The organism is Escherichia sp. E2748, from assembly GCF_005781125.1.
GTDB lineage: Bacteria > Pseudomonadota > Gammaproteobacteria > Enterobacterales > Enterobacteriaceae > Escherichia.
The window spans coordinates 1-115,343 of record NZ_VATP01000003.1; the positions used below are offsets into that span (position 1 = coordinate 1).

At 49.1% G+C, this 115,343-nt stretch carries 98 protein-coding genes and 3 pseudogenes (1 of these 101 running past the window's edge); 31 read left to right on the forward strand and 70 right to left on the reverse strand.

Going from position 1 to position 115,343, the window contains the following annotated elements:
- Positions 1-224: 224 nt before the first annotated feature.
- The 12 genes and pseudogenes from FEK42_RS05730 to tssB form a co-directional block, all read right to left on the reverse strand.
- Entirely contained in the window at positions 225-1,070 is an 846-nt protein-coding gene (locus tag FEK42_RS05730) for a NotI family restriction endonuclease (RefSeq protein ID WP_135492330.1), read from the reverse strand.
- The gene (locus FEK42_RS05735) at positions 1,067-2,194 is read right to left on the reverse strand and encodes a site-specific DNA-methyltransferase (protein ID WP_138211764.1); all 1,128 of its coding nucleotides are present in this window, start codon (positions 2,192-2,194) and stop codon (positions 1,067-1,069) included. Before FEK42_RS05735 ends, FEK42_RS05730 begins: the two co-directional genes overlap by 4 nt.
- Before the next feature lie 304 nt (positions 2,195-2,498).
- Positions 2,499-3,902: a VasL domain-containing protein gene (locus FEK42_RS05740; protein ID WP_135492328.1), complete on the reverse strand. Its 1,404-nt coding sequence runs from the start codon at positions 3,900-3,902 to the stop codon at positions 2,499-2,501.
- Positions 3,903-4,025: 123 nt separating this feature from the next.
- Complete coding sequence (gene tssE, locus FEK42_RS05745) at positions 4,026-4,475, reverse strand: type VI secretion system baseplate subunit TssE (protein ID WP_135492326.1); 450 nt, start codon at positions 4,473-4,475, stop codon at positions 4,026-4,028.
- The gene (locus FEK42_RS23185; RefSeq protein WP_135492324.1) at positions 4,468-4,713 is read right to left on the reverse strand and encodes a type VI secretion system baseplate subunit TssF; all 246 of its coding nucleotides are present in this window, start codon (positions 4,711-4,713) and stop codon (positions 4,468-4,470) included. Before FEK42_RS23185 ends, tssE begins: the two co-directional genes overlap by 8 nt.
- 229 nt (positions 4,714-4,942) lie before the next feature.
- The gene (gene tssA, locus FEK42_RS05755) at positions 4,943-6,538 is read right to left on the reverse strand and encodes a type VI secretion system protein TssA (protein WP_135492322.1); all 1,596 of its coding nucleotides are present in this window, start codon (positions 6,536-6,538) and stop codon (positions 4,943-4,945) included.
- Positions 6,539-6,639: 101 nt separating this feature from the next.
- Positions 6,640-9,279: a type VI secretion system ATPase TssH gene (gene tssH, locus FEK42_RS05760; protein WP_135492320.1), complete on the reverse strand. Its 2,640-nt coding sequence runs from the start codon at positions 9,277-9,279 to the stop codon at positions 6,640-6,642.
- A gap of 176 nt (positions 9,280-9,455) precedes the next feature.
- Positions 9,456-9,947, reverse strand: a complete 492-nt coding sequence (gene hcp, locus FEK42_RS05765; RefSeq protein WP_024558534.1) for a type VI secretion system effector Hcp — start codon at positions 9,945-9,947, stop codon at positions 9,456-9,458.
- A 4-nt stretch (positions 9,948-9,951) separates the two neighbouring features.
- Positions 9,952-10,629, reverse strand: a pseudogene (locus FEK42_RS05770) (OmpA family protein); the annotation flags it as partial.
- A gap of 2 nt (positions 10,630-10,631) precedes the next feature.
- A pseudogene (gene tssK, locus FEK42_RS05775) lies at positions 10,632-10,898 on the reverse strand (type VI secretion system baseplate subunit TssK); the annotation flags it as partial.
- Positions 10,899-10,916: 18 nt separating this feature from the next.
- Positions 10,917-12,464, reverse strand: a complete 1,548-nt coding sequence (tssC, locus tag FEK42_RS05780) for a type VI secretion system contractile sheath large subunit (RefSeq protein ID WP_130207939.1) — start codon at positions 12,462-12,464, stop codon at positions 10,917-10,919.
- A 33-nt stretch (positions 12,465-12,497) separates the two neighbouring features.
- Positions 12,498-12,995 (reverse strand): type VI secretion system contractile sheath small subunit, encoded by a 498-nt coding sequence (gene tssB, locus FEK42_RS05785; RefSeq protein ID WP_130207941.1) that lies wholly within the window; start codon positions 12,993-12,995, stop codon positions 12,498-12,500.
- A gap of 641 nt (positions 12,996-13,636) precedes the next feature.
- On the opposite strand from tssB, the gene FEK42_RS05790 reads away from it, so the two are divergent.
- From FEK42_RS05790 to FEK42_RS05825, 8 genes are all read left to right on the forward strand, one after another.
- Positions 13,637-14,128 carry a hypothetical protein gene (locus tag FEK42_RS05790; protein ID WP_131162482.1) on the forward strand — a complete coding sequence of 164 codons (492 nt, stop codon included), beginning with the start codon at positions 13,637-13,639 and terminating at the stop codon, positions 14,126-14,128.
- Positions 14,125-14,460 carry a lysozyme inhibitor LprI family protein gene (locus FEK42_RS05795; RefSeq protein ID WP_130207945.1) on the forward strand — a complete coding sequence of 112 codons (336 nt, stop codon included), beginning with the start codon at positions 14,125-14,127 and terminating at the stop codon, positions 14,458-14,460. Before FEK42_RS05790 ends, FEK42_RS05795 begins: the two co-directional genes overlap by 4 nt.
- Positions 14,461-15,182: 722 nt before the next feature.
- Positions 15,183-16,166 (forward strand): KpsF/GutQ family sugar-phosphate isomerase, encoded by a 984-nt coding sequence (locus FEK42_RS05800; protein ID WP_130258027.1) that lies wholly within the window; start codon positions 15,183-15,185, stop codon positions 16,164-16,166.
- 71 nt (positions 16,167-16,237) lie between these two features.
- Positions 16,238-17,386: a capsule polysaccharide export inner-membrane protein KpsE gene (locus tag FEK42_RS05805; RefSeq protein WP_000905920.1), complete on the forward strand. Its 1,149-nt coding sequence runs from the start codon at positions 16,238-16,240 to the stop codon at positions 17,384-17,386.
- Between the two features lie 23 nt (positions 17,387-17,409).
- The gene (locus FEK42_RS05810; protein ID WP_032226219.1) at positions 17,410-19,086 is read left to right on the forward strand and encodes a polysaccharide biosynthesis/export family protein; all 1,677 of its coding nucleotides are present in this window, start codon (positions 17,410-17,412) and stop codon (positions 19,084-19,086) included.
- A 9-nt stretch (positions 19,087-19,095) separates the two neighbouring features.
- Entirely contained in the window at positions 19,096-19,836 is a 741-nt protein-coding gene (gene kdsB, locus FEK42_RS05815) for a 3-deoxy-manno-octulosonate cytidylyltransferase (RefSeq protein WP_135492318.1), read from the forward strand.
- Entirely contained in the window at positions 19,833-21,860 is a 2,028-nt protein-coding gene (locus tag FEK42_RS05820) for a capsular polysaccharide biosynthesis protein (RefSeq protein WP_135492316.1), read from the forward strand. The genes kdsB and FEK42_RS05820 overlap by 4 nt, the downstream gene beginning before the upstream one ends.
- A 34-nt stretch (positions 21,861-21,894) precedes the next feature.
- Complete coding sequence (locus FEK42_RS05825; RefSeq protein WP_135492314.1) at positions 21,895-23,145, forward strand: capsular biosynthesis protein; 1,251 nt, start codon at positions 21,895-21,897, stop codon at positions 23,143-23,145.
- Between the two features lie 110 nt (positions 23,146-23,255).
- Here FEK42_RS05825 and FEK42_RS05830 read toward each other — a convergent pair whose 3' ends face one another.
- The 29 genes from FEK42_RS05830 to glcD form a co-directional block, all read right to left on the reverse strand.
- A complete protein-coding gene (locus FEK42_RS05830) occupies positions 23,256-24,596 on the reverse strand; it encodes a glycosyltransferase family A protein (RefSeq protein WP_135492418.1) in 1,341 nt (446 codons plus the stop codon).
- A gap of 128 nt (positions 24,597-24,724) precedes the next feature.
- Positions 24,725-25,894 (reverse strand): nucleotide sugar dehydrogenase, encoded by a 1,170-nt coding sequence (locus FEK42_RS05835; protein ID WP_135492313.1) that lies wholly within the window; start codon positions 25,892-25,894, stop codon positions 24,725-24,727.
- Between the two features lie 109 nt (positions 25,895-26,003).
- A complete protein-coding gene (locus FEK42_RS05840; protein ID WP_135492311.1) occupies positions 26,004-26,657 on the reverse strand; it encodes an acyltransferase in 654 nt (217 codons plus the stop codon).
- Between the two features lie 246 nt (positions 26,658-26,903).
- Positions 26,904-28,013 carry a UDP-galactopyranose mutase gene (gene glf / locus FEK42_RS05845; RefSeq protein ID WP_135492309.1) on the reverse strand — a complete coding sequence of 370 codons (1,110 nt, stop codon included), beginning with the start codon at positions 28,011-28,013 and terminating at the stop codon, positions 26,904-26,906.
- Positions 28,014-28,058: 45 nt separating this feature from the next.
- On the reverse strand, positions 28,059-30,053 hold the full coding sequence (locus FEK42_RS05850) for a glycosyltransferase family 2 protein (protein ID WP_135492308.1): 1,995 nt from the start codon (positions 30,051-30,053) through the stop codon (positions 28,059-28,061).
- 42 nt (positions 30,054-30,095) lie between these two features.
- Positions 30,096-31,838, reverse strand: a complete 1,743-nt coding sequence (locus FEK42_RS05855; RefSeq protein ID WP_138211765.1) for a hypothetical protein — start codon at positions 31,836-31,838, stop codon at positions 30,096-30,098.
- 6 nt (positions 31,839-31,844) lie between these two features.
- Positions 31,845-33,596: a hypothetical protein gene (locus FEK42_RS05860; RefSeq protein WP_138211766.1), complete on the reverse strand. Its 1,752-nt coding sequence runs from the start codon at positions 33,594-33,596 to the stop codon at positions 31,845-31,847.
- A gap of 232 nt (positions 33,597-33,828) precedes the next feature.
- Positions 33,829-34,521 carry an ABC transporter ATP-binding protein gene (locus tag FEK42_RS05865; protein ID WP_135492306.1) on the reverse strand — a complete coding sequence of 231 codons (693 nt, stop codon included), beginning with the start codon at positions 34,519-34,521 and terminating at the stop codon, positions 33,829-33,831.
- A complete protein-coding gene (locus FEK42_RS05870) occupies positions 34,518-35,294 on the reverse strand; it encodes an ABC transporter permease (protein ID WP_130207971.1) in 777 nt (258 codons plus the stop codon). Before FEK42_RS05870 ends, FEK42_RS05865 begins: the two co-directional genes overlap by 4 nt.
- Positions 35,295-36,437: 1,143 nt before the next feature.
- A complete protein-coding gene (gene yghD, locus FEK42_RS05875; protein WP_135410442.1) occupies positions 36,438-36,974 on the reverse strand; it encodes a GspM family type II secretion system protein YghD in 537 nt (178 codons plus the stop codon).
- Position 36,975: 1 nt separating this feature from the next.
- Positions 36,976-38,154 carry a type II secretion system protein GspL gene (gspL, locus tag FEK42_RS05880; RefSeq protein WP_135492304.1) on the reverse strand — a complete coding sequence of 393 codons (1,179 nt, stop codon included), beginning with the start codon at positions 38,152-38,154 and terminating at the stop codon, positions 36,976-36,978.
- On the reverse strand, positions 38,151-39,128 hold the full coding sequence (gspK, locus tag FEK42_RS05885) for a type II secretion system minor pseudopilin GspK (protein ID WP_135492302.1): 978 nt from the start codon (positions 39,126-39,128) through the stop codon (positions 38,151-38,153). The genes gspL and gspK overlap by 4 nt, the downstream gene beginning before the upstream one ends.
- Positions 39,125-39,730, reverse strand: coding sequence for a type II secretion system minor pseudopilin GspJ (gene gspJ, locus FEK42_RS05890; protein ID WP_001525630.1), 606 nt, complete (start codon positions 39,728-39,730; stop codon positions 39,125-39,127). Before gspJ ends, gspK begins: the two co-directional genes overlap by 4 nt.
- The gene (gene gspI, locus FEK42_RS05895; protein WP_135492300.1) at positions 39,727-40,098 is read right to left on the reverse strand and encodes a type II secretion system minor pseudopilin GspI; all 372 of its coding nucleotides are present in this window, start codon (positions 40,096-40,098) and stop codon (positions 39,727-39,729) included. The genes gspJ and gspI overlap by 4 nt, the downstream gene beginning before the upstream one ends.
- Positions 40,095-40,658, reverse strand: a complete 564-nt coding sequence (gene gspH, locus FEK42_RS05900) for a type II secretion system minor pseudopilin GspH (RefSeq protein ID WP_135492298.1) — start codon at positions 40,656-40,658, stop codon at positions 40,095-40,097. Before gspH ends, gspI begins: the two co-directional genes overlap by 4 nt.
- Positions 40,659-40,661: 3 nt before the next feature.
- Positions 40,662-41,117 carry a type II secretion system major pseudopilin GspG gene (gene gspG / locus FEK42_RS05905; protein WP_001087289.1) on the reverse strand — a complete coding sequence of 152 codons (456 nt, stop codon included), beginning with the start codon at positions 41,115-41,117 and terminating at the stop codon, positions 40,662-40,664.
- A 16-nt stretch (positions 41,118-41,133) separates the two neighbouring features.
- A complete protein-coding gene (gene gspF / locus FEK42_RS05910; RefSeq protein WP_138211767.1) occupies positions 41,134-42,357 on the reverse strand; it encodes a type II secretion system inner membrane protein GspF in 1,224 nt (407 codons plus the stop codon).
- A complete protein-coding gene (gene gspE / locus FEK42_RS05915) occupies positions 42,357-43,850 on the reverse strand; it encodes a type II secretion system ATPase GspE (RefSeq protein WP_130207987.1) in 1,494 nt (497 codons plus the stop codon). Before gspE ends, gspF begins: the two co-directional genes overlap by 1 nt.
- On the reverse strand, positions 43,850-45,910 hold the full coding sequence (gene gspD / locus FEK42_RS05920) for a type II secretion system secretin GspD (protein WP_000498829.1): 2,061 nt from the start codon (positions 45,908-45,910) through the stop codon (positions 43,850-43,852). Before gspD ends, gspE begins: the two co-directional genes overlap by 1 nt.
- Before the next feature lie 29 nt (positions 45,911-45,939).
- Positions 45,940-46,899 (reverse strand): type II secretion system protein GspC, encoded by a 960-nt coding sequence (gene gspC, locus FEK42_RS05925; RefSeq protein ID WP_135492296.1) that lies wholly within the window; start codon positions 46,897-46,899, stop codon positions 45,940-45,942.
- Between the two features lie 15 nt (positions 46,900-46,914).
- The gene (gene gspS2 / locus FEK42_RS05930; protein ID WP_001324279.1) at positions 46,915-47,325 is read right to left on the reverse strand and encodes a type II secretion system pilot lipoprotein GspS-beta; all 411 of its coding nucleotides are present in this window, start codon (positions 47,323-47,325) and stop codon (positions 46,915-46,917) included.
- Between the two features lie 65 nt (positions 47,326-47,390).
- Positions 47,391-48,200 (reverse strand): prepilin peptidase PppA, encoded by an 810-nt coding sequence (gene pppA / locus FEK42_RS05935; protein WP_135407845.1) that lies wholly within the window; start codon positions 48,198-48,200, stop codon positions 47,391-47,393.
- 316 nt (positions 48,201-48,516) lie between these two features.
- A complete protein-coding gene (gene sslE / locus FEK42_RS05945; protein ID WP_135492292.1) occupies positions 48,517-53,067 on the reverse strand; it encodes a lipoprotein metalloprotease SslE in 4,551 nt (1,516 codons plus the stop codon).
- Positions 53,068-53,562: 495 nt separating this feature from the next.
- Positions 53,563-55,245, reverse strand: coding sequence for a glycolate permease GlcA (glcA, locus tag FEK42_RS05950; protein WP_135492291.1), 1,683 nt, complete (start codon positions 55,243-55,245; stop codon positions 53,563-53,565).
- A gap of 355 nt (positions 55,246-55,600) precedes the next feature.
- Complete coding sequence (gene glcB / locus FEK42_RS05955; RefSeq protein ID WP_130259435.1) at positions 55,601-57,772, reverse strand: malate synthase G; 2,172 nt, start codon at positions 57,770-57,772, stop codon at positions 55,601-55,603.
- A gap of 21 nt (positions 57,773-57,793) precedes the next feature.
- A complete protein-coding gene (locus FEK42_RS05960) occupies positions 57,794-58,198 on the reverse strand; it encodes a heme-binding protein (protein ID WP_135492289.1) in 405 nt (134 codons plus the stop codon).
- A 4-nt stretch (positions 58,199-58,202) separates the two neighbouring features.
- Positions 58,203-59,426: a glycolate oxidase subunit GlcF gene (gene glcF / locus FEK42_RS05965; protein ID WP_130208001.1), complete on the reverse strand. Its 1,224-nt coding sequence runs from the start codon at positions 59,424-59,426 to the stop codon at positions 58,203-58,205.
- A 10-nt stretch (positions 59,427-59,436) separates the two neighbouring features.
- On the reverse strand, positions 59,437-60,489 hold the full coding sequence (gene glcE, locus FEK42_RS05970; RefSeq protein WP_135492287.1) for a glycolate oxidase subunit GlcE: 1,053 nt from the start codon (positions 60,487-60,489) through the stop codon (positions 59,437-59,439).
- Entirely contained in the window at positions 60,489-61,988 is a 1,500-nt protein-coding gene (gene glcD / locus FEK42_RS05975) for a glycolate oxidase subunit GlcD (RefSeq protein WP_125097517.1), read from the reverse strand. The genes glcE and glcD overlap by 1 nt, the downstream gene beginning before the upstream one ends.
- A 250-nt stretch (positions 61,989-62,238) precedes the next feature.
- On the opposite strand from glcD, the gene glcC reads away from it, so the two are divergent.
- Entirely contained in the window at positions 62,239-63,003 is a 765-nt protein-coding gene (gene glcC / locus FEK42_RS05980) for a transcriptional regulator GlcC (protein ID WP_135492285.1), read from the forward strand.
- A gap of 6 nt (positions 63,004-63,009) precedes the next feature.
- Here glcC and yghO read toward each other — a convergent pair whose 3' ends face one another.
- Positions 63,010-64,152, reverse strand: coding sequence for a protein YghO (yghO, locus tag FEK42_RS05985; protein WP_171021371.1), 1,143 nt, complete (start codon positions 64,150-64,152; stop codon positions 63,010-63,012).
- Between the two features lie 371 nt (positions 64,153-64,523).
- On the opposite strand from yghO, the gene FEK42_RS05990 reads away from it, so the two are divergent.
- Genes FEK42_RS05990 through FEK42_RS06005 form a run of 4 tightly spaced genes read left to right on the forward strand, consistent with a single transcriptional unit; the run spans position 64,524 to position 68,608 of the window.
- Positions 64,524-66,245 (forward strand): fatty acyl-AMP ligase, encoded by a 1,722-nt coding sequence (locus FEK42_RS05990; protein ID WP_240725744.1) that lies wholly within the window; start codon positions 64,524-64,526, stop codon positions 66,243-66,245.
- A complete protein-coding gene (locus tag FEK42_RS05995; RefSeq protein ID WP_135492283.1) occupies positions 66,242-67,156 on the forward strand; it encodes an NAD-dependent epimerase/dehydratase family protein in 915 nt (304 codons plus the stop codon). Before FEK42_RS05990 ends, FEK42_RS05995 begins: the two co-directional genes overlap by 4 nt.
- A gap of 31 nt (positions 67,157-67,187) precedes the next feature.
- Entirely contained in the window at positions 67,188-67,436 is a 249-nt protein-coding gene (locus tag FEK42_RS06000) for an acyl carrier protein (protein ID WP_001697422.1), read from the forward strand.
- Complete coding sequence (locus FEK42_RS06005) at positions 67,436-68,608, forward strand: aminotransferase class I/II-fold pyridoxal phosphate-dependent enzyme (protein WP_135492282.1); 1,173 nt, start codon at positions 67,436-67,438, stop codon at positions 68,606-68,608. Before FEK42_RS06000 ends, FEK42_RS06005 begins: the two co-directional genes overlap by 1 nt.
- 36 nt (positions 68,609-68,644) lie before the next feature.
- Here FEK42_RS06005 and lptG read toward each other — a convergent pair whose 3' ends face one another.
- Genes lptG through FEK42_RS06040 form a run of 7 tightly spaced genes read right to left on the reverse strand, consistent with a single transcriptional unit; the run spans position 68,645 to position 75,114 of the window.
- Positions 68,645-69,724, reverse strand: coding sequence for an LPS export ABC transporter permease LptG (lptG, locus tag FEK42_RS06010; RefSeq protein ID WP_135492280.1), 1,080 nt, complete (start codon positions 69,722-69,724; stop codon positions 68,645-68,647).
- Complete coding sequence (lptF, locus tag FEK42_RS06015; protein ID WP_135492278.1) at positions 69,721-70,791, reverse strand: LPS export ABC transporter permease LptF; 1,071 nt, start codon at positions 70,789-70,791, stop codon at positions 69,721-69,723. The genes lptG and lptF overlap by 4 nt, the downstream gene beginning before the upstream one ends.
- A 30-nt stretch (positions 70,792-70,821) precedes the next feature.
- Positions 70,822-71,379, reverse strand: a complete 558-nt coding sequence (locus FEK42_RS06020; protein ID WP_130258130.1) for a YtfJ family protein — start codon at positions 71,377-71,379, stop codon at positions 70,822-70,824.
- Between the two features lie 11 nt (positions 71,380-71,390).
- Positions 71,391-72,215, reverse strand: coding sequence for a hypothetical protein (locus FEK42_RS06025; protein ID WP_135492276.1), 825 nt, complete (start codon positions 72,213-72,215; stop codon positions 71,391-71,393).
- Entirely contained in the window at positions 72,212-73,564 is a 1,353-nt protein-coding gene (locus FEK42_RS06030) for a lipopolysaccharide biosynthesis protein (protein ID WP_130223985.1), read from the reverse strand. The genes FEK42_RS06025 and FEK42_RS06030 overlap by 4 nt, the downstream gene beginning before the upstream one ends.
- A 46-nt stretch (positions 73,565-73,610) precedes the next feature.
- Positions 73,611-74,369, reverse strand: coding sequence for a hypothetical protein (locus tag FEK42_RS06035; RefSeq protein WP_064529665.1), 759 nt, complete (start codon positions 74,367-74,369; stop codon positions 73,611-73,613).
- A gap of 31 nt (positions 74,370-74,400) precedes the next feature.
- Positions 74,401-75,114, reverse strand: a complete 714-nt coding sequence (locus tag FEK42_RS06040; protein WP_135492274.1) for a dTMP kinase — start codon at positions 75,112-75,114, stop codon at positions 74,401-74,403.
- Between the two features lie 173 nt (positions 75,115-75,287).
- Between FEK42_RS06040 and FEK42_RS06045 the strand changes: the two genes are divergently transcribed.
- Entirely contained in the window at positions 75,288-75,980 is a 693-nt protein-coding gene (locus FEK42_RS06045; RefSeq protein WP_130208019.1) for a dTMP kinase, read from the forward strand.
- A gap of 47 nt (positions 75,981-76,027) precedes the next feature.
- On the opposite strand, the gene pitB is transcribed toward FEK42_RS06045, so the two are convergent.
- Positions 76,028-77,527, reverse strand: a complete 1,500-nt coding sequence (gene pitB, locus FEK42_RS06050; protein WP_135492272.1) for an inorganic phosphate transporter PitB — start codon at positions 77,525-77,527, stop codon at positions 76,028-76,030.
- 302 nt (positions 77,528-77,829) lie between these two features.
- The gene (gss, locus tag FEK42_RS06055; protein WP_130208023.1) at positions 77,830-79,689 is read right to left on the reverse strand and encodes a bifunctional glutathionylspermidine amidase/synthase; all 1,860 of its coding nucleotides are present in this window, start codon (positions 79,687-79,689) and stop codon (positions 77,830-77,832) included.
- Positions 79,690-79,893: 204 nt separating this feature from the next.
- Here gss and yghU point away from each other — a divergent pair, with 204 nt between their 5' ends.
- Positions 79,894-80,760: a glutathione-dependent disulfide-bond oxidoreductase gene (yghU, locus tag FEK42_RS06060; protein WP_135492270.1), complete on the forward strand. Its 867-nt coding sequence runs from the start codon at positions 79,894-79,896 to the stop codon at positions 80,758-80,760.
- 131 nt (positions 80,761-80,891) lie between these two features.
- On the opposite strand, the gene hybG is transcribed toward yghU, so the two are convergent.
- From hybG to yghX, 10 genes are all read right to left on the reverse strand, one after another.
- The gene (gene hybG, locus FEK42_RS06065; protein ID WP_000334896.1) at positions 80,892-81,140 is read right to left on the reverse strand and encodes a hydrogenase maturation factor HybG; all 249 of its coding nucleotides are present in this window, start codon (positions 81,138-81,140) and stop codon (positions 80,892-80,894) included.
- Positions 81,141-81,152: 12 nt separating this feature from the next.
- Complete coding sequence (gene hypA, locus FEK42_RS06070) at positions 81,153-81,494, reverse strand: hydrogenase maturation nickel metallochaperone HypA (RefSeq protein ID WP_000544956.1); 342 nt, start codon at positions 81,492-81,494, stop codon at positions 81,153-81,155.
- Positions 81,487-81,975 carry a hydrogenase-2 assembly chaperone gene (gene hybE, locus FEK42_RS06075; RefSeq protein WP_000134014.1) on the reverse strand — a complete coding sequence of 163 codons (489 nt, stop codon included), beginning with the start codon at positions 81,973-81,975 and terminating at the stop codon, positions 81,487-81,489. Before hybE ends, hypA begins: the two co-directional genes overlap by 8 nt.
- Complete coding sequence (locus FEK42_RS06080; protein ID WP_001221940.1) at positions 81,968-82,462, reverse strand: HyaD/HybD family hydrogenase maturation endopeptidase; 495 nt, start codon at positions 82,460-82,462, stop codon at positions 81,968-81,970. Before FEK42_RS06080 ends, hybE begins: the two co-directional genes overlap by 8 nt.
- Positions 82,462-84,165 (reverse strand): hydrogenase 2 large subunit, encoded by a 1,704-nt coding sequence (gene hybC, locus FEK42_RS06085; RefSeq protein ID WP_000083065.1) that lies wholly within the window; start codon positions 84,163-84,165, stop codon positions 82,462-82,464. The genes FEK42_RS06080 and hybC overlap by 1 nt, the downstream gene beginning before the upstream one ends.
- Positions 84,162-85,340 carry a Ni/Fe-hydrogenase cytochrome b subunit gene (hybB, locus tag FEK42_RS06090; RefSeq protein WP_000017694.1) on the reverse strand — a complete coding sequence of 393 codons (1,179 nt, stop codon included), beginning with the start codon at positions 85,338-85,340 and terminating at the stop codon, positions 84,162-84,164. Before hybB ends, hybC begins: the two co-directional genes overlap by 4 nt.
- On the reverse strand, positions 85,330-86,316 hold the full coding sequence (gene hybA / locus FEK42_RS06095) for a hydrogenase 2 operon protein HybA (protein ID WP_001081870.1): 987 nt from the start codon (positions 86,314-86,316) through the stop codon (positions 85,330-85,332). The genes hybB and hybA overlap by 11 nt, the downstream gene beginning before the upstream one ends.
- 2 nt (positions 86,317-86,318) lie before the next feature.
- A complete protein-coding gene (hybO, locus tag FEK42_RS06100; RefSeq protein ID WP_130208025.1) occupies positions 86,319-87,437 on the reverse strand; it encodes a hydrogenase 2 small subunit in 1,119 nt (372 codons plus the stop codon).
- A 188-nt stretch (positions 87,438-87,625) separates the two neighbouring features.
- Positions 87,626-87,913: a DUF2623 family protein YghW gene (gene yghW, locus FEK42_RS06105; RefSeq protein WP_001059136.1), complete on the reverse strand. Its 288-nt coding sequence runs from the start codon at positions 87,911-87,913 to the stop codon at positions 87,626-87,628.
- A 118-nt stretch (positions 87,914-88,031) separates the two neighbouring features.
- Entirely contained in the window at positions 88,032-88,919 is an 888-nt protein-coding gene (gene yghX / locus FEK42_RS06110; RefSeq protein WP_130259446.1) for a YghX family hydrolase, read from the reverse strand.
- 156 nt (positions 88,920-89,075) lie between these two features.
- Here yghX and gpr point away from each other — a divergent pair, with 156 nt between their 5' ends.
- Positions 89,076-90,116 (forward strand): L-glyceraldehyde 3-phosphate reductase, encoded by a 1,041-nt coding sequence (gpr, locus tag FEK42_RS06115; RefSeq protein WP_130208031.1) that lies wholly within the window; start codon positions 89,076-89,078, stop codon positions 90,114-90,116.
- Positions 90,117-90,155: 39 nt separating this feature from the next.
- Here the strand turns inward: gpr and FEK42_RS06120 are convergent, their stop codons facing one another.
- Positions 90,156-90,650: a TIGR00645 family protein gene (locus FEK42_RS06120; protein ID WP_000439331.1), complete on the reverse strand. Its 495-nt coding sequence runs from the start codon at positions 90,648-90,650 to the stop codon at positions 90,156-90,158.
- Positions 90,651-90,840: 190 nt separating this feature from the next.
- Between FEK42_RS06120 and yghA the strand changes: the two genes are divergently transcribed.
- Positions 90,841-91,725 (forward strand): NADP(+)-dependent aldehyde reductase, encoded by an 885-nt coding sequence (yghA, locus tag FEK42_RS06125; RefSeq protein WP_130259448.1) that lies wholly within the window; start codon positions 90,841-90,843, stop codon positions 91,723-91,725.
- Positions 91,726-91,883: 158 nt separating this feature from the next.
- Here the strand turns inward: yghA and exbD are convergent, their stop codons facing one another.
- Both exbD and exbB read right to left on the reverse strand, forming a co-directional pair.
- On the reverse strand, positions 91,884-92,309 hold the full coding sequence (exbD, locus tag FEK42_RS06130) for a TonB system transport protein ExbD (protein ID WP_130208035.1): 426 nt from the start codon (positions 92,307-92,309) through the stop codon (positions 91,884-91,886).
- Positions 92,310-92,315: 6 nt separating this feature from the next.
- Complete coding sequence (gene exbB, locus FEK42_RS06135) at positions 92,316-93,050, reverse strand: tol-pal system-associated acyl-CoA thioesterase (protein ID WP_130208037.1); 735 nt, start codon at positions 93,048-93,050, stop codon at positions 92,316-92,318.
- A gap of 251 nt (positions 93,051-93,301) precedes the next feature.
- Here exbB and metC point away from each other — a divergent pair, with 251 nt between their 5' ends.
- Positions 93,302-94,489 carry a cystathionine beta-lyase gene (metC, locus tag FEK42_RS06140; protein ID WP_130208039.1) on the forward strand — a complete coding sequence of 396 codons (1,188 nt, stop codon included), beginning with the start codon at positions 93,302-93,304 and terminating at the stop codon, positions 94,487-94,489.
- Between the two features lie 138 nt (positions 94,490-94,627).
- A complete protein-coding gene (gene yghB, locus FEK42_RS06145) occupies positions 94,628-95,287 on the forward strand; it encodes a DedA family general envelope maintenance protein YghB (RefSeq protein WP_064529651.1) in 660 nt (219 codons plus the stop codon).
- A 39-nt stretch (positions 95,288-95,326) separates the two neighbouring features.
- Here yghB and yqhC read toward each other — a convergent pair whose 3' ends face one another.
- A complete protein-coding gene (yqhC, locus tag FEK42_RS06150; protein ID WP_138211663.1) occupies positions 95,327-96,226 on the reverse strand; it encodes a DNA-binding transcriptional regulator YqhC in 900 nt (299 codons plus the stop codon).
- A 193-nt stretch (positions 96,227-96,419) separates the two neighbouring features.
- On the opposite strand from yqhC, the gene yqhD reads away from it, so the two are divergent.
- The 5 genes from yqhD (at position 96,420) to yqhH (ending at position 100,243) form a co-directional block, all read left to right on the forward strand.
- Positions 96,420-97,583: an alcohol dehydrogenase gene (yqhD, locus tag FEK42_RS06155; RefSeq protein ID WP_130208043.1), complete on the forward strand. Its 1,164-nt coding sequence runs from the start codon at positions 96,420-96,422 to the stop codon at positions 97,581-97,583.
- A 103-nt stretch (positions 97,584-97,686) separates the two neighbouring features.
- Positions 97,687-98,514, forward strand: coding sequence for a 2,5-didehydrogluconate reductase DkgA (gene dkgA, locus FEK42_RS06160; protein ID WP_131162516.1), 828 nt, complete (start codon positions 97,687-97,689; stop codon positions 98,512-98,514).
- 199 nt (positions 98,515-98,713) lie between these two features.
- Positions 98,714-99,640 (forward strand): YbjP/YqhG family protein, encoded by a 927-nt coding sequence (locus tag FEK42_RS06165; protein WP_135492266.1) that lies wholly within the window; start codon positions 98,714-98,716, stop codon positions 99,638-99,640.
- A 35-nt stretch (positions 99,641-99,675) separates the two neighbouring features.
- Positions 99,676-99,924: a hypothetical protein gene (locus FEK42_RS06170; protein WP_135492264.1), complete on the forward strand. Its 249-nt coding sequence runs from the start codon at positions 99,676-99,678 to the stop codon at positions 99,922-99,924.
- Positions 99,925-99,985: 61 nt separating this feature from the next.
- The gene (gene yqhH / locus FEK42_RS06175) at positions 99,986-100,243 is read left to right on the forward strand and encodes a lipoprotein YqhH (RefSeq protein ID WP_135492262.1); all 258 of its coding nucleotides are present in this window, start codon (positions 99,986-99,988) and stop codon (positions 100,241-100,243) included.
- 41 nt (positions 100,244-100,284) lie between these two features.
- Here yqhH and FEK42_RS06180 read toward each other — a convergent pair whose 3' ends face one another.
- Positions 100,285-102,504 carry a YgiQ family radical SAM protein gene (locus FEK42_RS06180; RefSeq protein ID WP_135492260.1) on the reverse strand — a complete coding sequence of 740 codons (2,220 nt, stop codon included), beginning with the start codon at positions 102,502-102,504 and terminating at the stop codon, positions 100,285-100,287.
- A gap of 249 nt (positions 102,505-102,753) precedes the next feature.
- Between FEK42_RS06180 and FEK42_RS06185 the strand changes: the two genes are divergently transcribed.
- The 7 genes from FEK42_RS06185 to FEK42_RS06215 all read left to right on the forward strand — a co-directional run bounded on the left by FEK42_RS06185 (position 102,754) and on the right by FEK42_RS06215 (position 110,281).
- Positions 102,754-103,503, forward strand: a complete 750-nt coding sequence (locus tag FEK42_RS06185; RefSeq protein WP_130210319.1) for a FadR/GntR family transcriptional regulator — start codon at positions 102,754-102,756, stop codon at positions 103,501-103,503.
- 376 nt (positions 103,504-103,879) lie between these two features.
- Positions 103,880-105,352, forward strand: a complete 1,473-nt coding sequence (locus tag FEK42_RS06190; RefSeq protein WP_135492258.1) for a mannitol dehydrogenase family protein — start codon at positions 103,880-103,882, stop codon at positions 105,350-105,352.
- Positions 105,349-106,365 carry a zinc-binding alcohol dehydrogenase family protein gene (locus FEK42_RS06195; protein WP_135492256.1) on the forward strand — a complete coding sequence of 339 codons (1,017 nt, stop codon included), beginning with the start codon at positions 105,349-105,351 and terminating at the stop codon, positions 106,363-106,365. Before FEK42_RS06190 ends, FEK42_RS06195 begins: the two co-directional genes overlap by 4 nt.
- 10 nt (positions 106,366-106,375) lie before the next feature.
- Positions 106,376-107,386 carry an Ldh family oxidoreductase gene (locus tag FEK42_RS06200; protein WP_130210325.1) on the forward strand — a complete coding sequence of 337 codons (1,011 nt, stop codon included), beginning with the start codon at positions 106,376-106,378 and terminating at the stop codon, positions 107,384-107,386.
- A 72-nt stretch (positions 107,387-107,458) separates the two neighbouring features.
- Positions 107,459-108,442, forward strand: a complete 984-nt coding sequence (locus tag FEK42_RS06205) for a TRAP transporter substrate-binding protein (protein WP_130210327.1) — start codon at positions 107,459-107,461, stop codon at positions 108,440-108,442.
- 41 nt (positions 108,443-108,483) lie between these two features.
- Positions 108,484-108,966, forward strand: coding sequence for a TRAP transporter small permease (locus FEK42_RS06210; protein ID WP_130210329.1), 483 nt, complete (start codon positions 108,484-108,486; stop codon positions 108,964-108,966).
- A 10-nt stretch (positions 108,967-108,976) separates the two neighbouring features.
- On the forward strand, positions 108,977-110,281 hold the full coding sequence (locus FEK42_RS06215; RefSeq protein ID WP_130210331.1) for a TRAP transporter large permease subunit: 1,305 nt from the start codon (positions 108,977-108,979) through the stop codon (positions 110,279-110,281).
- A 91-nt stretch (positions 110,282-110,372) separates the two neighbouring features.
- Here FEK42_RS06215 and ftsP read toward each other — a convergent pair whose 3' ends face one another.
- The 4 genes and pseudogenes from ftsP to FEK42_RS06235 all read right to left on the reverse strand — a co-directional run.
- Positions 110,373-111,785 (reverse strand): cell division protein FtsP, encoded by a 1,413-nt coding sequence (gene ftsP / locus FEK42_RS06220; protein ID WP_138211768.1) that lies wholly within the window; start codon positions 111,783-111,785, stop codon positions 110,373-110,375.
- Between the two features lie 72 nt (positions 111,786-111,857).
- On the reverse strand, positions 111,858-112,595 hold the full coding sequence (gene plsC, locus FEK42_RS06225; RefSeq protein ID WP_000965725.1) for a 1-acylglycerol-3-phosphate O-acyltransferase: 738 nt from the start codon (positions 112,593-112,595) through the stop codon (positions 111,858-111,860).
- Between the two features lie 234 nt (positions 112,596-112,829).
- Positions 112,830-115,079: a DNA topoisomerase IV subunit A gene (parC, locus tag FEK42_RS06230; RefSeq protein WP_135492254.1), complete on the reverse strand. Its 2,250-nt coding sequence runs from the start codon at positions 115,077-115,079 to the stop codon at positions 112,830-112,832.
- A 137-nt stretch (positions 115,080-115,216) separates the two neighbouring features.
- A pseudogene (locus tag FEK42_RS06235) lies at positions 115,217-115,343 on the reverse strand (ABC transporter substrate-binding protein) (its annotated part continues 848 nt past the right edge of the window); the annotation flags it as partial.

Sequence of the window (115,343 nt, forward strand, 5' to 3'; positions counted from 1 at the left end):
GATTATGCGGGATACTTACAGAAGTACTGGCCTGTTCATCCTGATGGCAGCTCTAAGCGGGAGTATTATTATGAATAATCTACTGCATAAGCAAAATCGATTAATGATTAAAATCGATAGTAAAGACAGAATTAAATCATAATACTCATCTTCAAGCCTTCGATTTGGATGACAGCAATAGTAAAAAGGCAGGTGTTGATAACGGCCCCTGATTGGGGCCTACATTAAAACATTCTAAACAGTGTCATTGGCCCGATTTTTCTTTCAAGAACAAGGATTATTTGCTCAAGCTCAACACGAGCCTCAGCCTGAAGCCCTAAACATTGCGAAATACCGTCATCATCAGTACTTAGCCTCGCATTCATACCAATTCTGTATTGTTCTTCAATACGGTTCATACTGTAAGAATGAAAATGCAGTGAATCGCCTAGTCTTGCTGGTTGATTCAAATGAGCAAAATTAAACTCGCCTGCCATATAATTCAGCAAATGATCTTGGACCACTAACACAAGCTTTTTGTTTATATGCTCAAAAGTCTTTACCTTGTGATGCATTTGAACCAAAATAGTTTTGGCCGTCATCTTCCAGTTGATCCCGTATGGTTTGGTTGAGTGCTCAGCATCATCGCTTGGAGTAATATTAACCTCTCTCAAAAAACGCTGCCTTTCAGGCCATACTGTCCCTGTGGTATCCATAGTTTGTAACTCAATACCAACAAAATCCTTCACTCTGCCATTTCTTACAGAAACCAAAAAGAAGTCAACGTTTCCGCCTGGAATTTTAACCTCTGGCACTACATGCAATTCATTGCCTGGTTCATGGTTGGTAAGCAAATGTAGGCAATCTGCAAATATCTGACCTCGCTCCAAAAGCCTTGCAGGGCAGATCATAATTGGTCGAGGATCTCTGCCATAGAGTACCGAACATGTACCAATGGCGATACTCGAGTCTGATTTTCTAGTTTTGAAGCAAATTCTTTGCCTAAAAGGACAACATTGCTCTTGAATCACGCTTTCCCAGTTTTGTTCTGAGTAGGTATCCAACCCGAAAATTTCTATAATCTTGCTCATTTTAATAACTTAAACCTTTCCATAGTAAGTTTTAAATAGCTTTCAGATATATCAATCCCAACAGATTTACGACCTAATTCGTATGCAGCAATCAATGTTGAACCAGTACCAGAGAATGGGTCCAATGCTATCCCATCTTCTGGGCAAGTAGCTAGAATTGGAATTCTACAAAGATCCAATGGGTATGCTGCGAAGTGGGATTTTCTCTTTTGAGTATCCTCTGGCAAAATATCCCAAACATCAGCGGGCTTGCTGCCCTTAGGATGATAACGTAGGAAATAAAACCCCTTATCCCTGAGTTCTTTTGCCCTTCCAGATACTTTCTCACTTTCTGAATGAGTGGTCCTTTGTTGTCCACGGATAACCATTCTGAAATCAGAGAATTTTCCAGCTGAAATATCATCAAGCATACAATTCAATGCTGACAGAGCATTCACTTTCTCTTGTGGAGTTAATGTCGTAGATAGCTCTATTTGTCTTTTATATCTGACACCAGAGACACCAGTTGCTGATACCACTGAACCATTAACTACTTTGGCATCTCTAGGTTTAGTACGAATTGCGTCCGCGTTATAGTAGTAACCTTTGTTTTTCTTAACGAAATGAAATATATTCTCGTGCACATTACCGAGACGGTCAGCACTATTATCCATGCCGCCTTTCAACTTATTCCAAATGACACTATTCCTAAGAATCCATCCTTGGTTATCCGTTAGCTCAAAAGCTACACGCCAAGGTAATCCTAATAGAGCTTTATCTTTATATGTGTCTCCAAGATTCAACCAAAACGATCCTGTTGGCTTCAAGACTCTCTTTATCTGTAAACAGATTTCAGCCAAATTTCTAACAAAGTCCATAGGATCAATTTCTAATCCGATCCCTCCATTCTCATACTCTCGTTTTCCCCAGTATGGAGGAGAAGTCATGATAAAATCGATAGAATCAGAGGGGAGCTGTGCCAAAACGTCAAGAGCGTCGCCACACATCAAAAGCGGGGAGCATCCTTCCGCATGTTTGTAAATAGTCAAAGCCTCAGAGAAAGAATCATGAACACACGTTGTCTTTTTCTCATAACTTTCTGTTACTGTGTGATTTCCAAATTCAAAATCTAAGTTCTTTTCCATCTAGCGACACCGTACGACATTCATAAGGGAGTTGGTTGCCTTAGAGGATACCATTTTCCAGCTCAGATTTCTGCCTTCACTCACTTCATAACCTTAAGTAGAGCAGATGTTGCTATGTAGTACAAAACAGTGGTACATTCAGAATCGAAGCGTAAAGGTAACTCATTGTTATTCGGTGATTTCGTCGTTGTAGAAACGAATCCTTGGTTCGATTCCGAGTCCGGCACCAAATTTATAAGGCCTCGCTGCAAAGCGGGGCTTTTTCTTTTTCTGGCTACGGTAAATTTCAGATCGTTGCTACAGGTCATTCGTAATCGTTAACGCCTTTTAATTTCAAAGCATTCTGTCTAATGTCGGCATATCTGGCGATGAGCTGTTTCAGATGCATCTCTGCCTCAGCCCCTTCGGCAGGAGGAAGTGGTTGTCCTGCCGACGACTGTTCCAGTATCCGCAGTTGCTCTTCAGCCGGTATGGATTGATTAAAAGACTGTATCGTTGAAAACACCACTGACTTCAGCTCACTGACCGTCATGTATTTCCCCTTATGCTCATCCAGCCCGTTCAGTCGTTCACTCAGTTTCTGTAGCGTAACCATTCCCTGATGCCAGCCATTCAAATTTTCTGTCGGCAACGCAGCGACATTAAATTGTTGCTGCCACTGCTGTATCAGGGGCTTTGCGCGCTCCGGCCATATCACCTGGGCCTGTTCGACAAGCTGCCTTTCCCGGGTTATGAGCCAGTCCGGCGGTAGCTTGTCCAGAAGCGTAAGCTGCTGTTGTGTTTGCGTAATTAAAGCTTGTGGCAACGGAGATTGCTGACGCAATAAATCCAATTGTTCAGGCGTGAGTACTGCGGGTAACGGTGCCAGAGAGGCAGTAAACTGGGTTTGTAACGGGTCCGGCCGATGCAAAAACTGCCACGTCCATAGCGTTGCTGCACCTATCACCAGCATGGTACACATCCCACCGACAAAAGATTTCCATTTTTTTACTGGCTCAGGTATTGCCGGCAGTACCTCCACGTTCGGCTGTGTAACGTACACCCATTGCACTGCACTGTCTGGCGCCCGGATCTCTTCAAACGAACGACCAGTATGGGAACCTGTTGTTATACCCACGTCATTCATGACCGGAGCATGCGAAACGATACCCGACTGAATTGTCGCCCCTGTACAGATTGTGTCATCGCTGTTCTCCAGCCTGACAGCGTTGTTATGTATCAGGGTACGCAATGTATCCAGCTGACTGAGATGTCTGAGTTCCAGGCGCTGTAAAACTGCCCCCAAACGGGTAAGCAGTTGCTCTGCCCGATACAGTTGGCTAAGGTCGCTGTATTTCAGCGGAAGTGAGCGCATCCGTTGTTGCAAACGCTGGCTCAGATTACTGAGGATCTCAATCCGAACATGGACAGGCTGTGGCCAAAGCACGCCCCACTGATGGCTTATCAGAGCCTCCAGTATTGCCAACCCTTCATTCAGACCAAACAATCCGGCCAGCTGCGTACGGGCCAGCGTATACCAGGCCGCAGTCTGCAGCTCAACACCATTTTGCTCAAACAGTGAAAGACACAGTTTTTCGGCATAACGCCAGTTCACATCAGGACGTGCCGGATGCGTTAGCTTATTGAGTTCATCACACAAAGCGGCATAATCCGGTAGCCTTCGCGGGTCACCGCCGGTTTTAATTCTACGTGGGGTAATGTCATTCATGACCAGTTATCCATCTGACGTACTTGCGGTTATAAAAGATGATTGTTTATGCAGCTTGGTGTTCTGCATATTCAGGGCGTAGCAGATACTGACGGGGTTAGGGAGAAACGCTAAAACCAGGCCTTAAATACGAGCTGCCGTGTCGAGATACTGCTGTTTCAGGTGTCTCAACAGGACTCGCCCTTCAGGCATAAATTCAGTTCCATAACGCACCAGACCAACATCTTTGAGTTCAGCGTCAATGGCATAGCACAGCTCGCCAGGAACTTCCTGTTCCAGCAGAACAACGGTTATTTTTTTCAGACGCGGCTCATATTTGAGCAGTACGGTAGATAACGTCCACATCATTTCATGCGCCGTCCCCGGCATTCCCTGGAGAATTTTGGTCATATCCGGTAGACCATAGTCCGGCAGATGTGCCAGCGTGCCGGCACGACTGTTAAGAATGCGCTGCATATTGTCCAGTACTGAGAGGATTATCTGGTTCTGCTCGCTAACCTGATTCAGATCCAGACCTCCGGTAAAATTCCCAAACAGGGTTTCATATAGCGACGGACGCGGAGTGTCATTCATCTTTCAACGCCTTCAGAGTCAACCGTTCACTCCCTGCTTCAATGATTCTGGCTGAATCCGGGTCAAGGTCGTCACGACTCAACACGATCCGCCAGGTGTTATTCACCTGATCCGGAGTGCCGACCTTATCCAGGTCTAACATCGCTGCCCGGTCCGGATGATTGTGTGCAAACTCTTTCGCGGCTTCACGCAGGTAGCGCATTTCTGCGTCGTAATAACGCGGGGTTAAATTTGCCATAAAATAGTTACTCAAAATATAGGAAACAATGTTTTCTTCCCCAAAAGTGGAAGTTATCTCACCACTTCGCGAGTAGTCAGAGACATAGGTTTTATCTCCTCATTTAAAATCTCAAATTCAGTAGTTATTTTTCTGAATGACTGACCAGATAAAAAATGTGAGAAAGTACCTTGCTATAAATTATGAGCCACACTTATTCATCCTCCTTTTATCCAGCCAATAACTTTCTCTAACCACATAACACCGCGGCCCGCGCCGGATCGAGCTGAATCAGCCCGCCTAGCAATTTTTCCATAGCAGGCCCGAGGCGAATCTTGTCAGCCTCACTGCGACTGGCTTTCAGTCTGAGGAGTTTCAGATGACGGGCCTGTACCTCAAACAGCAGCTCGGGTTCCCAGTCGCTAAGGGCCACTTCTGTGGCACGCTCACCCAGCTCTGCAAACAGGTGCACCGCGAGCTCATTTTTTCCGTACTGTTCTGCAATACGCCCCATTAGCAGGCGAAGCAGCCACTGCTGCCGCGCAGTGGCGATGCCTGGTCGATGCTGTAACCAGCTCAGTGCCGCATCCGGGCTTTCGCTGTCCGCCAGCGCCACGGCTTCCGACTCCAGAGCCAGAATGTCGTCATTCACTTCGGCCATACGGGCGGAAGGCGTTTCTTTGCCCCACCCAGCGGTGGTATCCAGTACGCTCTGCTGGATCCAGTTAAGCGTCACCTCATCAGCAAACGGCGTACCGTCACTGAATGCCAGCGTCTCCAGCCCGGATAGTCGAGTCAGTAGCCCCTTCAGATCAGCGGCAATAATGTCAGCCACTATCTCCTTACCGGACTTCGTCAGCGCCTGGTGGATATACCATTGCAGATCCAGCCACAGGTGGTTAGCACCGCGGGAAAAGGTACTGTCTGCCGTTTCCAGAATTTCAGCCCAGTTTTGCTGCAGGTACAGACGTTTGAGCAGCGCTCGCTGGTCTGCTCTTGGGGGTTCGATGCGAGTTCGCCCCTGTGCATCTGGAGCCGGAATAGCCTGCAGGGTATCGTGACGCAGACTTTTCATCAGATGGTGCGCCGACAACCAACCGTCGGGCTGTTCGCGCAGATATTCGCTGAGTGTGCGCGCCTGCGCCAGCAAATCCTGACCGGAAGTGATTCTCCCGATAGCTGGGGCATCGCTGTGACTCGCAGTGGAAAGTGTCTCAGTAGTACTGGCGTTCTGCGGTACAACTGCATCCACACCGCCCGCTTTCTGCAGGCGGTTTTCCAGCGCACCATACAGCGCGTTAAGTTCTGGGCGGGTTTCATCCGGCTCATTTTCGGTGAGCTGCGCTATCAGCAGCAGCGCACCGATGGTGCGCAGCGCATCTTCCCTGACCACTTCCGGATACAGTGAAAGAGAATCCGTCATGCGTGAACCTGCCAGCCACTCCAGTGCTGCCTTACGGCTGCGGTTGCGCTGTGGATGCAGTTGCACACCGAAACGGTCTATCAGACCCGCCAGCAGTTCGAGTCCCTCTGCCAGCCCCTGCTCGCCTTCACGATGCAACCTGGCCCAGCAGTAATACGTCGCCACACGAATGTCTTTAGCGGTGGTGGTGAGCACTTTCTCCGCCAACTGGCAGATAAGCTCAGTATCCGCCCCGGAAAGTTTGTTGACCTCCTCGCGCATTTGCTGGAAGCCATCGTCATAACCTGGGTCATCCCCCACTGATGACTCTCCGGGTAACGGCTGCAGCCAATTGCTCCACTGCACCACTCGCTCACGGGTAGCGTCAAGGAGTGTCGTCGGCTCTGTCTGACAGGCGCTAACCAGGGCATTTAACGTGCTCATCAATTGACCTCCACCGCATCACGGTTCGTGCTGGCGACCGGGTCTGTCACTACCACTTTCGCCGTGCTGAAGATGGTATCTGTCAGACTCATAAGGTTCCTTCAGTCATATTTAAACTCCAGCACAACCCCTTCTTCATCATTCCACCCCAGCGTCAACGACGCTGGCTTTTGTTTCGCCGCCATATGAATCAGCAATTGCTGACTCAGCACCGGCAGAATTTGTTGGTTGAGTAAGCTGTCGACATTGCGCGCCCCGGTGTCCGGTAACAGGCAGGCTGCGGTCAGCGCGTCGTACAGACTTTCGTCAATCAGCGTGGTCAGGCCGTAGTGGCGCTGTAAGCGCTGGCTGACCTGGGAGAGTTTCATCTCCACAATCGTGTGCATGGCTGCTTCTGCCAGCGGACGGTAAATCACGGTCTGGAAACGGGCGAGCAGCGCAGGCTGGAAGTGGTCGCGCAGTATCGGGCGCAGCAGTTCGTGCAGGTCTGCCTCGGTGGCTTCCGGTTGTTCCTCCAGCAACTGCATCAGGTGGTCGCTACCAAGGTTGGAGGTCATCAAAATAACGGTATTGCGGAAGTCAATTTCTCGCCCTTCGCCGTCGCGCATAAAACCACGATCGAATACCTGATAGAACAGATTCATCACGTCACGGTGCGCTTTTTCGACTTCATCGAGCAGCACCACACTGTACGGACGCTTACGCACGGCTTCGGTAAGGATGCCGCCCTGGCCGTAGCCGACGTAACCAGGTGGAGAACCTTTCAGCTGGGAAACTGTGTGTGGCTCCTGGTATTCCGACAGGTTAATGGTAATCAGCGATTTTTCGCCACCGTACAGCACATCCGCCAGCGCCAGCGCGGTTTCAGTTTTTCCTACACCGCTTGGACCAACCAGCAGGAATACACCCTGTAGACCGTTCTCAGAGGTGAGGCCAGTTTTAGCGGCGCGCAGGCGCCGGGCGATGGCTTCAAGCGCAATATTCTGACCGACTACACGTTTACCGATTTCATTTTCCAGGGTAAGCAGTTCAGTCTGTTCGTCTTTCATCAGCGAAGAAAGCGGCACGCCGGTCCAGTCGGCAATCACTGTTGCAACAGTGCGCACATCCACATCCACCGACAACAACGGATTGCCCTGCTGTAAACCGTTCAGCTCCTGTTGCAGGGCATGCGTTTCGCTCTGACGGGAAATGTCCTGGCGGCATTCCCGTAGTTGTTCAGTAAGTTTCAGTTCCTGGCCGTACTGGGTTTCAAGTTCGTGGAGTTCAACGATGACGTTTTTCTCTTCCTGTTCAATTGCCGTCAAGCGTTCACCGTGGTTTTGATTACCGACGGTAATGTCTTCCTGTAGAGCTTGTCTCTCCATTTTAAGAGAGGTAATCCGGGAACGGATACGGGTCAACTGTTCGGGTACGGTGTCGAGACTCATACGCACGCGAGCGCTTGCAGTGTCGAGCAGGTCAACGGCTTTGTCCGGGAGTTGACGGCCTGTCAGATAACGTCGGGATAACGTAACGGCAGCGCACACCGCATCATCAGTGATGTGCACATTATGATGTTCGGCATAACGGGATTTCAGGCCACGCAACATCAGACAAGCCGTGTCGTCGTCCGGCTCGTCAACTTTCACCATCTGGAAGCGGCGTTCGAGTGCGGCATCGCGCTCAAAGTATTGTTTATACTCAGACCAGGTCGTCGCGGCGATGGTACGTAACTCACCGCGCGCCAGGGCAGGTTTCAGCAAATTGGCAGCATCAGCACCACCAGCCTGGTTACCTGCGCCGATGATGGTATGGGCCTCATCGATAAACAGCAAGATAGGTACCGGAGACTGCTGTACAGCATTAATCACGTTTTTCAGGCGCTGCTCAAATTCCCCCTTCACTCCCGCCCCCGCCTGCAGCAGCCCGAGGTCAAGAGTGCGTAGCACCACCGGTTTGAGGGATTCAGGGACATTACCGTCAGAGATTCTGAGCGCCAGACCTTCAACCAGTGCGGTTTTCCCGACACCTGGCTCACCGACCAGGATTGGGTTATTTTTTCGGCGACGAGAAAGAATGTCCACCATCTGGCGGATTTCACTATCGCGGCCAAATACCGGATCAATTTTACCTTCACGCGCCTGGGCGGTGACGTCATGGGTGAATTTATCCAGCGCATTCTGCAGCGCCGGACTCAGTTCCCCATCTTTCATCTCACTCCCTACTGGACGCCCGATAAACTCCACGTCCCCACCGTGGCTCCCCGTAATTTCGGCTTCCTGCTGTACCTGCGCTCGCTCGTCTGACTGGGCATCCAGTAGCGGGCGCAGGCACTCTAACTGGCTCTGGCCCAGAGTCAGCAATGGCCACAGACCATCGCAGCGCACCAGCTTCTGTTTAGCCACCAGCGCCATCAGCAGGTGGTGACTTCGAATCTGTTCTTCTCCCGCCAGTGAGGCAATCAGCCAGGCTTGTTGCATCAATATCTGGATATTTTCTGAAAGCTGCGGGCGATGGCGCACCGAGCGCGGTTGTTTGTCGAGCCAGGCAAGCAAATCTTGCCAGAGAGTGTCCATGTCCCACTCGTAGCGGCGTGCCAGCACTGTGAGATCCCCCTCGCCCTGCTCAAGAAGTTTCAGCAGCCAGTGCTCTGGCAAAATTTCCGCATGCGCGCGAATCTGACAGAGTGAAGCCGCGCCTTCCATCGCACGGGCGCAATAAGGATTCAGACGTCGCAGCAAAATGGCTGGATTTTCCATGAATATCTCTCTTTGTCGGTTTCTGAACACACTACCGCCCCTCGCTGTTTTCCGTGAGGAAGACCAAAGCGCATACGGTCGTGCTGACAGATTGTGGAGTTTTTGCTGAAAGCCCGTTGGCTTCAGACGTTCAGCAAAAACAAAAAACGGACAGAGAAACTCTGTCCGCTCGTGGCTTAGGCGGTAGCGCGTTCGTTCCAGGAATCGGAATGAATGATGTTGCCGTCTTTGTAGGTCCAGGTGATTTTTTCGTAACGCAGTTCAATGCGCTCAAGGTGGTTGTGCTTCTCTTTAGAAGGATCCTTGATGTCATACATTTCAGGATTCACCTTCACCACTTTCACGTTCTCAAGTTTGGTGTTGAAGTACTCCACTTCCTGGCCTGCGTCGTTGATTTTGTACCACTTGAATTCGGCAGACTTGAGGGTCTGACCGGTGGTCACTGCCTTGTACAAGTACGGGCTGGAGGAGTCGATTTCCTTGGTGAACAGGAACGGGGTATGGATACGGGTGCCGGTCAGTTTGCCTGTGTTGTTATCAGTCGGGATGTACAGGTTGTGTTCCTGAGCCACGACTTCGATGCTGCCTTCACGATCCTGAACGTCCACAGACCCTTTGATGTCCGCGCCGCCATCGTCCTTCAGCCAAAGATAAACAGGTATTGCCATGGAATTACTCTCCATTATGTTGTGATGCGCCATCATCCTGCGATGACGCCAGGGTGTGTCCAGGTATCTGACAGGCATTAGCCTGCGGTACCAGACTGATTTCGACACGCCGGTTGAGCGCACGGCCCTCTGGGGTGTCATTGGTTGCGACCGGACGGCTTTCGCCATAGCCCTGTACCGCAAAACAGCTTTCCGGTACGTCACCGGTTTCATGCATCCAGACGCGCACCGCTTCGGCACGTTTCTGAGAAAGCGTCTGGTTTAGTTGTGCGTTCCCGGTGTTATCCGTGTGGCCAGCGACCACAATCAACCAGCCCGGTTTTGCTCTGACTCCCACCAGTGAATTAACCAACATTTTGGTGGACCCGGCCTTCAGCACCGATTTGCCGGAATCAAATAGCGACATACTGTCGAGGCGGATAATCTTCTGCCCCGGGACGATTTTTTGGATAACAGGTGAAGAGAACGACGGTGGTGCCAGGTCATCCATGACGGCTTCAATAACAGGTACAAGACGCAGTCCCTGATACAGTCCGAGGCGATAACGCACAGGCTCACCGCGACGATGCCAGTCATCCAGCAGTGCACCATCAGCGCGCAGACGCTGTTGGGCCTGGAGTTTAGGTTCTGCCGGTGTGTCAGTAAGATGGTGGTATAAGGCAAGGTGGTCGCCGACATTGCGACGGATAAATCACAAACCGGAGGAAGATTATCCGCCAGGTCGGTATCAACGATCGTGCCATCCTGGAAACGTACCACCAGACGGGTAGCATTTAGCCGTGACAGCGCCAGGGCGGCGGTGTCAAATTCAGCATTCACCACGCCCCAGGGATGGGAAATCCCCATCCTTGCAACGGTATCGGCAACGTGCGCATTCCAGCGGGCCTGCTGCTGGAACTGTTGCGGGGCCAGCGCAGCCCCGTCCTCCCAAAGTGGGCGAAAAATTTTCATCCTTGATTTCCCCTCGCCTTACGACTTGGCTTTTGGCATCTGGGAAACCAGTGATAGGTTGATGTCCATCCCTTCCACCTGGAAGTGGGGGATAGCAAAGAGTTTCACGCGGAAGAAGCCTGGGTTATCCCCGATATCTTCCACCAGCACTTTCGCGTCACGCAGCGGGTGAGAAGCCTGCAAGTCATCGCCCGGATCGGTCATTTCTGTCACAAGACCACGAACCCAGGTATTAAGCTCCAGTTCCAGCAGACGACGATCCTTGGTTGTACCAATGTTTTCCCGTTGAATCAGCTTCAGGTAATGAGCGATTCGCGAAAGCAGGAAGATGTACGGCAAACGCGCATTGATGCGGCTATTAGCAGTGGCATCAGCAGTGTCGTAGAGCGCAGGTTTTTGCGTGGAGTTCGCCGAGAAGAAACAGGCATAATCGCGGTTTTTGTAGTACGACAGGGGAATAAATCCAAGATTTGCGAACTCAAATTCGCGGGTTTCCGGGATCATCACCTCTGACGGAATTTTGACCTGATTACCCGTACCGAGATCATACAGATGAATGGGCAAGTCCTGCACTGCCCCCCCGGCCTGTGGGCCACGGATTTGCACGCACCAGCCGTTGTTGATGAAGCTTTTCACCATGTTAGCCGCAAAAGCGAAGGAGGCATTGGTCCACAGGTATTTATCGTGATCCGGGCCTTTTACTTCTTCAACATAGTTAAAACTACGTACCGGTACTGTGTCCGGGCCATACGGCAAACGGCCCAGCACGCGAGGCATGACCAGCCCCATGTATCGGGAGTCATCCGTATCCCTGAAACTTTTCCATTTAATGTACTCGGCGCGATCAAAGTAGTTACCAATATCTTTGATGGCCGCGACCTCTTCCATTGACTCTTTCAGGAAAAATTTCGGCCCCGCAGAACCGATAAAGGGCATATGTGCCGCAGCAGACACTTTTGACAAATTACGCATCAGCGCCACGTCCTGCGCAGAAGCATCAAACTCGTAAGAGGAAATCAGCGCAGCAATCGGCTCGCCGCCCGGAGTGTCATACTCATCGATATATGTGTGTTTGTACAAACCACTCTGGATAATTTCCGGGCTATCTTCAAAATCCTGGCGCAGGTCTTCTTTAGAGATATCCAGCAGTTCAACTTTCACGTTCTGGCGGAAATCGGTTTTATCAACCAACGATTTCACGCCCCGCCACAGGCTTTCTACCGCCTGAAAGGCCTCATGATGCATAACAGCATCAAGTTGACGACTTATCTGGTAATCCAGTTCAGCGATATGGTGGTCAATCAAATTTTTGTCGAGCTTTTCAACTTTAGAGCCGGATTTAGTCAGACATTCCAGGAACACTTGCATCCCGGCCGTTAAACGTTCATCCGCGGTCGCATCCGACATCGCCTGTGCATCCTGCCAAATATCCAGTGCACTCAACTCTGAGACTGGGCTCAGATTAATTTTTTCAAACAGGGACGCATAAACTCCACTTGCCACAGGACGTTCAAGGACCACACTCTCGCCAGCAGTGGCATTCTCATTATTTACAGACATCAACATATTCCTTATTAATCCGTTAAATCGTCATGATCGTTATGGCTGTTTTGGAGCCAGGGCTGAGAGTTCGGCTCTGAGTTCTGCGCTTAATGCCGGGTCCAGCAGAATATTTTCCAGTTCTTTGCGGAAAGCCTGGTTATCCAGAAGATTTGCTTTTAAATCACGAAGTAAATTACGCATGGAAAGCATGGCCTTCAGCTGCGGTATTTGCCTGGAGACTTGTTCCGGGGAAAAATCCTTTATACTGCGGAATGTCAGTTTGATGCTGTCTTCGCTATCGTCATCAGCAAGCGTATTTTTAACGATAAGATTTACTTTTGGGGAATAATCAAAAAGGACTGCATCAAAGTTATTTTTGTTAAGATTAACTTTTTTACGTTCTGATAATGGCGCGGATTCCTGACCATTACTAAAATCACCCGCAATAAGTAACTTAAGGGGTAATTCCATTTTTTTGCTTGCGCCACCTGTATGCAGTTCTAATTTTAGATTAATACGGGCCTTCGGGATCTCCCGCTGGAAGCTGTCACTCATAGTTCCCTCACGTAATTCAGTTAAAGTCAAATTAACAACAATATTTCCTTAACCAGATACTAGGGCAATATCAATTTCAAAAAAACAATATAGATCAATAAATTGAGTATAAAAAACAATAAGAAATCTGCCAAAAAACAAAAATAATTTCAGACATATCAAGCAATTAAAAACGACTCTATACATGTTCTGAATTATATTTTCATTACGTAACTACATTATTTTTATACCCTAACCCAGATTGTACAAAGTGCGAAATGTTGACTTATTATATAACAACATTCTTCATGGTCCTCAGGCGGCAGCCCTGAGTGTTTTTGCGATGTAATATCGAAGTAATTCGTTTGTATATAAAACCTATCACTAAAGTAAACCGTGAATATTCACCGTGCACTGGCATTTTCTCTTTGCACGCTCCAGCTTAAAGTCAAACCAGTTTCTATTAGGTTAAATACCGTAGAAGGAAGGTTTACTTATTAATATTTTTATTTAAGGCAATCGGAATTTTGCATTTTTGCATCCAGAAGCCTCTTCAGGAATACTCTGATTAAGCATAAACATTGATGCAGCGCAGCAAATTATTTATTTTCACCACTTATATTCACATAGACATTGTAATTGCACAGTAAAAGTAGGTACTTATGCGTAATGGAGTATTTCGGATTAGTAAGTATTTGGTTGTTATTACTGCGATATCCTGTATGTATACCGGATTTGCATTTGCAACGAACGTCACATTGAACTCTGTCCAGGTAAAACATCTGAATAGTGTCATCAATCGTGAGGTAAAAGGGACGAATGACCGTAATTTTGTCAATAACAACTGGACTGAAGCTCAGCGCGTAGCCGAATTTATTTGCCGACCGCTCGCACTAAAAGAGCTGCAGAAGCAGTACCCCGACGTAGATAAGGTTATTTTCGATCAGGGAAAACATAATATGCAGCGACTGCTCTCACCTGCACTACTGACAGGCAATGGCCAGTACCGTAGGGGGATTAGCTGGACGCCGTTTCACTTCGAATGTCAACTGTCAGTAAAAACCGGGGAAGCAACAGGATTCAGGCTGACGAGAAACAGAGCCCTGACCATGGCTCCAGGGCCAGTTATTCTTTCTGAAGGAGCCAACCAGTGAAAAATATACTTACGGCATTTCTCATCATTACGTTGCCTGCTTTCTCTGTCACGGCAGCCAGTTTTGACTGTCGACTGGCCCGCAGTGCGGATGAAAAAGCGATTTGTGCATCGCGTACCCTCAATGACATGGATGTGGAGATGAGCGTTAAATACAAATTTCTCCATGGGCTTTACGCAATGGGTGCCGCCGGGGAACTAAAAGAATCACAGGCACAGTGGCTGACAGAACGACGCCGTTGTGGCAGTGACAAACCCTGCCTGAGAGAAATATACAGAAAGCGCTTAACAACGTTGAACCATCTTTATGACGCGATTAACAAACCACTCTGAATCCAGAGTGGGCTCGTTGGTTGTTGGAAGTGCCTTCATGCGAGGCACTTCCTTATCAGTGTGCACAGTTATTGGTTAGCGAATGATAATCCCCATTATTATTTTTTAATTTAATAATAGTTTCCACTGAAAATATATACGGTGATAAATGCGCCCCTGTTTGATTTAAAAACATATTTATCGCCATAAATAATCAAGCGCAAAACTATCATACTGGTCAATATTCACCGCAAAAAATTTGTTATTCTCTTCTGCTTTACAGGGGGATTATCAACCTGTTTATTATATTCAGTTTAAATAGTTAATCACAAAATATCATCGCCATTACTGACGTGTTTTATTTATTGATAACAGTGACATACGTTCTATTTTTATAAGAAAACAATCAATCGCTAAATTGTTTTTCGACTTAATAGTTAATCGCGAAACATTTTAATGATTGATAAAAATCCTAAATTCCTTGTTCATAATGTAGGGGTGTGTTAAATAGGTGGGCAAAATTTGGTTCCCCCTTCTCGCCTGTAATATTGCAGCATCTTCGCACTTCCACGAGACATTGCGACTTAATAAGAAGGTGATAAGCCCTACATAAGCACATGGGCTGACCATAGTTTTATATTCATTAAAACACTTTGTTATAACCAATTGATTTAATATCAATAATTTATTGTTGGTTCGGGTTTGTTGTGACTATGGCATTATTTCCGAGCAAAGGAGTTGATATGTCTGAAAGACATTTACCTGATGACCAGAGCAGTACTATCGATCCATATTTAATTACCTCGGTTTGCCAGACTCTGGCAGAACAAGGTGCTGCATTACAAAACTTGTCCAAACAGTTGGATTCCACTCAGTACCAGCGTGCTCTTGAATTGATAATTAATTGTAAAGGACACGTTATTCTTTCGGGAATGGGTAAATCAGGGCATGTTGGTCGAAAAATGTCTGCGACTCTGGCCTCTACGGGTACGCCGAGTTTCTTTATTCATCCCGCAGAAGCTTTCCATGGCGATCTGGGCATGATTACGCCTTACGATCTTCTGATCCTTATTTCTGCCAGCGGCGAAACAGATGAAATCCTGAAGCTCGTCCCGTCACTGAAGAATTTCGGCAACCGAATTATCGCCATTACCAATAATGGAAATTCCACGCTGGCGAAAAATGCCGATGCCGTGCTGGAACTCCACATGGCGAATGAAACCTGCCCGAATAATCTTGCACCAACAACGTCTACCACGCTGACCATGGCGATCGGCGATGCGTTGGCGATTGCCATGATCCACCAACGCAAATTTATGCCGAATGATTTTGCGCGCTATCACCCGGGCGGTTCATTAGGCCGTCGCCTGCTGACCCGCGTTGCGGATGTCATGCAGCATGATGTCCCTTCGGTTCATCTGGATGCGCCCTTTAAAACGGTGATTCAACGTATCACCAGCGGTTGCCAGGGAATGGTGATGGTAGAAGACGCAGAAGGCGAGCTGGCGGGCATTATCACCGACGGTGACCTGCGTCGCTTTATGGAAAAAGAAGATTCTCTGACATCCGCCACGGCGGCGCAGATGATGACGCGTGAACCGCTGACGTTGCCAGAAGAAACCATGATCATCGAAGCGGAAGAAAAGATGCAAAAACACCGCGTCTCGACGTTATTGGTGACCAACAAGGCGAACAAAGTCACTGGTCTTGTGCGCATTTTCGACTAATTAAGCAACAGGGCGCGAGAGTTAAGTCTCTCATTGAATTTGCGCCCCACTGAAACTCTGATAATCGTTACATGTTGATAAAAGTGAAGTCTGCCGTATCCTGGATGCGTGCTCGTTTGTCTGCCATCTCATTGGCAGATATCCAAAAACACCTGGCGAAAATCATCATTCTGGCACCGATGGCAGTGCTGCTGATCTATCTGGCTATCTTCAGCCAGCCTCGCTATATGAGCGAATCGAAAGTTGCCATTAAACGCTCAGATGATTTAAACAGTGGCAGCTTAAATTTTGGTCTGCTATTGGGTGCCTCTAACCCGAGTTCCGCAGAGGATGCGTTATATCTGAAAGAGTACATTAACTCTCCAGATATGCTGGCAGCGTTAGATAAGCAACTGAATTTTCGCGAAGCGTTTAGCCACAGCGGGCTCGATTTTCTTAATCATCTTAGCAAGGATGAAACCGCAGAAGGCTTCCTGAAGTACTACAAGGACCGTATCAACGTCTCGTATGACGATAAAACCGGATTGCTCAATATTCAGACGCAGGGCTTTAGCCCGGAGTTTGCGCTTAAGTTTAACCAGACCGTGCTGAAAGAGTCAGAGCGCTTTATCAATGAGATGTCACATCGCATTGCGCGTGACCAGCTTGCCTTTGCGGAAACGGAAATGGAAAAGGCACGCCAGCGTCTGGACGCCAGCAAAGCGGAACTGCTCTCTTATCAGGACAACAACAACGTTCTGGATCCACAGGCACAGGCACAGGCAGCGAGCACGTTGGTGAATACGCTGATGGGCCAGAAGATCCAGATGGAAGCGGACCTGCGTAACTTGCTGACGTATCTGCGTGAGGACGCCCCGCAAGTTGTGAGTGCGCGTAATGCGATTCAGTCATTGCAGGCACAAATCGACGAAGAAAAAAGCAAAATAACAGCGCCACAAGGTGACAAATTAAACCGTATGGCGGTGGATTTTGAAGAAATCAAATCAAAAGTAGAGTTCAACACTGAGCTCTACAAACTGACGCTGACCTCCATTGAAAAGACCCGTGTAGAAGCGGCTCGTAAGCTCAAGGTGCTGTCTGTGATCAGTTCGCCACAGTTGCCGCAGGAATCATCTTTTCCAAACATCCCTTATTTGATCGCCTGTTGGTTACTGGTGTGCTGCCTGCTGTTCGGCACCCTGAAACTGTTGCTGGCTGTTATTGAAGATCACCGAGATTAACGCTGTCGCTGAATGAGTTTGTGATGAAATTATTTAAATCAATTTTACTGATTGCCGCCTGTCACGCGGCGCAGGCCAGCGCGGCCATTGATATTAACGCTGACCCAAACCTGACAGGAGCCGCACCACTGCCCGGTATTCTGAGCGGACAAAAGTCGGATACGCAAAACATGAGCGGCTTCGACAATACCCCGCCGCCCGCACCGCCGGTGGTAATGAGCCGTATGTTTGGTGCTCAACTTTTCAACGGCACCAGCGCGGATAGCGGTGCGACGGTGGGATTCAACCCTGACTATATTCTGAATCCGGGCGATAGCATTCAGGTTCGCTTGTGGGGTGCGTTCACCTTTGATGGTGCGTTACAGGTTGATCCCAAAGGTAATATTTTCCTGCCGAACGTTGGTCCGGTGAAAGTTGCAGGCGTCAGTAATAGTCAGTTAAATACCCTGGTCACATCCAAAGTGAAGGAAGTGTACCAGTCCAACGTCAACGTCTACGCCTCCTTATTACAGGCGCAGCCAGTAAAAGTGTACGTGACCGGATTTGTGCGTAATCCTGGTCTGTATGGCGGTGTGACGTCTGATTCGTTACTCAATTATCTGATCAAGGCTGGCGGCGTTGATCCAGAGCGCGGAAGTTACGTTGATATTGTGGTTAAGCGCGGTAACCGCGTGCGCTCCAACGTCAACCTGTACGACTTCCTGCTGAACGGCAAACTGGGGCTTTCGCAGTTCGCCGATGGTGACACCATCATCGTCGGGCCGCGTCAGCATACTTTCAGCGTTCAGGGCGATGTCTTTAACAGCTACGACTTTGAGTTCCGCGAAAGCAGCATTCCCGTAACGGAAGCGTTGAGCTGGGCGCGCCCTAAGCCTGGCGCGACTCACATTACGATTATGCGTAAACAGGGACTGCAAAAACGTAGCGAATACTATCCGATAAGCTCAGCGCCAGGCCGTATGTTGCAAAATGGCGATACCTTAATCGTCAGCACTGACCGCTATGCCGGCACCATTCAGGTGCGGGTTGAAGGCGCGCACTCTGGCGAACATGCCATGGTGCTGCCATATGGCTCCACCATGCGTGCGGTTCTGGAAAAAGTCCGTCCGAACAGTATGTCGCAGATGAACGCGGTTCAGCTTTATCGCCCATCAGTGGCCCAGCGTCAGAAAGAGATGCTGAATCTCTCGCTGCAAAAGCTGGAGGAAGCATCACTTTCCGCCCAGTCCTCCACCAAAGAAGAAGCCAGCCTGCGAATGCAGGAAGCGCAACTGATCAGCCGCTTTGTGGCGAAAGCGCGCACCGTGGTTCCGAAAGGTGAAGTGATCCTCAACGAGTCCAATATTGATTCTGTTCTGCTTGAAGATGGCGACGTCATCAATATTCCGGAGAAAACATCGCTGGTTATGGTTCATGGCGAGGTGCTGTTCCCGAACGCGGTGAGCTGGCAGAAGGGAATGACCACCGAGGATTACATCGAGAAATGCGGTGGCCTGACGCAAAAATCGGGTAACGCCAGAATTATCGTCATTCGTCAGAACGGTGCGGCAGTCAACGCGGAAGATGTGGATTCACTCAAGCCAGGCGATGAGATTATGGTTCTGCCGAAATATGAATCGAAAAACATTGAAGTTACGCGTGGTATTTCCACCATCCTCTATCAGCTGGCGGTGGGTGCAAAAGTGATTCTGTCTTTGTAAGGATTTGAGATGAGCAAAGCAGTTATTGTCATTCCGGCCCGCTACGGCTCCTCGCGCCTGCCGGGTAAGCCACTGCTCGATATTGTTGGCAAACCGATGATCCAGCACGTTTACGAGCGTGCGTTACAGGTGGCAGGCGTTGCGGAAGTTTGGGTGGCAACAGACGACCCGCGCGTTGAACAGGCCGTGCAGGCGTTTGGCGGGAAAGCCATCATGACGCGCAACGATCATGAATCCGGCACCGATCGGCTGGTCGAGGTAATGCATACGGTGGAAGCAGATATCTACATTAACCTGCAGGGCGATGAACCAATGATTCGTCCGCGGGATGTAGAAACGCTGTTACAAGGAATGCGTGATGACCCCGCGTTGCCAGTGGCAACGCTATGCCACGCGATTTCTGCCGAAGAAGCGACCGAGCCAAGCACGGTAAAAGTGGTAGTAAATACCCGCCAGGATGCACTTTATTTCAGCCGTTCGCCGATTCCGTATCCGCGTAATGCTGAAAAAGCGCGCTACCTGAAACACGTCGGTATTTACGCTTATCGTCGCGATGTGCTGCAAAACTACAGCCAGTTACCTGAGTCCATGCCGGAGCAGGCGGAATCACTGGAGCAGTTACGGTTGATGAACGCGGGGATCAACATTCGCACATTTGAGGTTGCCGCAACCGGTCCGGGCGTCGACACCCCAGCATGCCTTGAAAAGGTGCGCGCTCTGATGGCGCGGGAACTGGCCGAAAACACATGATTGGCATTTACTCGCCTGGCATCTGGCGTATTCCGCATCTGGAGAAATTTCTGGCGCAACCGTGCCAGAAACTTTCTCTGCTGCGTCCTGTTCCGCAAGAAGTTGATGCTATTGCCGTGTGGGGACATCGCCCCAGCGCGGCGAAACCAGTCGCCATCGCCAAAGCAGCGGGGAAACCGGTCATCCGTCTGGAAGATGGATTTGTGCGCTCGCTGGATCTTGGCGTCAATGGCGCACCGCCGCTTTCTCTGGTGGTGGATGATTGCGGCATTTACTACGATGCCAGCAAGCCTTCGGCACTGGAGAAACTGGTACAGGATAAAGCCGGAAATACAGCTCTGATAAGCCAGGCCAGAGAAGCGATGCACACCATCGTGACCGGGGATTTGTCGAAATATAACCTGGCGCCTGCGTTTGTGGCTGATGAGTCAGAACGTGCAGACATCGTTCTGGTTGTCGATCAGACATTTAATGATATGTCAGTGACGTATGGCAGTGCTGGCCCGCATGAGTTTGCCGCCATGCTGGAAGCCGCGATGGCGGAAAATCCTCAAGCCGAAATTTGGGTGAAGGTGCATCCGGACGTACTGGAAGGAAAGAAAACAGGTTATTTCGCTGATCTGCGCGCCACGCAACGAGTACGTTTGATTGCCGAGAATGTCAGCCCGCAGTCGCTGTTGCGAAACGTTTCCCGGGTTTACGTCGTGACATCCCAATACGGCTTTGAAGCCTTGCTGGCAGGAAAACCAGTGACATGTTTCGGTCAGCCCTGGTATGCAGGCTGGGGCTTAACCGACGATCGCCATCCGCAGTCCGCTTTGTTATCCGCTCGACGCGGTTCTGCCACGCTGGAAGAACTTTTTGCCGCAGCATACCTGCGTTACTGTCGCTATATCGACCCGCTCACGGGGGCCGCAAGCGATCTATTTACCGTACTGCAATGGCTGCAATTACAGCGCAGCCATCAGCAGCAGCGTAATGGCTATTTATGGGCGCCAGGCTTAACGCTGTGGAAGTCGGCGATCCTGAAACCTTTCTTGCGTACCGCGACAAACCGACTGAGTTATTCACGTCGCTGTACTGCGGCCACCGCTTGCGTGGTATGGGGTGTAAAGGGAGAACAGCAATGGCAAGCCGAAGCGCAGCGAAAATCACTGCCGTTATGGCGAATGGAAGATGGTTTTCTGCGTTCATCCGGGCTTGGCTCTGACCTGTTGCCGCCGCTATCGCTGGTGCTGGATAAACGCGGGATCTACTATGACGCCACACGCCCCAGCGACCTGGAGGAGCTGCTTAATCACAGCCAGTTAACGCTGGCGCAGCAGATGCGAGCTGAGAAGTTGCGGCAACGACTGGTTGAAAGCAAACTGAGCAAGTACAACCTGGGGGCCGATTTCTCTCTGCCTGCCGAGTCCAAAGGTAAAAAAATCATCCTGGTACCGGGTCAGGTAGAGGACGATGCATCTATTAAAACAGGCACTGTCTCGATTAAGAGCAACCTTGAGTTATTGCGCACAGTACGCGAGCGTAATCCGCACGCCTACATTATTTATAAACCGCACCCGGATGTACTGGTGGGAAATCGCAAGGGTGATATTCCGGCAAAACTGATTGCTGAACTTGCTGATTATCAGGCACTGGACGCAGATATTATTCAATGCATTCAGCGCGCAGATGAAGTGCACACCATGACATCATTGTCCGGGTTTGAAGCGTTATTACATGGCAAACAAGTTCATTGTTACGGCCTGCCCTTCTATGCCGGTTGGGGTTTAACCGTTGATGAACATCACTGCCCGCGCCGCGAGCACAGATTAACGATAGCAGACTTGATCTATCAGGCGTTGATTGTTTATCCAACATACATTCACCCAACACGGTTACAACCTATTACGGTTGAAGAAGCTGCGGAATATTTAATCCAGACGCCGCGCAAGCAGATGTTTATTACCCGAAAAAAAGCGGGGCGAGTCATACGCTATTACCGCAAATTAATTATGTTCTGCAAAGTCAGATTTGGCTAAATAATTTCATCATTGACTATTACACAGATTATTTATGCAAGACAACGCACTAACCGTTTTATTATCGGGTAAAAAATATCTGCTATTGCAGGGACCGATGGGACCTTTTTTCAATGACGTCGCGGAATGGTTAGAGTCATTAGGCCGTAACGCTGTAAATGTTGTCTTCAACGGCGGGGATCGTTTTTACTGCCGTAATCGACAATACCTGGCTTACTACCAAACGCCGAAAGAGTTTCCCGGTTGGTTGCGAAATCTCCACCGACAATATGACTTTGATACCATCCTCTGCTTTGGTGACTGCCGCCCATTGCACAAAGAAGCAAAACGCTGGGCAACGTCGAAAGGGATCCGCTTTCTGGCATTTGAAGAAGGATATTTACGCCCGCAATTTATAACCGTTGAAGAAGGCGGAGTGAACGCATATTCATCGCTACCGCGCGATCCAGATTTTTATCGTAAGTTGCCAGATATGCCTGCGCCGCACGTTGAGAATTTAAAACCTTCAACGATGAAACGTATAGGCCATGCGATATGGTATTACCTGATGGGCTGGCATTACCGTCATGAGTTCCCTCGCTACCGCCACCACAAATCGTTTTCCCCCTGGTATGAGGCACGCTGCTGGGTTCGTGCATACTGGCGCAAGCAACTTTACAAGGTAACACAGCGTAAGGTATTGCCGAGGTTAATGAACGAGCTGGACCAGCGTTATTATCTTGCCGTTTTGCAGGTGTATAACGATAGCCAGATTCGTAACCACAGCAATTATAACGATGTGCGTGACTATATTAATGAAGTCATGTACTCATTTTCGCGTAAAGCGCCGAAAGAGAGTTATTTGGTGATCAAACATCATCCGATGGATCGTGGTCACAGACTCTATCGACCATTAATTAAGCGGTTGAGTAAGGAATATGGCTTAGGTGAGCGAGTCATATACGTGCACGATCTCCCTATGCCGGAATTATTACGCCACGCAAAAGCGGTGGTGACGATTAACAGTACGGCGGGGATCTCTGCACTGATTCATAACAAACCACTCAAAGTGATGGGCAATGCCCTGTACGACATCAAGGGCTTGACGTATCAAGGGCATTTGCACCAGTTCTGGCAGGCCGATTTTAAACCAGATATGAAGCTGTTTAAGAAGTTTCGTGGGTATTTATTGGTTAAGACACAGGTTAATGGGGTTTATTATGGGAAGATGATATTTAACAAGATAAAAAAGAAAAAAGGATTGTATTATGCTATCAAAAAAAAACATCACAATGAATGGCATTAACATAACCATTCATAAACACCCATCCATTAAATAAAGATTAATATACTATAATTAAAAAACACAAAAAAATCATTATAATAAATAGCATATATTATACATTTATTAACCAGTTATATACTGGTAAAGTTAACATGAGCACTTTGTAATGCAACTTTGATGGCGTTAGTATCAACTAATATTGAGTCGGGCGCAGAAAATGGTCGATTTTTATTAGTAAAATCAGAATTTCCGATGTAAAGACTTTCTTTATTTCTTAACGCCTGAATGTGCCATCGCGACCATGAATCCCAATATTTTTGGCGATCCGGTGAAATTCCCTGAGATGTATATCCTGTTGTAGGTGAATTCATTAACGAGTCGGTACGATGGCTTCCTAGTGTCAAAGGCAATTTAATACGATGTATAGAGGAAGCACCAAAAATTAGCTTAAGTCGAGCAATGAATTCACTATCAGCACCCGTTTTAACACAGTCCCAAACGCCCGCTTTTTGCAATACCTCCGCCCTTCTAAACAGCAAAGAAGAAGGATTCAGTCGTTTTAGTGGATAAACCGCACGCGCATAGAAAATCCCATTATCTTGTAACCTTACCCAATCAGAAATTGAACAAATTAGTTTAGGGTTTAACAATAAAGGTGATATCTGTCTAAATAATTTTTCAGGATGAGACCAGTCATCTGAGTCATGGCATGTCACAAACTCGCCCTTTGCTTGTATTAAACCTATTCGTTTTGCAGCATATGTTCCAACATTTTGAGGTAGGCTGATAATCTTTATTCGACTATCTTTGAGTGCTAATCTTTGAAGACGGAATAGCGTATCATCAGTGCTGGCATCATCCACAACAATTAGTTCAAATGAGCGATATGTTTGATTAAGCAATGATATTACTGCATTTTCTACTCGCCTACCGGTATTGTATGTTGTCATTAAAATAGAAATCAAAGGGCCTGTATGAATAGATGAAGGAATCGATGTAATAACATTACCAGGAGATAAGGGAGATGCGTTGTCTGCAAGTGCGACCTGAGATAAACCAAAGTACGTATAGTATGAGTTAAGTCTATTTAAAGAGGTTTTTGGTGTTTCTCTCAAAGCATTATTTTGTAAGAGCAATATATCAGGGGAAGAAATAAGACTACTGGAATCAATCTGAGAAAGTGTTGATATGGCTTTTTGAGTTAACCCAACTCTTAACTGAAGAGCTGCATATAAATCTAAAGGATAATTATCTATATTATCTAATAATGATAATGAAAACGTAGGAGAGTATGATGCCAGGGCCTTTGCCAACTCAATCTTTTGATGTGTGTCCGTGAACTCATCTTTGAACTCCGTAAGTAATTCTTGAGTTAAACTTATGTCACCACAAGCAATTTTAGCTATTTTAATCGCTAATTTACACCGCCAATCTGGCGGTGTATCAGTGAGATTACACAATGACCAATACATATTAAGCTTATACATTGCCAATATACGTTTTGACTGCCAAAATCGGCAGTCATCTTGTATTGCAGCTAAAGCATGTACATATCTATTTTTTTTTAATAGCCATAAAAAATTTAAATTATTGAACATAATTAAGCGTCGACACCAAATAAATCTCGCGTATAAACCTTTTCACTTACATCTTCTAATTCTGACGTGCGGCGATTGGCTACTATAACATCAACACGTTCTTTAAAAGAATTAATATCACGCTCAACATAAGAACCAAAGAAATAAGGCTCTTTTAGTACAGGTTCATATACAACTATCTCAATTCCTTTGGCTTTGAGTCGTTTCATTACACCCTGAATACTACTTGCTCTAAAGTTATCACTACCTGCTTTCATTATGAGGCGATAGATTCCTACAACTTTTGGCTTAAGACTTAATATATCCTCCGCAACAAAGTCTTTTCGGGTAGTATTGGCATCGACAATAGCCTGGATTAAGTTCTGCGGAACATCACGATAATTTGCAAGTAATTGCTTGGTATCCTTAGGTAAGCAATAACCTCCATAGCCAAAAGAAGGATTATTATAATGTTGGCCAATTCTAGGATCTAAACCAACACCCTCTATAATTTGCTTTGTATCTAAACCATGAACGGAGGCATAAGTATCCAATTCATTGAAATAAGCAATCCGCATTGCAAGGTAAGTATTTGCAAAAAGTTTAATGGCTTCAGCTTCAGTGCTATCCGTTAACAATATTGGAATATCTTTTTTTATAGCACCTTCACTGAGAAGCTCTGCGAACTTCCTTGCTCGTTCGCTACGCTCTCCGACAACTATACGAGATGGATACAGGTTGTCATAAAGAGCTTTACCTTCACGTAAAAATTCTGGGGAAAAGATAATATTATTCGTGTTTAGATCGCGTTTTAGTCGTTCAGTAAAGCCGACGGGGACTGTAGATTTGATTATGATAGTTGCTTGAGAATTTACTTCTATAACACCACGGATAACTTCCTCTACTGAGCTTGTATTAAAATAATTCGAACCTGGATCATAATCAGTAGGAGTGGCTACTATTACATATTCTGCATTTTTATATGCAGAATGCGTATCCTGGGTTGCATATAATTTTAACCTTTTATTAACCAGATAATATTGTATATCCTCATCAATAATTGGTGACATTTTATCATTAATGAAGTTTACTTTTTGTTTGTTAATATCAATTAAAGTAACATCATGATTTTGTGAAAGTAGGATAGCATTGGATAAACCGACATAGCCGGCTCCAGAAATGGTAATTTTCATATAATCTAACCGAGAAAAAAACAATATTTAAGTTATACTCTAATCATTTAGAATAGCGAATATCCATAAATATCTGAGCAAAGATGTTAATAATAAAATACTATTACAACTATGTTCTTTTCCTCAAGAAGGCAGGAATAGTGTCTCGATCCCAATTTACCCCAGTTTTTACTACTTCTGCTGGTATACCGGCTATAGCTGTAAACTGTTCAGTAAATTCTTTTGAAACTATGGAACCAGTACCAATTATACTATTATTAGGAATAACAGTTCCTTTGAGAAAGGTTGCTTTTGCGCCAACCCATACATGGTCTCCTAAGATTATCGGTTTTGAAGCATTCAATACTTTATTATTGTCTATGCTATATATAGTATGTCCATCACAAGATCTAAATACTATTTCAGAACTTAACATACAATCCTTACCTATGTATACCGATAAGTTATCATCGTTTACGATTGCAAAACGTGCACTTTCTATAGAACACCCTTCATCGATAAATAATTTCTTGTGTCTGCAAGAGCATGCAGTTTCTATTTTTGTGTTTTTAATCCCCTTGCTATGTGTTTTTTTTATACAGATATGAGCCATACTACCACATATTATTTTTGTGTTATAAAATATAGCCCCTTCATGGATTTCAACTATACCTCCATAGCTACCTTTAAATTCTACAGAAAGTCCATCAATAGCAGGATTTACAATTTCACTTCCATTAGCTAAAATTAACTTGTAAACAAACTTATCATTTTCAATTGCCATATTTCATATCTCTACTTTGAGAATAAACATTCAATCTTAAAATAACGACTCAATTTTATTTGTGTATGTGAAATTGTTATCAATGCAAAACTTATTAAATAACAATTACTAAAAAAGACTCATCACAAAATACTAAAATACATTCTAAAATGATATCAATATATACATATCATGATTAATTTCGCTTTTGAAAAAATCATTTAACACCTGTCAAAATAAATGTGCAAAAAATATATAATATACATTTCAAATATTATTTTTAAATTCAATTCCGAACTTTGTAAATGCCGACCTAATCACTTGATGCATATCATAGTATCGATATTCAGCAAGTCTACCACCAAAAATAATTCTTTCATCATTTTTTGCAAGATTGTTATATTTTTCGAAAATATGCCTGTTACCTTCATCACCAACAGGGTAATACGGTATTTTTTCTCTAGCCCATGTATCAGGTATTTCTTTTGTTATAATTGTTACATTCTCCTCAGCACTCGCCTCATCAAAGTATTTATGTTCAATAATTCTGGTCCATGGAATATCTGCTGATGTGTAGTTAATGACCGCATTGCCTTGATAATTTTTCATTGGCAATAGTTCATTTTCAAACCTCAATGCCCTATACTCTAACTCCCCAAATTTATAGTCATAGAACTCATCAATTTTACCAGTAAAAACAATTTTCTTCGCTAGCCTATCAAAACATTCTTTATTAGAAAAATAATCAGTGTTTACTCTAATCTCTATTCCCTTCAACATATTTTCAAACATTAAGGTATATCCTCCAATGGGTATACCCTGAAATTTATCAAAGAAATAATTATTATCCCAAGTCATTCTCACGGGTAGACGGGTAATAATCGATGCGGGTAATTCTTTAGGATCTTTTTGCCATTGTTTTTTGGTGTAATCGCGAATTAATGTATTGTATATATCAGTGCCAACTAGCGAAAGAGCCTGCTCTTCCAAATTCAATGGTTTACGTTCTAACTTAAGCTTTTGTGATTCAATCTTTGCAATCGCCTCCTCAGGCGTCAGAACTCCCCACATAGCATTAAATGTGTACATGCTAAAGGGAAGGGAATAAGCTTTACCATTATTTATAGCAATAGGTCGATTTATAAAGCTATTAAATTTTGCAAAGCGATTCACAAAATTCCATATATCATCATCATTGCAATGAAAAATATGGGGACCATATATATGTTGGTGAATGCCATGTTTTTTTTCTGTATAGCAATTCCCTGCTATATGTTTTCGTTTTTCAATAATAAGACATTTTTTCCCTGCGTCCGTTGCCAGGCGAGCAAATGTACATCCAAATAATCCAGCCCCAACAATAAGATAATCGTACATTTTATCTCCAACTGATGATTGTTAAAATATATTCATTATGTATATTTAATTTGGTAAAGAATTTATAAACTCTTTTTTATATTCATTAAATTCCTCATGCATATCTGAAGGAATTCGCTCTTTTGCCCAATCAATAAGCTCCACACTGAATTTGATCCATTGCTGTTTTATTTCTGAGAAAGCCGGATAGTGCATAATCCGTTCTTGGGTATAACGAAGTGCTTCAAATACCATAAGTCTTCGACCGTCAGATATATTTGTGATTTGGTTTCTTGTTGCAAACTTACGATGTATACAAATCTCATCGTTGATGTAAGATATTTTCTGTGCAGCGACTATGCTATGCCAATGATATGGTATATCATTATGCACAACTGTAGGGCCAAAGAAAATATTTTCATCATGCAGTAAATCTGTTTTTATAATACGATTCCATGGATAGTTAATCAGAGCAGAAGCATAATTCCTTATTTTATGTTTTTCTTTTTCAAATGACTGCCATAATCTGTCATCTGCATTAAACATACCTCTTGTTTTTTTCTCATCATAATATTCAATTTTATACTTCATAAGTAATAAATCGGCATCTTCTAAAATTGCTTTCTTGACCGCATGCTCTAATGATTTAGCATTAATAACATCATCCGCATCAAGAAAATAAGTATACTTCCCTGTACATAGCGGAATTACTGAGTTTCTTGCCCGCCCAGCGCCTTTATTACCTTGATGATAATAAACTACATTAGTATATTTTCCCGCATAATCCTGGCAAATTGTTTGTGTGTTATCATTTGAACCATCATCAATAATTATAATATTGAATTTTATATCTGATATTTTCAGAACTGATTCAATGCTTTCAGCAATTAGGTCTTCACAGTTATATGCAGGTATGACAACTGTCAGGTCTAAATCAGGATAAGAATTAGCATATTCAGCAAATCTCTTATTAAAATTATCTCTAACATTGTCCGGCTTAATTATTTTTTGTGTTTTTTTATAGATATGAGACAAGCGAGATCTAATTATATTTTTTGTTATTAAATCTGGTTGACGAGTAGTAATCCAATCAGTTCTATAACAGAAGTCATAAAATTCATCGAATAAAACCTGATGCTTTACTGTTTTTTTTAAGAGAAAATTAGAAATTGTATTAAGATGTGATGCAAGGGCCGCTAATTTATATAGAGCTGAACTCATTGTTTGCCCTTCGCGGGCCATACGATGATAACTAATGATATGATCAATCATTACAACACGTTCTGCACTAGATAACACAAACCAATGCAAAGGATTATCCTCATAAAAATAATCTCCTTCTGGATACTCTAAACCATTACTCTTAACAAATTTTGTAAGATATAATTTTCTCCAGGGTACTGGGGATAACCTAAATAGTTGTGGTGTGGTTACTCCAGATATTATAGTTTCGACAGGTATGCCTTTCCATCTTTCCTTATCATAAGCTGGGCTAACAAGTCTGGTTTCCTGATCAAAAGTATTAAAGTCCCCAATGACCAATTCAGCATTAAATTTTTCTGCCGTAGTAACTAATTTTTCGAAAGCATCTTTCGACACCCAGTCATCGCTATCAACAAAACCGATATATTTACCTTTAGCTGCATTGATGCCAATGTTACTAGGTATACCTGCGCCACCAAGAGTGTTAAAACGTAGATCAATAAATTTTATTCTTGAATCAATATTTTCATACATTTCAATGATACGTTTTCCATCATCTGTTGAAGCATCATTGATAATAATTAACTCAAAATCAACTAAGGTTTGGGATAGAACTGATAGTATACTAGCGTCAAGATAAGGCCCAACATTAAATACTGGCATTATAATTGATAACAGAGGGGCATCATTAATTTCAGATTCTTGTTCTTTGCAATCAAATCCTAAACTTTCAATTCTTTTAATATTTAATATAGCGTATGGGTACAAAGGGCTATCTTTTGATATTTTTTTATACTCTTGAATGGCAAGTTTGTATTGCCCATCTCTAAAGTAAGCATTTCCTAATTTTAAACTCACTTCTTATATTCTCCTTTATAATTTGAATGATACTCAATAATATTACGAAGTAGATTTTTTTCCATATGTAGTCGCAAAAAACATTCCTTTTTCATTTTTTATAAAATCATGAGTGAACTGTATATTTTCCGCTGACCAATATTTTTTCCATAACTCAGCTGTTAACTTTTCTTCATCTCGATAAGCATCATCCAAGACCCAATCAATTTCATGATCAGATATAAAGTGAGACATAAATGGAAGTGCAGGATAACGCGCATTAGCACATGTATTACCAGGTGGCCCATCTACAAGGACTAGCAATCTCTTAGAGCCCTCCTGTAAACGCTTTGCTAACTCAATTAATACATCTTCACAAGAGTAATATTTATAGCATCCTGTGCCATCGGACCATTCTTTTAGCGGGGCTAAATGTAGATCAACCATTGATTCGACACCATGATAAGCAAGCATATTTTGTGTATTAGTAAAATAATACTCATCATGATCAAAACTAATGAAAAATTTATCTTCATTATCTTTGAAAAGATTAAATGTCATAAGACCTTTGGCTATTAATAAAGTTGAAACTCCACTTCCAAACTCAATAATAGCATCATAATTTCGCTCACGTATTCTTTCTAAGAGAAATACTCCCATATCTGGGCTTATTGGCCAACCATGAAACCCTGTTATGCAGTCACCATGAGTCAAGTATTGTTGAATGGATATGAAGGACTCTACATGACGAACTGATTTACTAAGTTTTGCATCTAATTCTTTTTTTATTAAAACAGGTAAATTTTTATTAATATGAGTATATATTTCCTTTTGCTGTTCCTCTATCTTTTTCATCATCGTGCATACATTATCTGTATGAACTTCATATTTAGATAAAATGTTTTCATTAACAGCATGGAACTCATTCAGATTAATACCAGACAGCTCCGATTTATTTTTTAGTTTTAATAATTCATTCTCAATATTATTTTTTTTATCCAGGATTTTTTCAAATTCTAACTTATGTTTTTTTTCAATATCATGAATTTTTAACTTATATTCAACAGATTGCTGTTCCAAACTAGACTGTAATATACTTATCTTCCGCTGCTGTTGTTTAATTTCTTCTTTTAGATTTTCTGCCTCAGTTATTTTTAATGCTACATTTCTAGTATAAATAGCATAGCCTATAGAAGGATGACGTTCTTGAAATAAATGGACCCGCCGCATGCCTACTTCATTCAAGACTTTGTCTAAATTTTTTAGGCTAGCAGAAAATGGTTCATCTTGTATGACTACCCTACTTACTACAACCTCTATTCGATGTAACATATCCCCCGCATGCTCAAGAATTTCTGGTGCGGGTAGGCAATCAATAAATAGCCAATTCAAGGGTAAGTTTTCACTTTTTTGTAGGCTATTAAGTGTGATACCATTATGTATTACCTCTTCATCTATACACTTTATATTTGGCCATAGTGAATGTAATTGCTCTGGAGATAACAACCCGCTTTCTCGTGAGTTATCTACATAATGAAAAATATGTGGCTCTCTCCCGAATATTACAATCTTATTCAATAAAACCCATTCTTTATTTAAAGGAATATTATGTTTTAACAACTGAAACTGCTTCTGATTCCCTTCAACCAAAATGACAGGGTTCACACATTTTTTGTAAAGCCATTGGACCCAAATACTGCTTCCATTTCCAGCACCAACGACCATGACACCTGTCGGTGGATATATCGAACTTAAACAATCCAGCCATGTTTCCTCCGGTTGGGAAATCATAGATATTGATTTCATCGTATATTACTCACCTCGTTCTAATCGAAACTGTCGCACATTTTGTGCTAGTGCAAATGGGAGTTTAATCCAACCGAATGGAGACTTAATATTTTTAAGTAATGTCTGTCCTAATCTATAAGAAAGATGTTTTTTTACTCGTTCTGCTTCAAAGGCGTCATTATATGCATAAATAGGCGGTTCATTTTTATGCACAATATCTTTCTTTTGATTTCGGTATTTTTTAGCTTCAGAGCAAAGAGCCCAAGGCATTCCTAGCCAACCAAATAGTGAGTGCGAATGTTTTATCATAACTGCACCTAGCTTATACCCTAGTTCATTTTTTATTCGCTGAGCTGCTCCATACAGTGGTACTGGTAATTGTTGCTTGAGCTTTTGGTTATCGTAATAATATTTCTCCAGTTCATCCTGGGCGCGATGTAGTTGGGATATTAATGATTTATTCTCTTCTTCTAATCGTGAAATGCCAGAACGCAGCTCTTTAGCTTTTTGTTCAGTCGCATTCAGTGATGATAACTTGCTTTGAAGCTCATGTATTGATCGTTGTGATAATGTTATTTGAGATTCACGTTCCTGCAATGTTTTTAATGTGGCTTTGAATTCTTTTTCAAGCTCACCTAGTTTAATTTCTAAACAATTACGTTCTTTTTCTTTTTCTTTAACTAATCTTTCCTTATCTTCAAGATAGCATTCCTTAATTTTAAGCTCTTTTTCTAAATTTTTCTTGTTTAAATAAACGCTCTCTAAATCTTCCTGGGCTTCGTATAATTGTGACAATACTAACGATTGTTCTTTATTTTTTTCAGATAGTATAAGTTGAGTATCATTATTAATTTTTTTGTATGCTTTATGGAGTGCGGTTATTAGTTTATAACTCACATCCTGTTGTTGCATAAAATTTTCAAAAGCCTTAGTTGGATGAATCTCTTGTATAAATGATTGAGACGGGAGATTAGCTACAGATTGTAATTCAGCATAAAGCTGTTGACTTGCAGGGTAGTATTCTAGTAAATGTTTTAGCAAATAATTCTCTGTGATTTCATTTGAAAATGCAGTTCTGACAACTCTTGAGTCAATACCAGAAATATTAATTACATCTTGATGTATTACTGGAAACTGACATGATAATTCATTAGTTTGAGAGTAATTTATAATATCTGTATTCTTTTCTATTAATTTTGAGGATAAAGATGGCAACTCAAGAAGTTCTTGAATTTGTCGTATACAATCCTCAGAATTCCTTTTTATTTGTTCAGAACTAACCAATATGCATCTTTTTTTATTTCGCAGAAAAAATCTTAATAACGCACTATTATATGCAACCCAATTATTTATCTTTCTTTCGATGTTTTTTTCGTCTGCATATGTTTCATTTTTCCTGTCTATTAATACTGATTGAGGCTTGTCATAGACCAATACAAACATTAACTTATCATCAAGCTCCAACCAATAATTTAGTAAATATATTAAATTTGGATCTGACCACCCCCAAAATAATTGATCTATATTGTTAAGCATTAAATCCAAAACAAGGCTATTCCATACAGGAGAAATCTGTAATGGATGAAGTTCACTCTCGTTTTCAATATCTTCTAATGGATGAACTTGATAAGCATTACAAATAGTTGTAGTAATATCACTTGGCGTTAGATTTTCCCGCCTTGAGGATTTTGGATAAGCCATTCCTCTTTGTCTAAGAATATCCTCAACTTCCTCAAATTTTGAATTTGGGTGGCCAACAACAACTATTCTGTTCATCAAATTACCTTTTTGTTAACTATAGATGATATACGTATAAGTATTTAAATTACATTGTATTGAATATATTTAGACATAATTAACACTTCTTGAATAACATCGTTTTTATAATTATTTTATATAGCATTATAATATACCATCAATAGAGTTTGTTTTTATTTTCACTATGATGCATCATAAAAATTAAATTATTGTTTATGCTGTTGATATTTATTTGCATAGCTATATATATTTAGTCATAAGATTCAGAATCGCCCAATATATAATATTTTAAATTTTTATACTCCTCGATCCCTTCCTGAACATCCTCATAAAAACCAACCGCATTATCATCCTTAAAAACAATGGCCACATCACAAAACTCTTTCAATGAATTCAAACTATGTGAAACCATTAAAAAACTAGATTCTTTATGCCTTTCTTTAAACAATTGAGCGCACTTCTCTTTAAACCTGGCATCACCGACTGCGGTTACTTCATCGACGATATAATAATCAAACTTAAATGCCATGCTTAAACCAAAGCCTAAACGCGATCGCATACCAGATGAGTAAGTTTTGATCGGCATATCGAAGTACTTACCGAGTTCGGCAAATTCTTCGACAAACTCAATTTTCTCTTTCAGCTCTTCTTGCTTCGCGTATAACCGCGCAACAAATTTTACGTTTTCGCGTCCGGTTAAACTTCCCTGAAATCCACCGGCGAGGCCGACTGGCCATGATATTGTTTTATTGGTGATGATCTTTCCACTGTCGGGGCGGTCAATGCCGCCAATCATTCTCAGTAACGTTGATTTACCCGCTCCGTTGCGACCAATAAAGGCGACACTTTTTCCTGAAGGGATTTCGAGGTTTAAATCCTTAAAAACATAGTGTCGACCCGTTGGCGTGCGATATGACTTCGTCAAATTCTCAATTTTAATCATGATGTCAGCATTGCCTCTTCACGCGTTCGGTATAACGCCAGACCGATGAACAGGGTGACCAGAGTAAACATTGCCAGGTAGTTCAGACTCACGCCTTCGCTGATATAGCCAGGCATAACGGCCTCGCGGCTTAACTCCACGACATGCACTAATGGGTTCCAGAGTAGATATGACCAGTATTGCTTTGGAATCGAGTGTAGAGGGAACATGATGCAGGAGATGAAATACAGCGGCTTAAGCAGTATCGGCAGGACCTTTTGCATTTCAGGGAAGGTTTTGCCAACGACCATGAATATTAAGCCGACGCCACATGAAAGAATGATCAGCAGACTCCAGGTAAGCACAAGTTGTAAAAAATTTGTTATTTCGAAATATTCGCCGGCCATCCAGACAATGAGCATAAGCAATATATAAACAGCAACGTAAATCAGCGTCTCAAGCAGTGCGCGTGCAATGATCGTATCGATAGGTTTTACTGGTCGATAATTAAACAACCCCTGGTTCGCTTCAATAGCACCTACAGAACGTTTGCTGATGCTGCTAAAGATAAAAAAGGGAATCAGGCCATTAAGTAAAAACACCGGGAATGAGATGTCTGGCATCGTGCGGTGCATAATGTAACCAAAAATGCCCAACAGTATCAGCAAATGCGCAGAGGGTTCGAGAATCGCCCACAGATATCCCAGACGGAACTTACCAAAGCGTGTTCGTATTTCTCGTAGAAATAATGCCTCTACGGTGACTTTCTGGACTTCAAATCCACTTCTTGCCATTTGGTGATGTGATCCTATTCTCTTCAGGTATGCTACCGCCCCTGGCTTAACAGCTACCAATACACTGGAGGTAATACTTGTTTGTAACTGGATAAAATTCACTCAGACGGTTTGACCTTTTTAATAGCCGCAAACAATTTCATCAGAAATTATTTCCGCAGGGATAAATAGATCTATTTCCGTCTCGTTTCTTCTAATCCATTCTTCAGGCATGAATGTATTCGGTCTTCTGGTAATTTCAGAAAACTGGCCGTTTTAGAATGTAGAGTTAATTTCTCAGGAAATTATTTCTACCTCTTTTTGCTTAACCAATATGGCTTGAAAAAGACGTAACGCAGCATGCGTTCTGGATTACTCCGGAACACACTTATTCAAAATGGGCCGCTAATTTCGCAAGAAATTATTTTTCACCATTACTGTTAACTACTTGATTATAATACCACCTATGAATTTTATGCGTAGCAACACCTGCAATCTGTCTCAAACCAGAACGCATGCGATTGATTACCAATAAATTGTTTAGTGAGAAACTATTTCCATATTTAAAATTCACTCATGTACTTCTTATTTATATCTACAGCACCCTCTTCGCAGTTATATTTGTGATCTCCATCACATTTAAACGGTGTTATTTAAGTTGCACCAATAATTCCGCAGGTAATTATTTTTATTATTTACTTTAACCAGCGTTACAGCCAGCATTAACCGTCGGTAGATATACCAAATCAGACATTTCTTAAAATCGACGAATAGTTTCCGCGGAAATTATTTTGCTTTCCCAAAATTCCCTTTCTGATTATCTCCAGGAATTTTACTAATTTCCAGGCTACACAAAATACAGATCACACAAGAATTATCCTATATGTTTTGGCCTATCAATTGTTACGCAATGATTTATTGCAACTATTAATAATCATAATGTGTCAAAACACTTAAGCATCTTTACAGTCTGTGAAAGGTGTCTATTCACAAGGGCTACATAGTGAAAAACGAATTCCTACAGTATTGTCGAACATTCCGTGGCGGCCTGGAAGGAGAGTGCATTCTTGCTACATCAGAACTCAGCCCGGTGAGCGGGTTTGACAGTTCCGCACTCACCATTGGGCTAAGGGTTATCAGGTGGGGTTAAGGAAATAGCAATATCTACCCCCGCCCAAACTCCAGTCGCTGCACGTTCACCATCCCAGGCTTCTCACCCGCACTGACATCAATTTGTGTCACCCGCAGCGCATATTTTTCGTTCAGCGTATTGAGCCAGTTCAGCAGGTCATTAAACACCACCGGTTCTATCCAGACCTGAATATTCTCCCCGCGCTCGGCTATCCGCTTGATGACCACGGAGTGCACGGAAGCACTGTCACTGATGACCCGCGATACCTGTGCAGGCGTTGTCGTGGCGGATTTTCGCGCCGCAATAATATCCGGCGCGGCGCTCTTCATCCGGGAGTTCATCGCCACCAGCTGTTGCAACATCGTCTCCTGTTGCTCAATCCGTTCGCTCAAAGGCTGCCAGATGAGGACGTAATATCCGGCGCTAAACAGGAACACTGCCGCTGCCAGTAACATGCCTTTTTCACGCGGCGAACGCCCTGCCAGGTGTTGTGCCAGCCAGTGTTCGCCACGGCTTAACTGGCGTTCACGCCATTGCTGAAAATAGTGAATAAATTTATCGCGTAACATGTTATTTCCTCCGCAACGTTACGCCGCCGGAAACCGCATCACCCTCTTTCTGTAACGCGTCCTGTTGCACAACATAATCTGCCGCCAGTGCGCTACGCAGTTTGTCGAAACTGGCAAAGTTCGCGGCCCGCAGCTGGAGGTGAAGCGTCTGCCGTTTTTGATCAAAGGTGAAACCACGCATCTCGATGTCGGAAAGTGACTCTGATTTCAGAGTACTGGCGATCGCTGACAATTCTGCGAGCAGCCGGGTATCGTCGGCCTGCGGGCGATATTTTTTAAGCGCCATCGTCACCTGAGAGCGTAAATTCACAATCCGCTTCTGCTCCGGGAACAGCGTTAAGAACTGCTTCTCCGCCTGGGCGCGGCTTTGCGCCACCTGCTCGCTGACGCTCCATAATGTCACGCCCCGTTCCACTGCCAGCGCAACCAGAATCAGCAATATCGGCAGAATCATCACCCGCCAGCGCGCCCACTGTTTTCGGTAGCTGACACGAGTCTGCCATGGCCCTGTTAGCAGGTTCCCTTCCGGTTCGCCATAAGTGGTAATGGCGGGCAGGGCCGTAACGGTCAGGCGTTCGGCGTCTGCGCCAGACCATGCAGATAGCTCTTCCGGTGCAATACCGACCACGGTTAGCGAAAGCGGTAAATCCTGCTCATTGAGCTGGGCGCGGAACATGACCGGAGCCAGCGCCCGCCCGGCGCTCCATCCGCGACATTCATCGATGCGGCAAATAACCCGTTGCGCATCGCCAGCCATAAATCCACAAGGAATGGACATCCAGTCCGGCGCAACAGTCGCGCGGGTGATGCCGTTTTCCTGCAACCACTGCGCAATGTTGCGCATATGCTGTTGGTGAATCACTGCCACGGTTGCCAGTTGCTGGTCGATTTTCAACGGGGCGAAATGCAGTTCGTCAATATCCTGGTTCAGCTCTTCTTCCAGTAAGGCGGGCAGAATAGTCGGTATCTGCTTGCGGGCAACATCAGGCAGTTCAACCTGCCAGACGCTGATCCATTCGCCGGGGATGTAGAGTCGAATCGCATCGGTTTGCAGCCATTGCTGAAGACGTTCGTCGGCAGCGTCAGGCCAGGTGCCGTGCTCCACGTCGGGTGTATGGCGCTGCCAACGGATGGGGTCGGAGGCGCAAAGCGGGAAAAAAATCTCAAGCATGGAACTCACTCACTTTCTCCTGTCTGATGCCAGAGAACAGAAAAGTGTTGTGGGCCCATGCGGACAATTAACGAGTTCATCGTCAGTTCAATCTCATTCACGGTGATATCTGAACGCAGCCAGAAGTAATTGCTGTCCACGCTCAGGACGGTTTTTAGCTGTTTTTTAGTACGCTCATCGACGTCAGCAAGTAGCGGCTGTGCAAGAAACTGATCGACATCTTCCCAGCCCTTCGCTGGACGTTGTTGTAATAACGCCCGCGCCTGAACAGGACTTAACCACGGGTCAAACAGCGCCTCAAGAATCACACTTTGCGTGACGTCTAAGGTATTGATGTTGATTTGCTGGCGGGTCATCGGCAGCGCACAGACCAGCGGTTTCAGTTTTTGATAAAGCCCGGCGTCCATTCCCTGCACCACGCGCATCTCGCTGATATCCGCCAGCGGTTGATTCGCGGCGTAGAATGGCACCGAACGGGCGAGATACTCGCTGTCTTCACGCCCCAGACGCGTCTGCACGCTGCGGTCCTCGTCAATAAACTCCCACAGGCTTTCGGCTATCAGTTCGGCCCGATAGGCAGGCACATCCAGGCGCGAGATCAGGGCAATCAGTTGTTGCACTGCGAGCGGACGCGACGCCGTTGTGGGCTGAGCAAGGGCATTCAGGTTAAAGCAGGCCTGTGCGTCACGCAGAGTGACGCCGATTTGCCCCTGCGGCAGTGGGAAAAAACGAGGGCCAGAAGCCCACGGCTGCGCCAGATGCACGCATTGTTCATTTTTCAGGCTCAGACTGAGCGCGCTCAGCGCCAGGCTTTCTGCACTGGCGCTGTACCACAGCGCCTGCTGGTACTCCTGCTGGCTGCGCGTTCTTCCAAGTTGTTGCTGCATCCGCCCGGAAAGCGTGATGGTTACCAGCATCATGACCGCCAGCAATACCAGCACCACGACCAGTGCCATTCCGCGTTTTGGTGGTGAGATGATCATGATAATTGCGGCCCGCGTAACAACCAGATGCGTTCAATCTCGCCCCATTGCGGCGAGTGCAGGGTCATGCGCACCGCCACTGGGATCGCCTGTACTGACGACCAGCTCTCCTGCCAGCGCGTGCCGTCGTAGAACTGCAAGCGGAGCGAATCCGCCGGAATCAACTTTTGCATTGTCGGCTTCACGCTGCCTGCGGCATCGGTCAGCGGCCAGGCTAACCGTTCGAGATAACCGTCATGAATGCGGTAACCGACGGTGAGCAGATTACTGCGTGGCAGACGCATCAACGGGTTAACCACACCGCCGCGCACAAAACGCATTCCTTCACTCTCAGACGCCAGCACGCCAGCGCCAGCCAGTAACGCTGGTTCACGCTGGCCCTGATCGCCTCTTACCGGACGCGGCATCATTTGGGTCAGATCGTGGTTTAAAAAACTCATCGTTTGCTGCATGAGGTTTAGTTTTTGATCGTGTCCGGCGACGGCGCTATTCACGCGCGTGACGCCGTTTGTCACCTGCTGCGCCATCAGTGCCAGCGAGGCAAAAATGGCAATTGCCACCAGCATTTCCAGTAACGTGAAACCAGCGCGAGTCCTTCTCACTGTTGGCCTCCCACGGCGCTAAACCAGGCGCGTCGTGACTGAATCACCGACGAAAAGTCTTCGTGACGGCTGACTTCAATATCCACCGCCTGAAGTAGCGCATTACCTGTATTCAGCGGGATCGTTCGCCAGTACCAGCGGCTTCCTGCCATATCGCTCTCGCCCTGATGTCTGACCGCCCGCTGCTCGCGGGTCATCAGGTAGAGCAGCGCGGTCTGGTTTTCAGCTACCCAGCCCGCTACCGTTTTTTCCTCAAGCACCTGCTGATTGTTCAGCGCGCCGCTGGCAATCTGTAACACTGCCGTGGCAGCCAGCGCAAAAATCGCCAGCGCGAGCATCACTTCCAGCAAGGTAAATCCGCGCTTCATGGCATCCTCTCATCACATTGATTGAGAGATAACGCACCATCGTGCGCCAGTTTTACCGCCCAACATGCGTTTTGCGCCGCAGAGTAAAAGCGCAGCGTAAACGGCGTGACGGGTTCGAAAGGCGAGAAGCGGATCTGCGGCGTCTTCTTTTTCGCCTCTTTTTGCAGCTCCAGTTCAATATCGTGCAGTGTCAGGCGGCGACGTTGCAGCTCCAGCGCATACTCCTTCTGCCAGATATCACTTCCGGGTTGTAACAGCATCTGCACCTGCTTCGGCACCGTAACCTGTGCCGATAACCGGGTCGCAGAAACGGGCAGCCACTGCCCCTGACGACGCTGCATAAACTGGTAGCCAGGCGGGTCGATTAACACACCGAGTGTTTGCCCTTCGATCACTGCCCTGTCCTTAAACTGCGCAAAGCGGGCCAGGAAATCCTGCGCCGCTTTTTTCGCAGGCGGTTCAGAATCGGTCGCAAACGTCTGTACCACGCCCGCACTGGCAAGGCCGATAAGGAAAATCACCAGCATGATTTCCAGAAGTGTGAATCCGCGTTCAGGCACTGATTACTGAAACTCCTGCAAATTCCAGTTACCGATATCTGCGCCAGCACCTTCCCCGTTTTCCTGACCATCTGCCCCCAGGGTATAAACATCAAACAGCCCTTTTTCACCCGGGCTGAGGTACTGATAATCATTGCCCCACGGATCCTTTGGCAGTCGTTTAATGTATCCACCGGTACGGTAGTTGCGGGCGTCCGCCATATTGGCCGGTTGCTGGATCAGCGCCTCAAGCCCCTGCTCGGTAGTCGGATAACGCCCGTTATCCAGTCGGTACATATCCAGCGCGTTTTCCAGCGCCACGATATCGCTGATGGCTTTTTGCCGATCCGCTTTCTCTTTGTTGCCCAAAAGGTTAGGCACCACCAGACTTGCCAGGACGCCAAGAATAACAATCACCACCATCACTTCCAGCAGGGTAAAACCTGCCCGTGGTTTTTGTGTGCGGGATAACGAATTCATGTGATAACTCCGTAAATTACATTCCAACCATATTGTTCAGTTGCAGCATCGGTTCGAGGATGGCGATGACGATAAACAGCACCACGCCCGCCATCATCACCACCAGCGCCGGTTCAAACAGTCCTAACGCCAGCCCCACCTGGGTATCAAATTCCCGTTCCTGGTTGACCGCGGCCTGTTCAAGCATGGTTTCCAGTTCGCCACTCTGTTCACCGGAGGCAATCATGTACAGCATCATCGGCGGGAACAGGCGCAACTCCGCCAGCGCAGCGCGCAGACTGCTTCCTTCGCGGACGCGGTCTGCCGCCAGCAGCAGTTGTTGTTCGACATAGCGATTTGCCGACACGGCGGCAGCGGTCTGAATGCCTTCCAGTAGCGGAACACTGCTGGCGGTGAGGATGCTTAAGGTGCGGGAAAAACGCGCCGTATTCAGCCCGCGCGCAACACGCCCCGTCACGGGCAGGCGCAGCAGGGTTTTATCCCAGCGCAGGCGCATAGCGGGATTTTTAAGTAGCCGTTGCCCCAACACCAGAAGCCCCAGCAGACCAGCCAGCCAGTAAACACCGCTGGCCTGTAACGCGTCACTCATGGCGATAAGCGCGCGGGTGGAGGCGGGCAGCGCGTGTCCGAGATGATCAAACTGTTCGATAATTTTCGGCACCACCGCCGTCAGCAAAATAGTGACCACGCCCGTTGCCACCACCAGCAGTACCAACGGATAGAGCATAGCCTGCAGCAGGCGTGATTTCAGGCGCTGCCGCTGTTCGGTGTAATCCGCAAGGCGATTGAGCACCACGTCGAGATGCCCGGATTTTTCTCCGGCGGCTACCATCGAACAAAACAGGGAGTCAAAGACGCGGGGATGTTCGCGCAGGCTGTCCGACAGGGTGTAACCTTCCTGAATCCGGCTGCGCAGCGCCATTCCGAGGCTTTTCACATGCAGTTTTTCACTTTGCTCACTGACCGCCTGTAAGCAGGTTTCCAGCGGCATTGCTGCCTGCACCAGCGTTGCCAGTTGGCGAGTGAACAGCGCCAGATCTGCCGCCGCCACACGACGATGTGCGTGTCGCCGACGCTGCAACATTCCCCCTGTAGAAGCATTCATCCGGGCTTCAATGTTCACAGGGATAAGCTCTTTAGCGCGCAACAACTGGCGGGCATGACGCGCGGAATCCGCCTCAATCATGCCTTTGGTTTTGCGACCATTACGCTCCAGCGCCTGATAGTAAAACAGTGCCATTACGCCTCCATCGTGACCCGCAGAACTTCATCGAGAGAGGTTTCTCCGGCGAGCACTTTCTCAATGCCGTTGCTGCGGATGCCCGCAGAGTGTTGCCGGACATAACGTTCCAGCTCCAGTTCCCCGGCCTGACGGTGGATCAAATCACGCAATGTGGCGTCTACCACGATCAGCTCATGGATGGCAGTACGTCCGCGAAAACCTTTGTGATTACAGGCGGGGCAGCCCTGCGGATGGTACAGAGTGACAGTACGCGCGTCGGTAATCCCCAGCAGGCGTTTTTCTTCGTCAGTGGCAGGCGCAGCCTGGCGGCAGTCGGAGCACAGCGTGCGGACCAGTCGCTGCGCCATCACGCCCGTCAGACTGGAAGAGAGCAGGAAAGGCTCCACGCCCATATCCTGCAAACGCGTAATCGCCCCCACCGCCGTGTTGGTATGCAGCGTGGAAAGTACCAGGTGCCCGGTCAATGACGCCTGAACGGCGATTTCTGCGGTTTCGGTATCGCGGATCTCACCGACCATCACCACATCCGGGTCCTGACGCAAAATCGCGCGCAGGCCACGGGCGAAGGTCATACCGACGCGGGTGTTGACCTGCGTCTGACCGATCCCTTCAATCATGTATTCGATGGGGTCTTCAACCGTGAGAATGTTGCGCGAATGGTTGTTCAGCTCCTGCAATCCGGCGTACAGCGTGGTGCTTTTGCCGGAACCCGTCGGCCCCGTCACCAGAAAGATGCCGTGCGGTTTGTGTAACAGCTGGCGCAACTGCACTGTCAGTTGCTGACTTAAACCCAGACGCTCCAGCGTCAGGCGGGCCTGGTTTTTGTCCAGCAGTCGCAGCACCACGCGCTCGCCCCAGGCGGAAGGCATGGTGGAGACACGCACGTCAATCGCCCGACCGCCCAGCAGCAGTGCAATACGTCCATCCTGCGGTACGCGCTTTTCGGCGATATCCAGCCGCGCCATTACCTTAATACGCGATACCAGCAGCGAGGCCAGTTTGCGCCCCGGGCGCAGCATTTCATGTAATGTGCCGTCAACACGAAAACGGATCACCAGACTCTTTTCAAACGTCTCGATGTGGATATCCGAAGCGCCTTCTTTAATCGCCTCTGCCAGCATGGCGTTGATCAGTTTGATGATCGGCGCATCGTCGTCACTTTCCAGCAGATCTTCCGTTTCTGGCAGTTCTTCAGCGAGGGTAAAGAAGTCTTCGGCGGAACCGAGATCTTCCATCAGCTGGCGGGCCTCGGAAGAGTCCCGCTGCCAGACCGCATTCAGCCGCTGTTCAAATTCGGCCTCGTCGATTTGCCGCAGCGTAAAGGGCGCGTTCAGCCCCCGCTGCAGCTCCTGCAAAACAGAGAGCGACAACGGATGAACATGGAGGATCTCCAGCGACGCTTCGCACCATGCCACCAGGCTAAACCGACGGCTGAAACTGTAGGGCAGACGCACGGTGTTAGCGGTGGTTTCCTGTGCTACAGGCACCATTAACGCGTTCTCCCGGCATTAAGGAACGCGCGAACTTCCGGCGGTAGAGCCTGATTTTGCGCAGGCAGTACCGGCTGCGCGGTGTGCGGCATCAGGCTTAAGCCTTGCTCATCACGATAGATCTGCTCGGCGCGCATATAATTATATTTGCGCTGCGACACGCCGTCTGCCGCCATACCGTCACGCAGAATGGTTGGACGGATAAACACCATCAGGTTACGTTTTTCTTTTTTATCCGCCGTCGATTTAAACAGGTTACCAATCAACGGGATATCGCCAAGCAGCGGCACTTTCGCCACGCTTTCTCCCGCCTGGTCGTCCATCAGGCCGCCAAGCACGATCAGCTCGCCATCATTAGCCAGCACGGTAGTTTTCAGTTTGCGCTCGCCAAACACGACGTCGAGGCTGGTCTGTCCTTCCACCTTCGAGACTTCCTGCTCAATCACCATCTGTACCGCGTTACCTTCGTTAATCTGCGGCGTGACTTTCAGCATGATGCCGACTTTTTTCCTCTCTACCGTATTGAAAGGATTGCTGTTATTGGAGCCAACGGTAGAGCCGGTTAATACCGGAACGTCCTGGCCCACCATGAAGAAGGCTTCCTGGTTGTCCAGCGTGGTGATACTCGGCGTGGAGAGGACGTTCGAGCTGGAGTCGTTTTTGACCGCCTGTACCAGCGCCATCCAGTCGCCTTTCACCACGCCAACCGCCGTACCGCTAAAGCCGGAAAGTAGCTGGGCGAGCGTGGAGAGATCACCGTTGGTATCCGGGTTAATGGTGGTGGCACCGTTTTCGCTGATCACCGTCGAGCCTTTCTGCGGTTTCGCCTGAGAAATCGCTGCCCCCAGCGTGCCGATAGGGATCTGCGTACCGTTGGCAAACTGCATTAATCCGGCATCTTTCGACGCCCACTGCACACCGAAGTTGATATTGCTGCCTTCGGCAACTTCCACGATCAACGCCTCGACATGCACCTGAGCACGGCGAATATCCAGTTGTTCAATCACGCTTTGCAGCGACTGCATGATGTCCTGCGGCGCAGTAACAATCAGGGCATTACTGTGTTTGCTGGCGGCGATGGAGACAACCTCACGCCCGCTACCGACCGTGCCTTCCGCCTCTTCTTTAGCCGCCGTGAGCGTGCCGCTGACCTGCTTCAGCACATCGACCAGATCTTCCGCTTTGCTGTATTTGAGATAGAACACCTGGCTGTTGCCGCTACGCTCCATTTCTGAGTCCAGCCGACGGATCAGGCGGCGCATTTTGTCTCGCGTGGCGGGGTCACCGCTGACAATCACACTGTTGGTGCGTTCGTCGGCGACAATTTGAGATTTCAGCGTTGCTGGCTGGTTCTCGCCGCTATTTTTAGTCAGGCTTTCCAGCACGCGGGCGATTTCCGAAGCCGAGGCGTTATCCAGCGGGATTACCTCTTCAGTGCGATTTCCCGCATGATCCACACGCTGGATCACTTCCGTCAGGCGCTCCACGACGGAGGCACGTCCGGTGAGCATAATTACGTTGGAGGGATCGTAATTGACGACGTTGCCGGACCCCGCACTGTCGATCATCTGGCGCAAAATCGGCGCCAGCTCGCGGACCGAAACATTGCGTACCGGCACTACTTTGGTGACCATTTCATCGCCCGCGTAGTTGTCGCTGCCTTCACCGACCAGCGGCAGCGGCTCGACTTTCGCGGCACTGGATTTCACCACCTTCAGCACGTCGTTTTCCATCGGTACGACGGCATACCCCTGTGCTTCCAGCAGGTTAAGGAATAGCTGGTAATACTGACGTTCATTGAGCGGGGTCATGGTGCGAATACTCACTTTCCCCTGTACGCCCGGCCCCATAATGATGGTCTTATTAAGGTTAGCGCCGACGGTTTCGATGAACGATTTCAGGTCGGTATCTTTAAAATTAGCGGTGAAAGTGGCTTCTTCCGCCCAGACCGGTGAACTACATAATGCCGCTGCCAGCACCAGCGGCAGTAAACGCTTTTTTGTTTTGAGGCCAGTTGTCTTCTTACGCCAGACCGACAACGTAATATCACGCCAAAACACGATGAATGATTCTCCTGGATTAAATGCGGTTAGCGCAGCGCGATGGAAATGTCGTAGCGCGCACCCTTGCGTAAAACCGTAAGTTGAATGGAATCCATTGAAGGTAACTGCCGCATCAGAGCAATCATTGCTCGTGGATCAGTGAAATCCTGCTGATTTAGCGCAATGGCGATATCGCCTTCCTTGAAACCGCTGGCATCGAACAGAGAACGATCTGCCCCCGGTTTCACTGCATAACCGACAATCCCCTCCTTACGCACAGGCGTAAGCTGGATATAGTTAAAAATTTTCTGCGGATCTTTCGCCAGCGCCTGACGCACGGCAGCCGGGATCTCAACGGGCGCACTGACAGCAGGCTCAGCAACAGCTTGCTTTGCTTCGTCACTGGCGGCTTTTTTGTTGGTCACGGCTACGGTGGAACGCTCCTCTTCAGCCAGACTCAGGCGCTCTATTTTTCCCTGATAGCGCAGCATCACATGGTCGCGGTTGATTTCCTCAATCACCGCGTTGTGAGAGCCAAGCCGTTCGCCCTGCAAATAAACCTGTTGTTTGCCGCCTTCTTCAATAACCGCGCCGGGTCTGGCACCAAAGGCGATCCCACGCAGCACCACATTAAGACGCGTTTCTGCCACAGGCGCAGGTTCGGGTTGTTTTACCGGCGCGGCGACGGGCTGATATTTGCCAAACCAGTTTTGTTGGCTGATTAATTGCACGTCATTTTTATCGAACGGTTTTGCACCTGCACGGGTCGGTTTATTCGCCGATGGGGAAACCTCCGTATATTTCGCAGAAAAGGAGATATAACGCCAGAGTGAATACGCCACTTTTGCAGAAATAATAAGCAGCATCAGCCAGAACATCGCGCGGGCAATTTTGCGCAGATGCTCTTTGTCTGTATTAAGAGATTGTCTCTGGCTAAATGTGTGACGAATTTTTGTCAGCCATTGAATGAGATAAATTCGTGCGTCACGAAAAACAACCCGCGCCAATTTATATACCCGACGTTATGCTTTGACTATTCCACAGGTGGTACGATCCAGTTTCCGCTGATACTGGTTACCTGTGCGTGTATCATTAATCGTTATGCTGTAATTAATTCCCTCGGTGATCATTAATTTCACCGTCGGATCAGCGCACATTTGTCGTTGGTAGCTGGTTAAAAAGGCGTCAGGCGTCTGCGTGGTCTGAGTACCCGCTTCGCTGATAATGGTCATTTTTACCGTCGTGCCGCTACTTTGCGCCAGCACTAAGGTATATCCCGCAGATTTAATCGGCAGGTTTTGGCTGATATTTTGCGCCTGTTTTTTCGCCAGTAAACTGGCATTTTCATTATGGCTGGCGCAGCCACTTAATAATCCTGTAACGCTCAACAATAGCGATATTAATACCCTCCCTGGCATTTGTTTTATCGACATGGTAAATAATCTCTAAGGTTATTAATAAGAGTTAAAATGTCACTTCGATAATGACGTGGTTATCATTAAAACAATGCCTGTAGATAAAGTGTTGCTATACCGCCCAGACTTAAACACGGTCCAAAAGGCAGTGTGGTTGATCCTCTTTTTGTAATAACGGCATATATCAGGCCGCAGCATGAGGCGATTAAAGCAACATTGGGCAGCGACAACGGCCCCACCCAACTACCTAACGCAGCGAACAATAATACATCGCCCATGCCTAATGCTTCTTTACGCAGAACTATTCCGGCTATCCAGCGCAGGGAGTAAAAAGTGATAAACCCCACCAGTACGCCGGTGACTGCGTCTTGTAGCGTTAACGGACTCTGTTGCGCCCATGCCGCAATCAGCCCGGTCCACAATACGCCCTGAGTAAAAACATCGGGCAGCCATTGGTGATCGAGGTCGATGATGCTCGCGGCAATCAGCCAGGCGGATAATATCATCACCGCCAGCCCCCATCCACTTTCCGGCCATACCTGACTCGCAAGCAAAAAAGCGAGTGCCGTCAATAACTCGACCAGCGGATAACGCTTGCTGATTTTCGCCTGACAGTCGCGGCAGCGCCCTTTGAGCATCAGCCAGGAGAGCAGCGGAATATTGTCACGTATCCGGATGGTCTGCTGACAATGCGGACAGTGCGAACGCGGCAGCGCAAGGCTTATTTTTGACTGCGCACTCGGCATTTCACCGTGAAACTCCGCCATTTGTTGACGAAGCATGATAGGGTAACGCCAAATCACCACATTCAAAAAACTGCCGATGATTAATCCTCCGACGGTTGCCAGGACGGGCATCGCCGCGGGGTATTGCTGAAAAACATCAAAAAGCATGGTTAAAGGTTATTTGTTGTAACTTGCCGGATGCGGCGTGAACGCCTTATCCGCCTACAGGTGTCTGCCAACGTAAATAATCGCGGCTTTCCCTCCAGGCCCGATAAGCTGGCGCATCGGGCAAATGTGTTAACCCGGTGCGCCTTATTTCATGCCGGATGCGGCGTGAACGCCTTATCCGGCCTACGGGTGTCTGCCAACGCAAATAATCGCGGCTTTCCCCGTCTGTAGGCCCGATAAGCTGGCGCATCGGGCATATGTGTTAACCCGATGCACCTTATTTCATGCCGGATGCGGCGCGAGCGCCTTATCCGGTTTATTCAGCAGGCATCGAATACTCGGTAACCTTGTTAATGGTTTCCGGTCCTCCTTGCTGCGGTTTCGGCAGACCAAGCGCAGCGAGCTTGTTGTAAGCCGACTGGCTCACACCGCCCTCGAAGCTCATATCGCTTGCCCCCGGCAGCTGATAAGCATTCGCGCCCGGATTCCATTTCTTAAAGAACTCCGAAAGATCCGTCTGAGCGACCCAGGAGGCACACAGCATCAGCGTGTCGGCAGCGTTACCATTGGATTCAGCACAGTAATTCTTGCCACCAAAGGTCTTGTCACCAACATCATCGCCGCGTGCTTTACGATGCATCAACTGGAACAGGTTCCAGCCTTTCATCCCTTCACGCTCGCTGTAGAACTCTGGCAGCTTGCTATCTGGATACCATTTCTTGATATCAAAGTTTTTCTCTGCCCATTCCTTCAGCTGCGCGTACATCAGCAGACGGTCACCCGCACCGCCGCGCGCCCATGCCTGACCGTTGCTCTCGTCCAGATATTCCGGCGCGACGGTAATATCTTCAGCGACACGGTTCATCTTGCCGAGATAGCGATCCTGCATGTACAGCGCCAGCACGTTGTTCGCCACTTCAGTTGCGCCCGGTACAGTCAGTGGTGTTTCTGCGGCGTTATGCCCTACTTCATGCCAGATCAGCCAGTCGTTCAGCGGCGTCGTCGGCAGCGTGGTGCTGTTCGTCGAGAAGCTGCTGTTCATTACCGGATAACCAGAGTGCGCATCACCGATGGAGATCTGCACATCGTTGGTGAAACGGTGTTTGTGACCCGGCAAGTTTTCAAAGGTAAACATCCGGTGGTCGCCGTTTTCGCCATCGCGTCCGTAGAAGTCATTCATCGAGCTGGCAAAGGTATCCAGATCCTCAGCGAATTGTTTCAGGCCGCCCGTGTAATTGCTGGCATTCAGGTTCTTCTTCGGAGTGGTATAGACGAACGACGCAGACTCCAGTTCGCCCAGCGGCGCAGGGGAGTTCAGATCGTTTTTCCATTCGCCGTCTTTATAGAACGGCGCTTTTACCACACCGGTAAAGGTGAAATTGGCTGACTCATTCTTTGAGCTGTTGCCCTTGATATAAATCAGACCACCGTAAGGCACCTTGAAGGTCACCGTGCCTTGAGCATCCAGATCATAGGTTTTCGTCACTTTTGGCGGACGGTTCAGAGCAACTTCATGCTTCTCACGTCCGGTCAGGTCGTCGGCCAGCGCCACGGTGACAGTCACAGGAACGTTCGCATTGGACTTAATGCTGACTTCCTGCTGAGCCGGAGCCCACAGGCCTGTAGACTGCATGTTACCCGCAAACCATTTGGTCGGACTCGAGTACAGGCTGATGCTTTCAGTAACCTCCTGCCCTTCTGCCGATACCGCTCCCGGATATTTCTCGACATCAACCTTAATGTTCAGATCCCACCAGGAACGACCCAGCATCAGGCGTGTCAGCGGTTTTTCCATATAGTTGAGCGGATAGCTCGGGTTCATCATGCCCGCTTTGGCAGTTGTATCTCCGTAGATCATATTGTTATCGACCAGCGATTTTTTCAGATCTGCAGAACACAGCGTGCCTTCGGTATAGGCATTGTTGGCGTAGCAGTTCAGGAACTCGGTGAACGTTTTAAAGCCCAGCTCGTCTTCCTTGCCGCTTTCATAGCGGTATTTAATGTCGTTCCACAGCCAGACCGTCATGTTCTGGTACAAACGTTCAAGATCGACGCTGTTCAGACGCTCACCTTTACGACCATTGGTACGGAAGTAAAGCTCGTGCTGATACAGGCGCTGAATGTTGGTGCCTAAATCCGCAGCCTGCACCATCGCTTTCGCGGTGTCGGCGCTGAGATTCAGTTGCGTATATTGCGGAACATACATGCCACCCGTTACCGGAACGTTCGTGCCAGGACGGTATTCCAGACAGTTGACCTCATAGTGGTAGTCAGGATCCTTACACTCTTCCAGCCCCGGGAACGCTTTAAAGATTTTATCCTTTGCAGCCTTCAAAGAATCTTCCGTCTTATGCTCCGCCACATCAATAAAGGCATAACGAGTTACCTGCTCACCATCCACATCCTCCAGCCAGCTGGCTACTTCCAGTTTCGGTTTCTTATCAGGTTTGTTATCAATCTGATATTTCCAGGTAACTTCGCCTGTCTCAGAATTAATGGTGTACGGCAGCGCACCTTCCACAACCGGATAACGTTCATAAACCCACATCCCTTTTTCATTCAACTGACGAACGCGATCCGGATACCCTTGAGGATCATTATTCACCACCGACTTGTTAAGAGCCATCGACAGACCTGCGGCATCCAACAGGCGCACAAAGCCAGACGCGCTCTCTTCCTTAAGATTGCTCATCACGTTTTCCATGATCAGCACCGAACCACCTTTGTTCAGATAGGCGATCAGATCGGTCACATCCTGCTGGCTCAGCTTCGGTTTGCTGGTATCTGCACGCAGAGGCACTGCATAGGGATCGTTCCACACCTGAGTCACATACTCAAAGCCGTTAAGGATCAGCAGTGGCATTTCCTGCGGATCGAGATCGCCATAGCTACTTAAATGCTCAACAGAGATACCCGCAAAATCCGGATGGAAGCCAAACGCAGCACTGTTTCCTGTAACCTGCCCATGTTTTTTGAAATACACCGTGTCCAGGTTAGTACCCACGGTCATATTGGATTTTGCATCCGGCAACCAGCGATCATTTGACAGATAGCGCAACACGTTCTGCATGAAGTTCTTCATGTCGTCCGAGTCGCTGTTGAGCGTACACTGTCCGTCTTTATTAACGCTCCCGTTCCAACTATAACCATTCGGGCAACGCAAAATGCTGTTGTAGTGTGGGTTACCGATAACCATCAGTTTGCCCTCACCGACTTGCCCCAGCGAGATAAACGGCAGGTTGAAGGTGGCAGTTTCGCGTGTCACGTTCTCCGGGCGCACAATAGAAGGCGCTTCAGTAATGTACGCCAGCTCATTTTTATCCCAGGCGCGTTTTTCGCCGAAGGCCAGCCAGTAGTTTTTATCATTACGCGCCATCAGAATCGGGAATGCCGCGTTGGAGATATTTACCACCGCCTGACCGCGCGCATTACCGGTGCTGCCATAGAAGTTGGTGGAGTCATGGAAGACGTGGAAATTCGTCACAGATTTGTACTCTTTATCCACACCCCACAGCTTGTTGATAACGCCCTGAATCTGACCTTCGTTAACATTGCGCGTCGTCAGCGAGAACCAGCGCTGAGAGTTGCAGCCCCCAAGGGAGTCACAAATCGCCGTATCAATCTCTTTAGCCTGCCCGGATTCAAACTGCTCAAGAAATTCGTTTGTCCGCTCAAAGGTTTGATCGCCTTCGCTCAACGCCTCGCCATTGGATAACGAGAGATTGATAATCTCGTTGATCACGTTGGGATACTCGGCAAAGACCTTGCGCACTACGTCCGGCACTTCACGCTCATCATTTTTTCCGGCCTGGGAGTAACGATGAATCAGCTGATCGACATTCGCGCCGCGAACTTCGTCGCCCAGCTCAGTCAACGCAATGGTCGACTTATTGCCGCGTACTGAGCCCAGTTCAAAGGTGTCGATACCAAAGGAGATGGTTTCGCCCCAGCTGAAGTTGAATTTGCCGTTTTCGCCAGTCACGCCACGGCCTGAGCTGGTGTAGTAATTTACGCCAACCACACCATTGCCCATGCTATCTACCAGTCGGCCTTCGGAGAGAATGATTTCCGTAGGTTGATACTGATAAAACTGTTCCGCGTTAGCCGACACGAAGGAAGCGTTCAGATCCGGTTTTGTTCCCGGTGTGGTGACTGGCACAACCGGTGAAGTATGAGTGGATGGCGCTTTATCAGTCGCGGCATTGTTTTCCACCTCTTCATTGACCAGCTTTTTGAACTCTTCCGGTGCCAGATCGATTTGCTTATACAGCGAGTCGAAGCGTTTACTCTCGATCACCGAGGAGAACGTCAGGCAAACCTGTTCTGTATCCGCCGGACAACTGTTCATGGAGGTTACCAGCGAGAGCGCATTGCTTTTCTTGTCATCGGACCCCGCCAGTTCTTGCGCATCCTCAAGGCTAAACGACACTTTTTCAACCGCACGCAAGCTACGCGCAGCTTCTGACTGAGTGTTGAAGGTGGCAATTGTCGTGTTACCTGCCACGCAAGTAACGTTCTCGCCAGGTGTAAAAGTAAAGCCGTCGCTGGATTCACCATTACATTTAGCACCGATTACCCGCTGGCTTCCGCCCAGGGTCAGATAACCTGTTTTCGTAGGAACAGGTTCTGGCTCCGGTTCTGGCGTTGGCTCTGGCTCAGGTGTCGGGTCCGGAGTAGGTTCAGGCTCCGGCGTCGGCTCCGGGGTTGGCGTTGGGTCGGGTTTCACTTCCGGCAAAGACCCGGTTCCAGAATCTACAGGCGGAGTATCGGAGGAAGAACCTGAACCGCCGCCATCACAACCGGTTAATAAGGTTGCGCTTAAAATAGCCGCTAAAAGCGATTTTTTATATTTAAATTTCTTATTCATTAATAACGCAAGTGACAAAATATAGTTAAAAAATTCGTAACTGGGGAAATAGTTTTATGTTTTACCTTCTCTAGTAACTTCCTCCATTCTTAAGAAAACTGCATTATTGATAACGAAACAGGTGAAATTTATAAGAATATCCCCTATTCGATGTCAGACGGGGTATTTATAAAATGATTCAACAAACAAAAAAGTAACAATTATTCACAATGTAACTATCCCAAGTTGTTGATAGTTTTAACGATTGCGATTGCAAAAGCAACAGATAGCACGGTGTTTGCTCATCAAGCGAACACAATTAATACAGACTTGTTTTGCGTGACAAAAAAATAGCTATTCTCACCCCCTTAATTATTTAGCGAGTTATCTGAACACGAAATATTATTTATGCATGGATAATAAACAACGAAATGATTTTACAATTATTTAGTCAGGATAATGAAACGTGAGTAGAAAGAAGCCGGATGATATTGACGATCATCCGGCATTATTGACTTACGAAACTAACATTCCGATAAACACATACGCCTGCAGCAGGGTGATAATGCCGATAACGCTGGCAAAAATCAGACTGTGCTTCACGGTGTAGCGGAACAGTTCAGATTCTCGGCCCACCATGCCCGTCGCGGCGCAGGCCACGGCGATAGATTGTGGGGAGATCATCTTGCCAGTTACGCCGCCGCTGGTATTTGCTGCCACCAGCAGAGTGTCAGAGACGTTGATTTGCTGCGCCGTGGTTGATTGTAGTGAACCAAACAGAGCGTTCGAGGAGGTGTCCGAGCCGGTAAGGAATACCCCCAGCCAGCCGAGGAATGGCGAAAAGAACGGGAACATCACACCAGTACCCGCCAGTACCAGCGCCAGCGTGGTAGACATACCGGAATAGTTGGTCACGAAGGCAAATGCCAGCACCATGCCAATCGACAGTATCGGCCACTTCAGGCTAATTAGCGTTTCGGCAAAGACGCCAATACCTTTCTTGATCCCCACGCCGAGGATGAAGATAGAGATAATCGCTGCAATAAAAATAGCGGTGCCGCCAGCAGAGAGCGGGTCGAATTTAAACACCGCGTCCATTGGCGTCGGCTGGGCGACAATGGGGGCCGCTTTCAAGACTTGTTGATGCAAATGAGGGATCTGGAAATTAATCACCAGCGAATAAAACGCACCGCCCGGAGCAAATAACGCTTTAAACGGCTTCATGGTCCAGATGGTGACCAGCACCGTTAAGATTAAAAACGGTGACCACGCACGAATGATTTGCCCCAGACTATATTCTGAAGGCACGGGACCGCCAGAAGACGGTTTATTCACCACCATCGCACCTGCGGATTGCCCCATGCTGATTGCCGTTTCGGTATTTTTCGGTCGCCAGACTTTAAGGAATAAAGACAGTGAGACGATACTCACCAGCGCCGAAGTAATATCCGGCAGCTCAGGACCAATGTAGTTAGAGGTAAAGAACTGGGTAACCGCAAAGCTACCACCCGCAACCAGCGCCGCTGGCCACGTCTCTTTCACCCCTTTCCAGCCATCCATCATCGCCACCAGCCAGAACGGCACCAGCACCGACAGGAACGGCAACTGACGTCCCGCCATTGCACCAATGTGGAACGGATCGATTCCGGTCACCTGACCGGCGACCAGTATCGGCACGCCCAACGCACCAAACGCCACCGGCGCAGTGTTGGCTATCAGACATAGCCCCGCTGCGTATAGCGGTTTGAAGCCCAGGCCCACCAGCAATGCCCCTGTAATTGCCACCGGTGCGCCAAAGCCTGCCGCCCCTTCCAGCAACGCGCCAAAGGAGAAACCAATCAGTAACACCTGCAAACGCTGATCGTCGGTGATGGAGATAACCGAGCTGCGGATAATATCGAACTGGCCGCTGGCAACGGTTAATTTATACAGGAATACCGCCGCGACAATAATCCACGCAATAGGCCATAAACCATAAATAAAGCCATAGCCCGCAGCCGCAAATGCCATATCAATCGGCATTTTAAAGGCGAATATCGCAATCAGGATAGATAATATAAGGGTTATTGCTCCAGCGACATGCCCTTTCAGACGTAATACCGCAAGTGCAACGAAGAAGAATATTATTGGGATCAGGGCAACCAGAGCGGATAGCCCCAGTCCTCCCATCGGCATATACATTTGGGTCCAGGTAACCATATTGTTCAGTCTCTTATTATCTTTATATGCTTGATATGATTAAGGTTGTAATAAGCAAAAGAGGACTGAACTGTAAAATATAGGCGTTATACTTTACAGCAACAGTACGCTGCTAACGCAATTGCTACCTCTGGCATAACAAGTATATCGGGTAAGGGGTTCTGTTCCGCACACGCAGGTGCAGAGTATCGTTAAGATGTCCATATTGTTGTTTTAGGCCCGCTAGTAATGCGCTGCGGGTATTTAATTTTGTTAAACCCTGATAATCGCTCCGGTTATTTCCGGGATAAATGTACTACCGCAGTTACTATAATAGCCCCGACAATAAAACTTGCCGGGGCTTTTTTTGACGCTATTAATGACTTTCTTTTTCGCGTAAACGCCAGGCGTGTAATAACGGTTCGGTATAACCGTTTGGCTGTTTCACGCCGAGGAAGATCAAATCGCTGGCAGCTTTAAAGGCACACGAGTTAGCGAAATTCCCTGCCATCGGACGATAAGCCGGATCGCCAGCGTTTTGCTGATCAACCACTTTCGCCATATTCTCCAGTGACGCCTGCACCTGCTCTTTGGTCAGAATGCCGTGGCGTAACCAGTTGGCAATATGCTGGCTGGAGATGCGCAGCGTTGCACGGTCTTCCATCAGCGCCACGTTGTGAATATCCGGCACTTTTGAACAACCAATCCCCTGCTCTACCCAACGCACCACGTAGCCCAGAATTCCCTGCACGTTGTTATCCAGCTCTTGTTGGATCTCTTGCGCCGACCAGTTAGCATTTTCAGCAACCGGAATGGTCAGCAGATCGTCCAGCAGCGGTTCAAATTCAGCATTGAACTCGGTCTGAGCAATGTTGGCTTGCACGCTCTGCACGTTGGTTTGGTGGTAGTGCAGCGCATGGAGCGTAGCGGCAGTTGGCGACGGAACCCAGGCCGTGTTTGCCCCGGCACGTAACTGGTCGCCCTTCTGGCTGTACATGTCTGCCATCAGGTCCGGCATTGCCCACATGCCTTTGCCGATTTGCGCTTTACCGCGCAGCCCGCAGAACAGACCGGAAAGCACGTTATTGCGCTCGTAGGCTTTGATCCACGGCGTCGATTTCATCTGGTTTTTACGCAGCATCGGGCCAGCTTCCATCACCGAATGCATCTCATCGCCAGTACGGTCGAGGAAACCGGTATTGATGAACGCCACGCGGTTGCGCGCCTGAGCGATACAGCTACGCAAGTTCAGCGAGGTCCGGCGTTCTTCATCCATAATGCCCATTTTCAGGGTATTCGGTGCCATACCGAGCATTGTCTCAACGCGGGTAAACAGTTTGTTGGCGAACGCCACTTCCTGCGGACCGTGCATTTTCGGCTTCACAATATAGACGCTGCCAGTGCGCGAGTTTTTCTGCACTTTTAAATCATAGAGGGCAATCGCGCCAGTCATGACGCCATCAAGAATACCTTCCGGAATTTCATTGCCTTCGCTGTCCCAAATTACGGGAATGGTCATCAAATGACCTACGTTACGGATAAACAGCAGCGAGCGCCCGTGCAGAGAAATTTCAGAGCCATCGGCGGCGGTGTACTGACGATCGTCATTCAGTTTACGCACGATTTGCCGACCGTTTTTCTCCATTTTCTCTTGCAGAGTCCCCTGCATCAGGCCCAGCAGGTTGCGGTACAGCAGGATTTTATCTTCCGCATCAACCGCAGCGACCGAATCTTCACAGTCGAGAATGGTACTGATGGCGGCTTCAACGATAACGTCGTTGATGTGCGCCGGATCGTCTTTGCCAATTCGCCCGTTGGCATCGATTTGCAGCTCAATATGCAGGCCGTTATTTTTTAGCAAAATGCAGGTCGGCGCAGCGGCATTACCACGGTAACCGACAAACTGTGCCGGAGTACGTAACGTGGTTTCTTTACCATTTTTCAACTGGATACGTAATTGTTTGTCGACCACCTTAAACGCCACGACATCCTGATAGCTGCCGTTTTCCAGCGGTAGAGATTCATCGAGGAAACGCCGAACCCAGGCGATAACCTGCTCACCGCGCTGCGGATCGTAGCCGCTGACCATCGCCCCTTCCTGCGGGATGATGTCGCTGCCGTATAACGCATCGTACAGTGAGCCCCAGCGAGCGTTTGCCGCGTTCAGCGCGTAGCGGGCGTTCATCGCCGGAACCACCAGTTGTGGCCCCGCCTGACTGGTGATTTCACTGTCGATGCCCGTGGTTTCCACCGTAACGTGGTCCGGCTGCGGCACGAGATAGCCCAGTTCACGCAGGAAAGATTTATAAGCCGCTTTGTCTTTTACCGGCCCCGGATTGCTGCGATGCCATTCGTCCAGCGCCGCCTGAATGCGATCGCGCTCTGCCAGTAATTGACGATTTTCTGGCGCCAGATCGTGAACGATCTCATCAAAATTGCGCCAGAACGCCGCAGCGTCCAGCCCTGTTCCCGGTAAAACTTCTTCATCCACAAAACGTTTAAAATTGGCGTCAATGCGTAAACGGCCCTGGGTTATGGTTTGACTCATTGTTTATCTCCTCGTTTTCGCTTATTTCGCCAACACCGCTGCTGCCGCTTTCGCGACCTGCGCATCCTGTGCTCCGGTTAAACCAGAAACGCCCACGGCACCAATAATTTGTCCATCAACAACAACCGGTACGCCACCTTCCAGCGACGTCAGTAACGGCGCAGACACGAACGCGGTACGTCCGTTGTTCACCATCTCTTCATAGCCCTTAGTTTCGCGACGCCCCAGCGCGGCAGTACGCGCTTTCTCCTGGGAGATGTAAGCCGCTATCGGCGCGCAATCGTCCATGCGACTTAACGCCAGCAGATGACCGCCGTCATCGGCAACAGCAATGGAAACAGACCAGTTATTTTTCTGCGCTTCTTCCTGACCTGCGGCAATAATTGCACTCGCCATTTGCTGGCTAAGAATGACTTTAGTTTTCATTTTGTTATTCCTTTTCAAGGGCTTGTTCTACAATTTCAATCCAGTGACGCACAGAGGTTCGACCGGCGCTCGCCAGATGCGTCTGGCAACCAATGTTGGCGGTGACGATCATTTCCGGTTTGCCGCTTTCCAGCGCATTCATTTTGTTATCCCGCAACTGGCGCGCCAGATCGGGATGCGTTAACGCATATGTTCCCGCCGACCCGCAGCACAGATGGCTGTCGGGAACATCGGTTAAGGTAAATCCAAGACGAAGTAACACTTTTTCCACTTCGCCATTGAGCTTTTGCGCATGTTGCAGGGTACACGGGCAGTGGAAGGCCAGTTTTTTATCGCCGCGAATTGCCAGTTTTTCCAGCGGTTCCTCGCGCAGAAGTTCGACTAAATCGACCGCCAGCTCACTGACCTGACGCGCTTTATCGGCATACAACGCATCGTTTTTCAGCATCTGCCCATACTCTTTAACGAACGCGCCGCAGCCGCTGGCGGTTTGCAAAATTGCCTCGGCACCTGCTTCAAGCGCGGGCCACCAGGCATCAATGTTATTTCGCGCCCGCGCTAACCCTTTCTCTTGCGCATTAAGATGATAGTCCACCGCGCCACAACAGCCTGCTTCGTTAGCTGGCATGACGCTGATCCCCAGACGATCCAGCACCCGCGCGGTTGCCGCGTTAGTGTTGGGCGAAAGTGTAGGCTGGGCGCAACCTTCCAGCATTAAAACCCGGCGCTTATGGCGCAGCGGTGGACGCGGTTTGGCTTTCACCGTTTCAGCGGGTAATTTTGCTCTTATCTGTTCTGGCAAAAACGGTCGCAGCACCAGCCCTACCTGCGTCAATGCGCGAAAGACCGCCGGACGCGGCACCACCTGACGCAGCCCTTCGCGCAGCATTCGCTCCGGCAGTGGGCGTTTCACTTTCTGCTCGACAATATCACGCCCGATATCCAGCAAATTGTGATAGCGCACACCAGAAGGACAGGTGGTTTCACAATTGCGGCAAGTGAGACAGCGATCGAGATGCTCCTGTGTTTTAAGCGTAACTTCGTTGCCTTCCAGCACCTGTTTAATCAGATAGATGCGCCCGCGCGGCCCGTCCAGTTCATCGCCCAATAGCTGATAAGTTGGGCAGGTTGCGGTACAAAATCCGCAGTGAACACAGGCGCGCAGGATGCTGTCGGCTTCCTGCGCTCGCGCGTTCTGCCGCATCTCTTCGGTTAACCGGGTTTGCATAGCCTGCTCCTCAAAGTTCCGCGTACATGCGACCGGGGTTAAACACGCCGCAAGGATCGAGCTGCTGTTTAAGCTGTTGGTGATAGCGGAATAAAGGAGCCGGTAGCGGGGCAAAGCCGCCATCTCCGGCACTAAAGCGGGTCGCATGACCGCCAGCGTTGCGGGCGATGCGATGGATTTGATTGTCATCGGCTGTCGATTTCAGCCAGCGTAACGCCCCGCCCCAGTCGATCAGTTGTTCGCCGGGTAAATCCATCATCGGCGCATCAGTGGGTAATGAAATGCGCCATAAGGTACCTGGTAACGAGAAGAACGGCAGTTGTTGTTCACGCAATTGCTGCCAGAACTGACCCGCAACCTCTTCGCCCCCCAGCAGTTCACGCGCCGCTTTCACCGATCCTTCACCGCCTTCAAGGCGGATCCACAACGCGTTGTCGAAGTAACATAAGCCACTAATGGGTAGCGGCTGAAGTTGCCACTGGGCGATTTCACTCATGGCTTCTTGCAGGCTGATTTCCCGACGCAGGCTCAGGGTGGCGCGCGGTCGTGGTAACACTTTCATTGAGATTTCAGTGAGCACGCCAAGACAACCGTAGCTTCCGGCCATTAATCGCGAGAGATCGTATCCGGCAACGTTTTTCATCACTTCGCCGCCAAAACGCAGATGTTTTCCTGTGCCGGTAATGATGCGCGTGCCGAGGACAAAATCGCGGACCGAACCGCTCCACGGGCGACGCGGCCCCGCCAGCCCGCAGGCGACCATCCCGCCCCAGGTGGCTTCTTCACCATAATGCGGCGGCTCGCAGGGGAGCATTTGCCCCGCGCTTTCCAGCGCCGCTTCAATCGCCACCAGCGGCGTTCCGGCACGCGCGGTAATCACCAGCTCGGTCGGGTCGTAATTAACAATACCGCGATGACAACGCACATCCAGCGTTTGCCCGGTGACAGGGCGGCCTAAAAAGGCTTTGCTATTGCTTCCCTGAATCACCAGCGGCGTTTTATTACTAATCGCCTGATTCACCTGTTCCAGCAGCGCCTGGCTGTAATCACACTCGCGTAGCATCAGAAACGCTCCAGTTCAGGGAAAGGTAAATGACCGTGATGCACGTGCATGGCACCAAATTCAGCGCAGCGGTGTAGCGTGGGAATGTTTTTTCCTGGGTTCAGCAAACCATCGGGATCAAACGCCGCCTTGACTGCATGGAAGGTCGTGATTTCATCGCTGTTGAACTGGGCGCACATTTGATTGATTTTTTCGCGCCCGATGCCATGTTCCCCACTGATGCTGCCGCCCACTTCAACGCAGAGTTCGAGGATCTTCCCGCCCAGCTCTTCCGCGCGGGCAAATTCACCGGGTTCGTTGGCATCGAAAAGGATTAACGGGTGCATGTTGCCGTCTCCGGCATGAAAGACGTTGGCGACGCGTAAATCATATTGCTGCGATAAACGGGCAATGCCTTCCAGTACGCCAGGTAGCGCGCGGCGTGGGATGGTGCCGTCCATGCAGTAGTAATCGGGAGAGATGCGCCCCACCGCCGGAAAGGCATTCTTGCGGCCAGCCCAGAAACGTACGCGCTCTGCTTCATCCTGTGCCAGACGGACGTCAGTCGCGCCCGCTTTCAGTAAGATGTCGTTAACTCGCTCGCAGTCTTCCTGTACATCAGACTCCACGCCGTCCAGCTCGCATAACAAAATCGCTTCGGCGTCGACGGGATAACCGGCATGAATAAAATCTTCTGCCGCGCGGATCGACAGGTTATCCATCATCTCCAGCCCGCCGGGGATAATGCCATTGGCGATGATGTCACCAACCGCAAGTCCGGCTTTTTCTACCGAGTCAAAGCTGGCTAACAACACACGCGCCACGGGCGGCTTCGGCAGCAGTTTTACCGTCACTTCGGTGGTCACGCCGAGCATACCTTCCGATCCGGTGAACAGCGCCAGCAGGTCAAAACCAGGCGAATCCAGCGCGTCCGATCCCAGCGTCAGCGCCTCGCCGTCCAGCGTTTGCACTTCAATTTTCAGCAGGTTATGTACAGTAAGCCCATATTTCAGGCAGTGGACGCCCCCCGCGTTTTCCGCCACGTTGCCGCCAATCGAACAGGCAATTTGCGAGGAAGGGTCCGGTGCATAATAGAGATTATGCGGTGCTACGGCCTGGGAGATCGCCAGGTTACGCACGCCCGGCTGCACGCGCGCACGGCGCCCGACGGGGTTAATGTCGAGGATCTCTTTAAAGCGCGCCATCACCAACAACACACCTTTTTCCAGCGGCAGCGCGCCGCCAGAAAGCCCAGTGCCTGCGCCACGGGTCACCACCGGCACACGCAGGCGGTGGCAAACAGCCAGAATCGCCGTCACCTGTTCCATCTGCTTAGGCAGAACAACCAGTAATGGACGCGTGCGATACGCGCTCAATCCGTCACATTCGTAAGGAGTGATCTCCTCATCGGTATGCAGGATCTCCAGTCCAGGGACATGCTCACGCAGTGCCATCAGTACCGATGTGCGGTCGACATCGGGTAAAGCGCCATCAAGACGCTCTTCGTACAAGATGCTCATGAGTAGGGTTCGCTTTGTTGTGTTGTGTGGCAGCTGATTTTTGCGCGCTGCTTCTGTGAACAGTTATTAAGCGGGGTTTTCGTTTTCGTCTATCTCTTTAGCTACCGGTCAGACCATTTTTTTTCCATCTCTGTGACTTCGCGTTGGTTAACTCAATGTTAAATTGATGTAACATAATCACTTACGTGATGTACGTGTTTCGCGAGTTAAGAACAGAAAAATTGGTCCTACCTGTGCACGAGGTCCGGGAATGAAAGATGAACGTCGCCCTATTTGCGAAGTAGTTGCTGAGAGTATCGAACGGTTAATTATCGACGGCGTACTGAAGGTCGGTCAGCCGCTTCCCTCGGAGCGTCGGCTGTGCGAAAAGCTCGGCTTCTCGCGTTCCGCACTGCGTGAAGGACTGACCGTGCTGCGCGGGCGCGGGATTATTGAAACAGCGCAGGGTCGCGATTCTCGGGTCGCGCGGCTTAATCGGGTCCAGGACACCAGCCCGCTAATTCATCTGTTCAGCACGCAGCCGCGAACGCTGTACGATCTGCTTGACGTTCGCGCATTGCTGGAGGGCGAATCGGCAAGGTTGGCGGCTACGCTGGGAACCCAGGCTGATTTTGTTTTGATAACCCGCTGTTATGAAAAAATGCTCGCTGCCAGTGAGCACAACAAAGAGCTTTCGCTGATCGAACATGCACAGCTGGATCATGCTTTCCATCTCGCCATTTGTCAGGCTTCCCACAATCAGGTGCTGGTGTTTACGCTGCAATCATTGACCGATCTAATGTTTAATTCGGTGTTTGCCAGCGTGAATAATCTCTACCATCGACCACAGCAAAAAAAGCAGATCGATCGCCAGCATGCGCGGATCTATAACGCGGTGTTGCAGCGACTCCCGCATGTCGCCCAGCGCGCCGTCCGCGATCATGTGATGACCGTGAAAAAGAATCTCCACGATATCGAACTGGAAGGCCACCATTTGATTCGTTCGGCGGTGCCGCTGGAAATGAACCAGAGTTAGCTGGAGTCAAATCTGCTTTTCATACAAGCGGTAACGCTTGTACGGCTCCGCCCCAATGCGTTCCAGCATGTTATTCATGCCTGTATTGGTTTCGAGGATCCATGACATTTCCAGCGCATCGATCTTCCGGCGGGCAAACGGATCATGTAAGGCTTCAATCAATAACAGAGCAATCACCGGGCCGATGCGGCTGAACTGATACTCGTCGCGAACCCCCATTAGCGGCACTCGCGCGGTCCGCACACCGCTGACTTTCAAGCGCCACAGCAATTTTGCCCAGCCGAAGGGAAAGAGCGATCCGTTCAGATCGGCAATCGCCTCGTTGATGTTCGGTAAGCCGACAATAAACGCGCAGGGTGCAGAATCAATCTCGGCGATGTAGATCATATCGTCCGGCACCAGATACTTAAGTTGATCGCCCATGGTCGCAAATTCATGTTCGGTAAACGGCACAAATCCCCAGTTGTGCTGCCAGCCGGAGTTGAAAATCTCACGCAGGATCTGCATCTCTTCGGCAAACCGCTGACGATTGATGCAGCGAATGGTCACCTTTTTGCGCACCTGATCCATCAGTTTTTTTAGCGCCGGAGAGAAAGTGAGATCGGTTCGCTGCATCCACCACGCCAGTAAATCAATACCTTTGTGATAACCCAGTTGTTCAATATGCGCGGCATACCACGGTTTACCGTGCGGCATCATCGCACTGGGTGGTGTGTCAAAACCTTCAATCAGTAATCCGCTTTCCTGATTGATATTCAGGCTAAAAGGCCCGGTGATGTTGCGTGCACCTTGTGACTTCAGCCATGCTTCCGCTGCGCCAAATAAAGCTTTAAAAACCTGCAAATCATCAATGGCGTCAATCATGCCGAAATGACCGGTATCCTCGCCGTAACGCTCGCGGTGTAAGGTATCGATTTGCGCGGTAATGCGCCCTACTACCTGCCCCTCTTTTTTCGCCACCCATGCCTGCCAGATGATATGGTCCGTTCCCGGATTCTTTTGTGACAAATGCTCACTGCGTTCAATGCATAAAGGAGGGATCCAGTTTGGATCATCGAGATAAAGTGACGACGGAAAAGCGATAAATGCTTTTAAGTCGTTTTTATTTATTACTTTTTCAATTTTAATCATCAGCAGATCGCATTCCATATTTACGTGGACAACAAATAATTAACGGTGAAAAACAGGCAGTAACCACAACGAACGGCACCTTAATAATCCACCCAATGAATACAAACGAAGACAAAACAATATTTATTAATGATGTTGATAAAACCAGTGACTGCGTTAAACAGTCAATAATGTCTCTTATAGACTTAAGCGACCCGACAAGGCATCACCTTAATACATTCATAAATTAAATATTATTCACAATAAAAAATAACAGAGCAGAACTTATTATCTTAATCAATGTTCAATATCACAACGATGAAAATACTATCTCATTTATCTTTTATGCATATATAATCCACCGCATTATTGTCATTTTATTTTTGATATCCAATTTTCTTGTGGTGTATATGTCCAATAAAATCTTTACGCATTCTTTGCCTATGCGCTATGCCGATTTTCCAACGCTGGTTGATGCTTTGGACTATGCCGCTCTGAGTAACGCCGGAATGAATTTTTATGACAGGCGTAGCCAGCTTGAAGATGAACTGGAATATCACACTTTAAAAGTGCGCGCGGAAACAGGAGCCAGGCGGCTGCTATCGCTGAACCTGAAAAAAGGCGATCGCGTGGCGCTGATTGCCGAAACCAGTAGCGGGTTTGTCGAGGCATTTTTTGCCTGCCAGTATGCTGGATTAGTTGCCGTACCATTGGCGATTCCAATGGGCGTCGGTCAGAGGGATTCCTGGAGCACCAAACTGCAAGGTTTACTGGCAAGCTGCCAACCAGCCGCGATAATCACTGGCGATGAATGGTTGCCGCTGGTCAATGCCGCGACGCATGATAACCCCGAATTACATGTTTTAAGCCACGCCTGGTTTAAGGCATTACCGGAAGCCGATGTTGCGCTCCAGCGTCCAATTCCGGACGATATCGCCTATTTGCAGTACACCTCCGGCAGCACCCGTTTTCCCCGTGGCGTTATCATCACTCACCGCGAAGTGATGGCTAATCTACGCGCCATCAGCCACGATGGCATTAAATTACGCCCTGGCGACCGCTGTGTCTCCTGGCTGCCTTTCTACCATGATATGGGGCTGGTCGGTTTTCTCCTGACGCCTGTTGCCACGCAGCTTTCGGTGGATTATTTGCGCACCCAGGATTTCGCCATGCGCCCACTGCAATGGCTTAAATTGATCAGTAAAAATCGTGGCACTGTTTCCGTTGCGCCGCCGTTTGGCTATGAATTGTGCCAGCGCCGCGTGAATGAAAAAGATCTCGCTGAACTGGATCTCTCCTGCTGGCGCGTCGCGGGTATTGGCGCTGAACCCATCTCCGCAGAACAACTCCATCAATTTGCTGAATGTTTCCGTCAGGTTAACTTTGACGATAAAACGTTTATGCCCTGCTACGGACTGGCAGAAAACGCGCTGGCTGTCAGTTTCTCAGATGAAGCCTCCGGAGTTGTGGTCAACGAAGTGGATCGCGATATCCTCGAATACCAGGGTAAAGCCGTGACGCCAGGTGTTGAAACACGTGCCGTATCAACTTTCGTCAACTGTGGTAAGGCGTTGCCGGAACATGGCATTGAAATCCGTAATGAAGCAGGTATACCAGTAGCGGAACGTGTGGTGGGCCATATTTGCATCTCCGGCCCCAGCCTGATGAGCGGTTACTTTGGCGATCAGGCTTCACAAGACGAAATTACCGCGACGGGCTGGTTAGATACCGGCGATCTCGGCTATCTGCTGGACGGTTATCTGTATGTCACCGGGCGCATTAAAGACCTGATTATTATTCGTGGGCGTAATATCTGGCCGCAGGATATTGAATACATTGCGGAACAGGAGCCAGAAATTCACTCTGGCGATGCCATTGCGTTTGTTACCGCCCAGGAAAAAATCATTTTGCAGATCCAGTGTCGGATCAGCGACGCAGAGCGCCGCACGCAGCTTATCCACTCGCTGGCGGCGCGGATACAAAGCGAATTTGGCGTAACCGCGGCTATCGACCTGTTACCGCCCCACAGCATTCCTCGCACATCTTCCGGCAAGCCCGCCCGCGCAGAAGCCAAAAAACGTTATCAGAAAGCCGTTGCCGCCAGTTTCCATGTGCAGGAATCTCTCGCATGAATCAAACTGTCGCGGTAACGGGCGCTACCGGGTTTATCGGTAAATATATTGTCGATAACCTGCTCGCCCGCGGCTTTCACGTCCGCGCATTGACGCGTACTTCCCGCGCTCACGTCAATGACAATCTCATCTGGGTGCGCGGTTCGCTGGAAGATACGCATTCACTTAGCGAGTTGGTTGCTGGTGCCGGTGCTGTGGTCCATTGCGCCGGGCAAGTACGCGGACACAAAGAGGATGTCTTTACTCGCTGTAACGTTGACGGCAGTCTGCGCCTGATGCAGGCGGCAAAAGAGAGTGGCTTTTGCCAACGTTTTCTTTTTATCTCTTCGCTGGCGGCGCGCCATCCCGAACTCTCCTGGTACGCGAAATCCAAACACGTCGCCGAACAACGACTAGCAGCAATGGCGGACGAAATTACGCTGGGCATTTTTCGCCCAACAGCAGTCTATGGCCCCGGCGATAAAGAGTTAAAACCACTGTTTGACTGGATGCTGCGTGGCCTGCTGCCGCGGCTGGGCGCACCAGATACACAGCTCTCTTTCCTGCACGTCACCGATTTCGCGCAAGCTGTGGGTCAGTGGTTAAGCGCCGATTCCGTACAGGCGCAAACGTATGAATTATGTGATGGTGTCGCCGGTGGCTATGACTGGCAGCGCGTGCAACAACTGGCCGCAGCCGCCCGTCAAGGAGCTGTACGGATGGTCGGCGTTCCTCTGCCGTTGCTCACCTGCCTTGCAGATGTCAGTACCGCGTTGAGTCGCCTGGCAGGTAAAGAACCTATGCTGACCCGCTCGAAAATTCGTGAATTAACCCACGCCGACTGGTCGGCAAGTAATAACCGTATTTCTGAAGATATTAATTGGTTTCCCGGGATTAGCCTGGAACACGCATTACGCAACGGGCTATTTTGATTGTCTTGTTTAAAGGTGTGTTAACGTTTCTATGGTAAATCGTGAAATAGTAATGGATTACATCCTTTCCTGTTTACAGGATTTGGTCGAAAACGGTGTGGAAATTAAGCCTGACAGCGATCTCGTCAACGATCTCGGCCTGGAGTCGATTAAAGTGATGGATCTCTTAATGATGCTGGAAGACAGATTTGATATTTCCATTCCTATTAATATTCTGCTGGATGTCAAAACCCCTGTGCAATTAATGGAAACACTACTTCCATGGCTGGAGAATAAATAATGGGGCTATACGATAAATATGCGCGTCTTGCGGGCGAGCGACTGCAATTTAGCGATAACGGGTTAACGCCGTTTGGCACCTGTATTGATGAAGTGTATTCCGCCACCGAAGGGCGCATTGGCGATAAAAAAGTGATTCTGGCCGGGACCAATAATTATCTCGGTTTAACCTTCAATCATAATGCCATCGCCGATGGTCAGGCAGCGTTAGCGACGCAGGGCACCGGCACCACCGGTTCACGTATGGCTAATGGTAGTTATGCGCCGCATCTGGCGTTAGAGAAAGAGATCGCCGAGTTTTTCAATCGTCCTACCGCTATCGTTTTTTCAACCGGTTATACCGCTAATTTAGGTGTCATCAGCGCACTTGCCGACCATAACGCCGTGGTGTTGTTGGATGCTGACAGCCACGCCAGTATTTATGACGCCTGTTCTCTCGGCGGCGCGGAAATTATTCGTTTCCGCCATAATGACGCCAACGATCTGGAACGTCGCATGGTGCGCCTCGGTGAACGGGCAAAAGAGGCGATTATCATCGTTGAAGGCATCTACAGTATGCTCGGTGACGTCGCACCGCTGGCGGAAATCGTTGATATCAAACGTCGTCTCGGCGGTTATTTGATTGTCGATGAAGCGCATTCATTTGGCGTGTTAGGCGCAACGGGGCGCGGACTGGTTGAAGCCGTTGGCGTTGAAGATGATGTGGATATTATCGTTGGCACCTTCAGTAAAAGCCTGGCTTCTATTGGTGGTTTTGCCGTGGGTTCGGAAGCGATGGAAGTGCTGCGCTACGGCAGCCGTCCGTATATTTTTACCGCCTCCCCTTCTCCTTCCTGCATTGCAACCGTGCGCTCGTCGTTAAGAACCATTGCCACTCAACCAGAGCTGCGGCAAAAACTGATGGATAATGCCAACCATCTGTATGACGGGCTGCAAAAACTGGGTTACGAGTTAAGCTCACATATTAGTCCGGTAGTGCCGGTAATAATCGGTTCGAAAAAGGAAGGTTTACGCATCTGGCGTGAGCTTATTTCGCTGGGCGTGTATGTGAATCTTATCCTGCCACCTGCCGCGCCTGCGGGTATTACGCTGTTGCGCTGTAGCGTAAACGCTGCCCACAGTTGTGAACAAATCGATGCCATCATTCAGGCATTTGCGACCCTGAAGCAGTAATATTGGCCGCCGTGGTGTTACCCCACGGCGGGATTATTAATGTTGCCTGTCGTACCAATACACCAGCATTAACGCCACCAGCACAAACGCTACTGGTAAACCGAGTGCGGTAGCGGGCGCACTCAACGCAAATAGCAATCCCAGATTGACCATGATTTGATAGCTAATCCAGGTAAGCAAGCCAACGATGACGCCTACAGCGAGACGGCTACCCATCCCCGGTGAGCGCGGGGCGCTAAAGGTAAAGGGCACAGCAAGTAAAATCATCGCCAGAGTTAAAATGGGTTGCCCCAGCTTCTCCCACAGTGCAAGGCGGTATTCGCTGCTGGGTTGTCCGGTTTCCTGCAAATAATGGATGTAATGATTAAGCTGACGGACAGAAAAAGTATTCCCCGGCATCGATAACTCTTCAAGGTTCATACTGGTGAATGCCGATTGCCAGCCAAGATTGGCTAATGTTTCCTGCGTTTCTTTGCCATTCAGCCATTTTTTATGATTCACGCCGTGCAGGCTCCACGTTTTGTCGTCTTCAATGGTGGCACTGCGTGCATAAATGTAGGATTCGAGCGAGAGATCGTCGCGATAGTGAAATATCTCTATGCCTACCGGCTGGCCCTGTTCGTTCAGCGATTTCACCGTCACAAATTCATTACCGCGCCTGGCCCACAGCATATTGCCGGTAATGTCATCGTCATCCCCCAACGCTATTGCGGTAGATTTGATTTGCAGTGCCTGTTGCTGCAATGGCGACGCCACCCACTCATCTATCGCGCCTAACGAAACAGTCCACAGTATCCCGGCGACCAGCGCCACCAGTGCAATACGGAAAATAGAAAAACCGGTGCTGCGAATGGCGGTAAGCTCACTGTTTTTCGATAGCTGCCCAAGACCAACAATCCCACCCAATAACGCGATAAACGGCGAAAGTTCGACCAGTGTGCGCGGTAAGGTCATCAGTACCACCAGCACCGCCTGAGTCCAGAGATAACCACCCGGACTGACATCATCCAGTTCGTTAATCAGGTTGAAGGTGGTAAAAAGCGGCAGCAATAGCCCTGCGGCGGCGGCAAAACCGAGAAAGAGATGACGGATTAAATAGCGACTGAAAACATTCATCGGGAAAATTTCTGCAGCAAGGAGAAGTCGCGTGCGACCAGCATCAACAGGCCCATTAGCATGAGTCCGGGCACTAACCACAAACCAGGAATGAGGGGAATCGTGCCGTTAGCCACCAGCGAACGGCAGACGTCACCGCCATAAAAAATGGCAACAAACAGCAACGTCAGTGGCAGTAACGTTGAAAATCGCCCTTGCCGCGGTTTTACCCGACTTAAAGAGATGGCCAGCAGAGCCATCAACAACGCTGTCAGGCCACGGCTTTGTCGCCATTGCAGTTCGGCATGATCGGCAGGAAATACAGAGCGCGCCAGTTCCGCGACCGATTTCGCTTTACGTTTGACGTTGGCACTTTGATCCAGTGGATTAAGATGTAATTGCAGATTACGGTAGATCTGTTCGTTGTCGTCACGACCCTGATGATCAAGAAGATAGGCGGTCCCGTTGTGCAACATAACGGTCGGTTTCTCGGGTGATGGGTCAACCACATCAACCGAACGGGCGCGGAAAACACGGGTTCGATTGGCAGTAGAAGTATAAATCAGCGCGTCAGTCAGGCGATTATTATCCTGATCAACCGTCTGCGAAATGATCATTCGTCCGTTATCGTTAGTGTTAAATTTCTTTGCCCGCAACTGGCGAACATCCAGCTCCGACTGCGACTGTTGTTCCAGTTGATAAATCTGCGCATAAGCCCAGGGCCGACCATACATCGACAACAGCGTGACAAAAATGCTTAATGGAATTGCCAGATACAGAACGGCTTTATACAAACGTGCGGGACTGGCGCCCGCCGCAGAGATAGCGGTAATTTCCGAGTCGGTATACATCTGCCCAAGTGTCACACCAACCGACACATACAGGCCCACTGGAAGTAACATTTCAAGCGCTATCAGCACTTTGTAGAAAACAACATTAAGTACTACATCAAGCGCTAAAGTCCCATTGGCTGCTTCGGTCAGGTAACGCTGTGCAGAGTAACTGGCGAAGATAAAGATCAAAAAACCAACGATAATCAGCACCAGACGGCGCGTACCACGCATGATGTAGTGTTCAACCAGCCTCATCTCACTAACGCCCTCAATCCTTTGAGTTTTTTATTCATTGATCAGTTTCTGCGCCAACGCAATGACCTGATCAACCTCTTCTGGCGTCAGGCTGCCGTCCTTCGCCCACTGAATTTGCCCGTATTTATTCAGCACCAGAATGGTTGAACTCTGTTCCGGCAGTTGCCAGGCAACGCGCCCCAGACCGCTGCCGTCGATTACGAATTGCGCCCACGGATAACGACGTTTATTTTTTTCAATTTTACCTGTCACAAAATAGCCGGTGCCGAAGATGGCATCATCGGTGTTCACAATGGTGGTGGGCTGAAAACGATCCTGAGGAAAGTTTGCTGTTTCTACTGCTTTGATTAACAGAGAGTTCTTCTTCTTCGCTGACTTTCGTCCGGCGATATACTGAATAATGCGGACTTTTCCCTTCAGCTGCGTGCTGTTCCACTTTTGATAGTAAATTTCGTCATTTTTGAGCAGCAATTCACCACCGTCCTGAATATAAACAGGTGTAACCGGTTTTCCGATGACGAAATTGTGCGCAGTAGCGCCGAACGAGAAGAGTGAAAATATCAGCGCAGTAATCAGACGAGAGGGCATCATTACTCCGGTTATAGCGGAAAACGCGAAATCAGCAGTTCTAAGCGCTGACGAATATCGCTGTCGAGTGCCACTGGCGCATCATACGATTGGCGATTGTCCAAATCATCCGCCACCATATCGTCGTGCTTATCCCCCATCAGGCCATTAATGGCCGCCAGGAAGCGGGAAATCTGCAACGCCTCTGTATTTTCGGGATCAATCGATCTTAGAGTGTCGTAATAAGAAACCTGCTGACTGATGATTTTTCGCACATCATGAAATTCCCTGCCGGTTAGCTGCGGCCTGGCAATAATTTCTTTCAGGATGCGCATTTGCTTCTGGCGATAAGCGATAAAACCATTAACGCTTTCTAGCTGGCTATGGCGTAATGAATAGTTCACCAGCCACCAGACAGGAGAGCTTAAATAAATACGTAACAGGTTGCCGTAATACGACACAATATTTTTCTTACCGTTACGAAAACCATCCTGAAAACGCCCCAGAAAAACGGTCGTTTTGCCAAATAAAAAACCAGCCTGATGCTTCTTTAAATACAGCCGTTGCGCAAAACGCAGATGCTTGTAGCGCGCTCGCATGTATTTATACTGTTTGCGTTCTTCGTCGGTAAGAGAGTCACCTTTAGCCTGCTTCAGGGTCAGGTGGAGTAACGCCTTGCGATTGACTCCGTCCAACCAGAATCTCAGGCACAATGCATAATTATCATGAATAATTTCCGATGAACAACGCAGTGCGATCGTTGGTGGTAAGCTAACTTGAGCGTCAACGACATCATCTTCTTCGACCGCGATAAATAAACGCTCACTGACCTCAAGTGGAAAATATTTTTTCATCATTGGGATTTTTCTCCCACTGCGTTATAGGCCAATAAATGGCGTTGAAAGAACGCCTTTAATGTCGGAATTAACGAGAGCACCACATCAAGACATTGCCCACCGAAGTAAGCAAATGCTGCCCCCAGCACGCCAAACAGATGGCAGAACATGAACAGCAACACGATGTAGCCGATAGAGGCGATGGTTTGCGCCACGAGAAAGGCACGCTGTTTCCCCGCCATTAGCAATAATGACTCCTGTGGGAAGCCCAGCATCGAAATAACAATGGCTCCGAGCATCACCTGGATCAGGTCATACGCTTCGAGATACTTAACACCAAACACCAGTGAAATAAGTGGCTTGCCAACGATTAACACGGCCAGCGCCACCAGAATGCCAATCCCACCAGCCAGTAATCCAGACTTCACGCCCAGGAGCCACGGTCTGGTAGTTCGTGGATCTAAGCGCATGACTTCAGGGTAAAAACTCTTACCCAACAAACTGGCGGGCGTCCCTGCGGCATCGAAGAATGTCATGGCGATTTTAAATAACCCGGCAGCAGCTGGCCCTAATACGATCCCCACCAGTACCGTGCTACATGAATTACGCGCCGACCAAATGGAATGGGCAATGTTGGTTGACCAGACAAAACTCCATGCGCCTTTGATGTGTCGGGCAGACTCAAACAGATTCAATTTGAACGCGTTATGGATATTTCTGCGGCGTAATTCGCGCGCGGCAAACCACCAGTACATAGTGCCGCCAACCAGATTCGATGCGTACCAGGCGATAACAAATCCGGCAAAGCCAAAGTTAAAATACCAGGCGATTACGCTGCCCGCCGCACGCAGAAAAGGTTTCGTCGCCTGCTGTACAGCAATTAAGTCGAAGCGATCAACCGCACGCAAAATGCCAGTCGGCGTGGAGGAAGCCATTGAAGGAATAAGTGTGCAATAGAGCGCCGCCAGCCAAAAGCTTTGGTCATCCAGACCTAATGAATGGGAAAGGAATGGCAGTAAGGCAATGCCGCCGACAATCGCCACCGCGCCGCTGACGATATCCAGCGAGAAGGAAAATGAGACAACATTACGGAATTGCTGAGGATTATTGTTGGTTAATGCTGGCGTTCCGTACTGCACCACCAACTGCCATGTCTGAAACTTAATAAAATCACTAATCGACTTGGCATAAGACTGTATGACGACAAGTACGCCAAACATCGCTGGCGTCATTCCTTTACCGGCGCACGAAAGCGCCAGTAAGCCCAGCAAGGCACTCACGACATTGCTGGAGCCTAACCAGGCGCTGTTACGAATAATGGTGCGAAAGGCTCCATCTGCAAACCAATGTTTGATGTTAAAACCTGCCAATTCAGCCTGACCTTATCGTTGAAAAATGAAAAATATCCCGTCTGCCTTAAGTCAAGCTTCGGCGGTCAGAAACGATGGCAACCAGAGAAACCGCTTTCTGTGCCTGTTCCAGCACTTCGCTGTAGGGCGCTCTGGAATCAATCTCTAAAATTTTTGTGCCGTTATAGCCAATCTTCGACATGACGCCGATTTTGTCCTGCAACTCGGCATAGTCATGGTCAGGCTTGCGGGAGATGGCAGTATCAATATCAATCCCCAAACGAATGATTAATTCAGGACGGTACTGCGCCATTTGTTGGTATAACTGTCGCTCGCGCTGCGCCAGAAATTGGTTGATTTTCCCGGTCGCGCGTTCGACGCCAATCCCCGGCCCGTCATAATAAAAACCGGAAATTTCCGCCTGCGGAAAGCGATCGCTTACCACCAGTACGCCGCTTTGCGCCAGTCGCTGAACCTTACGAAGGTTCGCCATTCTTCGCAGCGAGAAGCAGTACATAATCACCGCCGCCCAGAGCGCCGGAGAGCGAGTTTTCATGCTTTGGGTTTTCGAGGATTTTGCCGCCAGTCGCCGCTCCAGCCAGACACCAACCAACGGTAATCGTTTGATTTTGTCGCCGTCTTCACCGGACAGTAGCCCCAGATAGCGCCGCTCGGTTTGCCAGTGCTGTTGCAATGATTTCACCAGATCGGTGGTCAGCGTGGATTTGCCGGTGCCATCGCACCCGACTACCGCAATTAGCCCCGGAATGTAGCTGGGCTGCGGCGCGGTAGTGCTGTTAACAGCTTGCGTTTGTAGTGCATCCATTCTTTAAATCATCCCCTATCCATTTTGGTGATCAGGAAAGTGCGGCGTGAATTGCACGTAGTGACGCTTGCAGGATTTCATCGGCTGGTTGCCGACCATCCAGTTCAAGGATCCTGGCGCCGTTGAAAGTCAGTTGCGGCGTAACGGCGATTTTTTCCTGTAACGCTGCCAGTTGATGGTCAGGTTTACGCGAAAACGCGGTTTGTTCATCAATGCCAAGACGAATCAACAATACGGGCAAATAAGACGCCATCCATTGGTACAGCTTCAGCTCGCGCTGCCTTAACATTTTTACCCAGCCATTACCGCCTTTAGTTTTAGCCAGTTGTGGACCATCAAAACGAAAGCCAGGGACTTCAACCTGCGGGTAGCGGTCGGTAATCAACAAAAAGCCATGCTGGCTTTTTCTCAACATTTTTCGAAACTTGTACGCCCGCCAGCAGGAAAGCAAATAGATAACCAGCGCGGTAATATTGCCAGGCGGTATTGAGGGCTTTTCATGTACATGAGCTGCCTTACCCCGCAGATAACGCTCAAAAGGGGCGCCAATTATAGGGAGCTGTGAAATCCATTCGCCAATTCGTCCGGAAGACTGCCCAAGATAAATTTGTTCTGTTGGCATTATTGCTGCCAGTTCATTCACCAGGCTTGCCGTGAGGGTCGATTTACCTGAACCATCACATCCCACAATGGCAATAACACGCACTGGCATGGAATTAATTATTGACATATTACGTTGATTCACGAAAAACCCGGCAGCAAATAATGTATTGAATATTACGTGGTCCGTGCTCAGAATATCCGTTCAACCTTATTGTGACAATGGTTAATTGTGACATTGACCTGAATTACGCTTTCATTAAAACATATTAACCAGATAAATATTTGGGATGGATATTTAAATTTAAGGATATATTCATGCAGTCTATAACACCTCCATTAATAGCCGTTATTGGTAGTGATGGTTCAGGCAAGTCAACGGTTTGTGAACATCTCATTACCGTTGTCGAAAAATATGGTGCCGCAGAAAGAGTTCATTTAGGAAAGCAAGCCGGAAATGTCGGTCGTGCAGTGGTAAAACTGCCCTTAATGGGAAAATCGCTTAATAAATCAATTGAACGCAATAAAGTGAAAACAGCGAAAAAATTGCCTGGGCCAGTTCCGGCGCTGGTAATTACAGCGTTTGTCGCCCGCCGCTTACTGCGCTTTCGTCATATGCTTGCCTGTCGTCGTCGCGGGTTAATTGTTTTGACCGACCGTTATCCACAGGACCAGATTCCTGGCGCTTACGATGGTACGGTGTTCCCGCCTAACGTTGAAGGTGGCCGGTTTGTGTCATGGTTGGCAAGTCAGGAACGTAAAGCATTTCACTGGATGGCGAGCCATAAGCCCGATCTGGTCATCAAACTCAATGTCTCCCTGGACGTGGCCTGCGCACGTAAGCCTGACCACAAACGAGAATCTCTGGCGAAGAAAATTGCCATAACGCCAAAGTTAACCTTTGGAGGCGCGCAACTGGTTGATATCGATGCCAATCAACCGCTGGAACAAGTGCTGGTTGATGCGGAAAAAGCGATAATGGATTTTATGACAGCGCGAGGTTATCGCTAGTCAGAAGTGATAATGCCCGATCGCAGGACCGGGCATTAACAGGAAGGTTAGATAAGCTGCAATGCAATCCAGTACAGACTACCAGACAGAAAAATTGCCGCCGGTAAGGTAAACACCCACGCCATCAGGATACTGGTTACCGTTTTACGCTGTAACCCACCGCCATCTACCACCATCGTCCCCGCCACCGCAGAAGAGAGTACGTGAGTTGTGGAAACAGGCATCCCAATATAGCTGGCAAGACCGATAGATACCGCCGCCGTCATCTGCGCCGCCATCCCTTGCGCATAAGTCATGCCGCGCTTACCAATTTTCTCACCGATGGTCATCGCTACACGGCGCCAGCCAATCATGGTGCCAACACCGAGTGCTAAAGCCACCGCCATGATGATCCACACTGGAGCATATTCAATGGTGCTTAACATATCGCTGCGCAGTTTTTTCAGCAGGCTCTGGTCTTCTTTGCTAACGCCTGGCAGTTTCGCCAGCTTCGCAGAGGTATCAGAGATACAAAGCATAATACGGCGCAGCTGACTGCGTTGACTTACGTTTAACGGCTCGTAGCTTTCCATATTGCCCGGCAGCATCGTTTTAACGCGCGCAATCGCATCAAAGGTATTTGCCGGATGACAATGGAACTCCGTCACTTGCGTGCCATCAGTCGATGCCGCAGGCAATGGAGGTTCCATCGCAATCAACTTCTGCGGTAGTTCAGGATGCTGTTGCAGATAGTGTTCGAAATTGATGACGGCATCGCGGGTACGGGTAATTTCATAGCCGGACGCGTTCATATTGACAACGAAACCAGCAGGGGCAATCCCCACCAGTACCAGCATCACCAGGCCGATCCCTTTCTGCCCGTCGTTCGCGCCGTGCGAAAACGCCACGCCCGCAGCGGAAACAATCAGCGCAATACGCGTCCAGAATGGCGGCTTACGTTTGCCTTTTTTCTTTTTGCGATCTTCAGGAATGCGGTGAATACGGTCACGCTTTTTCGTCCCGCTCCAGAAACGGCGCAGCAGGAAAATCAGACCACCCGCAATGACCAGGCCGACGATGGGGGAGACAATTAACGAGGAGAAAATCTTGGTCACTTCACGCAGGTTTAACGCATCCATCACCGACGAGCCGGTTAACAGCGCGTTGGTTAAACCGATGCCGATAATCGCGCCAATCAAGGTGTGCGAACTGGAGGCCGGTAAACCAAAGAACCACGTTCCCAGGTTCCAGATAATCGCCGCCAGCAGCATGGAAAAGACCATCGCCAGACCGTGGGTTGACCCCATATTCAATAGCAAATCGGTTGGCAACATATGGACGATGGCATAGGCGACGCTAAGTCCGCCAAGCAATACGCCAAAAAAGTTAAAAAATGCCGCCATCACCACGGCAAGTTGTGGCTGCATGGCACGAGTATAAATAACGGTTGCCACCGCATTCGCCGTGTCATGAAAACCATTGATTGCTTCGTAGAACAACACAAATGCCAGAGCAAGTAATAACAAAAGCCCCGTGTATATATCAAGGCCAACAAATAAATTTAGCATATATTAGATTACGCCATTTTGAATTTACGAACGGACGCATTATCAGTGACTTTAACGGCGCGGGCAAAGTGAAATATCATTTTTTAACGATAAAAAGAGTGTTATTTCTTTAGTATCAGATAATAAGTTGCCATTCAAAGTTTTAAGAAATAATTAATGTAGAATCATTTCAATCATTAATACATTCATATTGTGAATTTATTAACTTAATGTATTTCAATATTCAATATTTTGAGCATTCCATGAACGATTTTCCGTGCTGACTATTTTTGATAATCAGCACGGGTTTGCGAAAAAGTCTATTACTCTTTCAGCACAATTAACGGCTCAATATCACTCTCTTTTTTGATGACCAGAGATTCATCGCCGCGCAAACACGTCCCACCGTAGTTGCCGCCCACGGTGAAAGTACATACCTGAATGTATTTACCGTCCACTTTTGGCAGACACCACAGTTGCTGGTAGATATTTTTCTGCTCGGCAAATTTACCGCTGGTTTGGTCGAGCACCTCTTCATGATGGCTGACCAGGTCGATATTGCTACCACAGCGACCGGCAATCGGTTTCACGGCGTAACCGGTTTTCACCAGTTCATCATTAACAGTGAAATCGGTATCCAGCAGATAACGATGATGCGGGAACAGCGACCAGAGAATTGGCAGAATCGCTTTGTTGCCAGGGATCACCGTCCAAAGCGGTTCAAAGACCAGCACTTCCGGACGCAGCAGAACGTCGATCAGGCGCACTTCATTTTGCGGATGACCGGTACGAATCGGTACTGCGGCAAACTCACGGTCGCTGACTTCGCGAATCTGATCAAACGCCGTTTCCCACGCCCAGGTCTTCCATACGCAGTTAACCAGTCGCCCTTCCCCATCAATCAGTTGTCCGGCAGCATCCCAGCCCAGTTCATCTAGCCCGCGCAAGATACGCGTTTCAAAGCCCGCCTGTTGCAGCGCCTGCTCCATAAACTGAGCGTGATAGTTCTCTTCAATATCTTTGTCCTGCATGATATGGACAAACGGACGCGCGCGACTGTGTTTCCACGCGCCAGCCAGTTCGGTAATCAGACCTTCCGCCGGATTGAACCCGTTGCCTTTATAGCCCTGCTCCGCCCAACGTTCGAGGATCAAGCCCGCTTCAGTATGACAGGAGGCGGAGTCGGCGTTGTATTCATAGACCTTCAGGCCACGCTCATCCATACAAAAATCCATACGACCGGTGATCATATGGTGACGACGACGCTGCCAGGAGAGGCGCAAACGCGGCCAGAGGATTTTCGGAATGTCGAACAGCGCCAGCAGGTTGTCATCTTTCAGCACTTTATCGGTAGCGTGAAGATACATCAGATGCAGCTCGTTGGTGGCTTTAACCAGCTCCTGTTCGGCGCTCTCCGTAATGGTGTAGTAATGATACGGATCCTGATTGATCACCTGACCGTTCGCCTGCACGTAGGCGTTTTGCAGCGGATCTTTTTCATCCAGCCATTTACCGTCAAACTGGCCTTTATCTTCCAGGCGCGCTCCGCTGATCTTCAACAAATCGCCTGCAATTTCCGGCTGTGGCAAGCTGTATTCGGTATCTTCCGTCTGAATCATCCAACCCAGAATAGTGGTGTCATCAAAGGTGTCTTTGAGGGTATAGCAGCCGTTTTCTACCACCATCTCCAGCTCGCGCGTCCACTGTTGCCCTTGCGGCAACGGGGAATGAATCACGTTCTGTTCGGCAATACGGACTTTGTTGCCATGTAATTGCGTAATGATGGCGACATGGCCGGTATCTTTAAATTCACCGCCTTTATCCCAGATAAGAAGCGCGCCCGCGACCGGCGCACGCGGCGAACCGTTAGGAAATGCCTGCAATGGCAGAATGTTGTCATTAACCACTTCACGCAAGAAGCGCAGCGAGAAAATCTCCCACGCCATGCCCACGTCAGTGAAGACCACACCGTAGTTCAGAAAGAGAAAACGGCGAGCAAACTCAACGCATTGCCATTTGTGGCCCATATATTCGTCGTCGATATAGCTACGGAATACGGCATCATCTTCGTATTCCTGCGGATCGAGAGAACTGTAATCTGAAGAGTAGATTGCTACACCACCGGGGGCGTAGCCCAATAACGTCCCGAACGGGGCATCCTGGCTGGTCGTTCCTTTGCTCATCACTTTACCTTTAACAATACAACCTAAGCAGTTGGCGTAATTGTTGTGCTCTGATTACCTGCTCAGCGACATTAACCGGACAGAGGTTAGACTTATCATACACCTCAACGCAGCGGCTGGCGCAAAGGGTTAAAAAATTCACATTCTGTACAGCAAGTGACCTGCTACACTGCTTCAACACGACCACTCAGAAGGCAACTCACTATGGCAGACAATACTTATCAGCCCGCGAAAGTCTGGACGTGGGATAAATCCGCTGGCGGCGCGTTCGCCAATATCAATCGCCCGGTTTCTGGTCCGACACATGAAAAAACGCTGCCCGTAGGCAAACACCCATTGCAACTCTATTCGCTGGGAACGCCGAACGGTCAGAAAGTAACGATTATGCTTGAGGAGCTGCTGGCGCTGGGCGTCACCGGCGCAGAGTACGACGCGTGGCTGATTCGCATTGGCGATGGCGATCAATTCTCCAGCGGTTTTGTCGAAGTGAACCCGAACTCGAAAATTCCCGCTCTGCGCGATCATACGCATAACCCGCCAATCCGCGTGTTTGAGTCAGGATCGATTCTGCTTTATCTGGCCGAGAAATTTGGCTACTTCCTGCCGCAGGATCTGGCAAAGCGTACCGAAACGATGAACTGGCTGTTCTGGTTACAGGGCGCTGCGCCGTTCCTCGGCGGTGGTTTTGGTCACTTTTATCATTACGCGCCAGTGAAAATTGAGTACGCCATTAACCGCTTTACCATGGAAGCCAAGCGTCTTCTCGACGTGCTGGATAAGCAGCTGGCGCAGCACAAGTTTGTTGCGGGCGATGAGTACACCATTGCGGATATGGCGATTTGGCCGTGGTTTGGCAACGTGGTGTTAGGTGGCGTGTATGATGCCGCAGAGTTTCTTGATGCGGGCAGTTATAAGCATGTGCAACGCTGGGCGAAAGAAGTGGGCGAACGTCCGGCAGTGAAACGTGGGCGTATTGTTAACCGCACCAACGGGCTGCTGAACGAGCAGTTGCATGAGCGCCATGACGCCAGTGATTTCGAGACAAATACGGAAGATAAGCGTCAGGGGTAATGGTTGGTGCATATCGCAGCAAGCCATGTAGGCCGGACAAGGCGTTCACGCCGCATCCGGCAATCAAGCACAATGCCTGATGCGACGCTCGCGCGTCTTATCAGGCCTACGAAAGCATCCGGTTTTAATCATCACGCGCTGGTAATGTCGTAATCCATTTGGCGCAGTGCGTCTAATGTGGCTTTGGCTTCGTCTTCGTCGATGATGCTCATGGCAAATCCGACGTGCACCAGTACCCACTGGCCCAGCAGATCGGCAGGGTTACCTTCGCAAATCAGGGCGATATTCACGTCGCGCTTGATACCACATACTTCAACCTGCGCAAGCTGGTGAATATCTTCACCGACAGCCAGCACCTGGCCTGGAACGCCAATACACATTGTTAACTCCGGTTATTCAACTTCAATACTTTTGACGATCAGCGAATCGCCGGTATCGACACGCAACCGCTCGCCATGACAGATCGGACACTGCGCATCGTGCTGATGAATCTCCACCACCTGGCTGCAATCCCAGCACCAGGCCTGGGCTGGTTTATAGACGATATGTAAATCGCACCCTTGCGCCACCGTTCCCTGGCAGACAATTTCAAAACTAAAACGGACGGCGCTCTCCTCAACGCAGGAGAGCGCGCCAATTTCCAGCCACACGGCGGTGACGCGCTTAACATCGTGCTGCTCCGCCTGCCGTTGGATAATCTCAACGGCGCTCTGGCAAAGCGACAACTCATGCATTTTCGCCACTCCTGCGACCAAACAGCAGGGCGCGACGCCCTGCATGTGGTACATCCGGATTAGTGACTGGCAGCGAAAGGATCATTCGCGCGCAGTCATCCGTCAGGCGTTGGCCCTCTTCAATCGACATGCTGTGCGAAAGCGGCGACATCAGCGAGCAGGAGAGGTATTGCGACACACCGTCCAGTTCGCCAACGGTAAAGGTCATAGTGCCATACGGCAGTTGCAGACCGATTTTTTCACTCACTTTGCGCAGCGGCCAGAGTTGATCCGGGCCGGGGAAGATAACTGCACTCAGCATCCACGGGGTGATCACACACCCCGTCCACTGACCTTCGAACAGCGTAAAGTCGGAAACATACACCGGCATTGAAGGATGCAGAAAAGAGAGATCGTGCATCGAACGCCGGGCAATTTCTTCAAACGCAGCCTGTACTTGCGCCTTCGGGGAGGTCTGGAAACCTGCTATCTCTTCAGTCATGAGTCGCCTCCCGTGGGATGGCTTCCACGCCTGATTCGCGCAGCGCAGCCAGAACCTGCTCAAGCGCAGGTTCAATCATTGCTTCAACCGTCGGCGTTAAGCCGATGTGCGGCTCCAGCGATTCCGGGATCACGCCGACCAGCGTCAGCTTTTTCGGAAACTCACCGGTGAAGCGCAGGGCCGACAAGACGTCGGCCAGGCCAAGCTGATGCGGAGAGATTTTGTTGGTAAACAACGCCGGAACCTCTTCATCCCGCAGGATCATCATCGTTCCCGGCGCGTTCTTTTTCGAGACAATGGCATCCGCAATAATCAGATGATCGCGATTTGCCATGTCGCCAAGCAGCTCCATTCCCGCCGTGCCGCCATCGAGGATCTCAACATAATCCGGCAGAATGTATCGTTGCTCTAACGCTTCAACAATCCGCACACCGATGGCTTCATCGGTCAGCAAAATATTGCCGACCCCTAAGACTAAAATACGCATTACAGAACCTTCACTGAAACCACTTCGTTGCCGTCGGCATCCACTACGTGTACCGCACAGGCCATGCACGGGTCGAAGGAGTGAATGGTACGCACCACTTCCAGCGGTTTATTCGGATCGGCAACCGGCGTGCCCACCAGCGACTGCTCGTAAGGACCGACGTCATCATTGAAGTTACGCGGACCAGAGTTCCAGGTTGATGGAACAACTGCCTGGTAGTTGCTGATGATACCGTCTTTGATCACCATCCAGTGAGAGAGCATACCGCGCGGTGCTTCAAGGAAGCCAACGCCTTTGAACTCGCCCGTTGCCGGAATGTTCGGTTTCACAAAGGTGGTGTGATCGCCTTTGCCGATATTGGTGATCAGTGCACTGTACTGGTTTTGCAGGATATCCTGCAATTCGCAGCAGTGAACGGTACGACCAATAATACGGCCCAGCGTGGAGTGCAGCTGCGCCACTTCCAGCGTGTTGCCAGTCAGTTTCTGATAAATCGCAACGATTTCATTCAGTTTGTTCTGGGTAGACTCGCGACCTGCCGCCAGTTTCACCAGCATGTTAGCCAGCGGACCCACTTCTACCGTTTTGCCGTAGAAAGTCGGCGATTTCACCCAGGAATATTTACCGTCGTCAGACCAACCGTCGTAAGCCGGAATGGTGGTGCCTTCCCACGGTGCCTGCGGCGCTTCGTCTTTATACCAGGAGTGCTTCGCGCTTTCCTGAATCCCTTTGATCAGGTATTCATCGGAATGGGAAGTGATCGGACGATACGAGGACAGATCCGCATTCTCAATGTAGCCGCCCGGGAACAGGAAGCTGCCGTTTTTGCTGTCGGTCGGGAATTCCGGCACGCTCAGGTAGTTCACCGCACCTTTACCGCGCGTCAGCCATTCCGGGTAGAACGCGGCGATAACTGCGGTATCAACCTTGTAAACCTGCTCAACAAAGTCGCTCAGCTTGTCGATGAAAGACTTGATGTACATCAGGCGCTCAAGGTTCAGCACACCCAGACCGTCGAGGTTGATCGGGTTCGCGACCCCGCCTACCGCCAGGTTCTGAATGTGCGGCGTTTTACCGCCCAGCAGCGCCACGACGCGGTTAGCGTCACGCTGGCACTCCAACGCTTGCAGGTAGTGCGCTACCGCAATCAGGTTCACTTCCGGCGGTAGTTTCATCGCCGGGTGACCCCAGTAGCCATTGGCGAAAATACCCAACTGACCGCTGGCAACCAGATCTTTGATCTTGTTCTGAACTTTGGTGAACTCTTCCGGGCTGTTCAGATGCCAGGTCGAAACGCCTTTCAGCATTTCGGAGGCTTTGGTTGGATCAGCTTGCAGTGCAGAAGTGATGTCCACCCAGTCCAGCGCCGAAAGCTGATAGAAATGAACAATATGGTCATGCGTGGTGTGCGCAGCCAGAATGATGTTACGGATGTATTGCGCGTTAACCGGAACGTCGATATTCAGCGCACTCTCTGCCGCACGAACGGAAGACAGTGCGTGAGTAGTAGTACATACGCCACAGATACGTTGCACAATCATCCATGCATCGCGCGGATCGCGGTTTTTCACGATCTCTTCCATGCCGCGCCACATGGTACCGGAAGCCCATGCTTTCGAAACGACGCCATTTTCGATTTCGCAATCGATGCGTAAATGCCCTTCAATTCGGGTTACCGGATCAATAGTAATTCTCTGGCTCATGCTTTGCTCGCCTCATGACGATTATGATCGTTTTGTTTTAAAGGAGGAAGTATCGGCAGTAGACGAATGAGTACGATGTAAGCGCAAATCTCAATAGCCACAAAACCAATAGAAATCAACAGTTCTTCCCAGGTCGGGAAGTAGGCGTAACCGCCGCCCGGGTTGAATGCCACCAGCGAATAGGTCAGACGCCAGGTTGCACAACCTAACAGCGCGCTCAGTGCCGACAAGAACAACATGCGGGAATCATTACGCAGCTTCGCCACACGCAGAACCACCAGCGGGAAGAGCATCAGCAGGACTTCAATCCAGAACATCACGGAGTAGAAGTCACCGGCAAACGCTAACGACAGCTTGTCGCGATAGATAAGCTCGCCAAAGCGCAGCACGATAAAAATCGCCAGCAGTACGCTGATGGTATTCGTCAGCTTGACGAACAGGCTCTTTTCATCTGGACCATTGCCACGCAGACCCGCCTGCACCAACGAACCTTCAAAGATGACAATCGAGAAGCCCATGATGAACGCCGTCAGCAGCGAGAACAGCGGCAACATTTCATAGCTCTGCCACAGCGGATGCACTTTGTAGCCCGCCGAGATCATCAGCGACCCCATTGAAGACTGGTGCATGGTCGGCAACAGCGCGCCAAGTGCAATGATGAAGAACATCACCTTGTTCAGACGCTTGAGAGAAACCTTCCAGCCCAGACGTTCAAACAGTGCCGGAGCAAACTCCAGTGCCATCACGCCGATGTAGATGGTCATACAGACCGCCGTCTCGAACAGTACCGAGTTCACGTTGAAGTGACCCGGAATGTAGAAGTACGGCAGGTTCCAGTAGCGACCCACGTCGATAGTGATCGACAAGCCGCCCAGTGAATAACCGAACAGACTTGCCAACAGCGCCGGACGCACCAGCGGATGGTATTGCCCACGGTTAAAGACGTATACCGCCCACGCCAGCGCCCAGCCGCCACAGGCAAAGCCGGTGCCGATCAACAGGTCAAACGCGATCCACACGCCCCACGGGAAGCCGCCGTTCAGGTCGGAGACAGAGCCCAGACCGAACACCAGACGCTTCACAATCAGAAGCATACAGATGACGATTAACGGTCCAAAAATCATGACCGGTTTACTGATGATTTTGCCGCCCAGCGGTTGTGGATCATGACTCATGATCGTCTCCTCCGTCGTGATGGTCGTTTTTGGTGTTGCGACGAACCAGCACGGTTAAGCCCGCCAGCACAGCCAGTGGTAGCATCATGCCTTTATACAGGGTGTGTTGAATATTTTCGGAACGCGCACCGGTAGAAAGATCGTCCAGTTTCGGCAGGTCGAGATTTTCATAAGGCACACCCGTCAGTACCAGAACCTGAGTACCGCCGCCCTCTTTCTCGCCGTACAGATGCGGATAATATTTCGGCACCGTATGCAGGTAAGTGTCGCCAGATTTCAGCGTCTGACGCGGATAGTGGTATTCGCTGCCAGGCTTCAGCGCCAGACGTTTTTTCGCCTCCGCCATCAGCTCTTCACGCGTACCAAAAATCACCGCCCCCGCCGGGCATACTTCTACGCAGCCAGGCAGACCGCCTTTATCGAGACGTTCCACACCTTTCTGGTTGCACAGCTCACATTTATGCAGCGCACCAAACGGGTTGTTGTAGTCGTACTTCGGCACGTTGTACGGACAGGCAACCATGCAGTAACGGCAGCCGGTGCACACATCTTTGTCGTAATGGACAATGCCGGTTTTCGGATCTTTTTTCAGCGCAGAGACCGGACACACGGAGACACAGTTCGGATCGACGCAATGCATACACTGTTTCTTAATGTACGCATAGCCGTTCTCCTCCTGGTCTTTGTTGACGCCCGTGCCGCTGGTCCACACCTGAATGATGTTATTGGTATACGGCGACAGTTTGTCGTTGTTCGACCAGGTCTGTTCCCCTTGCGGGTTACGTTCAGGGAAGTTGATATCCTGACACTTGGTGACGCAAGCCTGACAGCCTACGCACAAGGTCGAGTCGTACAACATACCCAGCGATCCCGGAATTGGCGGGCGGTTTTCAGCAGCCGCATGACTGACAGACGGCAGTGCGCCCGTCAGCAATGCCCCGCAGGAGGCTGCTTTAATAAAATTACGTCTGTTCACGGTTATTCTCCCCGTGAGTCAGCGTTATCTTTCTTTTGCTGACGACCCAGTTCACGCACCGCCATCACGCTGACACCGGCAACCAGCCCAACCACACCGCCGAGCAAACCGATAGCGCCCGCAGAGACGTTGCCGCCTTCTTTAGCGTTGACATCCGGTTTTTGTGAACGCGGCGTCTGGTTTTCGACGTTGGCAAGCTGATGGATGCCTTTATGGAAGCCGACACCTTCTTCGTTACAGCCATAGCATGGGTGACCAATTGCCACCGGCCACACGCCGCCAACGTCGCAGAATTGCAGCGTTGAGCAGTTGCCGTAAGTTTCTGGCCCTTTACAGCCGAGGTGGTACAGGCACCAGCCTTCGCGGTGGCCTTCATCGCCGAACTCTTTGGCAAAACGACCAGCATCGAAGTGCGGACGACGTTCGCAATGTTCGTGAATCAGACGACCATAAGCGAAGGTCGGGCGGTTTTTGTTATCCAGCTTCGGCGGTTTACCGTAAGTGATGATGTGCGCAACGGTCGCGAGGAAGTTGTGCGGGTTTGGCGGGCAGCCTGGAATGTTAATAACGGTTTTGCCTGGCAGAACTTCTTGCAGGCTGACCGCGCCAGTCGGGTTAACCCCGGCAGCGGCGACGCCGCCCCACGCGGAGCAGGAACCGATAGCGATAATGGCTGCTGCGCCTTCTGCCGCTTTGCGGATGTGGTCCACAATCGGCTCACCGGCAACCATGCAATAAATACCGTTATCTTTTAATGGGATGGAACCATCCACAACCAACACATACTGCCCTTTGTATTTCTCGAGCGCGTTGTGTTTGTTCTCTTCAACCTGATGGCCGAAGGCGGCAGAAAGCACTTCGTGATACTCCAGAGAGATAGTCTCCAGCACGAGGTTTTCTACCGTTGGATGCGTCGCACGAAGCAGAGATTCCGTACAACCGGTGCATTCCTGCGCGCCAATCCAGATAACCGGCGGGCGCTGCGGGTTAGTGACCGATTCGGCCATCTCTGCGGCGGCTTTGCTACTTAACCCCATGGTGGCGGCTAATGCTGCACAAAGCTTCATGAAATCACGACGATTAATGCCGTGAGAATGGATGAGGGTGTTATCTCCAGTCATTTATAGTTATTCCGTTGCGAAGACCTGGCATATATTTTGCCTCAACCGCAAAATCAATAATGCGATCGATGCGCCATTTACCACACATTTATTATGGTTATCATTACAATGATACTGCGGCGGGGCGCTAAAACGAAGGGAATAAGCATTAGTGTAATTAATTAAAGCAAGATAATACGTATGTTTGATCAATTTTCGAGGCGATAACCCGCCATAAAAAAGCGCAACGTAGAACAGGAATTATTCTCACGAAAGAAATCCATTACCATCTCTTTATCCAGCCCATAACGGCGCGTCAGAATACCCGCTTCCCAGGCGCTGAGCTGGCGATCGCCGGTCTTTTCATACATCCGGTGCGAGTAGCCTAATACAAAACCACGTTTATAATCGGCGCAAAATTTAGTCACATTAACTGCACTGTCGGCATGCGTTGCTTTTAATCCCGCCATTAAGCCTTTACCGAAATGGTTATTCATCGTTTACCTCAAACGTTATATATCAGTATATATAGCGATATTTTAGGCAAACTCCGACTTTTACGCACGCTATTTTTTCCTGCACATGTAGGACGTTATCCTTTAAGGGATAAACACTTCAGGAAAGATATTTATCGAACCATGTCAGCGTCCTTTGCCAGGCAAGATCGGCGGCTGATTTGTCATAACGTGGCGTGGAATCATTATGGAATCCATGGTTAACCCCCGGATAAATATACGCTTCATAGACTTTGTTATTAGCCTTCAACGCCGCCTCGTAAGCGGGCCAGCCCTCATTGATTCGGGTGTCCAGTTCAGCATAGTGGAGCAGTAAAGGCGCTTCGATCTTCGCCACATCGGCAGTAGGTGCCTGGCGACCATAAAACGGCACCGCGCAGGCCAGTTCCGGATACGCCACGGCAGCCGCGTTCGAGACACCACCGCCATAGCAAAATCCGGTTATGCCAACTTTGCCCGAGGCTTGGGGATAGCGTTGCATAAACTCAATTGCAGCAAAGAAATCATTCATCAGTTTGGTTGGATCAACCTGCTGTTGCAGTTCGCGGCCTTTATCATCATTTCCCGGGTAACCACCAACGGAACTTAAACCGTCGGGTGCCAGAGCGATGTATCCCGCTTTAGCCACCCGCCGTGCTACATCTTCGATATACGGATTCAGCCCACGATTTTCATGCACGACCACCACAGCGGGTGTTTTGTCGCTCATCTTCGCAGGCTTCACCAGATAACCACGAACCTCGCCGTGACCATTTGGCGAAGGATACGTGATGTACTCAGCGACAATCTCCGGGTCGGTAAACTCCACCTGGGTCGCCCACGCGTAATTTGGCTTGAGCAAATCAAACAACGCTAACGCCGTCATCCCGCCCACCGCGTACTTCGCTGCCAGGTTGAGGAACTCACGTTTCGATATTTTCCCGTGAGCGTAATAGTCGTAGTAATCCAGCAACTCTTGCGGAAAATCTTTGGCGGTCAAACGCGGCATCGTTTTACTCCTCAACTGTTGTTTTTTTAAGCAAAGCATAAGCGTGTGTTTTTGCCCAGTTTTTCGTCACTCTGTGAGCGATGCTACGGGATACGTCCAGGTAAATCGCTAGACTAGAAACATTGTTTCGAAATTGAATGGTGGAAAGGAGATGTCATGGTCTGGTTAGCGAATCCCGAACGTTACGGGCAGATGCAGTACCGGTATTGCGGAAAAAGCGGTTTACGCCTGCCCGCGTTATCGCTCGGTTTATGGCACAATTTCGGTCACGTTAACGCGCTGGAATCACAGCGCGCGATTCTGCGTAAAGCGTTTGATTTGGGCATTACGCACTTTGATTTAGCCAACAACTACGGCCCGCCTCCAGGAAGTGCAGAAGAGAACTTTGGTCGTCTGCTGAGGGAAGATTTTGCGCCTTATCGTGACGAGTTAATTATCTCCACCAAAGCCGGATACGATATGTGGCCCGGCCCGTACGGCTCTGGCGGCTCACGTAAATACCTGCTCGCCAGTCTCGACCAAAGCCTGAAGCGTATGGGGCTGGAATATGTCGATATCTTTTACTCGCACCGTGTCGATGAAAATACGCCGATGGAAGAAACCGCCTCTGCGCTGGCCCATGCGGTGCAAAGTGGTAAGGCGCTGTATGTTGGGATCTCTTCATACTCGCCAGAGCGGACGCAAAAAATGGTCGAGTTGCTGCGCGAGTGGAAAATTCCGCTGTTAATTCATCAGCCTTCATACAATTTACTGAACCGCTGGGTGGATAAAAGCGGCCTGCTGGATACCCTGCAAAATAACGGCGTGGGCTGCATTGCCTTCACCCCACTGGCCCAGGGATTGCTGACCGGAAAATATCTCAACGGCATTCCTGAAGATTCACGGATGCATCGCGAAGGTCATAAAGTGCGCGGCCTGACACCGAAAATGCTCACCGACGCTAACCTCAACAGCCTGCGGTTATTGAATGAAATGGCACAGCAGCGCGGTCAGTCGATGGCGCAAATGGCGTTAAGCTGGTTGCTGAAAGATGAGCGAGTGACGTCGGTATTGATTGGTGCCAGTCGTCCAGAGCAACTGGAGGAGAACGTGCAGGCATTGAATAATCTGGCGTTTAGTGCCGAAGAACTGGCGCAGATTGACCAGCATATCGCCGATGGCGAGCTAAACCTGTGGCAAGCATCTTCCGATAAATAACAAGTTAATACCGGGCGCGAGAACCGCGCCCGAATCAGATCAGTGATTATGACGAGTCAGTCGGTCAAGATAGCCCATCACAAATGCAGAAAGCACAAACGTCAGATGGATAATGACGTACCACATCAGTTTGTTATCCGGGACATTTTTCGCATCCATAAAGACGCGCAGTAAGTGAATGGAAGAGATTGCCACAATCGACGCTGCCACTTTGTTTTTTAGCGACGTTGCGTCCATTTTCCCCAGCCAGTTCAGTTTCTCTTTGTTCTCGGAGATATCCAGCTGCGAGACGAAATTCTCATAACCGGAAAACATCACCATCACCAGCAAACCGCCAACCAGCGTCATATCCACCAGCGACAGCAACACGAGGATCAAATCTGATTCTGCCATTGAGAAGATATTCGGCAGGACGTGAATAATCTCCTGAAAGAACTTCAGCGCCAGGGCAACCAGCGCCAGCGAAAGGCCAAAGTACACGGGGGCAAGCAGCCAGCGAGAAGCATACATTGCATTTTCAAGAAAACGTTCCATACATTCCTGTCGTGTAGTTAAAACGGGCAACAGTATATCGCAATTGAGTTAACAGCACGCAACAGCAAATCAACATATACGTTAACCCGTTATCGCATAAATCCGAGGTTTAGGGATCTTCCTGGTTCCCTGATTACCGTGGTGCGTGCGTCTACCCTTAAAGGACGTTGAACCTGAAGGGAGAAAAGCGATGTCTCATTTAAAAGACCCGACCACACAGTATTACACTGGTGAATATCCCAAACAGAAACAACCAGCGCCCGGCATTCAGGCGAAGATGACGCCCGTGCCAGATTGCGGCGAGAAAACCTATGTCGGTAGCGGTCGCCTGAAAGATCGTAAAGCACTGGTGACAGGGGGCGATTCCGGAATCGGTCGCGCTGCCGCCATCGCTTACGCGCGTGAAGGCGCTGACGTGGCGATCAGTTATCTTCCCGTGGAAGAAGAAGATGCTCAGGATGTGAAAAAGATCATTGAAGAATGCGGACGCAAAGCCATTCTGCTGCCGGGCGATTTAAGCGATGAGAAATTTGCCCGTTCGCTGGTTCACGACGCGCATAAGGCATTAGGCGGGCTGGATATTATGGCGCTGGTCGCCGGGAAACAGGTTGCCATTCCTGATATTGCAGACCTCACCAGCGAACAGTTTCAAAAGACCTTTACCATTAACGTTTTCGCGCTGTTCTGGCTAACCCAGGAAGCAATTCCCCTGCTACCGAAAGGCGCCAGTATCATCACCACTTCGTCAATCCAGGCCTACCAGCCAAGCCCGCATTTGCTGGACTATGCGGCTACGAAGGCGGCGATTCTGAACTACAGCCGTGGCCTGGCAAAACAAGTCGCGGAGAAAGGTATTCGGGTGAATATTGTCGCGCCAGGCCCTATCTGGACAGCACTGCAAATTTCCGGTGGACAGACGCAGGATAAGATCCCGCAGTTTGGTCAGAAAACACCGATGAAACGTGCGGGGCAACCGGCGGAGCTGGCCCCTGTATATGTTTATCTGGCAAGTCAGGAGTCGAGCTATGTCACCGCAGAAGTGCACGGCGTGTGTGGTGGCGAACATTTAGGCTAAAAAATACCCGGTTGTGTGATAGCAACCGGGCATCATTGTGCTTTTAACCTTGCCGGATGCGGCGTAAACGCCTTATCTGGCCTACCAGCTCGTGCAAATTCAACACGTTGCGATAGATTTTGTAGGCCTGATAAGCGTAGCGCATCAGGCAATTCTCTTTACTTCGCTTTGGCAGTTTCTTCGCCGACCAGACCAATCTTCAGGTAACCTGCCTGATGCAGCTTATCCATTACCTTCATCAACATCTCGTAGTCGACGGTCTTATCTGCACGGAAGAAGATGGTGGTATCTTTCTTGCCTTCGGTTAACGCATTCAGCGCCGTAACCATCGTTTCATCGGTGACCGGATCGTTACCGATAAACATTGAGTTGTCCGCCTTCACCGACAGATAAACCGGTTTTTCCGGGCGCGGCTGCGGCGTGCTGGTAGAAGCAGGCAAGTTCACCTTCACATCTACCGTCGCTAACGGTGCCGCCACCATAAAGATAATCAGCAGAACCAACATCACGTCGATAAACGGCGTCACGTTGATATCATGCATTTCGCCGTTATCGTCGAGGTTTTCGTTAAGATGCATTGCCATCGGACATTATCCTGCGCGTAATTTTTGTGCAACACGAACCGGATGCGCAGCGGCGCTGGCTTCCAGATCCAGGTCACGGCTTTGCAGCAACAATACCTGCGCTGCGACATCGCCAAGCATCGCTTTAAAGCCGCCAATCTGGCGTGCAAATACGTTATAGATAACGACCGCCGGAATCGCTGCCACCAGACCGATTGCCGTTGCCAGCAACGCTTCTGCAATACCCGGTGCAACCACTGCCAGGTTGGTAGTTTGCGTTTGCGCGATACCAATAAAGCTGTTCATGATGCCCCAGACCGTACCAAACAGACCAACGAACGGCGAAATTGCGCCGATGGTAGCAAGATAGCCATTCCCGCGGCCCATTTGACGACCTACTGCGGCGACCCGACGCTCAAGGCGGAAACTGGTACGCTCTTTAATACCTTCGTTATCGTCGCTGCCTTCTGACAGTTCCAGCTCGTTCTGCGCTTCATTGAGCAAATGCAGGCTTAAGCTTTTGCTACCAAAATCAGCGGCGATATCGCTGGCCTGGTTTAAAGAGCGTGCTTCAGCCAGTAGTTGCTGCTCGCGCTTCAGGCGACGCTTCTGGTTGAAGAACTCTACGCTCTTACTGAAAAAGATTGCCCAGGTGACTACGGAGGCCAGAATCAGCCCAATCATCACGCACTTAACGACAATATCGGCGTGCTGATACATACCCCAGACGGAAAGGTCCGTCTGCATTAAATTATTACCCACTGTGTATCTCCAGGACGCAAGTCACAAAATCTGCGCACAATAATATCAAAACGACGTCGAATTGATAGTCGTTCTCATTACTATTTGCATACTGCCGTACCTTTGCTTTCTTTTCTTTGCGTTTACGCAGTAAAAAAGTCACCAGTACACCTTTTGCGAAATTTTTCTGCTTTATGCCAATTCTTCAGGATGCGCATGACCTCATTCGTGCTAGTTTAGACATCCAGACGTATAAAAACAGGAATACCAACATGGCAGACAAACAACTTGATACTCAACTGGTCAATGCAGGACGCAGCAAAAAATACACTCTCGGCGCGGTAAATAGCGTGATTCAGCGCGCCTCTTCGCTGGTCTTTGACAGTGTGGAAGCCAAAAAACATGCGACGCGCAATCGCGCCAATGGCGAGTTGTTCTATGGACGGCGCGGAACGCTAACACACTTCTCATTACAAGAAGCGATGTGCGAACTGGAAGGTGGCGCAGGTTGCGCACTGTTTCCTTGCGGGGCGGCTGCGGTTGCAAATTCCATTCTTGCTTTTGTTGAACAGGGCGATCATGTGTTGATGACCAATACCGCCTACGAGCCGAGTCAGGATTTCTGTAGCAAAATCCTCAGCAAGTTGGGCGTAACGACATCATGGTTTGATCCGCTGATTGGTGCCGATATCGTTAAACATCTGCAGCCAAACACTAAAATCGTGTTTCTGGAATCGCCAGGCTCCATCACCATGGAAGTCCACGACGTTCCGGCGATTGTTGCCGCCGTACGCAGTGTGGTGCCGGACGCCATCATTATGATCGATAACACCTGGGCTGCCGGAGTGCTGTTCAAAGCTCTTGATTTTGGTATTGATGTTTCTATTCAGGCCGCCACCAAATATCTGGTAGGGCATTCGGATGCGATGATTGGCACTGCTGTGTGCAATGCCCGTTGCTGGGAGCAACTGCGGGAAAATGCCTATCTGATGGGGCAGATGGTCGACGCCGATACCGCCTATATGACCAGTCGTGGCCTGCGTACACTGGGCGTGCGTCTGCGTCAACATCATGAAAGCAGCCTGAAAGTGGCAGAATGGCTGGCCGCACATCCGCAGGTTGAGCGAGTTAACCACCCTGCTCTGCCAGGCAGTAAAGGCCATGAGTTCTGGAAACGAGACTTTACAGGTAGCAGCGGACTATTTTCCTTTGTACTGAAGAAAAAACTTAATGATGAAGAACTGGCGAACTATCTGGATAACTTCAGGTTATTCAGCATGGCCTTCTCATGGGGCGGGTATGAATCCTTGATCCTCGCGAACCAGCCAGAACATCTCGCCGCCATCCGCCCACAAGGTAAGATCGATTTTAGCGGCACCTTGATTCGCCTGCATATTGGTCTGGAAAACGTCGACGATCTGATTGCCGATCTGGACGCCGGCTTCGCGCGAATTGTGTAACGTTGCCAATTTGGACAATTTTGCAGACATTTAATTGTGAAAAGTCTTAAATTGTTGCGTCCGGGATCAAGGCGTCCCGGACGATTCAGGAGTACAATAGTCAAATTAAGGCTTAAACGCTGTTCCACAGGAAAGTCCATGGCTGTTATTCAAGATATTATCGCTGCGCTCTGGCAACATGACTTTGCCGCGCTGGCGGACCCTCACATTGTTAGCGTTGTTTACTTTGTCATGTTTGCCACGCTGTTTTTAGAAAACGGCCTGCTGCCCGCCTCATTTTTGCCTGGCGACAGCTTGTTGATTCTGGCTGGCGCATTGATTGCCCAGGGGGTTATGGATTTTCTGCCAACAATCACGATTCTGACTGCCGCAGCCAGCCTGGGTTGTTGGTTGAGTTACATTCAGGGGCGCTGGCTGGGTAATACCAAAACGGTGAAAGGCTGGCTGGCGCAGCTTCCGGCCAAATATCACCAGCGCGCCACCTGTATGTTTGACCGCCACGGTCTGCTGGCGCTGCTTGCTGGACGTTTTCTCGCCTTTGTCCGCACGCTGCTGCCAACCATGGCGGGGATTTCCGGACTGCCAAACCGCCGCTTCCAGTTTTTCAACTGGTTAAGCGGGTTGTTATGGGTCAGCGTGGTAACCAGTTTCGGCTATGCCTTAAGCATGATCCCGTTTGTAAAACGCCATGAAGATCAGGTGATGACGTTCCTGATGATCCTGCCGATTGCCTTGCTAACCGCTGGCTTGTTAGGCACGCTGTTCGTGGTGATTAAAAAAAAGTACTCTAGTGCCTGACGATTTCCTCCGTTCCCGGTGGCCATGCCGGGAACGCATTTAACTCCCCTGCATCGCCCGCATTCTGGCGGCATCTTCTCCCGGCGTCACACCGAAATAACGTTTAAACTCACGGCTAAATTGCGACGCGCTTTCATAGCCGACGCGCATCGCCGCCGCGCTGGCCTTCATGCCGTCGTGGATTATCATCATTCGCGCCTTATGCAGACGGTAATTCTTCAGATACTGCAACGGCGAGGTACTGGTGACAGACTTAAAATTATGGTGGAACGCCGAAACGCTCATATTGGCTTCTGCTGCCAGTTGCTCAACGCTCAGGTTTTCGGTGTATTTATTCTCAATTCGTTTCAGCACGCGGCTAATCAGGCTGAAATGCGTCTGGCGACTGACCAGTGCCAGTAACGCGCCGCCGCAAGGCCCCGTCAGCACATAGTAAAGAATTTCGCGGATAATCTGTTTACCGAGAATGCGCGCATCCAGCGGTCGTTCCATCACATCCAGTAACCGCTCCGCCGCGCATAAAATCTCTTCGGACAATGTAGCGGAATTTATACCGCTGGCAGCCATTGACGGCTGGAACTGTTCATCTTCGCCAATGTCCATCAACAGCTCTTGTAACTGCAAAATATCGACATTGAGACGCACCCCCGCCAGTGGCACCTCTGGCGTGGCATAGGTTTCGCACTCAAACGGCAACGGCACCGTCAGCAGCAGGTATTCATTGGCGTCATAGCGAAACACGCGTTCATTGATATAACCGATTTTATGCCCGGAAAAGAGAATTATGATGCCAGGTTCATACATCACTGGCGTACGCGCACCGGGGTTCTCACCATACAATAAGCGCACATCAGGCAACATATCTGACAAACTATTTTCTTTATCTTTCAGTCTATTAATTTTATCCGTCAGTAGGCGGCATATCTCTTCACGTTTCATATCGCGTAATTTCTTAGGAATAATGCGGCAATTTGATTGTGCGCAATTTTGTACCATTTCTCCAGCACTCTGGAGAAATAGGCAAGACATTGGCAGAAATGAGCATTGAGAGCCACGACGCAGGCGACCACAATGAAAAACATCAGGCAGACCGATCTCTGCCCTCATATTGACCCAGCAAAGGGAGCAAGTAATGAACAACTTTAATCTGCACACCCCAACCCGCATTCTGTTTGGTAAAGGCGCAATCGCTGGTTTACGCGAGCAAATTCCTCATGGCGCCCGCGTATTGATTACCTACGGCGGTGGTAGTGTGAAAAAAACCGGCGTCCTCGATCAAGTTCTGGATGCATTGAAAGGTATGGACGTGCTGGAGTTTGGCGGTATCGAACCAAACCCGTCTTATGAAACGCTGATGAACGCCGTAAAACTGGTTCGCGAACAGAAAGTGACTTTCCTGTTGGCGGTTGGCGGCGGGTCCGTGCTGGATGGCACCAAATTTATCGCCGCAGCGGCTAACTATCCGGAAAATATTGATCCGTGGCACATTCTGCAAACGGGCGGCAAAGAGATTAAAAGCGCTATCCCGATGGGCTGTGTGCTGACGCTGCCAGCGACCGGTTCTGAATCTAACGCGGGCGCGGTTATCTCCCGTAAAACCACTGGCGACAAACAGGCGTTCCATTCTGCCCATGTTCAGCCGGTATTTGCCGTACTCGATCCGGTTTATACCTATACCCTGCCGCCGCGCCAGGTGGCTAACGGCGTAGTGGACGCCTTTGTGCACACCGTAGAACAGTATGTGACCAAACCGGTTGATGCCAAAATCCAGGATCGCTTCGCAGAAGGTATTTTGCTGACGCTGATCGAAGATGGTCCGAAGGCCCTGAAAGAACCAGAAAACTACGATGTGCGCGCCAACGTTATGTGGGCGGCGACCCAAGCGCTGAACGGTTTGATCGGCGCTGGCGTACCTCAGGACTGGGCAACGCATATGCTGGGCCACGAACTGACCGCTATGCACGGTCTGGATCACGCACAAACTCTGGCTATCGTCCTGCCTGCTCTGTGGAATGAAAAACGCGACACCAAGCGTGCGAAACTGCTGCAATACGCTGAACGCGTCTGGAACATCACCGAAGGTTCCGACGACGAGCGCATTGACGCCGCGATTGCCGCTACCCGTAACTTCTTCGAGCAATTAGGCGTGCCGACGCATCTTTCCGACTACGGTCTGGACGGCAGCTCTATCCCGGCATTGCTGAAAAAACTGGAAGAACACGGCATGACCCAACTGGGCGAAAATCATGACATTACGCTGGAAGTCAGCCGCCGCATCTACGAAGCCGCCCGTTAAGCTTTTTACGCCTCAAACTTTCGTTTTCGGGCATTTCGTCCAGACTTAAGTTCACAACATCTCACCGGAGCCTGCTCCGGTGAGTTCATATAAGGAGGAACGTATGGCTAATCCAACCGTTATTAAGCTACAGGACGGCAATGTCATGCCCCAGCTGGGACTGGGCGTCTGGCAAGCAAGTAATGAGGAAGTTATCACCGCTATTCAAAAAGCGTTAGAAGTTGGTTATCGTTCGATTGATACCGCCGCAGCCTACAAGAACGAAGAAGGTGTCGGTAAAGCCCTGAAAAATTCCGCACTTAACAGAGAAGATCTGTTCATCACCACTAAACTGTGGAACGACAACCACAAGCGCCCTCGCGAAGCCCTACTCGACAGTCTGAAAAAACTCCAGCTTGATTATATCGACCTCTACTTAATGCACTGGCCCGTTCCCGCAATCGACCATTATGTCGAAGCATGGAAAGGAATGATTGAGCTGCAAAAAGAGGGATTAATCAAAAGTATCGGCGTCTGCAATTTCCAGATCCACCATCTTCAGCGCCTGATTGATGAAACTGGCGTGGCGCCTGTTATTAACCAGATAGAACTTCACCCGCTGATGCAGCAACGTCAGTTGCATGCCTGGAACGCCACACACAAAATCCAGACCGAATCCTGGAGCCCATTAGCCCAGGGCGGGAAAGGCGTATTCGATCAGAAAATCATTCGCGATCTGGCAGATAAGTATGGCAAAACCCCGGCACAGATTGTTATCCGCTGGCATCTGGATAGCGGTCTGGTCGTAATCCCGAAATCAGTCACCCCTTCACGAATTGCTGAAAACTTCGATGTCTGGGATTTCCGTCTCGACAAAGACGAACTTGGTGACATTGCAAAACTCGACCAGGGTAAACGCCTCGGCCCCGATCCCGACCAGTTCAGCGGCTAACGCACAAATTCTCCCGGTAGCGGTAATGTTCCGCTACCGGACTTTTCAGAAATCATTTATTCCCCTCGCCTCCCGCCCGTTGTTACTCTCCCCTGTTCAGGAACACCAGATATAAGGACATCATCATGCGGAGCTGGAAGCCCTTAAAGGAACAACTCATCTACACCAGGGATAAACGCAATGGAGAGGTGAAAAACAGATGAAAATAATGGTTCTGTTTTTGGCAGCCTTTTTAAGTTTTACCCTCCAGGCGCAATCCCCCTCGCTAACCGCTGAACAAACAGTCAGGCAGATTTATCAACACTATACCGGTGGGGCTAGTGTTCCTTATTTCGCTGATAACAGTGAGCAAGCAATAACATCAACGCGAATGCAAAAGGCACTAACCTTGAATGACAATCTCACACTGCCGGGTAATATTGGCTGGCTGGATTACGATCCGGTTTGCGATTGTCAGGATTACGGCGATCTGGTGTTAGAAAGTGTCGCGGTTACTCAAACGGATGCCGATCACGTAGATGCCCTTGTGCGCTTTCGTCCCTATAAAGACGATAAAGAAAAGACCACGCAAACACTGAAGATGGTGGCAGAAAATGGTCGTTGGGTGATTGACGATATTGTCAGCAATCATGGCAGCGTCTGGCAGTCGGTTAATGGTGAGAATGAAAAAATATTGGCGCTACTGGCATCGCTGCAAAAAGAGCAGCCTGAAGCCTATGTCGCCGAGTTGTTTGACCATATCACTCATTATAGCTGGCCCTGGACGTGGGTTGTTTCCAACACCTATCGCCAGGCTGTTAATGCCTTCTATAAAACTACCTTCAAGACTGACAGTAACTCCGATGAAGATATGCAATTAGAGCGGCAATTTATCTACGACAACCCAATCTGTTTTGGCGAAGAGTCGTTATTTTCACGCGTTGATGAAATTCGTGTGCTGGAGAAAACTGCCGACTCCGCTCGTATTTATGTTCGTTTTGCATTGACCAATGGCAACAGCGAAGAGCAAGAAATTGTTTTACAGCGGCGTGAGGGTAAGTGGGAAATTGCCGATTTTATCCGCCCAGGCGGCGGAAGTTTACTTAAACAGATTGAAGCGAAGACTGCCGCCAGATTACAGCGGTGAGCGGAATAATTAATACCAGATAAAGGAAACTGGAAATGAATAATCAACTGTTACTCTTTTTTCTAATGTTCATACTCACAGGCTGCGTCAGTAATGAAAAAATCAGTCATGTAGAAAATGATATTCATCTGATAAATATAAAAGTCGATCAACTCCAACAGGATATCAACGCTTTACGTCAGGAAATTCAGGTAGCGAAAGAAGTGGCAGAAAAAGTTAACACACGGCTGGATGATGCCGGAAGATGGCCAGACGGAATTTTGGCGCACCCGCCACGGTGGTAATACTCCACTAAACATCAATCAACTATTAATCATAACAATAAAAAACAGGGAGAAATAAATAATGAAAAAGACTTTCAGCGTGGGAACACTAATTCTGGTAACTGGCTTATTAAATGGGTGCGTCAATGAGCAAAAGGTCAATCAACTGGCGAGCAATGTGCAAACATTAAATGCCAAAATCGCCCGGCTTGAGCAGGATATGAAAGCATTACGCCCACAAATCTATGCTGCCAAATCCGAAGCTAACAGAGCCAATACGCGTCTTGATGCGCAGGACTATTTCGATTGCCTGCGCTGCTTGCGTATGTATGCGGAATGACAAAACAATCCCCGGCAGCATTCTGTTACCGGGGATTTTTTTTAACGTCCGACCGCTGCTTTAGGGCGTTTCTTCGCGCCAGCATTCACCGGACGAGATTGCGTAGACGACGCTTTTTTTGCCGTAGCAGGCGTCTGACGCTGGGTCGCCATCGGCGTATGTTTGGTCAACGCCGGACGGGTATTGCGGTTCTGACGGCGAGCTTCGCGCATCTCTTCAATGGTTGGCGCAGGCACTAAGCAATCGCGACGGCTGCCAATCAGATGCTTTTTACCCATTGCTTCCAGCGCCTGACGGATTAACGGCCAGTTTGCCGGATCGTGATAACGCAACAACGCTTTATGCAAACGACGCTGTTTGTCGCCCTTCGGTACAAAGACGTCTTCACTCTTATAACCAATCTTCGCCAGCGGGTTTTTCCCGGTGTAATACATGGTGGTCGAGTTAGCCAGCGGCGATGGGTAAAAGTTCTGTACCTGGTCGAGGCGGAAGCGATGCTTTTTCAGCCACAGCGCCAGGTTCACCATATCTTCATCACGCGTACCCGGGTGCGCGGAGATGAAATAGGGGATCAGATACTGCTCTTTACCTGCCTGTTTGGAATAGGTATCGAACAACTCTTTAAAGCGGTCATAACTGCCCATGCCCGGCTTCATCATCTTCGATAACGGCCCTTCTTCGGTATGTTCCGGGGCAATCTTCAGATAACCGCCGACGTGATGGGTCGCCAGCTCTTTGATATAGCGCGGGTCTTCCACGGCAATGTCGTAACGCACGCCGGAAGCGATCAGGATCTTCTTGATACCTTTGAGATCGCGAGCACGGCGATAGAGATTGATGGTCGGTTCGTGGTTAGTGTCCATATGCGGACAAATATCTGGGTAAACGCACGACAAACGGCGACAAGTTTGCTCGGCGCGTGGCGATTTGCAGCGCAACATATACATGTTGGCAGTTGGCCCACCGAGATCGGAAATCACGCCAGTAAAGCCAGGAACGGTGTCGCGGATCGCTTCGATCTCATTAATGATCGAATCTTCCGAACGGCTCTGAATAATGCGCCCTTCATGCTCGGTAATAGAGCAGAAAGAGCAGCCGCCAAAGCAGCCGCGCATAATATTGACCGAGAAACGAATCATTTCGTAAGCCGGAATACGGGCGTTACCATAAGCCGGATGTGGCACGCGCTTATACGGCAGCGCAAAGACGCTGTCCATCTCTTCGGTAGAAAGCGGAATAGCAGGCGGGTTGATCCACACATAGCGGTCGCCATGTTTTTGCATCAATGCGCGGGCGCAGCCTGGGTTAGTTTCGTGGTGCAGAATACGCGAAGCATGGGCGTACAGGACTTTATCGCTCTTCACTTTCTCGAAAGAAGGCAGCAACACGTAGGTTTTTTCCCACGGTTTCGGGCGCGGTGGCTGCACGGTAACGGCTTTGGCTTCTTGTTTTTTCGGCGCCACAGGTTTGTTATCAGCGCACGGCAGGTCTTCACCATACGGATGCGGGATCGGGTCGATTTTGCCCGGGGTATCGAGACGGGTGGAATCCACGCCGCTCCAGCCTGGCAGCGCCTCTTTCACGATAATCGCGGTATTACGCACATCGCGGATTTCGCTAATCGGCTCGCCCATTGCCAGACGGTGCGCCACTTCCACCAGCGGACGCTCACCGTTACCGAACATCAGCATGTCGGCTTTAGAATCCACCAGCACCGAGCGGCGCACGGTGTCAGACCAATAATCATAATGCGCGGTACGACGCAGGCTGGCTTCGATACCGCCGAGGATCACCGGCACATCTTTCCACGCCTCTTTACAACGCTGGGTATAAACCAGTGTGGCGCGATCCGGACGCTTACCTGCGACGTTATCCGGCGTGTAAGCGTCGTCATGACGTAAACGGCGATCGGCAGTGTAACGGTTGATCATCGAGTCCATATTGCCTGCGGTAACGCCGAAAAACAGATTCGGTTTACCCAGACGCATGAAATCGTCTTTGCTGCTCCAGTCCGGCTGGGCGATGATCCCAACGCGAAAGCCCTGCGCTTCCAGCATACGACCGCAAATCGCCATCCCGAAGCTTGGGTGATCGACATACGCGTCGCCAGTAACCAAAATGATGTCGCAGCTATCCCAGCCAAGTTGATCCATCTCTTCACGAGACATCGGCAAAAACGGTGCCGGTCCAAAACAGGCGGCCCAGTACTGCGGCCAAGAGAACAGGTCGCGATCCGGTTGGATCAGGGAGATAGAGCTCATTTTGCTTCCAGAAATGGTAAAAAAATAATCAAAGGCCGGGGATTATACGCTGTATCACGCGCGGAAATGAAGTGATGTTGATAAACGGTGACGAAATACCCTGGTGAAGTTTTCACTGCCGATCGGGGCAAACACATTTAAGGCTAGCGGTATCGTGGCAACTGCCGCTACTATTTATGCCGATCAGCAACGTTCAGGTCATGTTGCACGACGATCGGCTATCCGAGGACACCCACAGTAAGGCAAGGTATGGAACAGGTTATTACAAAGCGCCGCTATTACGATATTGGTCTACAGATTGAAGAGTTGCTGTATTCAGGCGTATTCAAAGCCGGAGAGCGCTTACCTTCAGAACGTGAACTGAGCGAGCGGTTTAATACCAGCCGGACTACCATTCGTGAAGCCATCATTATGCTGGAACTGAAAGGCGTACTGAATGTGAAGCAAGGGTCAGGGATCTTCTTTGTCGATTCCACCGATAAGCTCAATCAGAAATCATTAATGCCTTATTCAGAAATTGGCCCGTTCGAACTGTTGCAGGCACGCCAGGTGATCGAGAGCAATATTACCGGTTTTGCAGCCAGCCAGATCAGCTTTAACGAATTACAAGAATTAAAGAAAATCATTAGCTTGCAGGAAAAGGCGATCGCAGCGGAAAGTGATAAATTTGAAGAGCTGGATCACCGATTTCATAGCCTTATTGCCGAAGCAACGCAAAATCGTGTGCTGATCAAACAAGCCGCCGAATTATGGCGGGCAGTGCGCACAGAAAACCCCCGCTGGAAGAAGCTGAACTACAAGTATTTGCACGAAAAGCCTTTGCGTCTGCAATGGCTGGAAGATCACCGGGCTATTGTTCTTGCGCTGCAACAGAAAGATTCAGAGCTTGCCAGAGAAGCGTCCTGGAACCATCTGGAAAACAGCAAAAATGAACTGATCAAAATCTTCAAACAAGACGCTTCCATTAGCGACTTTGATGACTTTTTCTTCGCTCGTTAACCTTCATTTATCCAGAGCTGACGTGAAAAATGACGCTGGCTCTGCATCCCCCCTCATCTGGTACACTCTATCTTGTTAATTGGTCTAATGAATTATCAACGGACTGATGATAAAGCGCGCTTTGCTCGTGCCGAATGCAGCGTGAATACCTAATCTGGCATAAAAAATTAAAATTAAATACATTACACAATCATCGCCAGCCTGATCAGCGTAGCGCATCAGGCAGTTTTACGTTTGTCATCCATCTCAAATCACTTCCTCTTGTTCTGTTCCGTACTTTTACCTTTCTCTGCAAGCGTGATGCATCTCTCTGTTTTTGGTCTAATGAATTATGTAAATTGGTCTACACACACCAACTACCAGGAGTAAGCACATAATGTCAGGGAACGAGAGCATCACTGTCGCCCACCATGATCAGGTCACCACCTGGCCTCGAGACGGGTTACAGGCTGATATTGTCCACATTGGTTTTGGCGCTTTTCATCGCGGACACCAGGCTGTCTATACTGATCTTACTAATCAGCTTTCGAACACCTGCTGGGGGATCTTTGAGATCAACCTGTTTGGTGATGCTCAACTGATCGAAAACTTAAATGCGCAAAATGGGCTGTTTTCGGTGGTGGAAACGTCTGCATCGCAATCTACCTCACGCCTTGTACGCTCGGTGACTGGCGGTATCCATACCCCCGTGGACGGTATTGCCGCAGCAATCCAGAAATTGACTGAACCTCAGGTAAAAATCGTTTCATTAACCATCACCGAGAAAGGCTATTGCCTCGATTCGCAAACGCGATCACTTGATCTCACCAATGGATTAATCAAACACGATCTACAAAACCCGGATGCGCCTCAGTCGGCTATTGGCTTGATCGTCTGTGCTTTGCAACAACGTAAAGCAGCCGGACTTGCCGCTTTTAGTGTGCTCTCCTGCGATAACTTGCCTGACAATGGGCATCTGACGCGAAATGCCGTTCTCGGTTTTGCCCGCCAACTGGACCAGTCCCTGGCTCAGTGGATCAAAGAAAATGTCTCATTTCCAGGCACGATGGTAGATCGCATTGTTCCGGCAATGACCGAATCGCAATTCGCCTTACTGGAAACTAAAACCGGTTATGCCGATCCCTGCGGGATCGTCTGCGAATCATTTCGCCAGTGGGTGATCGAAGATAATTTTGTGCATGGGCGACCGGAATGGGATAAAGCAGGCGCGATGTTTGTCAGCAATGTTCAGCCTTATGAAGAGATGAAGTTACGCATGTTAAACGGTAGCCATTCATTTCTGGCTTATAACGGCTCACTGGCAGGCTATGAATTTATCTGGCAATGCATGGAAGACGCTAATTTTCGATCCATTACCCGCCATCTGATGATCAATGAACAAGCCCGAACACTTAATCCTGATTTAAATATCGACGTCCAGGAATACGCCGACCTGTTAATTGAACGCTTTAGCAACCGTAATGTTGCACATCGTACCGGGCAAATCGCTATGGACGGTTCGCAAAAGCTTCCCCAGCGTGCGCTGACTCCCTGGCTGAAATTGCATCAGCAAAAGCAAAACAATGCTGTTCTGTCACTGCTCGTTGCTGGTTGGTTGCATTATGTCATTGAAGATGTTGAGAAAAGCCAGTCTGTCGCTGATCCAATGAATGAACAATTTCATGCGCTAATAAAGGAACAACAAGACGCATGGCAACAGGCGCTCGCATTACTGCACCTTAGCGCCATATTTGGTGAATTAAGTAATCATCAGCCATTTATAAATGAAATAAAAACCGCCTTTGCGAATATAAAAAACAAAGGCATCAAGGCAACTATCAGCCAATTATTATCGGATGAGCAGAAATGAAAACATTAATTTGCCAGCAGCCTGGCGTTATGGAGTATGTGGAAAAGGATATTCCCGTGCCAGCAGATAACGAAGTGCTATTAAAAATTAAAGCCGTGGGTATCTGTGGTACGGATATTCACGCATTTGCTGGCAGGCAGCCTTTTTTTAGCTACCCACGTGTATTAGGTCATGAAATATGCGCCGAAGCAGTTTCACAAGGCAGTCAGTGTCAAACGGCACAATCAGGCCAGCGCTATTCCGTTATCCCATGCATTCCGTGTGGCGAGTGCGCCGCCTGTCGGGAAGAGAAAACGAACTGCTGTGAACGTGTTTCGCTGTATGGCGTGCATCAGGATGGGGGTTTTAGTGAGTACCTTGCGGTACGTGAAGACAACCTTGTGCCGCTCCCTGACGAGGTCAGCGACAGCGCCGGCGCATTGGTTGAATGCTTCGCCATTGGTGCACATGCCGTTCGTCGGGCTGAGATCAAGGCTGCACAAAACGTACTGGTGATTGGCGCCGGGCCAATCGGTCTGGCAACAGCAGCCATCGCCCGGGCTAAAGGGGCGCAGGTTGTTGTTGCTGATATTGATAGTCAACGTCGCCAGCACGTTGTGGATAATCTTGCTATTAATGCCTTCGATCCCACACAGGAAGATTTTATTACCGCGCTTCGTGAGGCTTTTGGCGGCGAACTGGCTTGCGTCGTACTTGATGCTACGGGAAATAAAGCCTCGATGAGTCAGGATGTCAATCTTATTCGTCATGGCGGCAAAATTGTTTTCATCGGTTTGTATATCGGTGAGCTCGTTATTGACGATCCAACCTTCCACAAAAAAGAGACAACGTTACTCAGCAGTCGTAATGCCACACGGGAAGATTTCGCGTTAGTTATTGAACTGATGCGCAGCAATAAAATTCATGAAAACTTAATGAAAAACCAGGAATTTAATTTCTTTAATGTTGGCGAAAATTACCAACGTAACGTTGTAGAAAATAAAAATATGGTCAAGGGTGTGATCACTTTTTAAGGGAACAAAGATGACAACTGTTTATGTCGGTGAAGCAAATTTAAAATCACTGGTACACCACAAATTATATACTGCCGGGCTGGATACTAACACCGCACAACAAGTTACGGATGTTTTAGTACATGCCGATATTACCGGTGTGCATTCTCACGGTGTTATGCGTGTCGAACATTATTGCACTCGCCTTGCTGCCGGAGGGTTAAATAAAACCGCGCAATTTAGTATTGAGCAAATATCACCGTCAGTGGCCATTCTCGACTCTGATGACGGGATGGGGCATTCAGCATTAATTAGCGCCACAGAGCACGCCATCAAACTGGCACAGGAAGAAGGTCTTGGGTTTGTTAGCGTTAAAAACGCCTCTCACTGTGGCGCGTTATCTTATTTTGCAGAGATGGTCACCAACCAAGGATTGATTGCTATCGTAATGACGCAAACCGATACCTGCGTAGCGCCTCATGGCGGTGCCGGGCGCTTTTTGGGAACTAACCCCATCGCCTTTGGCTTTCCGGTGGAAAACAGCCATCCGATGATTGTTGATATGGCGACCAGTGCCACGGCTTTCGGCAAAATACTTCATGCAAAGGAAACCGGAAAACATATTGGTGAAGGACTGGCGATAGATAAAGACGGTAATGGCACCACTGATCCGCATAAAATTGAAAACCTGTTACCTTTCGGTCAGCACAAAGGTTCAGGCATTGCGCTGGCTATAGATGCACTGACTGGCGTGCTGATGAATGCGAATTTTGGTAACCATATTGTTCGCATGTATGGCGATTATGACAAGATGCGTAAGCTGGCAAGTTTGGTTATTGCCATCGATCCGAAAAAGCTCGGCAATCCTGTTTTTGCTGAAACTATGGCGCAAATGGTCACGGAACTTCATGCCGTTAAACCGGTTCCCGGCGTTGAAAAAGTATTAGCACCGAACGATCCACAAATGCACTATAAAGAAAAATGTCAGCAGGAAGGTATTCCCGTTCCGGCAGGGATTTTCCATTATCTGACAGAGAATTAATAATCTCTTTTTATTCTAACGATAGAAAAGCGCTGTATTTATCGTTTCTGTTATATTAACCAGGAGCAGGATATGAAAGCACTTCGTCCTCTGACGGCATCGCTTATGCTGTTGACCAGTTGTTTATTAATTTCCAATACCACACTGGCAAAAACAACATTAAAACTCAGTCATAATCAGGATAAAAGCCATGCTGTCCATAAAGCATTAAGCTATTTAGCTGATAAAACCAAAGAATATTCTAATGGTGAACTAGTTATTCGTATTTACCCAAATGCGACATTGGGTAACGAGCGCGAATCACTGGAACTAATGAACTCTGGCGCATTGCAGATGGTGAAAGTGAATGCTGCGTCACTGGAATCTTTCGCCCCGGATTACAGTCTTTTCAGTCTGCCTTTCTTATTCCGCGACCGTGAGCATTATTATCGCGTTCTGCAAAGCGATTTAGGTAAACAAATACTCAAGTCATCAGAAAGCAAAGGTTTTGTGGGTATTACGTATTATGACGGCGGTGCGAGAAGTTTTTATTCCAATAAACCGATTACAAAACCTGAAGATTTAGCAGGAATGAAAATTAGGGTTCAACAAAGCCCCAGCGCCATTGCAATGATGAAAGCACTTGGCGGTGTCGCCACACCGATGGCTCAGGGAGAACTTTACACTGCGCTCCAGCAAGGTGTTGTTGATGGCGGAGAGAACAATACCGTTGTCTATTCTGATATGCGTCACGCCGAGGTGGCAAAAGTCTATTCACGTGATGAACACACCATGGTGCCTGATGTGTTAATTATCAGCACCAATGTGTTGAATAAACTTGGCGACAAAGAGCGTACGGCATTATTAAAGGCAGCCGATGAATCAATGATGCAAATGAAAGATGTCATCTGGCCTGCCGCTGAAAAAGAAGCCTACGACAAAATGAAAGAGATGAACGCAACAGTGGTTGATGTTGATAAATCCGCTTTCAAAGAACGCGTAAAACCGCTATACGATGAATTTAAAGCAAAAGATGCACAATCGGCCAAAAACCTTGAGCAAGTAGAAAGTATGTAACCCTAATGGGCAGGTAATCCCTGCCCTTTCATGGAAGACTTATGCGCACACTCACTCATATTCTTAATAAGATTCTTGCCGGATGCTGCTGTATTATTCTCGCCATTATGGTGTTCTGCGTAACATGGCAAGTTATTGCTCGTTTTATTTTTAACGCTCCCAGCACCGTGCTTGATGAATTTACCCAGATTTTATTTATGTGGATGATTTTACTTGGCGGTGTATATACCGCTGGGTTAAAAAAACATCTGGCGATTGATTTGTTGGCGCAGAAACTTCCTGCGGCATCTGTTCTGACGCTTGACAGTTTTATCCAAATTATTATTACTGTTTTTGCAGTTATTTTCATGATCTATGGAGGAAACATTGTTGTTGAAAAAGCACAACATGTTGGACAAATTTCTCCTGTATTAAAATGGCCGATGGATAAGGTCTATTGGGTTATGCCTGCCAGTGGGCTTATTCTGGTCTGGTATTCAGTGATGAATATTATTGACAACTATCGTAAACGGAATTCTCATTAACGAGGGAAGTATGGACTTTGAATATATCTACCCCGTCTTAATTTTATTTGGCAGTTTTGCCGTCATGCTGGCAATAGGTGTGCCAATTACTTTTGCTATTGGCCTTTCTTCACTGTTATCTATTATTACTGCCTTACCTCCCGATGCCGCCATTTCTGTGATTTCGCAAAAAATGACAGTGGGACTGGATGGCTTTACGTTACTAGCCATTCCCTTTTTCGTGTTAGCCGGAAACATTATGAATACCGGAGGCATCGCCCGACGGCTGGTTAACCTGGCGCAAGCATTAGTTGGACGTCTGCCTGGCTCACTGGCTCATTGTAATATCCTTGCAAACACGCTGTTTGGTGCTATTTCAGGTTCTGCTGTTGCGTCAGCCGCCGCGGTAGGTGGGATTATGTCACCACTGCAGGAAAAAGAGGGCTATGATCCGGCGTTCTCTGCGGCAGTGAATATTGCCTCTGCCCCCATTGGTCTGATGATCCCACCGAGCAATGTGTTGATTGTTTATTCCCTCGCCAGTGGAGGCACTTCTGTTGCAGCGTTGTTCTTAGCTGGATACTTGCCAGGCATTCTCACCGCTGCTGCTTTAATGTTTGTGGCGGCTCTTTATGCACGACGTAACCATTATCCAGTGGCAGAACGCATCAATTTTCGTCAGTTTTTGCAAATATTCCGTGAATCAATACCCAGCCTGATGCTTATTTTTATCATTATTGGCGGTATTATCGCGGGGGTATTTACGCCCACAGAAGCATCGGCAATAGCAGTAATTTATAGTTTATCCCTGGCGATGATTTACCGGGAAATCACCCTTAAGAAGCTCAATGATATTCTGTTAGATTCGGTGGTAACCAGTTCAATTGTTCTGTTACTGGTAGGCTGTTCGATGGGGATGTCATGGGCCATGACGAATGCTGATGTGCCTGAGTTAATCAACGAATTGATTACCAGCGTTTCGGATAACAAATGGGTCATTCTTCTTATCATTAATATCATTCTGTTGATCGTTGGCACCTTTATGGATATCACACCAGCGATCCTGATATTTACACCTATTTTTCTGCCGATCGCCCAACATCTGGGGATAGATCCGATTCACTTCGGCATTATTATGGTTTTCAACTTAACCATCGGTCTTTGCACACCTCCTGTCGGTACCATTCTGTTTGTTGGTTGCAGTATTGGCAAGGTCAGTATCGACAAGGTAATAAAACCATTGCTGCCGATGTTTCTGGCATTGTTTGTGGTGATGGCAATGATTTGTTATTTCCCGCAGCTCAGTCTGATGCTGCCTGGGTTATTTTCAACCTGACAAACAGACGGGCCTGAATGATTCAGGCCCGTCTGTTTACGTCTTTACTCACTGTGAGGACTGCATATCGCCAGGAGATTTAATTGGTCCATTACGGTATCGGATTGACCAACAGCTGCCCTATCGAGCCGCGATCGGCCATTTCCAGCGTCTGGCTATTAAAGTAGAACGGGAAGTGCGCCCAGGAAGGCTGACCGAAATAGACAAGCAGCTCCACTTGTCCGTCGACCCAAACGGTATCTTTCCAGCCTCTGTCTTCCGGGAACGGCATTGCGCCGTTAACGTTGCGGATCTGGAACATCACGCCTTCAATATGGAACGCTTGCGGTTCATCTGCTCGTACGGTCCAGCGCTCCCATGTTCCTTGCTGCGCGGTGACATCAATACGGTTGACGTCCCACAGCTTTCCATTGATACCCGGGTCATCACTCAGACTGATATCACGGCTACGAATCGGCGAACCGGCCATGATTTCGGTTGGCAGCAGGCGCATCGGAAGACTGTCTGTGACCAGCGGCAGAAGACCGGTTGGGCGCAGCGTTAGCACCAGCGTGGAAACCAGAATGCTGGATGGCTCAAAGAAGCCACGAATACGATCAACAATGCTCGCCGCTTCGCCACAGGTGATAGACACTTCATCACCGTTGCTCATATCCACCAGAATCTCGCGGCGCTCGCCCGGTGCCAGCGAAAGTTGCTTCACCGACACTGGCGCAGGCAGGAATCCCTGATCGCCAGAAATCACATGTAACGGGCGACCATCGCTCATCTGTAGTTGATAGCGACGAGAGTTCGACGCGTTCAGCAGTCGCAAGCGCACCCAACCACGCGAGACTTCAACGTACGGGCTTTGCACACCGTTGACCAATAACGTATCGCCAACAAAGCCGCCGCTTCCTGGCTCGCTGTATTCCGGCGTGCCAAAGTTATCCAGCCTTTTATCCTGGATAATGACTGGAAAATCATCCACGCCATAATGGTTAGGGATTGGCAGCGACTTGCTGACTTCATCTTCCACCAGCCACATTCCGGCAAGGCCGTTATAGACCTGCTGTGCCGTGCGGTTGGGGGTATTGGCGTGATACCACAAGGTCGCTGCGCTCTGGCGAATGGGGAGTACGGGCGCCCAGTCAGCGTTTGGCGACATCATGCGTGCCGGACCGCCCATCAGTGGGCCTGGCACCTGTAGCCCGGCCACCGTCATTGAGACATTTTCTGTCAGTCGGTTGCTGTAAATCAGCTTAACATCATCGCCCTTCCAGACGCGGATAGTCGGCCCAAGATAGCGACCATTGATACCCCAAACCGACGCGCGCGTTCCTGGCGTAAATGACCAGTGCGCACGCTGTACGGTCATAAACAGCGGTTGCCCACGGCGAGATTCAAGCAGCGGCGGAACGGGCAATGGTTGCTGTTGACCGGCTGCGCTGGCCTTCAGGGGGACAGCACCTGCACAGAGTGCAATCCCCGATGCCTGAATGAACTGACGCCGACTGAGTGACATATTTGCTCCATGTAAAACTGGCTAAAGTAATACCGTGCAGGAAAGTGTTCCCGCAAAAAACAGATTGCCGACTTAAACTTTTCCGGCGGCTTCGCGCTCTGCGACTTCTTTATCGAGCTCGGCGATTTTTTGTTCCATTATCGAACGACAATGGGCCGCCAGCTCGCGAACCTGATCTTTACCATATTGACTGACATCAATTGGCGGCAGCATTTCTACGATCACTAAACCATTATTCAGTCGGTTAAGATTAATCTTATTCGAAGTCGTGGAAACACACACGGGAATAATCGGAACGCCTGCGGCAATCGCAGCATGAAATGCCCCTGTTTTAAACGGCAGCAGACCGCGACCACGGCTGCGCGTTCCTTCCGGAAACATCCAGATGGAGATACGGCGTTTTTTGAAATGATTCACCACTTCGGCGATCGTGCCGTGCGCTTTAGTGCGATTGTTTCTGTCGATCAATAAGTTGCCGGTTAACCAGTACAACTGCCCAAAGAAGGGGATCCATAGCAAACTCTTTTTACCCACAGTGACTGTCGGCGGCTGCACGATGTTTGATGCCGTCACCATGTCATAGTTGTTCTGGTGGTTAGCGATATAGATAGCATTGCCGTAGCTTTCAGCATCAGCAGGTTTGCGACATTCGACCTTCAGGCCGTACAGCGGCGCAAGACGACCAAACATATGCCCGAAGGTAGCCACATGCTTCGGATTACGCGGGCTGAAAAGGCAGTAAATAGAGCCGAATACACAGACTAAGATGCTGTAAATAACGGTAATAATAAGACGAAAGATATATAGCATAACACCCTCTGAAGATCTGAGAGACTGGCATTGTACGTCACCTGAAATCAGGTTAGGGCATTGTTAAAAGCCGCTCTCTGGAAAAACGTATTGTTAATCGCAACGCATGAATAAACAACGGTTTCAAGGGAATTTTTATTGTTTATACAGACTAAATGCGGCACCGGATGACGACTTCAACGTTTCATCCGGTTCACCTTTTTGACAGGAGAAGGTACGGCCCTCTCTTGCATTTTACTCTTCGCTGTCAGCACGCCGCGGGGAGTCAATCTCGACGCGGTCGATACGCTGTAAACCACGCATCAAGGTGCCGCGACGGCCACGCTCACCGGTCACTTTCAGCAACTCTTCCGGGCGCAGTTTAATTTTGCGTTTCCCGACATGAATCGTCAGCGTACTTTGTGGAGGCAGGACATACAGATGTGCAAGACCATCCTCGCCACGAGCGGCTTCTGCCGACGGGATGTTAATGATCTTGTTGCCTTTACCCTTCGACAGTTGCGGGAGCTCACTGACCGGGAACATCAGCATACGTCCAGCCAGAGTAATCGCCAGCAACATATCGGAAGGATCCTGAATCACCACTGGCGGCATAACATGCGCGTTTTCTGGCAGAGTAATCAGTGCCTTACCTGCACGGTTACGCGCCACCAGATCGTTAAAGGTACAGACGAATCCGTAACCTGCATCGGAAGCCATCAACAGTTTCTGATCGTCGCTTTCCATTAGCATGTGATCAACGGTAGCACCTGGCGGCAACGTCAGTTTACCGGTGAGCGGTTCGCCCTGACCACGCGCTGAGGGCAGCGTAATGGGGTCGATAGCGTAGCTGCGTCCGGTAGAGTCTACAAACACCACAGGCTGGTTACTCTTGCCTTTCACCGCAGCTTTGAAACTGTCACCCGCTTTGTAATTCAGACCAGGGGCGTCGATATCATGACCTTTGGCGCTACGCACCCAGCCCATCTGCGACAACACAATGGTAACCGGCTCAGACGGCAACATGTCGTGCTCGCTCATCGCTTTCGCTTCTTCGCGTTCCTGCAGCGGCGAACGGCGATCGTCACCATACGCTTGTGCATCGGCCTGTAGCTCTTTTTTCAGCAGGTTATTCATTTTGCGCTCGGAAGCCAGAATGCCCTGCAACTGATCGCGCTCTTTTTCCAGCTCGTTCTGCTCACCGCGAATCTTCATCTCTTCCAGTTTGGCGAGGTGACGCAGTTTCAGTTCGAGAATCGCTTCCGCCTGAGTTTCCGTAATGCCGAAGCGCGACATCAGCGCCGGTTTCGGTTCATCTTCATTACGAATGATCTCAATCACTTCGTCGATGTTGAGAAATGCCACCAGCAAACCTTCGAGGATATGCAGGCGCTTGAGGACTTTCTCCAGACGATAGTTCAGACGGCGGCGTACGGTATCACGACGGAACACCAGCCATTCGGAGAGGATTTCCCGCAGATTTTTCACCGCAGGACGCCCATCCAGACCGATCATATTGAGGTTAATACGATAGCTCTTTTCCAGATCAGTGGTGGCGAAGAGGTGATTCATCACCTGCTCCATATCCACGCGGTTGGAACGCGGCACGATCACCAGACGGGTCGGGTTCTCGTGGTCAGATTCATCGCGCAGATCGTCAACCATCGGCAGCTTCTTGTTGCGCATTTGCGCAGCAATCTGTTCCAGTACGCGCGCGCCAGAAACCTGATGCGGTAGTGCGCTGATAACCACCGCGCCATCTTCTTTCTTCCACACCGCGCGCATACGCACAGAACCGCGACCGTTTTCGTAGATTTTGCGGATCTCCGCTTGGGAGGTAATGATTTCCGCTTCGGTCGGGTAGTCCGGTCCCTGCACGATATCCAGTAACTGGTCGAGCGTGGTATTGGGCTGCTCAATTAAGGCGATTGCCGCCTGCGCGACTTCACGCAGGTTGTGCGGCGGAATATCCGTCGCCATGCCGACGGCAATGCCAGTGGTGCCGTTAAGTAAAATATTCGGCAAGCGGGCAGGGAGCATTTTCGGCTCTTGCAACGTGCCGTCGAAGTTTGGCACCCAATCCGCCGTTCCTTGCCCCAGTTCACTTAATAAAAGCTCGGAATATTTCGACAGGCGGGATTCGGTGTAACGCATTGCTGCGAACGATTTCGGATCGTCCGGCGCCCCCCAGTTCCCCTGCCCGTCCACCAGCGGATAACGGTAAGAGAATGGCTGCGCCATCAGCACCATCGCTTCATAGCAGGCGCTGTCGCCATGCGGATGGTATTTACCCAGTACGTCACCGACAGTACGAGCCGACTTTTTAAATTTGGCGGTAGCATTCAGGCCCAGTTCTGACATCGCATACACAATGCGGCGTTGAACGGGTTTCAGACCATCACCAATAAACGGCAACGCACGGTCCATGATCACGTACATGGAGTAGTTTAAGTAGGCGTTCTCCGTAAACTCATGCAGCGCAAGGCGCTCTGCCATATCGCTCATTAATTCTGATTCCTCAACTTATTCGCCAGCCTTCAAAGGGGCAATATTGCTGGAGATACTACATTATCTGCCGCGTCGAGTCACAGGAGATCAGCGTCATTAGCGCCGCCGGACGTGCTCCGGCGGCGATAAAGGCATCAATGTGCCTTGATATACAACTCTTTGCTGTAAACATAATCCTGAGGATTATGCAGCGGGAAACCGCCAACGTAGGGTTTAAGCAGTTTGATCAGCGGTTGATAGTAGATGGGAATGAGCGGAGCC

Bases quoted from the DNA above. Each gene is read 5' to 3' on its own strand.
- FEK42_RS05730 (WP_135492330.1), bottom strand. From the start codon at position 1,070: ATGAGCAAGATTATAGAAATTTTCGGGTTGGATACCTACTCAGAACAA.
- FEK42_RS05735 (WP_138211764.1), bottom strand. From the start codon at position 2,194: ATGGAAAAGAACTTAGATTTTGAATTTGGAAATCACACAGTAACAGAA.
- FEK42_RS05740 (WP_135492328.1), bottom strand. From the start codon at position 3,902: ATGAATGACATTACCCCACGTAGAATTAAAACCGGCGGTGACCCGCGA.
- tssE (WP_135492326.1), bottom strand. From the start codon at position 4,475: ATGAATGACACTCCGCGTCCGTCGCTATATGAAACCCTGTTTGGGAAT.
- FEK42_RS23185 (WP_135492324.1), bottom strand. From the start codon at position 4,713: ATGGCAAATTTAACCCCGCGTTATTACGACGCAGAAATGCGCTACCTG.
- tssA (WP_135492322.1), bottom strand. From the start codon at position 6,538: ATGAGCACGTTAAATGCCCTGGTTAGCGCCTGTCAGACAGAGCCGACG.
- tssH (WP_135492320.1), bottom strand. From the start codon at position 9,279: ATGGAAAATCCAGCCATTTTGCTGCGACGTCTGAATCCTTATTGCGCC.
- hcp (WP_024558534.1), bottom strand. From the start codon at position 9,947: ATGGCAATACCTGTTTATCTTTGGCTGAAGGACGATGGCGGCGCGGAC.
- tssC (WP_130207939.1), bottom strand. From the start codon at position 12,464: ATGTTGATGTCTGTAAATAATGAGAATGCCACTGCTGGCGAGAGTGTG.
- tssB (WP_130207941.1), bottom strand. From the start codon at position 12,995: ATGAGTGACAGCTTCCAGCGGGAGATCCCGAAGGCCCGTATTAATCTA.
- FEK42_RS05790 (WP_131162482.1), top strand. From the start codon at position 13,637: ATGCGTAATGGAGTATTTCGGATTAGTAAGTATTTGGTTGTTATTACT.
- FEK42_RS05800 (WP_130258027.1), top strand. From the start codon at position 15,183: ATGTCTGAAAGACATTTACCTGATGACCAGAGCAGTACTATCGATCCA.
- FEK42_RS05805 (WP_000905920.1), top strand. From the start codon at position 16,238: ATGTTGATAAAAGTGAAGTCTGCCGTATCCTGGATGCGTGCTCGTTTG.
- FEK42_RS05810 (WP_032226219.1), top strand. From the start codon at position 17,410: ATGAAATTATTTAAATCAATTTTACTGATTGCCGCCTGTCACGCGGCG.
- kdsB (WP_135492318.1), top strand. From the start codon at position 19,096: ATGAGCAAAGCAGTTATTGTCATTCCGGCCCGCTACGGCTCCTCGCGC.
- FEK42_RS05820 (WP_135492316.1), top strand. From the start codon at position 19,833: ATGATTGGCATTTACTCGCCTGGCATCTGGCGTATTCCGCATCTGGAG.
- FEK42_RS05825 (WP_135492314.1), top strand. From the start codon at position 21,895: ATGCAAGACAACGCACTAACCGTTTTATTATCGGGTAAAAAATATCTG.
- FEK42_RS05830 (WP_135492418.1), bottom strand. From the start codon at position 24,596: ATGTATTGGTCATTGTGTAATCTCACTGATACACCGCCAGATTGGCGG.
- FEK42_RS05835 (WP_135492313.1), bottom strand. From the start codon at position 25,894: ATGAAAATTACCATTTCTGGAGCCGGCTATGTCGGTTTATCCAATGCT.
- FEK42_RS05840 (WP_135492311.1), bottom strand. From the start codon at position 26,657: ATGGCAATTGAAAATGATAAGTTTGTTTACAAGTTAATTTTAGCTAAT.
- glf (WP_135492309.1), bottom strand. From the start codon at position 28,013: ATGTACGATTATCTTATTGTTGGGGCTGGATTATTTGGATGTACATTT.
- FEK42_RS05855 (WP_138211765.1), bottom strand. From the start codon at position 31,838: ATGAAATCAATATCTATGATTTCCCAACCGGAGGAAACATGGCTGGAT.
- FEK42_RS05860 (WP_138211766.1), bottom strand. From the start codon at position 33,596: ATGAACAGAATAGTTGTTGTTGGCCACCCAAATTCAAAATTTGAGGAA.
- FEK42_RS05865 (WP_135492306.1), bottom strand. From the start codon at position 34,521: ATGATTAAAATTGAGAATTTGACGAAGTCATATCGCACGCCAACGGGT.
- FEK42_RS05870 (WP_130207971.1), bottom strand. From the start codon at position 35,294: ATGGCAAGAAGTGGATTTGAAGTCCAGAAAGTCACCGTAGAGGCATTA.
- yghD (WP_135410442.1), bottom strand. From the start codon at position 36,974: ATGTTACGCGATAAATTTATTCACTATTTTCAGCAATGGCGTGAACGC.
- gspK (WP_135492302.1), bottom strand. From the start codon at position 39,128: ATGATCATCTCACCACCAAAACGCGGAATGGCACTGGTCGTGGTGCTG.
- gspI (WP_135492300.1), bottom strand. From the start codon at position 40,098: ATGAAGCGCGGATTTACCTTGCTGGAAGTGATGCTCGCGCTGGCGATT.
- gspG (WP_001087289.1), bottom strand. From the start codon at position 41,117: ATGAATTCGTTATCCCGCACACAAAAACCACGGGCAGGTTTTACCCTG.
- gspF (WP_138211767.1), bottom strand. From the start codon at position 42,357: ATGGCACTGTTTTACTATCAGGCGCTGGAGCGTAATGGTCGCAAAACC.
- gspE (WP_130207987.1), bottom strand. From the start codon at position 43,850: ATGGTGCCTGTAGCACAGGAAACCACCGCTAACACCGTGCGTCTGCCC.
- gspS2 (WP_001324279.1), bottom strand. From the start codon at position 47,325: ATGTCGATAAAACAAATGCCAGGGAGGGTATTAATATCGCTATTGTTG.
- pppA (WP_135407845.1), bottom strand. From the start codon at position 48,200: ATGCTTTTTGATGTTTTTCAGCAATACCCCGCGGCGATGCCCGTCCTG.
- sslE (WP_135492292.1), bottom strand. From the start codon at position 53,067: ATGAATAAGAAATTTAAATATAAAAAATCGCTTTTAGCGGCTATTTTA.
- glcA (WP_135492291.1), bottom strand. From the start codon at position 55,245: ATGGTTACCTGGACCCAAATGTATATGCCGATGGGAGGACTGGGGCTA.
- glcB (WP_130259435.1), bottom strand. From the start codon at position 57,772: ATGAGTCAAACCATAACCCAGGGCCGTTTACGCATTGACGCCAATTTT.
- FEK42_RS05960 (WP_135492289.1), bottom strand. From the start codon at position 58,198: ATGAAAACTAAAGTCATTCTTAGCCAGCAAATGGCGAGTGCAATTATT.
- glcF (WP_130208001.1), bottom strand. From the start codon at position 59,426: ATGCAAACCCGGTTAACCGAAGAGATGCGGCAGAACGCGCGAGCGCAG.
- glcE (WP_135492287.1), bottom strand. From the start codon at position 60,489: ATGCTACGCGAGTGTGATTACAGCCAGGCGCTGCTGGAACAGGTGAAT.
- glcD (WP_125097517.1), bottom strand. From the start codon at position 61,988: ATGAGCATCTTGTACGAAGAGCGTCTTGATGGCGCTTTACCCGATGTC.
- glcC (WP_135492285.1), top strand. From the start codon at position 62,239: ATGAAAGATGAACGTCGCCCTATTTGCGAAGTAGTTGCTGAGAGTATC.
- yghO (WP_171021371.1), bottom strand. From the start codon at position 64,152: ATGGAATGCGATCTGCTGATGATTAAAATTGAAAAAGTAATAAATAAA.
- FEK42_RS05990 (WP_240725744.1), top strand. From the start codon at position 64,524: ATGTCCAATAAAATCTTTACGCATTCTTTGCCTATGCGCTATGCCGAT.
- FEK42_RS05995 (WP_135492283.1), top strand. From the start codon at position 66,242: ATGAATCAAACTGTCGCGGTAACGGGCGCTACCGGGTTTATCGGTAAA.
- FEK42_RS06000 (WP_001697422.1), top strand. From the start codon at position 67,188: ATGGTAAATCGTGAAATAGTAATGGATTACATCCTTTCCTGTTTACAG.
- FEK42_RS06005 (WP_135492282.1), top strand. From the start codon at position 67,436: ATGGGGCTATACGATAAATATGCGCGTCTTGCGGGCGAGCGACTGCAA.
- lptG (WP_135492280.1), bottom strand. From the start codon at position 69,724: ATGAATGTTTTCAGTCGCTATTTAATCCGTCATCTCTTTCTCGGTTTT.
- lptF (WP_135492278.1), bottom strand. From the start codon at position 70,791: ATGAGGCTGGTTGAACACTACATCATGCGTGGTACGCGCCGTCTGGTG.
- FEK42_RS06020 (WP_130258130.1), bottom strand. From the start codon at position 71,379: ATGCCCTCTCGTCTGATTACTGCGCTGATATTTTCACTCTTCTCGTTC.
- FEK42_RS06025 (WP_135492276.1), bottom strand. From the start codon at position 72,215: ATGATGAAAAAATATTTTCCACTTGAGGTCAGTGAGCGTTTATTTATC.
- FEK42_RS06035 (WP_064529665.1), bottom strand. From the start codon at position 74,369: ATGGATGCACTACAAACGCAAGCTGTTAACAGCACTACCGCGCCGCAG.
- FEK42_RS06045 (WP_130208019.1), top strand. From the start codon at position 75,288: ATGCAGTCTATAACACCTCCATTAATAGCCGTTATTGGTAGTGATGGT.
- pitB (WP_135492272.1), bottom strand. From the start codon at position 77,527: ATGCTAAATTTATTTGTTGGCCTTGATATATACACGGGGCTTTTGTTA.
- gss (WP_130208023.1), bottom strand. From the start codon at position 79,689: ATGAGCAAAGGAACGACCAGCCAGGATGCCCCGTTCGGGACGTTATTG.
- yghU (WP_135492270.1), top strand. From the start codon at position 79,894: ATGGCAGACAATACTTATCAGCCCGCGAAAGTCTGGACGTGGGATAAA.
- hybG (WP_000334896.1), bottom strand. From the start codon at position 81,140: ATGTGTATTGGCGTTCCAGGCCAGGTGCTGGCTGTCGGTGAAGATATT.
- hypA (WP_000544956.1), bottom strand. From the start codon at position 81,494: ATGCATGAGTTGTCGCTTTGCCAGAGCGCCGTTGAGATTATCCAACGG.
- hybE (WP_000134014.1), bottom strand. From the start codon at position 81,975: ATGACTGAAGAGATAGCAGGTTTCCAGACCTCCCCGAAGGCGCAAGTA.
- FEK42_RS06080 (WP_001221940.1), bottom strand. From the start codon at position 82,462: ATGCGTATTTTAGTCTTAGGGGTCGGCAATATTTTGCTGACCGATGAA.
- hybC (WP_000083065.1), bottom strand. From the start codon at position 84,165: ATGAGCCAGAGAATTACTATTGATCCGGTAACCCGAATTGAAGGGCAT.
- hybB (WP_000017694.1), bottom strand. From the start codon at position 85,340: ATGAGTCATGATCCACAACCGCTGGGCGGCAAAATCATCAGTAAACCG.
- hybO (WP_130208025.1), bottom strand. From the start codon at position 87,437: ATGACTGGAGATAACACCCTCATCCATTCTCACGGCATTAATCGTCGT.
- yghW (WP_001059136.1), bottom strand. From the start codon at position 87,913: ATGAATAACCATTTCGGTAAAGGCTTAATGGCGGGATTAAAAGCAACG.
- yghX (WP_130259446.1), bottom strand. From the start codon at position 88,919: ATGCCGCGTTTGACCGCCAAAGATTTTCCGCAAGAGTTGCTGGATTAC.
- gpr (WP_130208031.1), top strand. From the start codon at position 89,076: ATGGTCTGGTTAGCGAATCCCGAACGTTACGGGCAGATGCAGTACCGG.
- FEK42_RS06120 (WP_000439331.1), bottom strand. From the start codon at position 90,650: ATGGAACGTTTTCTTGAAAATGCAATGTATGCTTCTCGCTGGCTGCTT.
- yghA (WP_130259448.1), top strand. From the start codon at position 90,841: ATGTCTCATTTAAAAGACCCGACCACACAGTATTACACTGGTGAATAT.
- exbD (WP_130208035.1), bottom strand. From the start codon at position 92,309: ATGGCAATGCATCTTAACGAAAACCTCGACGATAACGGCGAAATGCAT.
- metC (WP_130208039.1), top strand. From the start codon at position 93,302: ATGGCAGACAAACAACTTGATACTCAACTGGTCAATGCAGGACGCAGC.
- yghB (WP_064529651.1), top strand. From the start codon at position 94,628: ATGGCTGTTATTCAAGATATTATCGCTGCGCTCTGGCAACATGACTTT.
- yqhC (WP_138211663.1), bottom strand. From the start codon at position 96,226: ATGAAACGTGAAGAGATATGCCGCCTACTGACGGATAAAATTAATAGA.
- yqhD (WP_130208043.1), top strand. From the start codon at position 96,420: ATGAACAACTTTAATCTGCACACCCCAACCCGCATTCTGTTTGGTAAA.
- dkgA (WP_131162516.1), top strand. From the start codon at position 97,687: ATGGCTAATCCAACCGTTATTAAGCTACAGGACGGCAATGTCATGCCC.
- FEK42_RS06165 (WP_135492266.1), top strand. From the start codon at position 98,714: ATGAAAATAATGGTTCTGTTTTTGGCAGCCTTTTTAAGTTTTACCCTC.
- FEK42_RS06170 (WP_135492264.1), top strand. From the start codon at position 99,676: ATGAATAATCAACTGTTACTCTTTTTTCTAATGTTCATACTCACAGGC.
- yqhH (WP_135492262.1), top strand. From the start codon at position 99,986: ATGAAAAAGACTTTCAGCGTGGGAACACTAATTCTGGTAACTGGCTTA.
- FEK42_RS06180 (WP_135492260.1), bottom strand. From the start codon at position 102,504: ATGAGCTCTATCTCCCTGATCCAACCGGATCGCGACCTGTTCTCTTGG.
- FEK42_RS06185 (WP_130210319.1), top strand. From the start codon at position 102,754: ATGGAACAGGTTATTACAAAGCGCCGCTATTACGATATTGGTCTACAG.
- FEK42_RS06190 (WP_135492258.1), top strand. From the start codon at position 103,880: ATGTCAGGGAACGAGAGCATCACTGTCGCCCACCATGATCAGGTCACC.
- FEK42_RS06195 (WP_135492256.1), top strand. From the start codon at position 105,349: ATGAAAACATTAATTTGCCAGCAGCCTGGCGTTATGGAGTATGTGGAA.
- FEK42_RS06200 (WP_130210325.1), top strand. From the start codon at position 106,376: ATGACAACTGTTTATGTCGGTGAAGCAAATTTAAAATCACTGGTACAC.
- FEK42_RS06205 (WP_130210327.1), top strand. From the start codon at position 107,459: ATGAAAGCACTTCGTCCTCTGACGGCATCGCTTATGCTGTTGACCAGT.
- FEK42_RS06210 (WP_130210329.1), top strand. From the start codon at position 108,484: ATGCGCACACTCACTCATATTCTTAATAAGATTCTTGCCGGATGCTGC.
- FEK42_RS06215 (WP_130210331.1), top strand. From the start codon at position 108,977: ATGGACTTTGAATATATCTACCCCGTCTTAATTTTATTTGGCAGTTTT.
- ftsP (WP_138211768.1), bottom strand. From the start codon at position 111,785: ATGTCACTCAGTCGGCGTCAGTTCATTCAGGCATCGGGGATTGCACTC.
- plsC (WP_000965725.1), bottom strand. From the start codon at position 112,595: ATGCTATATATCTTTCGTCTTATTATTACCGTTATTTACAGCATCTTA.
- parC (WP_135492254.1), bottom strand. From the start codon at position 115,079: ATGAGCGATATGGCAGAGCGCCTTGCGCTGCATGAGTTTACGGAGAAC.